Source organism: Corynebacterium sp. 51B (assembly GCF_008930785.1).
GTDB classification, from domain to species: Bacteria; Actinomycetota; Actinomycetes; order Mycobacteriales; family Mycobacteriaceae; genus Corynebacterium; species Corynebacterium megadyptis.
On the sequence record NZ_PQMK01000004.1, the window covers coordinates 113,329 to 228,671 of the forward strand.

Here is a 115,343-nt window from a genome sequence, read left to right on the forward strand (position 1 = left end):
TGGTCACCTCAACGCCGCAGCGCTCACAGATGATGCCCTTGTAGCGGACGCGCTTGTACTTGCCGCAGGCGCACTCCCAGTCGCGGGTAGGACCGAAGATGCGCTCACAGAAGAGGCCGTCCTTTTCCGGCTTGAGGGTGCGGTAGTTAATGGTCTCCGGCTTCTTGACCTCGCCTTTGGACCAACGACGGATATCGTCGGCGGTGGCCAGACCAATACGGAGCTCGTCGAAGAAGTTGACGTCGAGCACGCAAACTCCCTTTCCCCCACGCGGTGGTGGGGTGTCGTAGTTTTTGTAAAGAACTTGAAGTGTCAGTTTCTTGCGCTTATTCCCCGAGCTCGCGGCGTGACCTTTGGCCGCGCCGGAGCTGGTGGGAAAGAAAGCACCGTATTTTTAGGCGATGTCGTCCGAGCGCTCGTCGCGAGAAAGGTTGATGCCCAGGGAGGCACCGGCCTGATCGAACTCATCATCGTCGGTAGTGCCCAGCTCCATCGGAGTGCCATCGGCGGAGAGAACCTCCACGTTCAAGCACAGCGACTGCAGCTCCTTGAGCAGCACCTTGAAGGACTCGGGGATGCCAGGATCGGGAATGTTATCGCCCTTGACGATCGCCTCGTAGACCTTCACACGACCCACCACGTCATCGGACTTGATGGTGAGCAGCTCCTGCAGGGTGTAGGCGGCGCCATAGGCCTGCATAGCCCACACCTCCATCTCACCGAAGCGCTGGCCACCGAACTGTGCCTTACCGCCCAGCGGCTGCTGGGTGATCATGGAGTACGGGCCGGTGGAGCGGGCGTGGATCTTCTCATCCACCAGGTGGTGCAGCTTCAGCATGTACATGTAGCCGACCGAGATCGGGTGCTGGAAGGGCTCGCCAGAACGACCATCGAAGAGTCGAGCCTTGCCGTCGCCGTCGATGAGCACATCGCCATCGCGGTTCGGACGCGAGTTGGCCAGCAGACCAGCCAGTTCCTCGTTGGAGGCGCCGTCGAACACCGGGGTCGCGGTGAGCGAGTTGGCGGGAACGTCGTACAGCTCCTCGGGGAGAGTCTTGAGCAGCTGGGCGTTCTTCTCGTCCTCGGGGTCGATCTTCCAACCAGCGGCGGCCAGCCAACCCAAGTGCACCTCGAGCACCTGACCAATGTTCATACGACGGGGCACACCGTGGGTGTTCAGGATGATGTCCACCGGGGTGCCGTCGGCCATGAAGGGCATGTCCTCGGCGGGCAGGATCTTGCCCACCACGCCCTTGTTACCGTGGCGGCCGGCGAGCTTATCGCCGTCCTGGATCTTGCGCTTCTGAGCCACGTACACGCGGATCATCTCGTTCACGCCCGGGGAGAGATCGTCGTCGTCCTCACGGGAGAAGCGACGCACGCCGATAACCTTGCCGGTTTCACCGTGCGGCACCTTCATAGAGGTGTCGCGCACCTCGCGGGCCTTCTCACCGAAGATGGCGCGCAGCAGGCGCTCCTCCGGAGTCAGCTCGGTTTCACCCTTCGGGGTGACCTTGCCCACAAGGATGTCGCCGTCGCGGACGTCGGCGCCAATGCGCACAATACCGCGCTCGTCGAGGTCCTTGAGCACATCCTCAGAGACGTTCGGGATCTCACGAGTGATCTCCTCGGCACCGAGCTTGGTGTCGCGGGCATCGATCTCGTGCTCCTCGATGTGGATCGAGGTCAAAACGTCCTCTTCTACCAGGCGCTGGTTGAGGATGATGGCATCCTCGTAGTTGTGGCCTTCCCACGGCATGAACGCAACCAGCAGGTTGCGGCCCAGGGCCATTTCGCCCTCGTGGGTACCAGGGCCATCAGCCAGAACTTCGCCCTCTTCCACACGCTGCCCGAGGTTCACCAAGGGGCGCTGGTTGTAGCAGGTGCCCTGGTTGGTGCGCTCGAACTTGCGCAGCATGTAGGTCTCGCGGGTGCCGTCATCAGCCATCACGGTGATGAAGTCGGCGCAGACGTTCTCGACCACGCCGGCCTTGTTGTTGATGACCAGGTCGCCGGCGTCATAGGCGGCGCGCAGCTCCATACCGGTGCCCACATAGGCGGACTCGGAACGTACCAGCGGCACAGCCTGACGCTGCATGTTCGCACCCATGAGGGCACGGTTGGCGTCGTCGTGCTCGAGGAAGGGAATCATGGCTGTCGCCACCGACACCATCTGGCGCGGGGAGATATCCATGTAGTCCACGCCCTCAGGACCCACGACCTCAATGTCGCCGTCCTTCACGCGCACCTCGATGCGGGAGTCGAGAATCGTGCCATCCTCATCCACGCGGAGAGAGGCCTGCGCCACGGCGGCGCGATCCTCTTCATCGGCGGTGAGATAGACGATCTCGTCGGTGAGCTTGCCGTCCTCCACCTTGCGGTAGGGGGTTTCGATGAAGCCGAAGTGGTTCACGCGGGCATAGCAAGAGAGCGAACCGATCAGACCGATGTTCGGGCCCTCAGGGGTCTCAATCGGGCACATGCGGCCATAGTGAGACGGGTGCACGTCGCGCACCTCAATGCCGGCGCGTTCACGAGACAGACCACCCGGGCCGAGCGCGGAGAGACGACGCTTGTGGGTCAGACCAGACAGGGAGTTGTTCTGGTCCATGAACTGCGAGAGCTGGGAGGTGCCGAAGAACTCGCGGATGGCAGCCGACACGGGGCGCACGTTGATCAGGGAGGTCGGAGTGATGGACTCCGCGTCCTGGGTGGTCATGCGCTCGCGGACTACACGCTCCATGCGGGACAGGCCCACGCGGACCTGGTTCTGGATGAGCTCGCCAACGGTACGTAGACGACGGTTACCAAAGTGGTCGATATCGTCGGTATCGATCGGGATCTCCACGCCGTCCGGGGACACCATGGAGGTTTCGCCGGCGTGCAGGCGCACCAAGTACTCGATGGTGGTGGCGATGTCCTCTTCGGTGAGGGTCATCGTGCGCTCATCAGCACCGGTGAGACCGAGCTTGCGGTTGACCTTGTAGCGGCCCACCTTGGCCAAGTCATAACGCTTCGGCTTGAAGAAGCTATTGTCCAGCAGGGACTGCGCGAGATCGCGGGTCGGCTGCTCGCCCGGGCGCTGCTTGCGGTAAATCTCCAGCAGTGCCTCATCGGTGTTGGAGACGGTGTCGTTCTCCAAGGTGGACATAATCAGCTCGGAGAAACCGAAGCGCTCCGTGATCTGCTCGGTGGTCCAACCAAGCGCCTTGAGCAGAACGGTGACGGGCTGACGACGCTTACGGTCGATACGCACGCCGACGCTATCGCGCTTATCCACGTCGAACTCGAGCCATGCGCCACGGGAAGGAATAACCTTCACCGAGTGCAGGGGACGCTCGGTGGACTTATCGATGGTGCGATCGAAGTACACACCGGGAGAACGCACGAGCTGCGACACCACGACACGCTCGGTGCCGTTGACGATGAACGTGCCACGGTCGGTCATCATCGGAAAGTCGCCGATGAAGACCGTCTGGGACTTGATCTCCTGCGTTTCATTGTTAATGAACTCGGCTGTCACATACAGCGGAGCGGAGTAGTTGATGTCCTTATCCTTGGACTCATCAACGGTGTTCTTCACGTCCTCGAAGCGTGGCTCCGAGAGCGACAAAGACATGTTACCGGAGTAGTCCTGAATCGGGGACAACTCTTCCAGGATGTCCTCAAGACCACTGGTAATACGGGCACCCTCGGGTGCCTCGGCCTGTTGACGGGCGCGCCACTCGGGCGTGCCAATAAGCCAAGCAAAGGATTCGAGCTGTAGGTCGAGTAGACCCGGCAGCGCGATGGGCTCCTGAATTTTCGCGAATGAATACCGCTTCGGAGCTCCGGGGATTTCGGCCACTGACTTGGTCTGGCGGGAGACTGCCAAGATGCGTCCTTCCAGCACCTCACGCGACAACTACAGGGATGTGCTTCAGTGTGTTAAAAGTGGGACACACACCAATGCCTAGCCCCGAGCCGCCGCTAACTTTGAGCATTTCGGTCTGCTATAGGAACCTCGCCCAACCGGCCGCGATAGCACTAAACGACCTTGTCAATTCGGTTTTTCCAAACCATTTAAACAAGGTCTCGTGAAAATCTGGGGTCGACGGATTCCAGCGCAAAGAATCAGCTTATACCACAGCTGCACGCTTGTAAAGGCCGTAGGCGATGAGGCGAATGGGGCAGCAGTACTGAGACTGGCATTCACGCCGCAGGCGGCCTATATGAGCATCGGAGTGGATCGTGGTGGCAGCGTGGAATTCTCACGCGCCGGTGCTGACCTCCTCACGGCCCGCCCGTCCCCGGCGCGCCCGGCGTCCGCCGACAAACACTCCGATGAGCGCGAGTAGCGCCAGAGCTTCACCGCATCCTAGCAGCACCCACCCCGCGATCCGAATACCCTGTCCACCGCGCGTGTGCTCTGCGGCGGCAGCGAGTGTCTGCTGGTTCTCCTCGCTCATACGGAATTCTCCCACCAGCACCAACTCGGGCTTTTCCCGCTTGGCGTCGGCATAGAAGTCGTTAATATTCTCCTCGATGTTGAGCACCAAGCCGCTATCGACGTCCACGGAGATCCGGCGATCGACCTCATGGTAGAGATAGCCGGCCGAGCCATCCTGCAGCCGCGCGGTATTAAAGATCCCAGGGTAGGACTGCGCCACGTTCTGCGGCTCGATGTACTGGTGATAGACCTTCACCTCGCGGCCGGCGATCTCGGACTTTTCCACAAACTCGAGCGGAAAAGAGCGGCGCAGGGTGGAGTCATAGAATTCCAGGCCGTGATTGGCGGGAGTGGGCTCGAACTTGAGCCACTGGCCGCCGATATCAAAGCTGCGGGTGGGGCTGGCCATTTGATCCGCCACGGTGGCAGGGGAGCTCGCGAGCCCCGTGAGCCGGCTCATGCGATAGCTGGTGATATCGGCGGTGATCAGGCGGTCCTGGTCCGCTTGGCGGGACTCGCGCATGAGCGTCGAGCCTGCTTTGACGGTAACGGTCTCCGCATCGGCGGGATCCACGAACTCAAAGTGCACCTGCTTGGTCACCGGCGCATCCAGCACCCGCCCCTCGGGCGAGCTGAGCAAGCGTGACTGCGCCGTGTCATCGCGAAGCGTCCACGTCACCGGGCCCGTGTCGAGGGCGATGCGGGAATCGGTGTGCAGTGCGCGCGGCAAAAAGAGCCCCGCCGCGATGAGGGCGGCGGCCAACCCGAGAACAAGGGAGGCGGCGATGCGAGACTTTGGCAGCATGCCTAAAGAGTGTAGCCGCCGCCGCGAACGCTTTGGGACCGAGGCGCACGCGCAGCGCACCACCCCTGCTATCTCGGGCACGCGACCCTTTCCCTCCTACTCCAGAGGCGAGGAGAGCGCCGCAGCCATGCGCGCGGCGCCGGTGTCTGACCCAGGCGGTGTCCGGGCCATCTTGTAGGCTTGCCCTAGTATCTGAGCGCCGCTGCCACGAGGCGCTAGTTTGCCTCCCACTGTTGCCACTGACCTCGTTGTATGGAAGGACGTTTTCTGCGCCGTGTCTGACCCCCATCCTCAGCACCAGCCTCAGCACCCTGAGGAGCAAGCGCGCGCCGATCACGCCGCCCAGCAGCAACAGGGCAGCGCCGCCGAACCCAGCAGCACGGACCCCCGCGCTGCGGACGGCGAGAGCTCGACCCCACCCACCCCGGCGTTTATTGCCTCGCCAACGACGCGCGACAAGTGGCTTTTTGTGTATCTCTTCGCAGATATGCTGCTGAGCTTGGTGATGATCCCGCTCCGGGTGTGGCTGCTGAACAACCCGCTCCCTTATGCACTGCTCGTTGGGGGCTATACCTCCGCGATTATCGGCGGCGCCCAATCCACCGTGGGTGGCACCGCAGCCTGGGTGATCGTGGTGTGCGCTCTGGTGGGCGGGCTCCGCTCCGTCCCCCTATGGTGGATGATCGGCCGCTGGTGGGGGCGCGAATACCTCGCCATGGTAGTGGAACAATCTCCACGGATGCGCACCTGGCTGGACCGTCTGGGGCGGCTCAGCCCTCCTCTGCTGCTGGGCGCGATCTTTATCTCCTATATTCCCTTCATGCCGATTCGCCTCATAGCGAATCTTTTGGCCACCATCCGCGGGGTAACCTTCGGCATGATTCTGGCGGTCAACGCCGCCGGCGTACTGGTGCGCAACAGCATCTTTGCCTATATCGGTATCCGCTATGGCGAACAGGTAATCGGGGTGGTGGATCAGATCAATCGCTATGCCCTGTGGATCACGCTTGCTTTGGTGGTCTTTGCTGTGATCTCGGCGCGCCGCTCCAAGAGCACCCCAGCCTAGCTGGCCGGTAGGCTAGCGCCATGGATACCTTTAGATCGCATTCTGGATTACGACTGCCCGTGCAGGGCTTGGGCACCTACAAGCTCAAAGGCTCGGCGGGAGTGGAGTCCATTCGCTCCGCTATCTCCGCGGGGTATCGGCTCGTGGACAGCGCCTATAACTACGAGAATGAGGGCACTGTCGGCAGGGCGGTGCGTACCGCCCTGCGTGCGGATGGCAGCGCCACCCGTTCGGAGCTACTTATTACCTCAAAGCTACCGGGGCGCTATCACAGCGACGCCGTCACCTGCGTGGAGGAGTCCCTCTACCGTTTGGGACGGAACTTCATTGATCTGTATTTGATTCACTGGCCTAATCCCTCGCAGGGGCTGTTTATCGACGCCTACCGCGGGCTCATGGCCGCTCGGGATATGGGACTCATTCGCCACATCGGCGTGTGCAATTTCCTGCCGGAACACCTCGAGCAGGTAGAAGCCGCCACCGGCGAGCTTCCCGCAGTGAACCAGATCGAATTGCACCCCTACTTCCCCCAGACCGAGGCCCGCACCTATCACCGCGAGCGCGGCATCATCACCCAGTCCTGGAGCCCGCTCAACCGCGGCGAGGTGCTCGGGGAACCGGTGCTGGCAGAGATCGCCCGCACCCATGACGCGACCCCAGCGCAGATCGTTCTCGCCTGGCATCGCGCCATCGACGCACTCGCCATTCCGAAGGCCAGCTCCCTCCAACGACAGCAGGAGAACCTGGCCGCACTGGAGATCACCTTGGATGCGGCCGAGGTGGAGAGCATCACGGCGTTAGGCCGGGCAGATGGGCGCCGTAAAGCGCAAGACCCTGCGGTGTATGAGGAGTTTTAGACTGTGCCTTAAAACACATCTTGATGCACATAGTAGTTGGTAGCACATGTCATTATACTGAACCGTATGTTGATAACCACTGACAATAGATCGTGGTGGAGACTCTGCCTCGTGCTCACCACGCTAACGCTCGTAATCGCAAGCGCATTTAGCCCCTCGCCCGCCCGTGCGGTTTCCCTCCCTGACAACAGCCACACCTCCTTCCACTGGGGCGTGGCCTCATCCGGATTCCAAGTCGAAGGTTCGAACCCCGACTCCAACTGGCTGCGCTACGTGGAGGAAAACCAAGGCAACGGCGCGGTCGACCCCGTCAACGATGCAGTAGATTTTTGGAACCGTTACGAAGAAGACATCGCCAATGCCGCCGCCATGGGCGCAAACACCTACCGCATCAGCGTCGAGTGGGCCCGCATCGAACCCCATCCCGATACATGGGACGAGGATGCGTTGGCACACTATGACGCGATCATCAATACCATCCGCTCCCATGGAATGACCCCAATGATCACGATGGTGCACTACGTCTACCCTGGGTGGCTAGTAGATCGCGGCGGCTTCCTCTCCGATGAGGCCGTATCGCAGTTCAGCGACTTCGCCGATCTCATTACCCAGCGCTGGGGCGCCTCCGCCGCAGGCCAAGGCAGCAAGGACACCATGTGGGTAACTTTCAACGAACCACTTGTCTTCTTCGGCCACGAGGTAGAAATCGGCCTCATCAAGCCATGGGATATGCCGCGCTTTCTCACCAATGTGGTGGCAGCGCACAACATTGGATACGACGCCGCTCACCGCGCCAACCCCGATGCCATGGTTACTGCAAACGAGGCTTTCCTACCCTCCGTAACTGGCTTAGCCGACAAGCTGTTTCTCAACCGCGTCAAGGATCGATTGGACTATGTGGGTATCGACTACTACTACGGTTTGGCGTTGAATAACCTCACCGCCGTCCACGCTGCTAGCGCTGACTTCGCGGCGGTACGCCCCCAGCCGGACGGCATCTACGAGGCCATCGCCCACTTCGCCGATACTTTCCCCGGAAAGCCTATCTACATTGTGGAAAACGGAATGCCCACCAACAATGGCAGCCGTTCCGATGGCGCCGACCGCGGCGATTTTATTCGCGATACAGTCTTTTGGATCCAGCGGGCGATCGCCGATGGCTACCCAGTTATCGGTTACAACACTTGGTCCATCACCGACAACTACGAATGGGGCGATTACTCCGCTCGCTTCGGCCTCTACCAAGTGGACATCTTGGATGACCCCAGCCTCACACGGCGGCCTACCTCCGGCGTGCATGCCTACCGTGAGCTCGTCTCCTCTGGTGGCGTCGCCGAGGACTACCGCCCCGTGAACCCACCGGCCGTGTGTTCTGCATCAACCATTCCCACCAGCTGTTTCAACCCGCCCGCCGTAGACGGCCCCCTTGCGCGGCTTGACTAGGGCGACGTACCCCGCGCCCAGCTAACTATCCACCCGCAGCCCCCACCCCCTTCTTGGTGAAAATTACCTACGGTTCCGTCAGAACTCTTTTATGTGTTTCTTATCTCACTTAGGATTCTCAGATATAGAGTTCATCTTATTTTCATCGACATAGAAAGCTGGGCCTCATGTCCTCTGCCTCTCGCCGCTGTGCTGCCGCAGTCACATTTCTATCCACCACTGCTCTGCTGCTTCCCCAGCACGCCGTCGCCACCCCTCCCATTCCTCCAGCTCCAGAAGTGAGCTCCTCCACTGCGGGCTGGCCAGATCTGCCGCAGGACGTCGCGCCCCCCTTCGTGCCTCAGCCGCTGCGCGACGCTGGGCTCACCGGGCTGCGGCTCACGGCCCCGTATAACGAGACCCCTGGTGCGATCCGCACCACCTATGGTCAGCGCGGTCCTCACGAGGTTGCCGCCACCACAGTGGCGCGGCAGTGCACCGACGCTTTCTACGTTTTCTACAACTCGATACTGCGCTACCAGAATGGCGCGAACTCGGAGGCGCCCTGCTATGGCACCTGGCCCTCCGGACCGGAATCCCCCATCGGCTCCCAGCTGGTCTACCCGGCAGACATCGCCGAGTCTGATCCCGCACCGTTGATCGTGCTCTCCCCCGGCATCGGCGCCGAGCCGGGTATGGTTTCTCGCCAAGCCGAGCTCTACGCCAGCCACGGCTATGTGGTGGCCATCGGATACACCTGGGTCAACTGGTTCGGCTACCAAGTGGAGCTGGCCGCCACCGCCGCGATCGACGCCGCTACCAGCCTGGGCCCGCTGCAGGGCAAGATTGACACCTCCCGCACCGTGCTCGTCGGCCACTCCGCCGGCGGCGGCTCTGTAATGCGCGTGGCCGAAAGCCTCGGACCGGCGATGCAGGCCGCAGGCGATGAGAACTTCACCGTCCGTGGCGTGACCGCCGTCAACCCCGGCCCTGCGGATTTCGGTCTAGCCTCCGAGCCCACCACCAAGCCCGCGCTGGTGCTCTTCGCCGAGCACGAGACCCTGGTGGCCCACCCGCTCTCCGAGCTGCTCTACACCAACGCCCGCGGCCCCAAGTGGCGCGCCACCGTGAACAATGCCTTCCACGGCACCTTCGTGGATGCCCCAGAACACAACGTGTACGGCGGTCTGGTGCTCTCCTTCAGCGAGTATGTGCTGAGCAACTCCGAGCGCACCCAGGCCATCTACACCGGCGAGGGCTTGGCGTCTGACTCCGAGCTGCACGATGTGCAGCGGGAGAATATCGGCTAGCCCTACACCTCGGCCACCCCTGCGCCCATCATCCGCGCCGCCCGCAACCAAGGAGTTCCCCCCATGACCTCAGCACTGCGCCGCCGCCTGCTCACCCTCTGCGCCACGCTCGCGCTCGTGCCCACCGCTACCGCCACTGCCCAGGCCGTGGGCGATAGCCCGCAGCCGGTTCTTCCCGACTCCCCTGCCCCCCGTGCCTGTGTGCCGCATCTGGGTAATCCGGCCCAAGGCTATGGGCAGTTCCCCTTGGGGCTAGTGCCGCCGGATTTCGGCGATGTGGGCTATGAGGACTTGCCGGTGGCCGATCCCACGGGGCTTCCCGAGCAGGTGGTGCTGCGCGACAACACTCAGGGCTTTAATGACAAGGTGGAGGTGGCGCTGCGCCACGGCGAGCTTGCCGTGCGCCATGTGGGCGATCCGATCTGGCGGCAGCTGCCCACTCCCGACTGCCTGCGCGGGGAGATCGTGGGCATCTCGCTCAACGAAGATGCGCTGGTCGCTCTCGATGACGCGGGGTGGATGTACACCCTGTCTAATCTCTTATCCAGCCCCAGCCGCTGGGGCTGGATCCGGGCGTGGGGCGGGCCGGTCTGGCTGGGGAAGGGGCATCGCTCCCCCACCACGGAGCCAGGCCGCTGGGCGCTGAGCGTGATCGGTACCCACACCGACCGCTGGTATGACACCCCCGATGGCAAGCAGCAGCCGATCTCTTTGGCGAAAGTCACCCAGGTGTTGGCGCTGAGCGAGGATGGCTCGCGGATCTACACCCTCGATCCGTGGCTGGCCCGCGACTACTCCTATGAGGTGGGCACCCCACTGAACTCGCGTTTCCGCGTGCACAGCATCAGTGCTGGTGGCTCGGTCATCTTTGTCACCAATAAGTACGGTGATATGTACACTCGCCTTTCGGATTTTGATATCAACGGCTCCGATCCGGCCCAGTTCCGCTACACCTGGGGCGAGGATGCTCGGCCCGCCGCGCCCGATGCGCTGCGCCACCGGCTGGATCCCCGCACCGCCCCGATTGGGCTGCCAGCCGAGGACTGGGCCCAGCAGCCGCATATCCCCGGCGAGATCACCGACCGTATCTCTATCCACTCCACCGCCGCTGGTTCGGCGCAGCGGGAATTGCGGGTCGAGGGCCGCCACGCGGGCCGCACCGGCTACTGGCATAAGCAGCTGCGCGCCAGCGAGTGGGAGTTCACCCCCACCGACGCGCCCTTGCAGGGCACGCTGCTGGAGAACTCCTCCTATGATCGCTCCCATGAGACTCTCGCCCCTGCCTCGCCCTTCTCCTATGCGGGATCGCTCAGCGACGCCGCCCGCCTGGAGGTAGATGAGTTTGCTTATGCCTCACCCTCCCGCGAGGTGGACCTGCAGATCAACGGGCGCCGCTATCCCCTCGTGCTGCACACCATCGATGGCCGTCTCGGCTCGGTGTTGAGTATGCGCACCCTGCCCATCGAGGGCGAGTTTGGCCCCCGCCCGGCGGGGCTGGTGCAGGCTGTGCCGCGCAACTATATGGCCGCCTTTGAGGTGCCCGAGGCCACCCGCAGCGCCGCGGCCGGCGATCCCGCCCTGGCGCGCTTCCTGCGGGACTATCTGGGCGATGAGCAGTTCCATCAGGTGTATCTGAAGGTCACCCCGAACACCATGGAGATCATCAACTCCCCAGTGCCGAATCTCGCGGCCCCGCTCATCAGCGACACCGCCACGCTGCACGCCGTGGAGCGCTAGCCGCACGCCCTCGGCCACAGCAAAAACCTCCCCAGCACCTACAGTGCGGGGAGGTTTTTTAGGCATGTACCTTCTCACGCTGCCACGCGCGGCGGCAGCGGAGAAAAGGAAATGACCTTACTTGAGGGAGACCTTAGCGCCGGCATCCTCGAGCTTGGTCTTGGCAGCCTCAGCGTCGTCCTTGTTAGCGCCCTCGATGATAGCCTTCGGAGCGGACTCAACGAGCTCCTTGGCTTCCTTCAGGCCCAGGCCGGAGACGATCTCGCGGACAGCCTTAATAACGCCGATCTTCTTGGAGCCAGCGTCCTCGAGAACGACGTCGAACTCGTCCTTCTCCTCAGCAGCAGCGGCACCCTCAGCGCCCGGAGCAGCAGCAACAGCAGCAACCGGAGCAGCGGCGGTGACGTCGAAGACCTCTTCGAATTCCTTAACGAACTCGGAGAGCTCGATGAGGGTCATTTCCTTGAAAGCTTCAATGAGCTCGTCCTTGGTGAGCTTAGCCATGATGGCAATCCTTTCGGTAGTGTTCCTCCCCAGCGGTGGCGCCAGTGCGCGGCCGCCGAGGTGAATCTAGGTGTAATGAGTGTGTACTTTCGCGGTATGTCGCCGCCGGGATGGCGTCGACAAGCTGCAAAAGTTCAGGGTTAGTCTTCCTTCTTCTCCTGCAGCGCGACAGCGAGTCGAGCCACCTGAGAAGCGGGAGCGTTGAACAGGCCAGCGGCCTTTGCCAAGCTGCCCTTCATGGCGCCGGCCAGCTTCGCGAGGGTGACCTCGCGGTTGTCCAGGTCAGCGATAGCGGAGACCTGCTCAGCATTGAGCGCGTCACCGTCCATGAAGCCGCCCTTGATGACGAAAGCCTTGTTGTCTTCGCCGAACTTCTTCATCGCCTTGGCAGCGTCAACTGCCTCGCCCTTAACGAAGGCGACTGCGGTGGGTCCGGTGAAAACATCGTCGAGGCCCTCGACGCCGGCATCCTTAAGAGCCAGCTTCATCAGGGTGTTCTTGGCGACGGAGTACTGGACATCTTCGCCGAGCGAACGACGCAGTTCAGTCATCTGAGCCACGGACAGGCCGCGGTACTCACTGACGAAAATGGAGTCTGCGTTCTCAAAGCGAGCCTTGAGCTCCGCAAGATCCGATGCATTCTTCGGGTTAGCCATTACTTCGCCTCCTTCCTCAATATGTCTTGTGTCGTTTCCGCCGAGGCTTCCCACAGATGCAGAAAGCCCCGTGCAAGAGCACAGGGCATATCCCTTTCACTACTGAAAGGCATGATTCCAAGTGTCTCCTGCGTGGGCCGGCTGAATCACTTCAGCACCTTCGACCCGCCCAGGCTAGGCGGATGACCGACGGTCTTCGGTGAAACTTGTCGCGACCCGCCGATGAGGCGAGCCGCTCAAACTTCGACTGCTTAACCTATCCCCTTGTCGCTGCAGAAGTCAAATATGCTCAGCGTTCCTTCGCTTATCGACGCTTGCAGCCCCACATCCCACCGGCGCTCGCACACCCGTGCACCCAAGAGCGCACGCCGTCTACCCCGAGGCCTACACTCGCAGATGCCCACCCGCTACCAACTGCCTTCAGGAGATCTGTCATGCCCGCCACCCCGGCCCATAGGCCCTATGCGGATGTGGAGTTCGCCGTGGTCGATCTGGAGACCACCGGTCTGGGCGTTCGTGATCGGGTGGTGGAAATCGGGGTGGTCATCAGCGATGCGCGGGGGACGATCCTGCGGGAATGGGAAAGCCTCGTGCAGCCGGGCTGCGCCATTCCCACCACGGCGATCCATGGTATTAGCGCCGCCGATGTGCGCGATGCCCCGCGCTTCGCCGAGGTGGCCGCCGAGCTGGCCGAGCTGCTCGATCAGCGCGTCCTCGTCGCCCATAACGCCCCCTTTGATCTGCGCTTTTTGCGCCGCGAGTTTGCGGCGGTGGAGGTAGAATTCGCGCCACTTCGCTGCCACTACCTCGATACCTGCGTGCTCGGACGCGCGGCTTATCCCAGTTCCCCTTCCCGCAGCCTGCGCACCCTCTTAGAGATGGCCGGCATTGACAATGCCGCCGCACACACCGCACTCGCTGATGCGCGCGCCACCGCCGAACTGCTCGCCGCCTGCATGCAACGGCTAGAGCTAGCGCCACCCACCGAGGTCTTCGCCTTTCACCATGCGCTCAACCCCGCGCTCCGCGCGATGGCCGCGCCCCGCTATCCCCGCCGCCACCGGCGCACCTCGGCGACATAAGTGCGGAGTGCCGCCGCTGAGCAGCCGCGCGGACAAAGTGTGACTCAGAATACTTTTACTTCGCTAGAGTGAAACTATGAGCCCCCAGCACTCTCCCGCAGCACAGCCCTCCCGTGGCGCGGATAGCACCGCCGCCTGGGATGCGGATGTGATCCTCTATGACGGCAGCGTGGCCACCGTCCGCGCAGTACGCGACAGCGACCGCCCGCTGCTGGTGGAGTTTTATACGCGCGTCTCCGATGCCTCGAAATACTTGCGGTTCTTCAGCGCCCACCCCACCCTCAGCGAGAGCGATTTGGACTCCTGGGTCCAGGTGGATCACCGCGATACGGTCACGCTGGTGCTCACCATGCGCGAGCAGATTATCGCCACCGCCCACTACGGGGTGGTGGACAAGCTCCTACCGCAGCGCGTGGCCGATGTGTCCTTCCTGGTCCAGGACGATGCCCAAGGCAAAGGCGCGGCCAATATTTTGCTCGAACATCTGGCACAGGCGGGCCGCGATAATAAGGTCGAGCGCTTCTTTGCGGAGATGCTCACTCAGAACCGCGCGATGGTGCACGTCTTTCGTCGCGCCGGCTATGAGGTTCGTCCTGAACTGGAGGACGGTTTTATCACCGTCGATTTTCAGATCGACCCCACCGACCGTTCCCGCGAGGTGATGCTGCAACGCGAGCAGAAATCCGAGGCGGCCGCGATTTCTAGGCTGCTGCGCCCGCGCTCCGTAGCGGTGGTGGGCGATAGCGACAGAATGCAGGCCTTCATTAGCCGCATCTTCTCCTCGCATTTCCGTGGGCAGGTGCATGTGAGCACGGGGCCGGTGCACACGCCCGCACCGGCGCCGGAGGATCCAGCCTCGGCGGCTCCCGCAGCGCCCGACCTGCTCGCCGCCATTCCTGGCCCCATCGACTTGGTGGTGGCCCACTATGAGCAAGAGAGCTTTGACGCGCTCTTGGCCACCGCCGCCGCGAAAGAGGCAACGGGCATCGTAGTGCTGGCGCGGGGCGAGAACCCCTCCCTGAGCAGCGAGGACGCCCACCACGTGCTGAGTGCTGCCCGCGCCCGCGGCATACGCGCCCTCGGACCGGCTTCGCTCGGGCTGATCAATACTGACCCCGAGGTGAGTCTCAACGCCACCCCAGCACCCCTCCCACAGCGGGGGCCGGTGGGACTGTTCACCCAGTCCGCTGGGGTAGCCACCCTAGCTCTCGCCCGCGCGGTGGAGCTGAAGATCGGCATCAGTTCTTTTCTCGCCTCCGGCGCTTTCGCGGATGTCACCGGCAATGACGTAATCCAGTATTGGAGCGCGGATGAGGCCACCTCCATCGCGCTGCTGAGCCTCGACGCTATCGGTAACCCGCGCAAGTTCTTCCGGCTGCTCCGCCGCCTCGCCGTGGATAAACATGTGGTGGTGTTTAGCCCCTCCCGCGCGTTGCGCTCGGCACTGCCGGGTGCGGAGCTGCACGATACGGAGGTGCACGATGCCGAGAGGCACAGCCTTGAGGTGCACGCCCCTGCCGCCGCCTTCGATGAGGTCATTCGCCGCACTGGGGCGATGGTGGTCTCCCGGCGCGACACCATGTTCGATATTGCGCGCATCCTCTCCTCCCAGCCGGCGCCGCGCGGTCGCCGGGTGACGGTGATCTCCAATTCGGCGGGCTTGAGCGAGCAGATGGCCCAGGCCGCGGGCCGTTTCGGGCTGGTGGCCGAGGCAGTCACCGTGCGCGGGGAACCAGTGGCGGGACTGGTCGCCGCCACCGCGGAGGCTTTCCGTAGCGACTGCGATGCGGTGCTGTGTGCCGCGGTAGAGATCAGCGAGCCGATCATCGCCCCCGTACTGCCGCAGCTGCACGCCCTAGCCGCCGACGCCGCTATTCCGCTCCTGGCCGCCGTGGTCGGCTTCGATGAGCGTCTCGCCCACCTCTCTGCGGAAACGGGATGCTCTGGGGTGCCGCTCTTCCGGAACTATGCCGACGCCCTCGAAGCACTCGGGGTGATCGTGGAGATCGCCGAGATCAAGGCGAAGCAGCGCTATGAGCAGCCGGATAGCGCCGGGTTCGACCGCGGACGTGCCACCTCCGTGATCGAGCGCGCGCTCGCGGCCGCACCGGAGGGCGGGGCACTCAGCGATGAGGACTGTGCGGAGCTCTTGTCCTGCTATGGCATTGAGCTGGTGCGCTGGGAGCCGGCCCGCACAGTGGATGAGGCCCACTCCGCCGCCGAGGGCTTCGGCTGGAATGTGGTGCTGAAAGCCACCGCCGCCCAGGTACGCGGCCGGCCGGAGCTACACACCATTCACCGCGCGATCAACGATCTCGCCTCCTTGCGCCGCGCTTGGGATGCGCTCGGCCAGCTGGGCGTGGAGCTGAGGCTGGCCGCCACCGCCGAGGAGGCCGTCCAGGCCCTGCACCCGGTGGTGCAGCCGACGGTGTCCACCGGCACTGCGGTGAATGTGCGCGGTATCGAAAACCCCGTGCTGGGCCCGATGATCTCGCTGGGGCTGACCTCGGCCGCGGCGGTGCTGAATGAGGATCGTCGCTGGTGCACCCCTCCCCTGAGCGAGACGGAGGCCCGCGCCATGATCACCCACCTTGCCACTGCCCCACTGCTCACCGGCTATCGCGGCACCGAGGCGGCCGACCTCGGCGCGCTGCAGCGCATTATTGTGCAGCTCGCCCAGTTGAAGGACGATCTGGCCAGCGTCGCGGAGATCGAGCTCACGCCAGTGATCGCTAGCCCCCACGGCGCCCAGGTGGTGGGCGCGCGCGTGGTGGTGCAGCCACAGTCCCGCTCTCGCGATCCCCTGATTCGAGCGATGTGATGCGTCATGTCCCGACCTGTGTTGCTGCACTCGGAAACGCTGTATAGCTATAGCTTTGGGCGCGAGCACCCCATGGGCCCAGATCGGGTACGGCTGGCCGTGGAGCTGGCGGACTACCTTGGTGTGCTGTCGCTCTGTGATACTGCCGTTCCGCTGCCCCAGCACCGCGAACAGGCGCGCCGGATCCATGACCCCGACTATCTGGCGGCGCTCGGCCAGCTCACCCCCAATCCCGCCTATGGCTGGGGCACCGAGGACAATCCCCTCGCCGCCGGAATCCACGAGGTGGCGCTCGATATCGTGGCCGCGTCCACCACCGCCGCGCAGCTGGTGTGGGAGGGCCACTGCACGCGGGCGGTCAATATAGCCGGCGGGCTCCACCACGCGCAGCGACGGGGAATTTCTGGTTTTTGCATGCTTAACGACGCCGCCGCGGCCATTGAGTGGCTGCTGCGCCATGGCGCCCAGCGGGTGGCCTATGTGGACGTCGATGCCCACCACGGCGATGGGGTGGAGCAGATGTTTTGGGATGATCCACGGGTGCTCACGATCTCAGTCCACGAATCGGGGCTCTATCTTTTCCCGGGCACCGGCTTCGCTGGAGATATCGGTGGGCCTCAGGCCCTCGGCACCGCGGTCAATGTGGCCGTGGAAAAAGACATCACGGATCGGGAATGGCTGCGCGCGGTTCACGGCATCATCCCGCCGCTGCTCCAGCGCTTCGCCCCAGAGATCATCATCTCCCAGCATGGTGCCGACCCGCATCGCGCCGACCCGCTGACCCACATGGGGCTGTCGGTCAACGCCATGGAGATGGTCGCACGTTCGGTGCGGCGCTGGGCGGATCGCTATGCCCGGGGCCGCTGGGTGGCGCTGGGCGGTGGTGGCTATCAGCGGGACTCGCTGGCTCGCAGCTGGGCGGCGCTCCTGGCCGTAGTCGCCGAGGTGGAGCTTGACATGGCCACGCCCATGCCCGCCGGATGGGAGAGCCGAGTGCACCGCCACGGGGTGGTGCCTACCTCGACCATGCTGGGCGATTCGTGGGCCGATCTGGCGGGGGTGGAGCCCACCGAAGTCATCGGCGGGCAGCGCTGCCAGGCCATGGTGGCGACCTCCAAGGCGGTATTTCCCTATTGGGGTATCGCCGCCTATCCGAGTTAAGTAGGCCCACACCTGGTATCGCTAACGGCCCCAGCACGGGACAAAGCTGAGAGAACTATGCCCCCATGACACCCCGGACAGCGCGGTGCATTTATCCCCCTCACAGGAATATGGCCCAGTTATCGATAACCGGACAACTAGAAGTGTTCTAGCTCATAGTACGTGCGGGCAAGGATCGCCACAATCGGCGGCGCTGCGATATTGCGCTAGATGTTTTCCTCCGCCACCATTCTCAGATAGTCCAGATGCGCCTCCATCGCCTGCACCGCCCGCCGCACATCACGGGTGATAACTGCATCCGCGATGTCGATATGGCGCGCCGGCGCGGCCGCCGTCGAGCCATAGTGCGGCGCATGCGCATGCAGCCCGTTCACCCGGCACTGATCGCGTAGCCGCCCCAGCAGTTCCACCCACCGCTGATTGCCCGTCAGCGATACCAGGTAGAGGTGAAAGTGGTGATCCGCCTCGAAATAGTCGAACATGCCTTCAGAGCTCGCCCCCGTCGAGAGCTCATCGGTATGTGTCGCATACTCCCCTATGTTCGCGACCTGCTCTGATGTGAGCCGCGCTGCCGCCACCGTGCGCACGGCCTCTACCTCCAAGAGCCGACGTAGCTGGTAGATCTCCCACACATCCGTGCTCCCAAGCCGCACCACGCGGAAACCACGATTACGTACCAGCTCCAGCAAGCCACGCTCCACCAAGCTCATCATGGCCTCTCGCACCGGCGAATTGGACATCTGCAGCTCCTTAGCCATGGCATTCGCCGAGTAGATCTGCCCCACCTCCATACTGCCCTGCAGCAGCAAGAGCCGAATATGCGTCTCCACCCACGCCTTATAGGTGCTCCACGATTGGCCTTCCTCGCCGCCAAAGCCCTCCACTTCGGACATGCACACCTCCTCTATGGCCCCATATCTGACGTATGAGGACCCACAACTTGTGCCTTTAAGTTATATATAACATAGACTGAGCTCCACGTCTCAGGGCCGTGTGCCTATGCAGTGAGGCACAAACTAGGCAAAGAAGACAGCACCACGCCGTCGCTCCGGCGCCGTGTGTGCTCATGTGAAAGGAGATTCATGGTGATGGATTACGTCACCTTGTCGCAAGCGAAATCAGTCGACAGCGTTATTCAGTCCGTATTCGGACCAATCGTGGACGTCATGGAGAAGGTCGTGTTCTTCTCCGTCCCCGTGGGCGGCGCCCAGCTCCCCCTCGTGGTCGTATGGCTACTTCTCGCGGGACTATTCTGCACATTCTTTCTCCGCGTCCGCCCCATCCGCGATGCGGCGCAAACGATGCACGTTATTCGCGGCCGGCTGGCCAAGAAATCTGACCCGGGCGAGGTGACGAGCTTCCAAGCCTTTGCTACCGAGCTCGCCGGAACGGTGGGACTCGGCAATATCGCCGGTGTGGCCGTGGCCATTGGTGCCGGCGGCCCCGGCGCCTCCTTCTGGATCGTGCTCGCCGGTGTGATCGGCATGGCTGTGAAGATGGCCGAGGCCACCCTCTCCCAGATGTTCCGTCGCGTCAATAGCGATGGCACCATCTCCGGTGGCCCCATGTATTACCTCAGCGATGGCCTCGCCTCCGTGGGCAAGGCCAAGCTGGGCAAGGTGTTGGGCATGACCTACGCCATCGGCTTCGCCATTGCCGCCTTCGGTGCCGGCAATATCTTCCAGGCAAACCAGGTGGCCCTGCACGTTATCGAAATTACCGGTGGCTCGGAGAGCTTCTTCAGCGGCAATGCGTGGCTGATTGGCGTCATCCTCGCCATCCCCGCTGCCGTGGTCATCATCGGCGGCATCCAGTCCATCTCTAATTGGACCTCCCGCATGGTTCCGCTGATGGCCGTGCTCTACGTGGTGGGTGTTCTCACCGTGCTCGCAGTGAACTTTGACCAGCTGGGAAGCGCCTTCTCCCTCATCATCTCCGGTGCCTTCACCCCTGAGGGCGTGACCGGCGGTGTGATCGGCGTGATGGTGATCGGTATCCAGCGAGCTCTGTTCTCCAACGTTGCCGGTGTCGGTACCGCTGGCTTCGCGCACTCCGCCACCAAGAACCAGAACGCCACCGAGGAGGGCCTGACCGCCGCATGGGAGCCCTTCGTCGACTCCGTTGTGGTCTGTACTCTCACCTCCCTGGCGATCATCACTACTGGTGTGTACCAGAACCCCAGCGATGAGGGCGTGATGATGGCCACCGGTGCCTTTGCCACCGTGAACCAGGGCTTTACCTATGTGCTCTCGCTGTGCATTGTGATTTTCGCTTTCTCCACTCTGCTGTCTTATGCCTACTACGGTCAGAAGGCCGCCGGCTATGTGTTTAATAACAGCAAGAAGGCCGAGATGGCCTATAAGATCGGCTATCTCATCATGATTGTGGTGGGCGCAGCTGTGTCGCTGGACACCGTCGTCCGCTTCTCCGACGCCGCCTTCTTCTTCGTGGCCATCCCCAATATTCTCGGTATCTACCTGCTGGCTGGGCCGCTGCGCCGCGAGATCGCCGGCTACCGCAAGGCCACCGCCGCCGGCAAGATGGAACCCGCTCCCGAGCAGGAGCAGGTGAAGATGCTGAACACCGATTAGTTCCAGCACACGCGCAGGTCCGCGCTCTCGCTTGAAACTCGGACATCCCGAACCGCGAGCGTATCTCCGAATCACACGCCTATCTCTCCGGCCACCGGAGGGTGGGGCTGCGGAGCGGACTATGCGCCCCACGGGGAGAATCTCGTGATCCTCTCCAGACGCCACCGCTGGTCTGGGGGCGCTGTTTCTTAGCGCCCAGTACTCCAGGCACAAGGGGTGGCGATTGTCTTTTCTCGCCGTTTCTTTCCCCACATTCCTGTCCGCGCGGTGACGTATAGCCCCTCCCGGCGGCGCCAAGCCCAGGCATGAGTTAGTGACTACTGCGGTGGCATCCTTAAAGCGCCATCCAAGCGAATGGTTTCTCCATTGAGATAGTCATTGTCCACGATGCTTTCTACGAGCGCGGCATATTCTCGCGGGTGAGCCATGCGCCCGGGGAGGGGCACGCGCGCTTCGAGTTCTTCGCGCACACTATCTGGCATCGCGGCCATCATTGGGGTAGCCACCACGCCCGGCGCGATGGCGTTCACCCTGATACCGCTGCGGGCGAGATCGCGGGCGGCAGTGAGGGTGAGGGCATGGACCCCGCCTTTGGAGGCCGCATAGGCTGCCTGGCCCACCTGCCCCTCGAATGCCGCCACCGAGGCGGTCATGAGAATAACGCCGCGGATGCCGTCCTCGTTCACCGGTTCTTGCTGCGCCATCGCGGCCGCGGCTGCTGCCACCACCGAGAAGGTGCCGCAGAGGTTAATGTTTATTACCTTCGCGAAGAGTTCGGGATCGTGGGCGCCTGCCCGGCCGACGATGCGCTTCGAGGGCGCGATCCCGGCACAGGTCACCACCACACGGATCTCGCCGAGGCGGGCGGCGGCGTCCACCGCCGCACTCACCTGCTCGGGATCGCTGACATCCACCGGAATGTAGTGCGCCCCCTCGAGCGGCTGTTCACAGGCCTCGATGGCATCGGGGAGATCACAGGCTGCGATAATCATGCCGCGCTGCTGTAGGTGCTGGGCGGTCGCCGCCCCCAAGCCGGAGGCTGCTCCGGTGATGATCGCGACGGTTCCTGATTCAATCTGCATGACTGCTCCTTAAAGTCTGTACGGGGCTTATTAGACGAAGGCGGATATGCCCGTGACGGCGCGACCAACAATGAGCGAGTTGATCTCATAGGTGCCCTCGTAGGTGTAGAGGATCTCGGCATCGTTGAGCAGTTTGGATACCTCATAGTCGGTGAGGATGCCGTTGCCGCCACCGATAGCGCGGGCAAGCTGCGCCGATTCCCGGGCGAGGCGAGTTCCGGTGGCTTTGACCAGTGCAGCGTGAGGCATATCGAAGGTACCCTCTCCTTGCAGCCGCGCGATGGAGGCCATCATGGACAAGGTGGCGGTGGCATTGCCGAGGATTCGTGCGAGCTGTTCTTGCACCAGCTGGAAGGCGGCGATGGGGGTACCAAACTGCTCCCGCGTCAGCGCGATGTGGCGGGCGCGATCGAACATGGCGAGCTGAATGCCGGCGGCCTGCCAGCCCACCCAGGCGCGGGAGTTGCGCAGCATCTCATTGGTGGCGGCGAAGGATTCCGCTCCAGGGATGAGCGCATAGTCCGGCACCTCCACCTGGTCAAAGACGAGGTCCGCGTTTTGCATGATGCGCAGGCCCATTTTGCGCGAGATTTTGCTTCGCGTAATACCGGGCGCGTCCAATTCCACGATGAAGCCCTTGACCTGCCTATCGGCGACATCGCGGGCGAAGAGAATGGCAAAGTCGGCGAAGGTGCCACCACCGATCCAGCGCTTGGCGCCATTGAGTACCCAGCCGGATGCGGTGCGTTCGGCACTGAGGGCAAGGCCCCCTGCCACATCGGAGCCATGCTCCGGTTCGGTGAGGGCGAAACAGCCGAGGGAGTCAAAGCGCCGCAGCCCCGGCAACCACGCGTTCTTCTGCTCGTCGGAGCCAAGCTGGCTGATGAGGTCCACGACCAGCTCATTGTGAATACCGACCAGCGCGGAGAGGGATACATCGGCGCGGGTGACCTCGGCATAGGCGAGCCCCTTGAACAGCCGCGAGGCGCCGGAGAATTCGAGCTCGCCTAATCCATGCTCGGCGAGCAGGGGCAGTAGATCGAAGGGGAACTCTTCGCGGTCCCAGTACTCGCCCACCACGGGGCGGACCTGTGTTTGCAGAACATCGTGGAGAGCGGCGAGGCGGGTGCGCTCCTGCTCGTCCAGCATGTGTGCCACGGCGAGGATATCGGCCTCGGGGATGTGCGCTTTCGCGAGCAGGGCGGGATCAGTAGGGAGTCCGGCGTGCGAGTGGGACATGGGGTGCTCCTAAGATGAAACAAGGACAAAGCCACAACAGCATGTATGTGTCCTAGACCACAAAGTACGGTTTACTCTGGAATTGTACAGTTGCTGCGTGGAATGTACAGCCCTTTGCCGATATCTTGCGCTAGAAAGCCCCCTCACTTCATGACCAGTAGCACCCCCGTCGCCGCCCCGCTGACCCCACGCCAGCAGGAGCTTTTTGCCACCTTGCGCAAGGATTTTCTCGCCCACGGTTTCGCTGATTTCACCATCGACCAAGCGGTGCGCACCCTGCATTGCTCGAAGTCCACCATCTATGCGGTGGGCCGAACGCGCGATGAGATCATCCGCCGAGTTCTGGTGAGTTTCTTTCGGGACGTGGCCGAGCACACGACTGCGGCAATTGCGGACGCGGGGAGTCGTCGACAAGCATTAGAACGCTATTTCAATGCCATGTCCGAGGCCCTGCAGCCCGCGACTCAAGAATTCATGCACGATATGTGTACGCTGCCGGTGGCCACCGAGGTCTACGTGACCAATACCCGCGCGGCCACCGCCCAAATCCAGCGCATCATCACCGACGGCATGCAGGCGGGGGAGTTTCGCGAGGTCCCCGCCTCCTTTTTAGCGGCGCTTATCGACGCCACCATGACCCACATCCAAGCGGGGGAATATGCCCACACCTTGCCCATTCAAGACACTTATCAGGTCTTGGGCGGGATCATCCTGCACGGTATCGACGCGAGCTGAGCCAGCTTAGGGCAGCACCCGCAGCGTCTTGCCTAGACGTAGCGCCGCCGTCATGATCCGCGCATAGGCGCGACGCGAGAGCCGCTGCGGACCACGAATGGAGAGAAAGCGCTGCTCGGTGACGTTTTGGGCGGCCGTGTATTTCATCATGCCCTCGCGGCCATGCCGGTGCGCCAGACCGGAATCCTTCCTGCCGCCCATGGGGTTATCGATCGCCGCCCACGCGGCCGTGTAGCCATCGTTGATCGCCACCGACCCCGAAGTCACCTGCAGCGCCAGCTCCCAGGCGGTAGCGGGAGCGGCACACACGCTGGCATTGAGCCCATAGCGTGTGTCATTGGCCGCGGCGATCGCCTCCTGCACATCCTCCACCGGCTGGAGATACACCACCGGCCCAAAGACCTCTTCGGTGCGCAGCCGCGCCTGCTCCGGCACATCACAGAGCACGGTGGCCTCGTAGAAATAGGGGCCCAGATCGGGGCGCGCTCGGCCGCCGACGAGCACCTGCGCCCCGTGAGCGCGGGCGTCCTCCACAAAGGAGTGGACGCTCTCCAGCTGGGTGGCCGAGGCCAGCGAGCCCATATCCGCATCCCATGCGAAACCGTGCACGTGGGAGAGCTGCTGCACCCGCTGCACAAAGGCATCGCGGAAGGCCGCATACACCGGCCTTTCCACATAGATGCGCTCAATCGACACGCACAGCTGGCCAGAATTGCTAAAACAGCCATCGATGGCGCAGCGCACCGCGGCGTCGAGGTCGGCATCGGCGCACACGATCATCGGGTTTTTCCCACCTAGCTCGGCCGAGTAGCCGATCAGGCGGCGCCCCGCCGTCTCCCCCAAGAGTGCGCCGGTGGCGCTCGAGCCGGTAAACATCAAATAATCGCACTGCTCCGCCACCGCGCCACCGACCACCGCGCCGGAGCCGGTCACGATCTGCGCCAAGTCGCGGGGCAGGCCAGCGTCGACAAGCAGCTGGTAAGCGATCAATGCAGTAAACGGGGTGGCACTATCCGGTTTGAGCACCACGGCATTACCGGCCAAGAGGGCAGGAATTGCATCGCAGATACTCAAAGAGAGCGGATAGTTCCACGGGCTGATCTGCCCCACTACCCCATGGGGATGGTGATACTCCCGCGAGCGGGAGAGCACAGGCATGGCGCCACGACGCCGCCGCGGGGCAAGGAATTTCTCCGCGTGGCGGGCGTAATAGCGCGCATTGGTGGCCACATCCATGACCTCATCGAAGGCCGAGGCGCGGTTCTTTCCCGTCTCCAGCTGCACGATATCGCAGAGCAGCTCGCGGTGGCGGAGAACGGCGTCATGAAAGCGCTCAAAAATAACGCGGCGCTGCGCTGGGGAGACCGTGCGCCAGGCGGCCTGGGCGGTGCGCGCCCGAGCGAAGGCTTCCAGCACATCCTCCTCGGTGCCGGCATAAACCCACGCAATCGTCTGGCCAGTGAATGGGGCCTCCACGGGGATGCGCTCTCGCTCGCCGGCCCCCTCCCGCGCGGGCACGGTGAGGCGGCGGAGGGACGCGGCGAGATCAGCGGGCAGGGGGCCAAGGGCGAGACGATGCGGCATCATGCCTCGGAGAGTACCAACTCCACTGCCCTGCCGGCGCTCTGCCCAGCAGCTCACGCACGCATCAGTACATTTTTTGGCAAAACCGTATCATTTTGCCGCATCTTCATTTAGTCTTGAGACTCACATCACATCTACTCATGCATATTGATCCGCGCTACATCAGCCCAGCGAAGGAGTACCCATGGCTCAGGCGACCATCCCCAACGACAACACCCGCGCATTTCTCGCGGCCCGCGACTTCCTCGTGGCACAGCAGCAGGACTACGACGCAGCCCGTGCCGGTTTCCACTGGCCCCGCTTCGAGACCTTCAACTTTGCCAGCGACTGGTTCGACTATCTCGCCACCCACCCCTACTCCGCCACCCGAGAAGCACTCGTGATCACCGAGGTTGATGGCTCCGATACCCGCCGCACCTATGCCGAGCTGGCGCAGCGCAGCACCCAGCTCGCCGCGTGGTTTCAACAGATCGGCATGCGCCGCGGCGACCGCGTAATGCTCATGCTCAATAACCAAGTGGAGCTGTGGGAGACGATGCTCGCCTGCATTCGCGGCGGCTTCGTACTCAACCCGGCCACCGCGATGCTCGGGGCGGCGGATCTGCAGGACCGCAGCGACCGCGCCGAGGTGTCTTGGGTGGTGGCTAATCCCGAGGACGCCGAGAAGTTCAACGACGTACAAGGCGAGTTCACCGTGATCCAAACCGGTCCCGGCGGCACCGATGAACCACCGGCGCAACATTCCCACCCCACCGTGCAGTATTCCGAGTCCTTCCATGCGCCGACGGAGTTTGAGCTCAGCGAAGCCACCGGCGCGGACGATACCCTGCTGCTCTACTTCACCTCCGGCACCACCTCCAAGGCGAAGCTGGTGGAGCATACCCACACCTCCTATCCGGTGGGCCACTTGAGCACCATGTACTGGATTGGGCTCGAGCCGGGGGATGTGCACCTCAATGTGGCAGCCCCCGGCTGGGCGAAGCATGCGTGGTCGAACTTCTTCGGCCCCTTCATCGCCGGGGCCACCATTTTCCTCTATAACTATGCGCGCTTCGACGCCGCCGCCCTGATGCAGAAGATGGACGAGGAGAAAGTCACCAGCTTCTGTGCCCCACCGACCGTGTGGCGCATGCTGGCCCAGGCCGAGCTGGATCTTCTCACCACCCCGCCACGGAAGGTGGTGGCCGCCGGCGAGCCGCTGAACCCAGAGCTGATCAGCCATGTGGAAAAGAAGTGGGGTGTGACCATCCGCGATGGATTCGGCCAAACCGAGTCCTCGCTGCAGATCGCCAACTCCCCCGGTAATCCCGTGAAGGCTGGTTCTATGGGCCGGCCCATGCCCGGCTTCGAGATCGTATTAAAAGACCCCGCCACCGATGAGCAGGGCGATCATGGAGAAATCTGTATCTCCCTCGACCCCCGCCCCGTGGGGCTGACCCCAGGCTATTATGGCGATCCCGCGAAAAATGCCGAGACCTTCCGCGAAGGCTTCTACCACACTGGCGATATCGCCGAGCGCGACGAGGACGGCTATATCACCTATATTGGCCGCGCTGATGATGTGTTCAAGGCCTCGGACTATCGCCTCTCCCCCTTCGAACTCGAATCCGCGGTGATCGAACATCCGGCCGTGGCCGAGGTGGCGGTGGTGCCCTCCCCCGACCCGATTCGCCTCGCGGTACCCAAGGCCTATGTGATTCTCGCGGCCGGCTATGAGCCCACCGCCGAGACTGCGGAGAGCATTCTGCGGCATTGCCGCGCCGCACTCGCCCCCTATAAGCGGATTCGCCGCCTCGAGTTCCACGATCTTCCCAAGACCGTTTCCGGCAAGATCCGGCGCGTGGATCTGCGGCGCCGCGAGATGGACATTCACCAGGCCGATGCCGGGGCCTCCACGGTCGCCACAGAGTGGGCCGATAGCGACTTCCCCTCCCTCAAGGGCTAAGAGCGACCCCGCTGCTTAGTTACTTGGACGCACGCACCACGCGCCCATCCGAATGCTCGGAGTGGGCACGTGGTGTGCCAACGCGGCGGGTTTTAGCGGTGAGTGAACTCGGCGTCGCGCTTGTTCACAAAGGCGTCCATGCCTTCCTTTTGATCCTGGGAGGCGAACGCCGAGTGGAAGACGCGGCGCTCGAAGAGCACGCCTTGCTGCAGGGTGGTTTCGAAGGCGGCATTGACCGCCTCTTTGACCATCGTGGCGGCAACGAGAGACTTCGCGGCGATCTCCTCGGCCACTGCGAGCGTTTCCTCCAGCAAAGACTCCGTGGGCACCACGCGAGAGACCAAGCCGGCACGCTCAGCTTCCTCCGCATCCATCATCCGCCCAGTCAAGCACATGTCCATGGCCTTGGACTTGCCCACCGCGCGGGTGAGCCGCTGGGAACCGCCCATTCCGGGCAGTACGCCCAGCTTGATCTCCGGCTGCCCGAAGCGGGCAGACTCGGCGGCGATAATGAAGTCGCACATCATGGACAGCTCACAGCCGCCGCCGAGGGCATAGCCGCTCACCGCGGCGATCACGGGGGTTCGCACGGCGGTGAGCCCGTCCCACTCGGCAAACCAGTTGCTGCGGTACATGTCGGTGGCGGATTGCTCGGCCATCTCCTTGATGTCCGCCCCCGCAGCAAAGGCCTTCTCCGATCCGGTGATCACGATGCAGCCGATGGCATCGTCCGCGTCATAGGCTTGGGCCGCGGCGACGACCTCGCGCATGGTGGCATCGTTGAGGGCGTTGAGCGCCTTGGGGCGATTGAGGGTAATCAGGCCAACACGGCCTCGGGTCTCGCACACAATAGTCTCGGTCATGGCTCTCCTTCGAGTTCAGAGTAATAGGTATTTTTATTGGCTCGCTCGTGGGCAACGTCCCTCGAGAAACGCGCCACGACGGTGTATCTGCCACGATACGCACAACTGGCAAGCGGGCGCGTCGCCCCTGCTCATCGCGTGTGGGCGGCGCTTATAGAGCACGGAATCTTCCATCAGCGATCGCACCCTATGTGGCGCGCTCGATCAGCAGGGCCTCGCCTTGGCCGCCACCGCCACAGAGGCTCACTCCCGCCCGCTGGCCCCGCCCGGCGTGCAGCGCATGAGCGGCGTGCACCACCAGCCGCGCCCCCGAGGCACCGATCGGATGGCCGAGAGCAATCGCGCCCCCATCGGGATTGAGTACCGCAGGCTCGATTCCCAGCACTCGCGCCGAGTGCACGGCCACCGCAGCGAAGGCCTCGTTGATCTCCACCCAATCGAGATCCCTCGCCCGCCAGCCTTGGGCTGACAATGCGGTCAGTAATGCCTGCGCGGGCTGTTCCTGAAGGGAGTTATCTGGCCCCGCGACCTGCCCGTACGCTTTCACGACCGCAAGGACAGTCCAGCCCTGCTGCTCGGCGATACGCCGCTGGGTAAGCACCACCGCCGCGGCCCCATCGGAAATCTGTGAGGAATTGCCCGCCGTGAGCGAGCCCTCGGCAGCAAAGGCGGGACGCAACCGCGCGAGGGTATCGGCCGTGCACTCGGGGCGGATCCCCTCATCCTCGCTGAGCAGAATCTCCCCCTCGCGGGAAGATGTGAGAACGGGAACGATCTCGGCATCGAAGCGACCTTCCGCCGTGGCGCGGGCGGCGCGCTGATGCGAGCGGGCGGCCATCTCGTCTTGCTCCTCGCGGCTCGCGGGATAGCGCTGCGCGTGCGATTCCGCGAGCTCCCCCATGGAGATGTGCAGGTCGGCCGCACTCAGCCCATCGTGACTCATGTGATCGAGGGTATGCAGCGGGCCAAAGGTGGTGCCCCGCCTGCTGCCCATGAGTAGATGCGGGGCCTGGGACATGGACTCCATGCCACCAGCCACCACCACCTCCAAATCCCCGAGCCGCAGCATGCGGGTGGCGTCGATAATCGCGCTCAAACCGGACAGGCATACTTTATTCACGCTCGTGGTGTGCGCCCGCGGAGAGATGCCGGCAGCGAGTGCCGCCTGTTTGGCAGGGTTTTGCCCCACCCCCGCACTGAGCACATGCCCGAGAATCACTGCATCGACCGCGGCGGCGGGAATAGTCGCGCTCTCGAGGGCGTGGCGCATGGCGATCGATGCCAACGAAGGCGCGCTGAGCTGCGATAGCGCGCCGAGCATACGGCCGGTAGGGGTGCGCGCAGCGCCGACGATGACGATGTCTGTATCCGCGATGATTGTCATGGGGCCTCCCAGTGGAGAAACGAAGGGTGTACGGTATAGCTTCCTATCGTACCGCCCCTATGAGATCCACGCCACAGCTTTGTGTCTACTTCCTGGAACGCCAAAGGGCACAGCCTCCGCGATGGAAGGCTGTGCCCCTTATGCTTTTATTAATCACGTGACGCTTGTCGACGCATTCTCCTAGTCGCGAGTACGCAGTCGAACCAAGACGAGCGTGCCGCCGAGGAAGATCATCACGAGAGCGATGATGCTCATGGTGATCACCGAGGCGCCGGTATTAGCCAGGCCGTGGCGCTTTTCTTCCTTAGCTGCCGACTTCGAGGGAGCCGCGGTGGTGTGAGGCACCGTGGTGTGAGGTGCGGAACCCTGAGTACGGATCGGCTTCTCGGCAGTGGAGGTACCGGGAGCGGCCACCGAGCGAGTCGTGGAAGACGGGGTGGTGGATTCGGAGGTCTCGGAGGTCACAGAGGTGGTCTCCTCCGGAGTGGAGGTATCGGACTCGGTGGTCTCGGACTTCTCCTGCTCGCGCTCGGTCTCCTTAGCCGGCTCGTCCTTCTTCGGCTCGTCCTTCTTCGGCTCGTCCTTCTTCGGCTCGTCCTTCTTGGGCTCCTCGGGCTTAGCGCACTCAGGGCTCTTCGGGCAGGAGGGCTTTACCGGAGCCTGGGTGGGCTTTTCCGGAGTCTGGGACGGCATCGGCTCTTCAGAGGTGGTCTGCTCAGGCACAACGGGGGCGGACTTAACAACGATCGTCTGTGCGCGATCCTCGCGGTCCTGGTGCAGAACCTCGTGCCCACCTTCGACAGCCTCGCCGGCTTCGGTGCGTACTGCCTTTTCAAAGACAACGTAGGAGTGGCCGGGTTCCAGGGCGACCTTGCCGAAATCAACCTTGACGCTGCCCTTAGCCTCGCTCACAGTCTCCACCTTGGTGGCCTTAGCGACAACACGATCATCGCCTAGGTCCATGAGTTCACCGGTGAAGGTGTACTCCTTGCCCTGCTCAAAGCCTTCGTAGTCAATGGTGTCGACCACGTGCACTGCCTCGTCCACCTCGGCGGCGGAAAGTTCCACGGCTGCGTCTGCGGAGGCCTTTTCGCCCTCAACAGAGACGGTGGTGCGCATAGCGGAGGGGGTGCGCTCCTCCTCTTTCTGGGTCTCCTTCTTGTTATCGTCCACGACCACGCGCTCGCCATCCTTGCCGTGGGTCATCTCCACGGTAAGCAGGTTCTGGAAGGCTGCCGCATCGACGGTGCCCGCACGGCGCGGGGTCTGATCAGTCACATAGACGCGGATAACGGCGTCGTCCGGGTGCTGCTCCAGCTGCACCTCGGGATCTTGGCCGACAAGGGCGGCAGCGGCGCGAGCCACATTGAAGTTCTGGGCAGCGATGTCATCGACGGCAGCAAAGGACTGAGCGTCGGGCTCCTTGGTGCCACGGGCGGTGAACATGCTATCGGTGTAGCGCCATACAGCGAGCTGGGTGGCGTGGTAGAAGTCGCCATCGTTGAGGCCGAAGCGATCCTTGATACCAGCTGCATCGAAGCCGTAGCCATTGTAGATGGTGCGCAGAATGGCATCGTTGAACTCGTCGCTGTTGTCGAAGGCCGAGCTTGTCCCGGAACCGGGCTTGTTGGAGGCCTCGAGCAGATCATACGACGAGGTCATGCGTACCGGATAGTTCGACTCGCCAGAGGTCGGGGGCTGCAGGCGCTGGTTGAAGCAGAATGCCACCTCGCCGTCGCTATCGGCAACGTTCTGTCCGGTCCACTCGGTGACACGGTAGTGGCTGAATGGTTCCTCAGCGCTGAAGCCGCGGTAGTCCTGCTCCTCGGCGTGAGCGGTAGCCGGGAGGCCCACCGCAATAACTCCCATGAGCAAGGTGATGGCGACCAGCACGGCCGCCCAGCTTGTTCTTAAAGCGTTCAATGTTCTCCTGCTTTTCAGTATTCGATCCGGCAGCGATCCGAGCGGATAGGTGTACCGCCCGTGGACACCGGGATTGCTTTTTGAGCCATAACACATACATCCCGCTTACACGTGGGATGTCTATGGCGATGAAGTGGAAATCTAATACCTTTTTCAGGCTGCGGCAAGCCTGCACTGTTTACAACATTTATTCTTGTTGAAATGTCCACTTTTTAGCCTCACCCCTGGAAAGATGCCCGATCGGACACTAATAATGTGGTAAACCGCAGATGGAGCGCTATTTTTGCAGCACACAGGCTCGACCGGAAAGCCTACTTAGGTCACGGATTGGTAACTATCGGAACCGTTCGCCACATCAGTGAATGACCCGACCATGGACGCGCCTTACATATATAGATCGAGTGTCATGCGCCCTGCGTATGGGCTTTTTTATCGCCCCACCAGCACATATAAAGATGGTCACAGACATGGAGGTCCGATGAGTGGGACCTGTCACAGTCTAGAATATACTGTGTTTTAGCTTATACCTACCTGTCGGGCGGCCTGAATAAGCTCTACAGAGACCTAGATGTGCCCTAGCTTCGCGATAAGCGGACGATGAACGCGAGATGATCTGCGTTCCCCACGGCCATCGTGGAACAGCTCCGAACATGAAACTCGGGAGAGACGAAGATGTGATCAATGGGGGTGCGTAGGGGGTGGCTCTGCCATGTGGAGCCAAAGGGAACCTGGGCAGGCCAAGTCCCCACTGCATTCCGTCCGCATACTTCGCTTGCGGCTATGAGCCGCTCTCGCTGGGTCAGCGGGCCGTGGCGGAGGGTGGCATTGAAATCACCGGCGAGGAGCACGGGGCCGGGGAGTTTCTCCCCATAGCGTATGAAGGCCTGCGTCTGCTGCCGCCACTGCTCCATGAGAAACGGTACTGGTGGCACGGGGTGCACGCCGGCTACATGGAAGCTCTGCCCCGTATGGGGGGTGATAATCGCCGCCTCCGACTCTAGGTCAAAGGAAGGGACCTCGGCTGGGGCGACCGAGCCGAGGCGCGGATGCACAAGTACCTGGGTGGCCGCCGGCCCCCGTGCAGAGTGCTCAGGGGCGGGACCGATAAAAGCCTGCTCAAATTCGCTGCCCTGCACCGCAGCGACCACACGGGATCGCTCTGCTTCCGGCAGGACGACGATATCGGGGTCCGCTGCAGCCACGAGAGCCTGAAAGCCGGCGGCAGACAGTGTGTTTTGGCTGTTTAAGGTGACCACAGTCAGCTCAGGGGCCGCATCCGGCGGCGGTGCAGGCAGGCTGCCACGAGCAGGCGCAGGCACTGGAACCACGACCAACACGGTCGCCAACGCCACCGCTATCACACCCGCTATCGCCTCGAGAATCCGGAAGGCGGTGCGGCGCCGCAACAGCGCCTGGAGCAGCAGAACGAGGCCGCACACGAGCCCGCCTGCAGCCATGAGATAGGGAAAGGCGATCAGCTGGGCGCCGCCGAGGCGAGTACTCAGCCAGCGCGCGGGCGCCCAGTGGGGAAAGAGGATGACGAGACCACAGGCCCCGAGCAGACTCCACAGGGCGAGCTGCACCAAGACAGCGCCGGCCCTTCTCATCAGCGACACCCCTTAATTCTTAACTCATGCGATTATGGGTGTGCCCCTAATTTTGGACAGAGCGTTGATAGCCCACGGCATTGTCCTGCTCATTCCAGTAGAGCAGCACTTTATCACCGCCCTCGCCAGCACGGTAGGTGACGTCGACACTATAGCCTTCTGGATCGGCCGCGAGCTCCTCAATCATGTGCGGGCTACCCTCATCGCGGCCCACGTACTCGCCGGCGTGAAAGAGCAGCAGCACGGACTCAGCATTCTCTAGGGGCTTATCGGCCTCGTCCACGCGGGCATAGGTGAGATCTGTGCAGGCATTCCAGTTGGAATCCCCCTTGAAAGACCAACTGCCTTCTTCCTGGTTGATCTGGGCCACCGCGCGGTGCACCGCATCGGCATTCGGATCCACGGCGCACTCATCGTTGCTATCCGTAGCCTCAGTACCGGTGTTTGCGGAGCTATCTGCAGGCGAGACGGAGCTCGAGGCCTCACTGCTCGCCGAGGTCACAGCATTGTCCTCAGCAGCGGAGCAGCCAGCGATTCCGAGCAGCACAACAGAGACGGCAATCGCTAGGCTCGCGCGGACGGGACGCTGACGTGTAGAACTATTCATGCACCTAATTGTGGCATACTGCGGCATTTCTGCCGTGCCCGCAACCGATAGCCACATGGACTGGGCGGTGCAAGGTGGCGTCGATAAGCATCCTGCGCAGGTCGTAGCATGGAGCAGGTGAAACGTTCTTCTATTCGCTGAGAACCTCGCTAGCTCCACACTCTGGTCGGGTGCGGCGGTCACCGGCATCGCGGCGGCGGTTATAGCCAACGTGCACACCGAAATGGATGTGCCAGGTGAGTACCTGCTCGCCCAGTCTTTGTGGTCTGGCGACACCGACGGTGCCGCCGACATGCTGAGCTTCGTGGACACCTCCACCATGACGGCGCTGACCACTACGATCTCCATGATCGCTGATCGTACTGCAAGTGGCCTCAGGCAACTTCTCGCACCACTTGCTTCGCGACTATATCGAATCGCCTGCGGTGCGCGGAATCATCGCGGGATATGTGGGCAACTTGTCTACGCCGTGCTGGTGCTGCGCTCTTTGGACAACGACGTAGAATCCGCGCCACAGCTGGCTATTACCATCTCCATTTTCGGTGTGCTCATCACTTTGGGCACCTTCATCTGGTACGTCTCTCGGGCGGTGGACATGGTGCGGGTAGACGCCATCACTAGGCACTCTACGGAGCGCACTCTCGCCCACGCAGACACCGCACCCCCACCGACACCCCGACCGTACATTTCGACCGTACATTTCGACCGTACATTTCGAGCGGCCCGAACCGCCCAGCCATGCGGCGATGCTGCGCGCGGAGAGCTTCGGCTATGTGCAGCGCGTCGATCATCAATCGGCGGCCGGCTGGGCGAAAGAGCACGAGGCGACAGTAGTGATTGCTGCCCAGTCGGGGGGACCGAATCATCGCTGGACAGCCGGTGGCGATATCGTGGTGCACTACCCAGCACGCCACGCGCGCGATAGACATGCCGGGGCCGGTCTTCCTCTCCGGCGAACGGGGCTCCGGGAGCGCTTTCGCGCTGGGGTTGCGTCAATTGCTCGATAGAGAGATGCGGGCGCTCTCCCCTAGGGTCAACGATCCCACCACCGCTCAGCAGGCGATCAACCAAGCTAGCAGTGTGTTGCGCACACGTGTCACACACCCGCCGCAGCCGGTGGCGCATAAGGACGAAGAGGGGCACTGTGTCCTATGCGCAGCGGAACGCCCTCCCCCCAGGCGGAGCTGCTCGCAGAGTGAGTCTCAGAAATGAGCCGCTATGGAGCTCAGAAGCCGGCCGTCTTGGTGGAATTGCTGTACATGCTGCACATTGTGGGCGAAGAATCCTGCGTTCCGGCCGTACGAGTGGTTGTACGCAAAGAAATCGAGGCGATCACCTAGGCCGCCGAGCAGACCATCGACAAACCCCCTCGATAGGTAGCGCGTGCTGCGCGCTACGGGAGTCGAGAACTAAGCCCTCCGCGTAGTGGCTGGCCATTGGTGGGCCACGTGCCCGCTGGGCCGCACCCACAACGAAGCTCAGCGCAGACGCACAACACCCCTGTCACCCTCCCGCGCTGGCGGGAGGGTGACAGGGGTGTGATGTCTCAGACTATTCCGCTACGCACCGCACGCGGGCGGTCAGGGCGGAAAGAAGAAGCAGACTTTAGGCCTTGGCAGCGTAGTTCTTCACCACGGAGGTGTCCACGGGGATACCGGGGCCCTGGGTAGCGGAAAGGGTTACCTTCTTCAGGTAGATGCCCTTGGAGGAGGCGGGCTTGAGACGCAGCAGCTCGTCGATGAGTGCGCCGTAGTTTTCAGCCAGCTGCTCAGGGGTGAAGGAGGCCTTGCCGATCAGGGCGTGCAGGTTCGCAGCCTTGTCTACACGGAAGGCGATCTTACCGCCCTTGATCTCCTTGACAGCCTTGGCCACGTCGGTGGTGACGGTGCCGGTCTTGGGGTTCGGCATCAGGCCACGGGGGCCGAGGACGCGGGCCACACGACCAACCTTGGCCATCTGGTCCGGGGTGGCGATAGCGGCGTCGAAGTCGGTCCAGCCGCCCTGGATCTTCTCGATCAGATCCTCGGAGCCCACGACGTCAGCGCCGGCCTCCTCAGCTGCGGTGGCGTTCGGGCCAGCAGCGAAGACAACCACGCGCACGGACTTACCGGTGCCGTTCGGCAGGGAGACGGTGCCGCGCACGAGCTGATCAGCCTTGCGGGGGTCAACGCCGAGGCGGACGGCAACGTCCACGGATGCGTCGTACTTGTCAGAGGAGGTGTCCTTGGCCAGCTGGGCGGCCTCGAGCGGAGAGTAGATCCGGCCCTTGTCCACCTTGGACTGGAGCTCCTGGTAACGGCGGGAGTGCTTCTTGCTCATGTTTCACAATCCTTAAAGTTTTTGAAACGTGCGATGGAATGTTGTGGTGTTGATGGGCCGTGAGCGGGCCCTACCACTCGCCTTCCTCATTGAGGGAAGGCGTTGGGCCACCGCGAGGGTGGCCGAGGAGGTGTTACTTGACCTCGATTCCCATGGAGCGGGCGGTGCCGGCGATGATCTTGGCTGCAGCCTCGATGTCGTTGGCGTTGAGGTCCGGCTTCTTGGTGGTGGCGATCTCCTTGCACTGATCCCAGGTCACAGAGCCGACCTTCTCAGTGTGGGGAACGCCGGAGCCCTTCTTCAGGCCAGCGGCCTTCAGCAGCAGCTTGGCTGCCGGCGGGGTCTTCAGCACGAAGTCGAAGGAGCGGTCCTCGTAGACGGTGATCTCCACCGGCACGATGTTGCCGCGCTGGGCCTCGGTAGCAGCGTTGTAGGCCTTGCAGAACTCCATGATGTTGACACCATGGGCACCCAAGGCCGGGCCGACCGGGGGAGCCGGGTTAGCGGCGCCAGCCTCGATCTGCAGCTTGATAAGGCCAGAGACCTTTTTCTTCTTCTTAGCCATGTTTCTTTACCTCTTCCGTGGTACCGCACCGCCGACAGCGGGTACTGGCTAGTTTCAACCCGCCCGTATGTGGCCGATGCGTCCGGATGCCGAGCTTTACTCAGCCACCGGGGATTATTGACAGTATGTTCTGCGTGTGTGCGCCAGCGGCCCACGCCGCCGCGCCCTCGCTGCGCACACCACGAAGGCCTACACAGACACGCGAAGGAAAAGTTTACACCTTCGCGCAGGTCAGACCAAATAGGGGCCCTGGCCCCGCTGCAGCACAGCCGGGCCAGGGCCCACAGTGGTCTAGTTGACTTTTTCCACCTGGTCGAAGGTGAGCTCCACCGGGGTCTCACGACCGAAGATGGACACCAGCGCCTGCAGCTTGCCGTTTTCGGCATCGATCTCGGAGATGGTGGCGGACACGGTGGCCAGCGCGCCGGTAAGAATGGTGACGGCCTCGCCGACCTGGTAGTCCACTTCCACGGGGGCCTGCTTCTTACTGGGCTGTGCCACAACCTGCTCGCCGTCCTTGGAGGCGGTCGGCTGCTCGCCCTGCTCGCCCTCCACCGGGGTGGTCTCCTGCGGCAGCAGGAACTTGGCCACGTCGCGGTGCTTCACTGGAGTGGCATGCCCCTCGTTGCCCACGAAGCTGGTCACGCCCGGGGTTTCACGCACCACGGACCAGGAGCGATCGTCGATGTCCATGCGCACCAGCACATAGCCCGGCAGCAGCTTGCGCTTCACGCGCTTGCGCTGACCGTCGCGGATTTCCACGACCTCCTCGATGGGCACGACGACTTCGTAAATGAAGTCCTCCACCTCCAGAGTCTGGGCACGCATGTCCAGGTTGGTCTTCACCTTGTTCTCGTAGCCGGAGTAGCACTGAATGATGTACCACTGGCCCGGCTTCTTCTTCAGTTCACGAATGAACTTACGCAGGCGAGCCTTGTACTCGGCGAGAGAATCATCGTTTTCGGCAGCGGCCTGATCGGCCACGGCAACATCCGCATTGAGCGCGTCCTCCACGCCCTCCTTTTCGGCGGCGGCGCGCTCTTCTGCGCTCTCCTCGCTCTGGTTCTCGAGTCGCTCATCGGCGGCCTGGGCGGCAGTCGCGGCCTGGGCGGCGATCTCGAAGGAGGTGGCGGCACCCTCAGCGGCGGTGCCCACGTTCTCGACGGAGGTGTCTTCTGCCTCTGCGGCGGCACCGGTGGTGTTCTCAGTGTTCTCGCTCATAGTGTCCTTGCTCTGTCTTTCGCGGATATCGGGTATCGGAATGTGCGGCTTTGTGCTCTCATTGCCGCCTGCGGTGCGTTCGCGCCCGTCCTGCGGGCTCCGCACAGCCGCGCAGCCGTGCGGCGCGGGCACTGAGGCAATAAAAGTCCCGCCTTGGCGCTAGTGGCTAAGGCGGGTAAAAGCTATGGGGATCATCCTAGTTAAGGGTTAAGAACTAGGTCAACTCCTCGGGACGCCAGAATGTCGATGCCCCATACGAGGAGGGTCATCACGATGAGGAAGCCGAAGACGATGAGGGTGTAGTTCACCATCTGCTTGGAGGTCGGCCAAATGACCTTCTTCATCTCCTCCACCACTTCGGGAACGAAGTGCATGGGGCCGCCACCGGGCTTCTCGTCTTCATCCTTGGTGGCTACGGCACGCTTGGAGGAATAAGACTCGCTCGAGGTCGTGCTTACGCCGGTGAGCTGTCGCTTGCCCGTGGGCCGCGCGCTCGGTTTGCGATCGTCTGCCACGTTTCTCCTCGATACGACTTTCCAAAAAAGTATTTGCAGGGGCGACAGGACTTGAACCTGCAACCTGCGGTTTTGGAGACCGCTGCTCTGCCAATTGAGCCACGCCCCTTGGCGCGCTGTCGCATTTGCCGCCTGCGGCGGCTCGTGCGCAACACTGCCGATAACTGTAATGACTTCCCTGCAGGAAGTAAAGACACCTACCGGCTACACACACGAAATAAGACCCAACCGAAGATATCGGCTAGGCCTTATCATGCGGTGTGCAGTAGCGGTTCCGAGACTCGAACTCGGGACCTCACGATTATGAGTCGTGCGCTCTCACCAACTGAGCTAAACCGCCCCATTCATATACAACCACCCGCTGCGAGCGGCTATATAAATGAACAGAGCCCCCTGACAGAATCGAACTGTCGACCTTTTCCTTACCATGGAAACGCTCTGCCGACTGAGCTAAGGGGGCTTAGCTTCCCTTATAGGAATCACACTGTGTTGTGCAGTGCGCCTTCCGTTGAAGCCTTATGAAGATTAACCCGAAGCCATGAAAGAACACAAATCTGCACCTCATCGCCCCTTTCTGGACCCATTATGGGGCTTATTACCACCCCATAAGCGCGCACTCACCCCCGCGCGCCGCCCACAGGGCTTATCGACGCCACCCCGCCGCCCCACACACCGCAGCCGCGCAAAGAAAAACCCGAGGCCTCCCATCGGGGAGAACCTCGGGTGATTAAGAGTGCCAGGTAATGGATTCGAACCATTGAAGGCAATGCCGGCGGATTTACAGTCCGCTCCCTTTGGCCGCTCGGGCAACCTGGCGTGCACGCTTGGTGCGGTCACTTACTCTACTATGCGCCCCATATGTTTAAGCAAATCGCCGCCCTGCGCTGGGCGTTTATGCCACTCACGCGCCGCCTAGCGGCTGCTATCCCACGCGTCCGGCGGTGAGCTGCGCCAGGGTGCGTAGCGCCTCGGTGACCTTATTCTGCGGCAGTTCGGACAGCGCGCTTTCCGCCTCGGCGAGGTAGTGCTCAATGTCCTGCTTGGCGCGGGCCCGACCGCCGGAGCGCTCCAGCAGGGCAATGATTTCGGGAACATCCTCATCGGCCACCGGCCCAGTGACACGGGCGCGGAGCTCGTCGCCGACCTCGCCCTCCTCACGCAAGGCGTAGAGCACCGGCAGGGTGAATACTCCCTCGCGCAGATCGGTGCCGGGGGTCTTTCCGGACTGGCTGGAATCGGAGAAGATATCGATGATGTCATCGACGATCTGGAAGACCATGCCCACGGCCTCGCCATAGCGCTCGACAGCCTTGATGTGCTGCTTGTCCGCGCCCGAGTGCAGGGCACCGAGATAGCCGGCGGCGGCGATGAGTACACCGGTCTTTTCGCGGATCACGTTGAGATAGTGCTCCACCGGATCACCGCCGCGCGGGCCCACTGTTTCGCGCATCTGTCCGGTGACGAGCTGCTCAAAGGTGGTGGCGAAGTGCTGCACGGTCTCGACGCCGAGCTGGCCCATCATGCGGGAGGTATAGGCCAAAAGGATATCGCCGGCGAGGATCGCCACCGAGTTATTCCAACGATGGTTGGCGGATTCGACACCACGCCGCTTCTCGGCTTCGTCCATCACATCGTCGTGATAGAGGGTGGCCAGGTGGGTCATTTCCACGATCGCGCCGGCGCGCTGCACGTTGAGGCTGCCGGGCTCGGGCCCATATTGCGAGGCGAGCAGAGCGAACATGGGGCGGAAACGCTTGCCCCCTGCTTCGAAGAGATGCGCCACCTTATCGGCGACAAAGTCGGCGCCGCTGGCGACGTCGTTACGCAAAAGTTCCTCGACGTCCTCCATCTTCTCTGTCACCCAGGCACTCAGCTCTGGATCTCCCAAGTCAAGACGGGGAATCGAGCCTTGAGATGCGGTGACCTGCACCCATTGCTCGTTGTCTTGCGAGCCCACGGCTGTACCGTTACTCATACTTGGTTGTCCTCGACCTTCGTTGGCTGCTGGGGGGGGGGCTGTTTCTGAGAGTAGGACGTCCACACTTCTCAGGCGCTTTTAATCTACAGATGATAACCGTAGTCTACGTTCGGGGGCTATCTACAGTCGACGCCCACTTCAATGCCACAATAGGTGCGTGGCCCATCCTGATGTTGCAGTAGACGTTCTGATCGTGGGCGCGGGTCCCACCGGCTCCGCGGCCGCCTATCATGCCGCCCATGCGGGGCGCTCCGTGTTGCTTATCGACGCCGCCTCCTTCCCTCGCGATAAAACCTGCGGCGATGGCCTGACCCCGCGCGTCATCAAGGAGCTGCGCGCGCTGCAGCTGGCCGAGGAGGTCACCGCCCACTACCGCAATCAGGGCTTGTTCCTGCACGGCTATGGCGGCGATGTGCAGGCCCCGTGGCCGGACAGCGGCTTCGGGCGTATCGGCTCGGCCATGAAGCGCCGCGATTTCGACACCCTGCTCTTCCGGCATGCCCAGCAGCAGGACGGGGTGAGCACGTGGGAAAACGCCGAGGCGCAGCGCGCCCATATCTACGGCGGCCGCATTGAGCGCGTCGAGGTGCGCTATCAGGACGAGCTCCGCGTGGTTACTCCGCGCATGGTGCTGGTGGCTGATGGGGTGCGCTCCTCCTTTGGCCGGCAACTGGGCCGCCAGTGGCACCGCGACCAGGTTTTTGGCATTGCGGCGCGCGCCTATTGCACCACGCCCCGCGGCGACGATCCCTGGATGCACTCGCACGTGGAACTCTGCGATGAGCAGGGCACGGTCCAGCCTGGCTATGGCTGGATTTTCCCGCTCGGCGGCGATGAGGTGAATATCGGCTGCGGGGCACTCTCCACAGCGAGCCGACCGGCCCAGATCAACACCAAAAAGCTGCTGGCCTCTTATGCCGAGCAGCAGCGCCAGCAGTGGCAGCTCGACGCCCCACGGGAGATCGCCTCGGCACTGCTTCCCATGGGTGGCGCGATCAGCTCCGTCGCGGGCAAGAACTGGATGTTGCTTGGCGACGCCGCCGCGCTCGTCAATCCCCTCAATGGAGAGGGAATTGACTATGGCATGGAATCAGCGCGGCTGGCGGTGGAGTTGCTGCAGCACAGCAGCACTGTCCGCGAGGAGTGGCCGCGGCTGCTGCGCGAGCACTATGGCGAGAGTTTCCGGCTGGCGCGACGGCTCGCGCGCGTGCTCACCTATCCGCAGTTTCTGCCGATGGCGGGCCCGCTGGCGATGCGCGGGCTCGGCGGCCGGGTGCTTATGCCGGCGGCGGCTCGTTTGATGGGCAATCTCATCACCGAGTCCGACCGCGACCTCGTGGCGCGGGTGTGGCACGGCGCCCAGCATTGCTTGGGCTGGGTGGACGATACTCCGCTCTGGAGTTAACGGACGCCGCTACTCCGGTTTGATAGCGGAATGCAGGGCGGTGATGCCGAAGGTGAGGTTGCGCCAGCCGCATTCGCTCCACCCGGAGCGATTGATGGCGGCGGCAAGCTCTTCCTGGTTGGGCCAGGCGCGGATGGATTCCGCCAGATACTCATAGGCCTCGGGGTTAGAGGAGACTGCGCGCGCCACCGCGGGTAGCGCCCGCATGAGATATTCCTTGTACACGGTGGCAAACACCGGCACGGTGGGGGTGGAGAACTCGGCCACGGTGAGCCGGCCACCCGGTTTGGTCACGCGCGCCATTTCTTCTAGCCCGGCGCGAAAATCCTGGATGTTGCGCAGCCCGAAACTGATGGTCACGGCGTCGAAGGTGTTATCGCGGAAGGGAAGGTGCATGCCATCGCCGACAACCTTCGGCACGGCGCGATGGCGTCCCGCCTTGAGCATGCCCTGGGAGAAGTCGCAGGCCACCACCCAGGCTCCGGACTTGCTCAGCTCGACGGTGGACACCGCCGTTCCCGCGGCGAGATCCAATACCTTTTCTCCGGGCTGGAGGTTGAGGCGCTCGCGGGTGCGGGTGCGCCAGTGCCGGTCCTGGCCGAAGGAGAGCACGGTATTGGTGATGTCGTAGTTTTTGCCGACGTCATCAAACATGCGCGCGACGTCTTTGGGCTGCTTGTCCAGATTTGCCTTAACCACGCCTGCAGAGCTTACCCGAGCCGCTCTCTCCGCTGGCGGGGCGGCCGCGGCTGCGGCACCGCCGGTCTAGCGGCGCCCCCGCTATTTGCGCGCCGGGGCGTGCACGGCCTGCTCGTAGTGCTCGAGGAGCTGGTCGACCAGCGCCGCCCACGTGCGCGGCTCCACGGAGCGGCGGGCGTCTTCTCGCAAGGTGGGCAGGTGCATGAGGCAGCGGTCGGTGGCCAGCTCGAGTTGCTGTTCAAAGCTCTCGACGTCGAGCAGATAGCCGTTATAGCCATCGGTGACAAGATCGATGGGCCCGCCGGCGCGCGGGGCAATGGTGGGCACTCCGCTGGCTTGAGCTTCTTGGATGGTCTGGCAGAAGGTTTCGAACTCGCCGGGGTGCACAAAGACGTCCATACTGGCGTAGGCGCGGGCGAGTTCGGTACCGGAGAGCGCGCCGGTGAAAATCGCCTCGGGAAGCTGCGCGGACAAGCTGGCCCGCTCTGGCCCATCACCGACGATCACCAGCTGCACATCGGAGCGGTGAGCCAGGGCGCGCAAGCGCTGCACCCCCTTTTCGGCGGCGAGCCGCCCCACAAACCCCACCACATAGCGCGTGTCTGGCCGCTGCTGCAACCAGTGGGCGCGCAGGGCGTGGTCGCGGCGGCGGGGATGGAAGAGCTCGGCGTCCACGCCGCGGCCCCAGCGGTGAATCCGCTGCACCCCGTGCTCCTCCAGCTCGGCGATGGCGGCCGAGGAGGGCGCGAGGGTGCGGGCCGCCTGGTTGTGGATGATGCGCGTCCAGTCCCATGCGGCCACGGCCAGGGGTGTGAGCCGGTAGGTGGTGGCGAAGCCGGCGACATCGGTTTGGTAGACGGCCACGGCGGGAATGCCCAGCTGCCGCGCCGAGAAGGAGGCATAGCCGCCGAGGACGAAGGGCGAGGCCAAGTGGATGACGTCGGGGGCGAAGGAGCGCAGGGCGTGGGTGACGGCCGGCACCGGCACGCCGATGGGCAGCGAGTTAATCAGCGGCATGCGCACGGTGGGCACCCGCACGATCTGCGCGCCCGCATAGGAGGGGATCTCCTCTTGGAACTCGCGCGCCCCCGGCGCGATCACGATGGCTTCATGCTCGCCCTCGATATGCTCCAAGATGCGAAGGATGGAATTGGTGACTCCGTTGACATTGGGCAGGAAGGATTCCGCGACTATTCCGATGCGCATGCCGGTTAGTGTGCCTTGCTCGTCTTCCGTACGGGTTGGCTCAGGGTATCGAGTGCCCGAATTTTTGATGAATGCCCAATAAACCACCACAGGCCCGCGCCGATAGCGCTCGCGACGGTGAATACCGACAGCGCCGGAATCACCGCCAGGGTCCAGTTCCGCCCCTCTACCTTCACCAAGTCGGGGTTAGCGGTGGAGTAGTTCACCCACACCCGCTGCCCCACTCCCAGATCCGAGGGATACAGCAGCCCGGATGGCGGGACGTGAAAGATGCCGCGCTCGTCTTGAAACTCCACGGTGGTGCGCAACCAATCCTCGTTGGTGACCCGCGCCAGCGCCCGGCCGGGGTTGGAGGAGATAGCGTGATCGTTCATGATGGCGGCACCCACCATGCCGATGCTCATCAACACCACGGCCCCATAGAGCACGATGACGAGCTGGCGGAGGCGGCGGGCGATCATTTCTCCCACTCCACCTTGTCCTGCAAGCGCCGCTGCAATTCGCGACGGGTCGCGCGAGTCGTGCGAGCCTCGATCACCTCGATACCATCGGTGCCGCGCTCCGCAGTCTCGGCGAGGGCGTCGATAAGCTCCTGCACGCTCTCCACCCGGCGGTGCTGCACCCCATATCCCGCGCACAGCGCCTGCAGGTCCACATCGTGCGGGGTACCGAAGGCGGTGTCGAAGACCTCACGGTGTGCTTCTGCACCCTGCTCGAGGGTTTCAAATATCCCGCCGCCATTATCGTTGGCCACCACGATGGTGAGGTTTTCCGGTCGCGGCGAGTCAGTGGGAATAAGCAGCCCGCCGATATCGTGCAGGAAGGTCACATCCCCCAGCAGCGCCACTGTCCGCGGGGCCCGCACGACGTCTTTCTCGCGGTGCTGCCGCGCTAGGGCCACGCCCACAGCCTGGGCGGTCGAGCCATCGATCCCAGCGGCGCCGCGGGGCGAATAGGTATCCACCCCGTCAAAGGGCAGCCCCACCATGCTGGCATCGCGCACGGGATTGGAGGCACCGAGGAAAAACCCATCGCCCACCGCGAGGGTATCGGCCACAGCGGCGGCGGCATGCAGCCCGCTAAATCCCAGATCCTCCTCGGCGAGGGTATCGCGCACGGCCTCGGCGGCGCGGCTCGAGGCGGCGTCGACAAGCTCCAGCCAGCCCTGGCTGATCTCGCCGCTGACGCGCACGCTGCTCGCCACTTCGGTGGCACCACCCCACGGATCGGTGTAGCTCTCGCCGCGGGTGAGCACCGTGGTGCGCACCCCCAGCCGCATCAGCGCCAGCACATCCCGGTGCAACGTCGGATGGCCGACAATAATGACGTGCTCGGGACGGGCGATCTCCACCCCGCTGAGCAGCACATTCGCCGCCAAAGGATGTACCGGATGGAAAGGGGCGGGGGCGCTGGGCTCGGCGATCGTGGGCGCATCCTCCAGCCCCTCCACCGCCCACGCACCATCACCGGCGATCACCAGCACCTGCGCGCTCAGATCCACGTCCACCACACCCCAATCGCGCGGCTTCGGGCTTATCGACGCCGCCCTCGTCCCCGCAACCACCGGCTCTGGGGTGGCCTCCGGCACCAGCGGTATATCGAAGGCGATGTTGATATGAGCCTGCCGACGCTCCGCGAGCGCGCGCCGAAGCATGGCCTGGGCTGTGTCCGGGCGGGTGGACTCGCTAATAGCTACCGTGGGCGTGACGGTGGAAAACAGCCCGTGCTGCACGATGGTTTGGCTGGCGCCGGTACCGACGAGCCGGGAGGGGCGATCGGCGGAGATAATAGCCAGGGGAACATCGGCGTGATGCGCCTCGATCATCGCCGGCAGACAATTGGCCACGGCCGTGCCCGAGGTCATCACCACCGGCACCACCCGGCCAGTCACCCGCGCCATCCCGAGTGCGGCAAACGCCGCATCCCGCTCATCGAGGCGCACATGCAGCCGCAGCCCCTGCGCCGCCGCGAGCGCAAGGGATAAAGGAGCATTCCGAGAACCCGGACACACCACCACATCGGTGCAGCTCAGAGCAAGTTCTTCAACGATGGCGCGCGCAGTATCCCAAGATGTCATAGCCCTAATTCTAACCAGCACGCCGCAATGCGCTTGAGCCACCAATCCCGACGCTCTGGCGGGGCGGCCAGCTCCTCCAATCGCGCGGGGTCCGGGCTGAGCGGCGCGGTGGAAATCATTCCGCCCACGATCTCTCGCGGAGCGACAACATCCTCGATAAACAGCTGGCTGGTAGCCAGCCCCGCCGCGCACTCGGGTGCCACCGTGGCGGCGGCCACCACCCCGGAATTCATCCCCACCGCAGTGTCGAGGGCGGAGGCGATTCTGATCCCCATGCCGTGCTGGGCCATGAACTCGGCCACTCGCTCCACCTGGGCCACCCCGCCCATCGGCGCCACCTTAATCACCGCATAATCTGCGGCCCGACGGCGGGCAATCTCATATGGATCCTCCGCCTTGCGGATGGACTCATCGGCGGCGATGGGCACATCCACCCAGCGGCGCAGCTCCTCCATCTCCCCCACGGTGGCCACCGGCTGCTCCATATATTCCAGCGGCCCAAGATGCTGTGCGGCGGCGATTGCCTCATTCACCGACCAGCCGCGGTTGGCATCGACCCGCAGCGTGGCATCGGGGCGCAGCTGCCGAATGGTGGCGATGCGCTCGATATCCTCAGCCAGGCTCTGGCTCGGCTCCGCCACCTTGACCTTGAGCACCGAACATTCCCGGAAACGGTCCAGCACCTCCGGCAGCTGCTCGGGCCCCACGGCGGGGATGGTGCCATTGACGGGGATGTGGCTGCAGGGTGGCGTCGATAAGCCTGTATAGGCGGCCTCCAACCCAGAAAGTAGCCAGCGAGCAGCCTCCGGCGGCGCGTATTCCGTGAAAGCGGAGAACTCGCCCCAGCCCTGCGGCCCCGCAAACAGCGCGGCTTCGCGCATGGTCACACCCCGGAATTTCACGCGCATCGGCAGCGCCACCACGTGGGTGCGCTCCAGAACCTCATCGAGCGAACACATAGCTTCTAGGATAATGAGGTATGAGCGAGCAACCATTCAACTCTGAACTGTGGCGAGCCGTCGAGGGCTTCGACGATCTCACCGATATCACCTACCACCGGCATGTGGGCACCGACCGAGCCCACGGCATCGTACGCATCGCCTTCGACCGACCCGAGGTGCGCAACGCTTTTCGCCCCCACACTGTCGATGAGCTCTACCGCGCTCTCGACCATGCCCGCCGCACCCCCGATGTGGGCTGTGTGCTGCTCTGCGGCAACGGTCCCAGCGACAAAGACGGCGGCTGGGCCTTCTGCTCCGGCGGCGACCAGCGCATTCGTGGACGCTCCGGCTATCGCTATGCCTCCGGCGACACCGAGGACACCGTCGATGAAATGCGCACCAAGGCCGAGGGCGGACGGCTACACATTCTCGAGGTACAGCGACTCATCCGCACCATGCCCAAGGTGGTGATCGCCGTGGTGGGTGGCTGGGCTGCCGGCGGCGGGCACTCCCTGCATGTGGTGTGCGATATGACGATCGCCTCCAAGCAGCACGCCCGCTTCAAGCAGACCGACGCCGACGTCGGCTCCTTTGACGCCGGCTACGGCTCCGCCTATCTGGCGAAGATGGTGGGCCAAAAACGCGCCCGCGAGATCTTCTTCCTCGGCCGCACCTACACCGCCGAGGACATGTTCCAGATGGGCGCGGTGAACCTCGTGGCCGAGCACACCGAGATCGAAAACGAGGCCATCCAGATGGCCGTGGAAATCAATGGGAAATCCCCCACCGCACAGCGCATGCTGAAATTCGCCTTCAACCTCACCGATGATGGCCTCATGGGCCAGCAGGTCTTCGCCGGCGAAGCCACCCGCTTGGCGTATATGACCGACGAGGCAGTGGAAGGCAAGAATTCCTTCCTCGAAAAACGCGACCCCGACTGGTCCTCTTTCCCCTACTACTACTAAAGGCGCCAGCCGACGGGCCCTGCGGCGCGTGCGGGGCTCTGCAGTGCGCGGGGTTTTGCGGTGTATGCGGGGCCCAGCGCTTTTGAGCTCGGCACCCGCTGTGCTGAACGCACAGCGCTAGAACGCACGCAGCCCGCCAACGCGGAGGTTGGCGGGCTGCGCTTCAGGGGGGGGGTTAAAGGTTAATCATGTGCCCCATCGTTCCCTCACAGGCTTCCTTCATGGCCTCGGAGAGGGTCGGGTGGGTGTGCACGTTGCGGCCGATCTCTTCGGCGGTGAGATCGAAGCGCTGCGCCAGGGTGAGCTGCGGCAGCAGCTCGGAGACATTCGCGCCCACCATGTGTGCGCCCAGCAGCTCGCCGTATTCGCCATCGGCAATCACCTTGACGAAGCCCGCGGGCTCGCCCAGACCTTGGGCCTTGCCGTTGGCGGACAGCGGGAAGGTAGCCACCTTAATATCGCGGTCGGAGAACTTCTCCTTCGCGGCATCCTCGGTGTAGCCGAAGGAGGCAACCTGGGGATTACAGAAGGTAGCGCGCGGCATCATCATGTAATCGCCCAGCTCTTGGGTCTCGGCGTCAGCGATGGTCTCGGCGGCCACCACACCCTGGGCCTCAGCGACGTGAGCCAGCTGCAGCTTCGCGGTGACATCGCCAATGGCGTAGATGTGATCCACATTGGTGCGCATGCGCTCGTCGATAGCGATAGCACCACGATCGGTGAGCTCCACACCGGTGTTCTCCAGGCCGAAGCCCTCAACGCGGGGAGCGAAGCCGATGGACACCATCACCCGATCGACGATGAGGGTGTCGTTCTTCTTGCCGTCCTTGGACTCGACATCCACCTCGACGCTATCGCCGTTGTCGCGCACCTCGGTGGTCTTGTAGCCGGTGAGGATCTTCACGCCAAGCTTCTTGTATTGCTTGGCCATCTCCTTGGATACGTCCTTATCCTCATTGGGCAGGACGCTGTCCATGAACTCGACGATGGTGACATCCACGCCGTAGTTCGCGAGCACATAAGCAAACTCCATACCGATAGCGCCCGCACCCACGATCACCATGGAATCAGGGAGCTCGCTGTCAAGGATCTGTTCCTTGTAGGAGCAGATATTTCCACCCAGCTCCACACCAGGCAGGGAGCGCACCACAGAACCGGTGGCGATAATGCAGTCGTCGAAGATGAGAGTCTTACCCTCATCCTCGCCTTCGGTGATCTCAATGGTGTGGGCATCAGTGAAGGAACCAAGACCATTAATTTCGGTGATCTTGTTCTTCTTCATCAGGTAATGCACACCCTTGACGATGCCCGCGGATACCTTGCGGGAGCGCTTGTGCGCAGCCTCAAAGCTGAAGCTGACATCGCCTTCGATACCGAAGGTCTTCGCCTCGTGGTTAAAGGTGTGGGCCAGCTCTGCGTTCTTCAGTAGGGCCTTGGAGGGAATACAGCCAACATTGAGGCAGACACCGCCCCAATACTGCTTCTCAACGACCGCAACCTTCTTGCCAAGCTGGGCTGCTCGAATGGCGGCGACATAGCCTCCGGGGCCAGCGCCAAGTACTACAACATCATAATGATCAGACACGTTAATAAGGATACGTGGTTTAGTCCGCCACCGTCGACGTTTGAGACAAAGCTACCCACCACCCAAGGCCACACCCCACCGCTTGGGGGCAGTGGGACGGCTTCGGTGGTGGGTAGTGGGCTGCATAGTCGAGGCCCCGCCGCGCCTTGTGCGCCGCGCGTTCTCGACTCTTAGTGCTTAGAACAGATCAAGGTCCACAACGATGTCGGCGAGCTGGGAGGAGCCAGCGTTGAGGAACTGGCCGAGCGCGGTGTTGATAGCTACGAGAATCTCTTCGTTCATAAAACGTCCTTATGTCCTATATATATTCTTTTGCGGTGCGGGCTAGACGACGGTGACTATCTGCTCGCCGTGGCACCGCTACAACAGTACCGGGCACCAGACGAGCGGCCTGTACAGAAGAATAGACCACTCGGCGCCATGTTCCTAGGGGCAATTCTATGACTGGTGTGACAGTCCGGATATGGGGAACCACACTCGTAACTCTTTCCAATACGGCGGGAACAGCGTAGTCTTATCGTTGCCTAAAATCTGATTCAGAATTGACATGGGGTTTGTATGACGTTTCGTTTCGTGGCGCCGCTCGTGGCGGCCACCATCGCAGCAGCTGGATTGATCGCACCGACCGTGGCCGTGCCCACCGCCACGGTGGCGACGGCCGCTGAGGCCGCACAGGTACACGAGGGCCCCACCCCAGGGTTGGAGACAGCACCGGCGTGGCGGGACAAGGTGAACTCCACCCCCAACATGAAGGAAATGTGGGCCTTCTCCCCGGCGATGAACCGCAATGTGCCCCTCGTGGTCATCACCCCGGAGGATACCTCCACTCCCCGCCCCACCCTGTACCTGCTCAATGGTGGCGATGGCGGCGAGGGCCGTGCCAACTGGGTGATGCAGACGGACGTGGCCCAGTTCTATGCCGATAAGAATGTGAATGTGGTCATCCCCATGGAGGGCCGCTTCTCCTACTACACCGACTGGGTCAACCCCGAACAGCCGAAGCTTGGCGGCACCCAGCTGTGGGAGACCTTCCTCACCCAGGAGCTTCCCGCCCCGCTGGAGTCCGAACTTGGCGCCTCTGGTGAGCGCGGCATTGCGGGCATGTCTATGTCCGCCACCAGCTCGCTGCTGCTGGCCCAGCACAACCCGGAGCTGTACCAGGCTGTTGGTTCCTTCTCTGGCTGTGCCTCTACCAACGATCCGATCTCTGACGCCATGCTGCGTGTGACGCTCAACCGCGCCAATGTCAGCCCGGATGACATGTGGGGTCCGGTCGGTTCAGAGACGCGCGAATACAACGACGCTGTCGCCCAGGCAGAGTCGCTGCGCGGGCAGGAGATCTACATCTCCAATTCCGCCGGTACCTCCGGTAAGCCGGATATGATCAGCAACCCCCGCTTTGAGAACAACCCCCTGACCGTGGCCAATGTCCAGGTCGTGGGCGGCGGCATCGAGGCCGCCACCAACTGGTGCACCCACCTGCTCAAGGCCAAGATGGACAAGCTCAAGATTCCCGCCACCTTCAACATCCGCGACACCGGTACCCACCAGTGGAGCTACTGGCAGATGGATCTGCGCGACTCCTGGCCCGTCTTCGATCGCGCGTGGAGCACGAACTAAAAGCCGCGCGAGAGACAGCCACGTCTCGGCCCGAAAGAGGCCGTGAGTAACCGCAGCGCCCCGCACACCTTCACGAGGAAGGCCGTGCGGGGCGCTGCCGCGTTCTCTCGCTCTGCTGCGCATATCTCTAGTGGCCCGGGACGAGAGAGGCGCCGGCGAGAGCCGAGCAGGTGAGGAGGCCCCCCGTCCAGGCAACGTTTGGCGCTAGGGCCGATACCCTTGGGCTACTCTCACGGCGCCAGGGAGACGCCTCATAGCACCGTATTCACCACCCGACGCGGCTGCGCCTTCCGCCGCCACCCAAAACCCCACCACCGCTGGCTGCGGTGATGAGGTGTGACGTTCGGGGCTCCTCCGCGCTGTTGGCGGGTCTAGCTGCAGCGCACGATCGGCTGCGGATCATAGACCGTTTGTTGGGTTTCCCGCGAGATCTCTGCCCCAGAGAGGTTGCGAATGATGCGGGTATCAGAGGTGGTGAAGCCGGGAGCGCCGGAGGAGGGCGAGCAGTCATCGCCGGAGAGGCTAATGCGGTGCGGCTGGGTGGGGGCCCAGCGGCCGCCGGAGACCGATTCCACCTCCACTTCCTTGACTCCCTTGAACTCCACAGTGATTTCGTTGCCGTGCACCCACGAGGAAATGAGGACCGGATTCTTTGAGGTGTTCTTGAACTGGAGGTCGATCAATCCCTCAAACACGGTGGCTTCACGGCCGGCTGGGTAGCGGGAGATGTAATAGGAGTGCGGGGTATGCGCCACATCCTCCATACCGGCGAAGTAGGCGGCATTGTAGAGGGTGGTAGCAAATTGAGAAATTCCCCCGCCCACGGCTTTATCGGCACGGCCGTTGAGAATAATGCCGGACTCCACGAAGCCTTGGGCGGCACCCCGCGGTCCGGTATAGCCATTGAGCGAGAAGGTTTGTCCGGGAACCACCACGGCCCCATCGACGAACTGGGCGGTGAGCGCGATATTAGTGCCGGAGGGCCCAGAAAAGTCGCCGGTGGTGAAGGTCGAGACCGTTTCAGAGAAGTTCGCCTGTTGGGCCTGCTCGGTGGTGTAGGTGGCCGGCTCATCCTCATAGGTGGCGTCGAACTCGCGTGGTTCATCGCCGAGGATACGCTGCTCGAGGCCGTCCATCACGGAGTCCCACTGGATGTGCACACCGTCGACGCTCGGAATCACTTCCCCACCGCCGCGGGTGAAGCTGGCGTTTTTCATCTCCACCTCGGTCTCGGAGAGCGTCTCGCCGAGGATGGCGCGGGCGGCCTCCTCATTGTATTCGCTTCGGAGGTGGTCCCCCTCGGGCACGAAAGTGATGACCTCGCCCATGCGCTCCAGCGGAATCTGGCCGGTCGCATCCTCGCGGCCGCGCACGACCACCGGTCCGGACAGCGCCGTGGTGGCATCTCTCTGGGCCGCGGAGCTATCACGCACGGCAGGCTCTTCAGAACTTGCCGATACTTCCACTCCCTTGGTGTCGAGCCACCGCTCCGGCAGGGAGGCCTCCAGTCCCTCGCGGGAAGGATGCTGGCCATTGAGCGGCTCGTCGACGATCACCTCGCCGTTATCGAGCCGGACCGCGGCGTCGCGCGGCGGCCGGGAGAGCTCCTCGCTCACGCGATCCACCCCAGCGGCGAAGGCGGCCTCATCTACGGCGCTCACCACATCAGATTCCTGACTGCGGAACAGCGCAGCGATCTCGCGCACGGGATTGAGGGAGGTGTGCGGGGCCTGGGCCACGGTGCGCTCCCAGTCGGCGGACAGGCCAATCTCGGCGGGCACCACGTGGGTGTCCATCTCGCCAGCGCGCACGGTTATGGGCTTGCCCTCCACCCCTGCGAGGCGAGTGGCAAGCAACTCGCGGGCCTCGGCCTCGCTGAGCCCGCCCACGGCCACGCCGTTGATTTCGCTATTGCGCTGAAGCTTGTCTTTGCCCAGCAGATAGTTCGCCAGCAGCGCTACACACGCCACCGCGAGCAGCCCCACGACGACGAGGAGAGAAATTTTGCGCACATTCACGTTTCTCAACCTTACTAATCGCGCGTATTCTTGGCGATTTCCTATCTCGTCTTAAGCCTGCCTGAGAATATGCATCTAGCCAGTTCAACAGCGCATTGTTCACCTTCAGCGCGACAGAAAAGTGATTAGTGTGACTGTTGTGACGCATGGGTTTTCGCTCTCTGGGGTATGAACAACCGCTCTCCATCACCTACACTGGAAGGGGTTTTGTCATAGATAGATCACGCTCCAGTACCTGCGCGGTGCCGGTGACGTGGCTGTGGCATACATACACAAACGAGACGACGCCGCGCCCGCTCCTCCACCGAGAACGCTGGGCGCGAGATATACGAGAACGAAGGAAGGGGCACTGTCACCGGTGTTTGAATCCACCCAGACGATGCTGGTTGCCTATGACGGTTCGCCGGAATCGCAACGAGCACTCGACTACGCCGCCGCGCTGCTGGCGCCAAAGCACGTGGAGATCATCACCGCGTGGGAACCGCTCTACCGTCAGGCCGCCCGCGCCGCCGGACAGTCGGGAATGAAACTCTCGGATATGCAGTCGACCGATGATGAAACCGACGATCCCGCCTACCAACAGGCGCTAGCCACCTGTCGCGAGGGCGTCCAACGCGCCGAGGAGCTGGGCTTCTACGTGAAGGCACACCTCGTGGAATCGGCTACGTCTATCTGGTCGGCCATCATCGATGCCTCCGAGGACCTCCGTCCCGATGTGATCGTAATTGGCACTCGCGCCGAAACCGGAATACGATCTTTCTTCAGTTCTTCGACGACAGAAAGTATCGTCCACAACACCAACATTCCCGTGTTCGTGGTTCCCCCAGAAGACAATGAGGATTAAACCATGGCTCTTGAATCAGATAGCGTCACTCGCCGCACGATTGGCCCCGCGTTTGCCTCTGCTGTCGTCGGCCTCCTTCTAGGGATGGTTGCAATCCTTGGCCTCTCCATCTTCTCCTCGCAAGACACCGTCCCTCAGTCGCACGCGGTCAATAGCGACGACGCCCTCCTCGGCGGCGTCGAATACGGCACCCGCTAGCCTGCCCTCGCCGGGGCGCTCTCGCCTCCCTTTCTCCCGCATGACCACCACCCTGCGGGCCTCACCCCATGCTCGCGTCCACCTGCTGGCATGGTTATTCGCGGCGCTGTGCTCCTTCGGGTCTGCCTGGGGGCGCACCGCCGCCGACACCAAACTTGATCTGGCACTCAATCCCGCCGGCTTTCTCGCTCGGGCGGTGCGGCCGTGGACCGATGTGTTCCCACTCGGCCAGCTGCAGAACCAAGCCTATGGCTATCTCTTTCCCCAAGGCCTCTTCTTTCTCCTCACCGAGCCACTGCCCGACTGGGTAGCCCAGCGGCTGTGGTGGACCCTCATACTGGGTCTTTCCTTTTCTGGGTTTTATCGCCTGGCCGGCACATTGCGCCTACCGAGCCCTATTCTCGGCGCGGCCGCCTATGCTTTATCCCCGCGGATTCTCACCACACTCGGTGCGATCTCCTCTGAAGCCTGGCCTGTGGCCCTCGTGCCGTGGATCGTAGAGCCGCTCATCCGCGCCAAACCGGCGCTCGGCCGCGCCATCATCGCGGTGGCGTGTCTCGGCGCGGTCAATGCCACCGCCACCATCGCCGCATGTATTCCCGGCGGTTTCGTGCTGCTCTTCCGCCACCGCTGGGTGGACTTCGGCCACTTCCTCATCGGCTCCATTTTGGTGAGCATGTGGTGGCTGGTGCCGCTGGCCACCATGGGCCGGCTTTCCCCGCCTTTTACCGACTACATCGAAAACGCGCACATCACCACCGGCAACCTCAACGGAGTGCAGGTGCTGCGCGGCGCCACCAGCTGGACCCCCTTCGTCGATAGCGAACGCGTCGCGGGACATGTCCTTGCACTCAACCCGATTCTGGTGTTGGCCACCGTCGCGGTGGCGGCCGCCGGTATTGCTGGGCTAAAGCGGATGCGCGGCCAAGGAATGTGGATCACCCTGCTGCTCATCGGCGTGATTATTCTCTGCGGCTCGCACTATGTCACGGGCTTCCTCGATGGTCCCGGCGCGCCGCTGCGCAATGTGCACAAGTTCGACCCCTTGGTGCGGCTGCCGCTGTGTATCGGTATCGCCTGCCTCAGCGTGCACTGGCATAAATTGCTCTACATCGCCACGGCGCTGGCGGTGGTGATGGCCAGCTCGCCAGCGTGGTCGCTGCGGCTGGCACCCCGGGGCACATTCCAGGAGGTGCCCTCCTATGTCTACGAGACCGCGGATTGGCTGAACACGCACGGGGAGAATACCCGCACGCTGATCTATCCGCCGGTGCGTTTCGCCCGCCAGGATTGGGGCTGGACCCGCGATGAGCCGCTGCAGCCGCTGCTGGAGGTGCCGTGGATTGCCCGCGACGCGGTCCCCCTAGTCAATCCCGAAGCAATCCGCGGCCTCGATGGGGTGATGGACTCGCTCCAAGATGGTTCCTTCGCGGCGCTGCCCCAGCTCGGCGTGGGCTTGGTTGCGGTGCGCCACGATGTGGGCCAGCGCGCCGGCACGGAGCTGGTAGAAGCCGCCGAGGAACAGGGCTTGACGGTGCACTCCTTCGGCAAGATGGATGTGATCGAGATCGATCCCGAGCGCGGCGCGTCAGTGGTGGATCAGCCTATCGACCAAGTGCTCGGCGGTGGAGAGTCGCTGGCCTTGATCAATGAGGTGCTGGGCTATGAGCCGCGCCAGCTCACAAGCGCACCCGAGCAGGCGCAGATCATCACCGACACTCCCCTGGCCATTGCGCGCAACTATGGCACTGGGCAGCATTCGGGTCTTTTGGCCCGCCGCGAGGAAGCGCCCGATATTAAGAATCCGGTGATCGACTATCCCTCCCAGGCGCCGAAGCTGTGGCTGCGGGAAACCGGCGGTACTGTTACCGCCGGCCCGAATGCCGCGGATGCCAGCAGTATTTACGGCCCGCGCACGAATCACTCCCCCACCGCTGCGGTCGATGGCTTCGCCGGCACCGCCTTCTACGGCGATTGGTTGAGCCTCAATCCGGAGAATGATGATGTGCGCACCCTGAAGCTGCAGATTCGGGGCCGCTCCGGCGATCTTCTGGTCAATGGCACCCGCGTATTTATGCGGGAAGGCGAGACCGCCGAGTTGCGGGTAGACGAGTTGCCGGTGCGCATTATCCCGGGCCCGGGACAAGGGATCGCCGAGGCCGATATGGGTATCCGCCGCGAGATTGTGGTGCAGGGCTCTCCCAGCGCCCAGCACTACCTATTTAGCCAGCGGCAGGTGTACACCGGTGTTCTCGCCCGCACCTTAGTGCTCCCCGAACCGGCGCGCCTTGAGTTGCGCACCTCCTCCTGCGGGGCGTGGACGAATACGCTTATCGACGGCGCACCCCACGGCTGCGGCCCTGTCGAGCTGGACGCGGGAGAACATCGCCTGTCCACTAACGCCGAGTGGCTGATGCTCACCAACCCCCAAGCACCCCCGGCGCCGCGGAAGCAGCTGGTGGATACCTCCTATTCCTTCAACCCGGGTTTGAGCATGGGCGATGCTCCACCCACCACCATCAATGCCGGTATGCAGGCTTTTGAGACCGATGCCCTCGCCCCGCTGCGTTTCCCGCGGAGCTATCTACTAGTCGGCGTGATCATTTCTCTGCTCGCCGCGGCCTGGGCGCTCTATCTGCCCACCACGCCGCGGATCCCAGGGGTATTTCCCCCGACTCCGCGCTATGCCGTGCTGGCACCACTGGTCTTCGGCCTGCCGGGGGTTATCGGCATTGTGGTGGCGTGGATTGTGGAGCGGTGGACCACGCTGCGCATCGCCGGGCTGAGCGTGCTGGTTACTGGTCTGTGGCTACAGCGCGGCGTCGAGGCTGGCGGGCACGTGCTGACCCAGGCAGCCATCGCCACAGCCCTCGCGCTGGTCGCTCTACCAGGTGGTAAGACAGATACGCCACCGGCAGGGTCAGCCCCAGAGTCACCGCAGTGATCAGCAGGAAATTGCCGGTAAACGGGCGCATGCCCAGAAGCGGAAACACCATTTCTAGCACCACCACATGCCAGAGGAAGATGGAATAAGAGATGGTGCCGAGCTGGCTGAATAGGCGCGAGTCGAGCAGCCGCGAGCCCGGCGCGAGCGCATAGGGCACCAGCACCACGGCGGCGAAGGCGGCGCCGGCAATCACGCGGCGTAGAAACTCCAGCGGGGAGGGGTGCTCGAGGCCGAGCGGGCCGAAGAACTCTTGGCCGGCCACAAAGAGGATGGCGGCGGCGCAGATCCACCAGATCCAGCGACGGCGCAGCCATCTCTCTGCGGTGGGCGTGGGCTGAATGCGGGCCGCCAGCAGCCCCACGGCGAACCAGCAGGTATAGGCGGGCGGGAAGATTTGCCAGTTGGGGCCGCCGGCAGGGAAGGGAATAAAGGCCCAGCCGAGGCTGAGCAGCGCCAACCCAAGAATGATCCATCGCTTCCGCGAGATAAAGGGAAATACCAGATAGAAGGCCACTTCCACGCACATTGACCACAAGTGGGTGATACCCGGCAGCAGCCCGTGGGGCAGATAGATCTGGGCGAAGAAGAAGGTGGCGATCACCGCCGCTGGGTCGGCGTCGAAATTGGCTGGCAGGATAATCAACGCGGTGGCCACGCACACCACATAGGCGGGCACTACGCGAAAGAAGCGCTTGGCATAAAAGGAGCGGCGGGTGCGATAATCGCCGCGGGCCAGCAGATAGGCGGAGAGCGCAAAGAAGAGCGCGACGAAGAAGTCGAAACGCCCTAAAAATCCACCCACCAGCGAGCTGGGGTCCATGCCAGACTGAAAGGAGGTGTGGGTGAGCAACACTCCGCAGGCGGCAACGGCGCGCAAACCCTCGAGGCTTGGATTGTAACTGCGCGGCGTTGCGTAGGATTGAGGGGACACGACACTTATTGTTTCATACCCACAATTGATACTTCACTGTTCGCAGCGCGGTGGCTCCACCGCCATGAACGCCCGCCTAGAAGGAGAGTCGACGTGGCCCGCGGTAGCAGAACCGGCAGCATCGTCTCGCTGCTCATCGCCCGAGTTTTCCTCGGTGCCGCCGTCTTTTTTGTGGCCTTGTCCTTCATCATCTACACCACGTGGAAGTTCAGCGAGGGCTCGCTGCCGCGCAGCTACGCCACGCATGTCACCACCGTGCCCAGCATCGCCGTGGGGTCGCTGGCAGGAGGCCAGACGGTGTCCAAGGAGAGCAGTGTGGTCCTGGGCGAACCCGCGGACTGGGAGAATGTGACGGCCGAGGCGCGCACCACGGTGCGCTCCCAGGAGCAGCTGCTCTACCGCGAGGAAGATTCGGTTATTCTCAGCCGCGGCACTGGCTATCCGGTGGAGACGGCGTCGTCACGCTATACAGGCGGCGCCCCGGGGTTGATCGTCGGTTCCACTCTGACCCATTCTTCTTTTGTGCGCGTCGGCCTGAACTATCGTTTTCCGCCGACGGCCGGGAAATCCTCCTATCCCTATTTTGATACGGTGCTGCAGGCCTCGGTGCCGGTGGACTTCGTGGATGCCGTGGATTATCACGGCGAGGAGGTCTTCACCTATCACCAAGAGATCGGCCCCGTGCGGGTGATCGGCGGCTATTACGCGGTGGAGCGCGATATCACGGTGGAGCCTTTCACCGGCATGATCGTGGACCTAAAAGAGCGCCCTCTCTGGTTCACCGCGCCCGATACCCCCACCGCCGAACAGCGCACCGCCGAGTTTTTCGCCGGCGCCTCCTCGGTAGAGGGCACTGTTTTCAGCGCCCGCTTCGATTGGGATGAGGGCACCACATCCCAGCAGTGGGCCGAAGCCGAGCGGAAACTCAGCGCCTTCCACGCCATGCGCTTCACCCAGTATCTCAGCCGCACCCTGTCCTTCTTGCTGCTCATCGCCGCCGCCGTCACCTACCTGCGTGCGCGGAGCTAGTATGCGCGGCCGCGCCTTCCTCCCCGCACTGCGCGGGACGACGCTGTCTTGGGCCATCGTGGCGCTCTGCCTCGGCATGCTCGCCCTGACGCTGCTGCGTAGTGGCGTGCTCATCACCCGCGACATGGTGCTTATCGACACCCCGGCCCTCAGCGCGGATGCACTCGGGGTGGGTGATCTCGCCGCCCGCAATGTGCCCCAGGACGGGCTCTTGGCGCTGCTGGGCCAGATCCTGCCGGCCTCCTGGTTCGCCCGTGCTCTCATCCTCGGCTCGGCCGGTATAGCCGCCTGGGCCGCCTGGGGCTATGGGCCGCTCGGGGTGGGTCTCACGCTCTGCAATCCCTTCATTATCGAGCGCCTGGCCCAAGGCCAGTGGTCGCTGGTGATCGCCGCCTGGCTCTTGCCGGGGATCGCCGCCAGCGCCCAGCATCCGCTCCGGCAGCTCGGCCTCGTGTGGCTTGCCAGCCTCACCCCCACCGGCGCGGTGGTGGCCGGGGTGGTGGCGATTCTCACCCGCCCCGCACTCAGCTCGGTTGCGGGCGCGGCCGCGGTGTCCTTGCCCTGGCTCGTACCCGCGCTGCTCAACCCACCCAGCAGCGCGGCAGGGGCCGCCTTCGCCACCCGCCCCGAGGCCGATTTCGGTCCGGAGGCGCTGAATATCGCCGCCACCGTGGTGGGCTTGGGGGGAATCTGGAATGCCGAGGTGGCTCGCACCGGCGGCGTGATCGCAGGGGCGCTACTTTTTCTCCTTCTGCTCACCGGTCTGCGCGCCGCGCCGCGCCGGCTGGTGCTGCTCGGCGCCGCGGGGATCCTGGCCGCGGCCTGCAGCCTCGATCTGCAGGGGATTCCGGGCGGGGCGCTGTTTCGCGATACGCATAAATTTGTTCTTTTCGCCCTGCCGGCCTACGCGGCTCTGGCCGCCGGTATTCGCTGGGTGTGGCTCCAGGGCGTAGGGCTGGTGCTGCTGGCGCTCAGCGTGCCACAGGCCCCGCAGCAGCTCGCTGAGCTGCGCCCCGTTCCCGCCGACTCTTCCTGGCAGCGCCTGCACGAGGAGGCCGCAGGGGTGGATGTGCTGCTGGTGGGCCCCGCCACCGCGATCACCACCTATGAGGGGCGAGTGGCGGTGGATCCGCGCACCAAGGCGGTGGCGGCCGTCCAGCCTGGAGGTTTGGTGGTGGACGGGACGATCGTGGACCCGCCGAACCCGCGCTGGCAGCAGGCCATGGACGCCTGGGAGCGTCGTAATGATGCCGCCTTGGCGCAGCTCCAGGTGGGGCTGGTGGTCGATGGCGAACACACCCACCGGATTGCCGGGGTGGAACCTCGGCCGCACGGCTATGGGCTAGCACTGCTGGTGTGGTGGCTGCTGGTGCCGCTAGTTATCGGGCTTCGCGCTCTACAAGTTCGGCGAAGGCAGCGCCCGTCGTAGCCCAGGAATATTGATGGGCGCGCTGCCGAGCGGCCTCGCCGAGACTGGTGCGACGCGCGGGATCCGCAATCAGCTCCGCCGTTGCGGCCAGCAGCTGCTCAGGGGTATCCACCAGCACGCCGGTGTCACCATCGAGCACGGAATCGCACAATCCCCGCGAGCTGCGATAGCCAATCGTGGGCACCCCGTGCTGGGCGGCCTCCACCACCGCTAGGCCCCAGCCTTCCTTGCGGGAGGGCATCAGGTGAATATCCGCCCGCTCCAGCAAGGCGTGTTTGGCCTCCTCGGAGACGTGCCCGTGGAAATGGATATTCTCCCCCGCGATCTCGCGGAGGTTCTCCTCCCACCAGCCGGAGCCGATCACGTCCAGGTCCACTCCGAGGGCGTCCGCCACCTCGATGGCGTGCTCGATCTGCTTGTGCGGCACGAGGCGAGACAGCGTCACCAGCCGCGGTCCAGAGGCTGGGGAGAGGGCGTCGAAATGCGGTACGGGATCGACACCATTGTGGATCACGCTGATATCGCGCACTCCCAGCTCGCGCAGCTCACTAGCGGAGGCCTCGGAGACGGTGACCCAGCGGGCGTGGCGATAGACCCGCGGCGCGACCGTGGACTCCAAAAACCAGCCCAGCTGCGCCAATCCGGGCCCCGCCACCGGCCATTGCTCGCGGTGGCAGTGATGGGTGAGCACCACGGTCGGGGCGTTTAGGAAAAGCCGGGCGAAGAAGGGAATGCCGTTTTGGGTATCCACCACCGCATCGACCCCGCGCAGCTCCCCGATGCCCATACGCCCGGCCAGCATGGCCAGCCACGCCCGCGGATAGACCGTGAGCCGGCCACCCGCCCGCCGAAAACACACCCCCGCGCGGCTCGTGGTGGCAGGGGCATTCTCATTGGCCGCGGTGCGGAAAATCACCTCATGGCCACGCTCCACGAGGTGCTCCGCGACGCGCTCAAGGTAGCGCTCACTACCACCGCCTTGGGGGTGGGTGGAGTCGCGCCAGCAGAGCAGGAGAATCTTCATCACCCCCAAGCCTATAATGGAGCCCCATGCGCACCATATTCCGCTCGGCTCTCAACCGCCTGAATGGGCAGCCCGCCCCGCAGACCTTCTCGCGAGCCACCTTCGGGCGCACCTGGTCACTACTGCGCTCCTTCCCCCTCGAACAGGCTGACCCCGACGTCTTTTATACGGGCCTGGCCCGCGACACCGCCGAGCTTATCGACGCCCTCTGCACGGATTATGATGTGTCCCTCCACGGCTCCCGGGTGCTGGATGTGGGCGGCGGCCCCGGCTATTTCACCTCCGAGTTTGCCGCCCGCGGGGCCCGCTATATCTCCTGCGAACCCGGGGAGCTCGCCACCGATGTGCGCGGCTCCGGCATGCAGCTGCCCTTCCTCGACAACAGCTGCGAGATCACCTATTCCTCCAATGTGGCCGAGCATGTGCCCGAGCCCTGGACCATGGCCGATGAGATGCTGCGGGTCACCGCCCCCGGCGGGCTGGTGGTGTTGTCCTACACCATCTGGCTGGGCCCCTTCGGCGGCCACGAAACCGGGCTGTGGCAGCACTATGTGGGCGGGGAGTTTGCCCGCCAACGCTACAAGAAAAAGCACGGCCACGAACCCAAGAACATCTTTGGCACATCGCTATTCGACGTTTCCTGCGCCGAGGGCCTGCGCTGGGCAGAGAGCACGGGGCAGCTGGTGCTGGCCTTCCCCCGCTATCACCCATGGTGGGCGTGGTGGGCCGTGCGGGTGCCGCTCTTCCGCGAATTCGCCGTGTCGAACCTAGTGGTCGTGCTCCGCAAAAACTAGACCCTAGCGGCCATAAACTCCCGCCGCAGGCCGCGGCCGATCTCGGCCACGCTGGGGCGATGCGCTACCACCGCACCGAAGAGCAGCACCAGCGATGGGCCCAGCAGTACCACGAGCGGGGCGAGATCCCACGACAACTCCCCCTCGCCTGCGGCGAAGGGCGGCAGAAGCAGCAGCAAAAATGCCACCGCCCACCACCAGCGATAGAGCGCCACCACGCCGATGATGCCCACCGCCCCCATCAGGGCATAGTGCACCCACAACACACTCGAGATGCTGGTGGCACCCAGCATCATCACCACCGCAATGATCTCGAATTTCTTGGTGCTCTCACTGCCCATCAGTGCCAGCGCCCCCACCGCGAGAACAACGAGGATGAGCAGCTTGATCGGCAGCGCCCAGGGGGAGGACTCCGCGAAAACACCCACGATGGCTTCCGTTCGCACCGGCATGATGAGCAGTGCATCGATAGCCACATTGTGCGGGGCCAGGGTATGGGCGCCGATCCACCCCACCGTCTCCCGCCACGCGCTGAACACGGAGCTGGGGACAAGAAGATAGGACATCACGCCGGCGCTGGCGAGCAGGCCGGTGGCGATGAGCCCAGCGCGGCGTCGTGAAGCGAAAAGCAGCATAGCCACCACCACCGCCACCGGGGTGATCTTGATGAAGGCGGCCACCGCGATGCACGCCCCGGCCAGCCAGGGGCGGCGTCGGCTCAGCGCCACGCTCAGCGTGATGAGCGCGTAGATAAAGGGCGAGGTTTGGCCCAGGGTGATACTGGCCTGCGCCGCCGAGCTCAGCCACACCAGAGTAGTGACGGCCACCAGCACTCCTGGGCGCGGAGCACGATCGGTCCACAGCGCAATCGACGCGGCCGCCAGCAGGGTGAGGGACACACCGGTGATCACCGCTCCCAGAGCGATAAACACCGGGAAGCTCATAATCATGGTCAGCGGGGCGAGAATATAGGCCACCGACGGCAGGTGCACATAGGGGTGCGGCACCAGGGTGTGCTCGGCGATGAGCTCGGCCTCGTGGGTCCACTCCGGGCCGGTGAAGAGCCCATAATCATTGGGGTCGATGGCATAGAGCGCATCCGCATGCCCGGTGGCCACCAAGCGGCCCGCGATCCACCAGCTGGCAGCATCGTCTGGCGTGGCCAGGCGCAGCTGCGCATATAACGTCAGAGCAGCGAAAGCCGCAGCCACCAGCCACACCGAGGCAGGGAACATCCCCCGCGTCGGCTCAGACGAGGCATGATGCGCGCGGGCTGCAGAAGAAACCATAAACGCGAAGTTTAGCGCCGGGCGCGGGGCGGGGGCGAGTCCGCAGGCTGGCCAACACGCCGATAGCGCGGCGCCGGCGCTGGTACGGCCATTGGTGCAGGAGCGGAGGCCGGTGCGGCTGCCGGGCGGCCGCTGATCTCGGTGAGAATCCCGCGCCACACCGAGCGGAAGGACAGCCCCTCGCTACGCACGATCTCGCCCACCACCAGCAGCACCGTGGGAATCACCATCAGCGCCAACGGCGCCCACTGCAGCGCCCCCGGTGTGGTGTCCATATCCACGAAATGCCCGCCGAGGGGCTGATAGGCCAGCAACAGGACGCCGAGCACCCAGTAGCGGCGGTGCAGAATGAGCACTCCGGCAATCGGCACAAACGCCACCAGACCATAGTGCAACCACACGACACCGGATACCGAGGTGGCCACCAGCAGAATCGCCACTGCCGAGATTTCAAACTTATGGCGCGACTGGGTGCCCATAAGCAGCACGAGGCCAAGGCCCACGAGCAGCACATAGAGACCATTGAGCAGGGTCGCCGCAGCTGGGGTGCCGGGGATGGCCTCCACCTGCACCTCTAAGGTGGTGCGCTCGGCAAAGAGCGAATCGAGGGAGGCGTTGATGGGGACCGCCAGGGTGTGGGAGTTCATCCACGCGATCGTGTCTCGCCACGCCGTGATCACTGCATTGTCCACCAACAGCAGGGTCAGCACTGCGCCCGCAGACACCACGGCCAGGCCCACCAGCCCGGCGCGGCGCCGTGATCCGAAGCCCACCAGCACCACGATCAACGCGACTGGGGTGATCTTGATCAGCGCTGCAATACCAATGAGCACTCCCGCGATCACGGGACGACGCTCCGAGAGCGCCAACGCCACCGCGATGATGGCATAAATAAAAGGAGAGGACTGCCCGAGCGTGATACTCATCTGGCTTGCCGTGCACAGCCACAGCGCCACGCTGCCCAGCCAGAGGGCGGAGGTCGACGGCGCCGAACGAGTAAAAAGGCCGATGCTGGCCGCCACGATCACCACAATGCAGACTCCGTTGATTGCCGAGCCGATGGTGGCGAAGGTGGAAAAGGACATGATGTGGGTGAGCGGCGAGAGCACATAGGCCACTAAAGGAATATGCACATAGGGGTGCGGATAGGGCGAGACATCGCGGATGAGTTCCGCCTGCTGCGCCCACGCATCACCGGTGTATGAGGCAAAGTCAGTGGTATCGACCGCGTAGATCGCGTGGGCCTGCCCGTCTGCCACGAGCGAGGCTGCGATCCACCACGAGGCCAGATCATCCGGATAGCCGGAGCGGCGGAAGAGCCACAGGGTCAGCACCGCGAATACCGCAGCCACCACCCATACTCGCGGCGGGAACAGCCCGTCGGAGCGCTGGGCGCGGGAATGCCGACCGAGCGGTGCGCCTTTGAGGGCCCGCTCCCACTCGCCCGTCGTATCGCCGGCGCTGCCGCGAGCGCCGCGTGCACTAGCTGCGTCACGTGCACTAGCTGTGCCGCGCGCTCCACGGGAGGACGCTAGCTGCCGACCCCGTCGCGGGGTGTCTCGTCGCTGCGCGCTTGGCATATTACGTTGCACGTCCATTCCGTTTTATCCAGGCGAAGTAATATTCTCTCGGATAGTTTAGCGAAGGAATACACCTCGCGGCAGGCGCCGCGCTCGGCCACGGGGGGCGCAGATACGCCGACTGCCCGGCCCCGCAGCCCCGCGTCCCCCTCCTATGCGAGGGGTAACGGCGGTGCTCGATCGGGACCGGGCAGAACAGGTCTGTCTCAGGCGAGGAGACTACTTGGCGTCGGCAATACGCTTCTTCAGAGCGGCGAACTGCTCATGCACCTCGGCCGGAACCTTGGGGCCGAGCTTCTCCAGCCATGCCTCGTTATCGGCCAGATCGCCCTCCCACTGCTCGGCGGGGGCGCTCAGTGCCTCTTCCACATCGGCGACCGGGGTGTCCAGGCCGGTGAGGTCGATGTCCTCCACCTTGGCGGTGTGGCCCACCACGGTCTCGGTGGCGCCCACGCGGCCCTCGATGCGATCGATGATCCACTTGAGAACGCGAGAGTTCTCGCCGAAGCCGGGCCAGAGGAAGCGGCCATCGTCGCCGCGACGGAACCAGTTCACCAGGAACACGGACGGCATCTTGTCGCCGCCCTTGACGCCCATGTCGATCCAGTGCTGCAGGTAGTCACCGGCGTTGTAGCCGATGAAGGGCAGCATGGCCATCGGGTCGTGGCGCAGGGAGCCCACCTTTGCCTCGGCGGAGGCGGCGGTCTGACCGGAGGACAGGAGCGCACCAATCATGGTGGCGTGATCCCAGTTGTGTGCCTGGGTGACCAGCGGCACGGTGTCGGGGCGACGGCCACCGAAGAGGATGGCGTCGATCGGTACACCCTGCCAGTCGTTGAACTCCTTGGCAGCCACCGGGCACTGCGAGATCGGCACGCAGTAGCGGGAGTTCGGGTGGGAGGAGGGCTGATCGGAATCCGGGGTCCACTCATTGCCCAACCAGTCGATGGCGTGATCGGGCTTGTTCTCCAAGCCTTCCCACCACACATCGCCGTCGTCGGTGAGCGCAACGTTGGTGAACAGGGTGTTGCCCGGCTCCATGGTGCGCATGGCGTTGGGGTTGGAGGAGTAGTTGGTGCCCGGGGCCACGCCGAAGAAACCATTCTCCGGGTTCACGGCGTAAAGGCGGCCATCCTCACCGAAGTGCAGCCACGCGATGTCATCGCCGACCACCTCGGCGCTCCAGCCCTCGAGGGTGGGCTCGATCATGGCCAGGTTGGTCTTACCGCAGGCGGAGGGGAAGGCGGCAGCCACGTAGTAGGACTTGCCCTCCGGGGAGTTGAGCTTGAGGATGAGCATGTGCTCGGCCATCCAGCCCTCTTCCTGGGCCATCACCGAGGCGATACGCAGGGCGTAGCACTTCTTGGCCAGGATGGCGTTGCCGCCATAGCCGGAGCCATAGGACCAAATCTCCTTGGTCTCCGGGAACTGGGTGATGTACTTGGTGTCGTTGCAGGGCCACGGCACGTCCTCCTGGCCCTCCTCCAGCGGTGCACCGACGGAGTGGAAGCAGTGCACGAAATCGCCATTCTCGCCGATCTTGTCCAGGGCTTCCTGGCCCATGCGGGTCATGATGCGCATGGACATGACCACATAGGCGGAGTCGGTCAGCTGCACGCCCAGCTTCGGGCTGGGATCATCGATCGGACCCATGCAGAACGGCACCACGTACATGGTGCGGCCCTTCATGGAGCCCTTGTACTGCTCCAGCATTTCCTCGCGCATCTTCACCGGGTCGGCCCAGTTGTTGGTGGGGCCGGCGCCCTCCTCGCTGTGCGAGCAGATGAAGGTGCGGGATTCCACGCGAGCAACGTCATCGGGGTTCGAGCGAGCGAGGTAGCTGTTGGGGCGCTTCTCCTCGTTCAGCTTGATCAGGGTGCCCGCTTCCACGAGCTCGGCGGCGAGTCGATCCCACTCCTCCTGAGAACCATCGGCGAACACCACTCGTTCGGGCTGGAAAAGATCGACAGCCTCGGCGATCCAGGTGAGCAGTTCTTCGTTCTTGGTGGGGGCAGGGCCTTCAAGGCCTTTGATAGCGGTCATCGCTTCTCCAGACATGTGCATCACTCGACAGACTTTCACTACCAAGATTAATGAAGTGCCTGCACGCTGAACCCGTGTTTTGGATCGCTTTTGAGAAAAGGTACGAATATTCGCTGGAACGAACACCTCCTTGAGTGACGTTTTGGGCATAAGTCACACCTTATGCGGAGGCACCTCGCCCCACTTTGGGGGTATTTACTCGTCATAACTACCCCAGACCATGACCGGACGGACACGAGCTGTTATTGAACTTTTACCCATTCACTTGGAAGAATGTCTCAAGTGTCTACTAGTGATAATTCTGATTCTCTCGCTGTAGGTGGTCACACCACCTCCGCAGCGACTCCGTCTTCCCCCGCACCACAGAACGATGCTGGCCGCGACCGGGCTGTCGGCGACCTGCCCGGCGGGCGCCCTCTCCAGTCTGATTTCAACGATGGCTTGGACTATCCGCGGCTCGGCTCGGTGAGCTTCCGCCGCGGCACTCTCACCGATAATCAACAGGCCCTCATGGAAGAACACTGGCGCCGCTTGGGCACAGTGCTCTCTGATGAGCGCATCGATCCCGCCGCCTGGTTCGGTCGCGAGGCCCGCACCATCGTGGAGATCGGCTCCGGCACCGGCACCTCCACCGCGGCGATGGCCCCGCTCGAGGCGGACACCAATATCATCGCCGTGGAGCTGTATAAGCCCGGGCTGGCGAAGCTGCTCGGCAGCGTCGTCCGCGAGGGCATCGAGAACATCCGCATGGTGCGCGGCGACGGCATCGAGGTACTCAACCGCATGATCGCGCCCGCCTCCCTCGACGGGGTGCGCATCTACTTTCCAGATCCGTGGCCCAAGGCGCGGCACCACAAGCGCCGCATCATCCAATCCGGGCCGCTGCACCTCATCGCCTCCCGCCTCAAGCCGGGCGGAGTCCTGCACGTGGCCACCGACCACGCCGACTACGCCGAGTGGATCGATGAGCTGGTCGAGGTCGAACCCGCACTAGAGTACATGGGGTGGCCATGGGCTGAGTGCCCTCAGCTCACTGACCGGCAAGTTATTACTAAGTTCGAGGGCAAGGGCCTCGATAAGAGCCACGTGATTCGTGAATATCTGTGGCGCAAGCGTGACGACGCTACCCCGAAGGAGATCTAGCCCATGAGTGATTTCGTGGAACTGCACCACCGCTATGACGATTCGGGGCGCATCGGCCCGGCCAATATGCTGCTGGTGTGGGACGGCCCGAACCTCGATATGGGGCTCGGCGCTCTGCTCGGTGGCCGTCCTTCCGGCGCCCAGCGCCCCCGCTTCGACGCGGTGGGTCGCTGGCTGATCAACGAGGCCGCCGCCATCGATCCCGCCATCGATCCTGAGGCCACCGTCTTCACCAATGTCTCCCCCGACGCTGCCGAGGCCGTGCGGCCCTGGGTGGATGCGATGCGCAATATGGGTTTCGCGGTATTCGCGAAACCCAAAACGGCGGAGGATTCCGATGTGGATCCCGATATGATCCGCCATATTGAGCGTCGAGAAGCAGAGGGCGTACTCAAGGGACTCGTGGTGGCCAGCGCCGATGGCCGCAATTTCCACGACACTCTCGAGCGGATCGCCGCCACCGGGGTGCCGGTGACCGTGCTGGGCTTCCACGAGCACTGCTCGTGGGCGACCGCCTCGGAGTCACTGCGTTTTGTTGATCTCGAGGATATTGACGGCGTCTTCCTCGAGCCCCTGCCGCGCATCACCTTGGACAACCTGCCCGAGGACGGCGCGTGGCTGCTGCCCTTCCGTCCGCTGCGTGCGCTGCTACATTCCAAGCCGCACTAGGCCGCGGGGATAGACGAGGAGCTACACCATGTTCTACAAGTGGGGACTGCTGTCCTATCGTTTCCGGCGCATCGTCCCAGCGGTGATCGTGCTGCTGATCCTTGCGCTCTACGCGCTGGCCGGCACCAAGCTGGAGGACCGGATGAGCCAGGAGGGCTGGGATGATCCCGGTTCCAGCTCAACCCAGGCTGCCCAAATCGAGCTGGACACCTTCGGCCGCGATAACAACGGCGATGTGATCCTGCTCTTCGAATCCATCGGCGATCGTCCCCTGGACGATCCCGCCACGGTGGAGCAGGCCCGCGATTTCCTCGCCCGCCTGCAGGAGCAGCATTCGGGACAGATATCGCATATCACCAGCTACTTCGATAACCGCAATGACCAGCTGGCCACGGCCGATAAGCGGCTGGCTTTCGCGGCCATCGGTTTGCAGGGCGATGGGGAACAAACCCTGAAGGATTTCCGCGCCGTGGGTGAGGACTTCACCCCGCCGGCGCATATGCTCAACGACGATGTCCGCGTGGACGTGGCCGGCGCCACGGCCATCGCCGATGCCCTCGATAAGGGCATGGCCGGCGATATCAAACGCGCCGAGCTGGTGGCACTGCCCCTGGTGGGCTTGTTGCTGCTCATCGTCTTCGGTTCGCTGATCGCCGCGGTCATGCCGCTGATCGTGGGCATTCTCTCCATCTTCGGCTCGCTGGGCGTGCTCAGCCTGCTCGCCGAATTTACCCAGGTGAACGTATTTGCCATGTCCGTGGTCACCCTGCTCGGGCTGGGGCTAGCCATCGACTACGGGCTATTCATGGTCTCCCGCTTCCGCGAGGAATTGGATGCCGGCCGCGATGTGCGCTCCGCGGTGGCCATCACCACCGCCACGGCGGGGCAGACCGTGGTGTTCTCCGCGGCCATGGTGGCGGTGGCCCTATCGGGCCTGCTGGTCTTTCCCCAGGCCTTCCTCAAGTCCATCGCCTATGGCGCCATCTCCGCGGTGGGGCTGGCGGCGGTGCTTTCCATCACGGTACTGCCCTCGATTTTCGGCATGCTCGGCCCCAATATCAATAAGCTGCGGGTGCGCTCGGTGTCCAAGAAGAAAGAGGACATCGAAACCTCGGTGTGGGCGCGTATCGCCGGCTGGTCCATGAAGCGCGCCAAGATGGTGACCTTCGGTATCACCGCGCTGCTCATCGCCCTGACTATCCCCTTGGGCGGGGTGAGCTTCGGTGGCATCAACGAAACCTATCTGCCGCCGACCAACGATGTGCGCCAGACCCAGGCGAGCTTTGACCAGAACTTCCCGCAGTACCGCACCGAGCCCATCAAGCTGGTGGTGACCGGCGCCGATAATGCCGCGCTGGTGAATATCTACCAGCAGGCCAACCAGGTACAGGGGCTCACGGGGCGCTTTACCCCCTCCTCCCCCACCGAGAACGGCACCACTGTCCTCTCGGCCGGTATTGAGAACCGTTCGCAGAACAAAGCCGTGGTGGATCAACTCCGCGATATTGATACCCCCGACGGCGTGGATCTCTACATCGGCGGCACCCCGGCGCTCGAGATCGAGTCCATCGAGGCGCTCTTTGATCGACTGCCGTGGATGGCGGTGTATATCATCGTCGCCACCTTCATCCTCATGAGCATCGTCTTCGGTTCGGTCATCCTGCCCGCCAAGGCCGTGATCATGACCATCCTCACCCTCGGCACCACCCTGGGTGTGCTCACCTGGATGTTCGTCGATGGCCTCGGCGCCGATCTCTTCAACTTCACCCCAGGCCCGCTGATGAGCCCGATCCTGGTGCTCATCTCCGCCATCGTCTACGGCCTGTCCACCGACTATGAGGTCTTCTTGGTCTCTCGCATGGTGGAATCCCGCAAACGCGGCGCCACCACCGACCAGGCGATCCGCTATGGCACCGCGCACACCGGCTCCATCATTACGGCCGCGGCGCTCATCATGATCGTGGTCTGCGGCGCCTTCGGCTTCTCGGACATTGTGATGATGAAGTACATCGCCTTCGGCATGATCGCTGCATTGCTTCTCGACGCCACCATCGTGCGCATGTTCCTCGTACCCGCTGTTATGCATCTGCTGCGCGAGGACTGCTGGTGGGCGCCGCGCTGGGTGAAGCGGGCCTCCGAATTCGTCGGCCACGGTAAGGAGCCGCTTGCCGCCGTGGCACCCACCACGGCGCAGCGGAGCGACTACGCTGAGGCGGAGGAGCCCAGCAGCGTCGAGGTCTATCCCGAGGATCTCACGGTGCGTAGTGGCACCCCCGCCGAGGACACTAATCAACTCATCCCCTTCCATGACCTCATGGCCCGCCTCGAGAGAGAACAACAGGGCAAGCATGGTCGCGGGTCCGCGACGAAGGGAGACTAATGCTGCAGATCCTGCGCAACCCTTGGGTTCGTTGGCTGTTCCCGCTGGTGGTGCTCGGGATCGTGCTCATTATCTTCCGCGATAAGCTGCCCTTTATCGCGGAAGGCTTCATGGAGCTCGACGATATGGCCGGCCGCGGCATGGCCTTGGCCATTATCAGCTCCATTCTGGCGCTCGTGGCCATGGCCGAAGTGATGTATGTGTTTATGCGGGCCGGGAAGGTACAAGCGTCCCGGCTCCAAGCCAATGCTCTCACCTTCGGCTCCAATGCTTGGTCCACCTCCTTTCCTGGTGGGCCGGCTTTTGCCACGGTGCTGCAGTATCAAATCATGAACAGCTGGGGCGCCGGCCCCGCCATCAGCACCTGGTTCTTGGTGCTCTCCTCCACCCTGTCCACGCTGTGGCTGGTGGCGCTCGGCGTGATCGCCATTATCTTCCTCGGCGCCTCGCTATCGCTTGGGTCTTTGCTGCTCACGCTGGCGGTGCTCTTGGCACTGTCCGCGCTCACCTATTGGGCCTCCTCCAACCCCGATACGCTCAAGCGTCTCCTCCGGCCGCTGAGCTCTCGGACATCGCTAGCGATTAACCAACACATCGATCAGCTCAAGGCCGCCCACATGGGGTTCGGTACCTTCCTCTACGCGGCCAGCATGTCCTTCCTCAACTGGATCTTCGATATTGTCACCCTCGTCGGGGCGGTATGGGCGGTCACCTATCAGCTGCCCGACATCTATGGCGGTGAAAACAAAACCACCATTGCCGGCATCGCGCTCGCTTTCGTGACCGCCAAGATCGCCGGCACCGTGCAGGTCACCCCCGGCGGCCTCGGGCCGGTGGAGGTGGCCATGATGGGCACGCTCGTGGCCACCGGTATGACCGCCGCCCAGGCCTTCTCCGCGGTGTTTATTTACCGACTCATCAGTCTCGGGCTCATCACCATCCTTGGTTGGATCATCTACTTCTTCGGCTTCTCCAGCCGTGGGCTCTACCCGCGTCCCGAGGTCAAAGAACACCAGGACCCCGTGGCCCGCGGGAAAAATGCCGATCCTGCGGGTGGGTCAGTAGATTAGAGCCTATGGCTCGATATTTTCTCGGCGATGTCCTCGCCATCGTTCTCTTTGCTCTCCTTGCCCGTATCGCCCACCAGAGCGACACGATGCCACTCAGTGCCGCCGGGGTAGCTGATACCGCTTGGCCCTTCCTCATCGGCACCCTCCTAGCATGGGGCGTCATCTATCTCGCCGCGCTAGAGCCATGGCGCATCGCCCCCGCCGGCATCAGCGTCTGGCTGTGCAGCGTCATCGCCGGGCTGGGGATCTGGGGACTGCGCCACGGCGCACTACCGCACTGGTCCTTCATCATCGTCGCCTCGGTGGTGTCGCTGGTGCTGCTGCTTGGCTGGCGCCTGGTGGCGGCCCGCATGCACAAAGGCAACGCCGCCATCTAGCACCCAGCGGCACGATAACGCAGGCACCCCACCTCCCTGACGTGGCGGGGGATGGGGTGCGAGTGGGCGTCGATAAGCGCCCTGCTACATCGGAATAATGGTGTGCTTCTTCGGCAGATCCTCCACCTGCTTCGTGGCGAGCTGGCGGAAAGCCTGGCGCAGCGCCACGCGGGTGGTATTGGGCTCAATCATGGCATCCACATAGCCACGCTCAGCCGCCACATAGGGGCTGGTCATGTTCTCGTCGTAGAAGTCCATGAACAGCTTCTTCATATAGGCGCGCTGCTCCTCCGGCATCTGTGCCAGCTTCTTGCCCTGAATCATCACGGCCGCGGCGGCCGCACCCATCACCGCGATCTGGGCGGTGGGCCAGGCAAGGTTGATATCGCCGGAAAGGTTCTTCGACCCCATCGCCGCATAGGCGCCGCCATAGGCCTTGCGCACGATCAGCGAGACCTTGGGCACGCTGGCCTCGACCAATGCGAAAGGCAGCTTGGCGCCACGGTGGATCAATCCCACCTTCTCCTGCTGCACCCCGGGCAGGTAGCCGGGGGTATCCACCACGAAGAGCAGCGGAACATTGTAGGCATCGCAAATACGGATGAAGCGGGTGGCCTTATCGGAGGCATCGGCATCAATACAGCCCGCGTAGTGCAGCGGATTATTGGCCACAATGCCCACCGACTTGCCATCGATACGGCCGAAGGCGGTGATGATATTGGGCGCGAAATTCTCCTGAATCTCCAGCACATCATCGCTATCGAGCAGCTTCGGCAGTAAATCCTGCATGTTGTAGCCGGCGTTCGTATCATCCGGCATAAACAGATCGAGCTCGCTGGCCTGGGCCACATCCTCATCGGCGGGCGCCCAGAACTCCGGCGCCTCATCGAAGCAGGTCATGGGCAGATGCGCCATGAGGTCCTGCACATAGGCGAAGGCCTCGTCTTCCGAGGACGCCACATAGGAGACATTGCCGTTGAGCTCCTGCTCGCGGGCACCACCCAGCTCGGCGGAGGTGATCTCCTCGCCGGTGACCTCCTTGATCACTGCGGGGCCGGTGACATACATTTCGGCACGATCCTCCACCGCCACCACGAAGTCGGTGGTGACGGGGGCATAGACGGCGCCACCGGCGCACTTGCCCATCATGATGGAGATCTGCGGGGAACGGCCCGAGAGGGGCATTTGGCGGCGGGCAATCTCGGAGTACATGGCGAGCGAGGTCACGGCATCCTGAATGCGGGCGCCGCCGGAATCCTGAATGCCAATCACTGGGCAGCCAATCTTGATGGCCATGTCCATGATCTCGCACACCTTGCGCCCAAAGGTCACGCCCACCGAACCGCCGTAGACGGTCTTATCGTGGGCGTAGATCGCCACGGTGCGGCCATCAATGCGGCCATAGCCGGTGACCACGCCGTCCGAGTAGGGAGCATCCGCCTCGTCTGGGGTGCGGCCCAAGGCGCCGACCTCCACGAAGGAGCCGGCGTCCAGCAGCCGGGCGATGCGCTGGCGCGGCGTGGTCAAACCTGCCTCGTCGCGCTTACGGCGAGAACGCTCACTGCCGGGGTCCTGCGCCTTTTCTAGGCGTTGGCGCAGATCAGCGAGTTTCTCAGCCGTGGTCATCGGATTCACTATCGTTTATCCTCTTGCTACTCGAGTTCAACTATGCGGCGGCTCAGATACGAGCCCACCTTTGCAATCTCGGGTTCATCCACCACTGCGAGGTGATCGCCCTTGAGGTGCACAATTTCTAACTCATCAACGATACTCGACCATCCGCCATCTTCGTCAATCGACGCGTAGCGTGGCTCTAACTCGATTGCGCCATCGTGCATCCGCTCCGCACGGAACAGCACCACCGGGCACCGCACCTCCGCCCAGGTGTGGAAATCCACCTGATCGAGGATGCGGTTATCCACAAAGCTGGCCCGCTGATGCTCCAGCACTCCGGCGCTCAAACCATGCTCGCTGGCATCGGTGGTGGCGAGAAATTCCGTGAGCATTCCTAGCAGCGCCTCCTCGCCGGCGGATTCCAGCAAGTCATAGGGCACGGGGAAGTCGATGCCATAGGTTTTCTTGGCGAAGGCCGCATAGCGACTCCAGCGCGCCTTGGTCTCCTCTAGGGTGTCCGGCACCTTCTCCGAGGGCTGGACCGTGTCCAATAGCGCCACCAGCTTGGGCTCATTCACCGTGCCCTGCAGCTGGCGGGCGACCTCCATGGCCAGCGCCCCGCCGAAGCTCCAGCCGCCCAGCACGATCGGGTGGCCATCCGCACGGGCAACGATATCGTCCACGTATGCTGCGGCGCGCTCCGCGAAGCTTCCCTCGAGCCGCTCCACGCCGTAGACCGGAACCTCCTCCGGCAGGCGCCGCATCAGCGGCTGGTACACCACCGAGGAGCCACCGGCCGGGTGGAACATGAACAGCGCTGGGGATGTGGAGCCCTCGGGGCGTTCCCGCAGCACCCGAATAGTGCCCTCCACCTCGGTTTCGAGCCCCTCGCGCACTAGGTTGGCCAGCGTTTCGAGGCTCTCGGCCGCGCGCACCGTATCCGCAGACACGTCCACGCCGCACCGCTCAGTGAGTCGAGCCGCCATTTGTTCCGCCTGCTCCTCGCTGATCTCCGGTAGCGCGCTCGTCACACCCCGCGCCGCCCGGCCCGTGATGGTGGCCCAGGTAGCAAAGACGAGACGCTCCGAGGCGTCACGCGGGGCCACGCCCACGCCGTTGCCCTCCTCGCCGGGTCGCTTATCGACGTCGCCCTCTGGCGCGGCAGCCTCCGGCTGGGAGGTCTCCGGCTCGGCGGCGGGTACTGCCATGGCCGCTGCAGACTCTGCGGCGGTGTCGCGGCTGTGCACCTTCTCGGCGACGATCTGCACCACATCGGCCACGGAGGCATCGCGCAGCGCCTGCACCTGCAGCGGCGGGATCTGGAAATCGTGCTCGATGCGATTTTTGATGCGCATACCCATGAGGGAATCGAGGCCGAGATCGATCAGGGGCAGCTCGGCGGGCAGATCTTCTAGGTCATAGCCCATCGACTCCGAGACGATCATGCGCAGTCGCTCCTCCACGGTTTCCCCAGAAGTGGGATCCCAGACCTCCACACCGAATTCCGCATCCTCCACCCCAGGGGGCGGGGTGGCTGCAGCCGCAGCCACTGGGGCGGGGCCGGCTGTGGTGTCCTCGGCGATGCTCGGGGCGGCGGCGAAGCCCTCCGCCACCAACGTGCTCTCCCTGCCGGAGATGGCGTAGATGCGCACATCCACGCCGCCAAGGGAGGCGGAGGCCGTGGTGGTGATCTCGCCGGTGGGCGCCAGCGGGTTGCGGTCCTCAACGAGCACGACCTGGGCACCGGGCAGAAGGGCCTGGGCGGCGGCGTCGATAAGCGCATGGGAGCTGGGGACCAGATCCGCCTGAGTGGAAAAAGCGACCGTCCCATCGGGAAGCACCACCTTGGCGCCGGGCAGCTGCGGAGAACCGCCGGCCGGGCGGGCGGCCGTCCAATAGCGTTGCTTCTTCCAGCGCATGGTGGGAAGCTCCGCGCAGGGGCCATCGCCAAAGAGCACTGCGGCATTCACCGGCTGGCCCTGAACATAGAGCTTGGCGAGGGTCTCACGCAGCGAATCCCCCGCCGGAACCTTGCGCTTGAGCAGGAACAATAGCTGCGCATCCGGTTTCGCGACCGAGAAGGCAGTATTCATCATCGGCATGAGTGCGACTGGGTTCGGAGAGAGCTCCACGAGGGTCTCATAACCATGCGCAAAAGCCTGCTCGGTGGCGTCCTTGAACCACACCGAGTGGCGGGTGCAGGTGACCCAGTAGTCAGCACCGTGCACCACCTCGCCCGGGGTGTAGACGCGGCCGCGCTCCACCGAGCTGAACAGTGGAATGGATATCGGCTGCGGCTCGATGGGGGCAATCTCTGCATAGAGCTCGCCCAAGATCGGGTCCAGCGCACTGGTGTGACCGGCACCCTTGACGTTGAGCAGGCGGGCGAATTTACCCTCGGACTCCAGCTGCTCCACGAAGGCGGTCACGGCCTCGCGCGGCCCACCGACGGTGGTCATGCCGGGGCCGGCATAGACGGCCGGCTCGATCCCCTCGGGGAGATCATCGGAGGCAGTCTCCACCAAGGCCATGGCGCCGAGCTCGTCCTCGGGCAAGGAGCGCTCGCCCTCGCCCATGAGGCGGGAGCGGTGGCAGGCGATCAGCATGGCATCGGCGGCGCTGAGGCCACCGGCCGCATAGGCTGCGGCGATCTCGCCCATGGACATGCCCATCACGGCTGCTGGTTTCACCCCCAACTCAGCCATGTAGTCGGTGAGCGCGATCTGGATGGCGGTGATGCCCACCTGCGCGGTCTCGGTGTCATAGGTGAGCTCGTCGTTGAGGATGTGCTCCTCGAGCGACCACCCGGATTCGAAACGAATGATCTGATCCAGCTCGCGGATACGCGCAGCAAACACCGAAGAGGAGGTAAAAAGATCCTTGGCCATCTTGCGATGCTGCGAACCAAAACCGGAGTAGACGAAGACCGGACCGTTCTGAGCGGGGGCGTCCGCCACGGCGATACCGTGCGACTTCTTGCCTTCAGCGACCAGGCTCAGTCGCTTCTGCAATTCCTCGCGATCCTGAGCCACCACAGCGGCACGGGAGCGGCCGTGATTGCGCTTGGCGGTGGCGCGAGAAATCTCCACCGGTGTGGCTTCCGGATGGTCCTCCATCCACTCCACCAAGGCCGCTGCGGCCGCCTTGCGGCGAGAGGGCACCAGCCCGGAAACGGTCACCAGAGCGCCCTCGCCGCCGAGCTGCGGCTCCTGGACGGGGCGCGGCTGCTCATAATCCGAGGCGAGGAACTCAGAGACCACCACATGAGCGTTGGTGCCGCCGAAACCAAAACCAGACACGCCGGCCAGTTTGCGGCCGGAGTACTCGGGCCATTCCCTCGGATCCTCCACGGCTTCGAGATGATCGGCCTCAAAGTTGATATAGCGGTTGGGCGAGCTAAAGCCTGCCAGTGGTGGCACCGTATCGTGCATCATGCTCAGCACCACTTTGATCATGCCCGCAGCACCCGCCGCAGACTCGGTATGACCAAAGTTGGTCTTGGCGGAGCCCAGCAGCAGCGGTTCGGCACTGCCGCGCTGCGCGCCTAATACCGCGCCGAGGGCCTGAGCCTCGATGGGATCACCGAGGATGGTGCCGGTGCCGTGGGCCTCCACATAATCCACTGCGGCTGGATCCACCTGGGCATCGGCATAGGCGCGATGCAGCACATCCACCTGGGCCTCGGGGTTCGGGGCGGTCAGCCCATTCGAGCGGCCATCAGAGTTCACCGCCGAGCCCTTGATCACGGCCAGAATGGAATCGCCTGCTGCGAGCGCGTCGTCGACACGCTTGAGTACCAGCACCCCCGCCCCATCGGAGCGCACGATGCCCTTGGCATCATCGGAGAAGGCCTTGATCCCCTCTTCCGAGATCACGCCCAGCTCGCCGAAAGCGATAGAGACAAAGGGCGCAGCCAGTACGTTCACGCCGCCCGCGATGGCAGTATCGGCCTCCCTGGCGCGCAAATCGCGCACCGCTTGGTGCACGGCGACCAGCGAGGAGGAACACGCAGTGTCCACGCTCACCGAGGGGCCGTGGAAGTCGAAGGCATAGGAGACGCGGTTCGGAACGATGGAGCTGGCCGTGCCGGTGAGTGCATAGGGGTGCATCTCAATGGGGTCGGCGGAGACCAGCATGCCGTAGTCATTATTGGACGAGCCCATGTACACGCCGGTGCGGGTGCCGCGCAGCGTGTTCGCGGGAATGCCGGCATGCTCCAGCGCCTCCCACGTGAGTTCGAGGGTCAGGCGCTGCTGCGGGTCCATGTTGGCGGCCTCCACGGGAGACAGGCCAAAAAACTCGGCGTCGAAACTCTGAATGTCATCGAGGTAGCCGCCCGTGGTGGGTACCTTGCTCAAGCGGGCCTGAGTGACCTCATCGGCGGCGTATTCGGACCAGCGGCCCAGCGGCAGATCGCCGGTCATGACCTCGCCGTCGACTACCCGCTCCCACATTTCCGCCGCGGAGGACGCGCCCGGCATACGAGCGGCCACACCGACGATGGCGATATCGTGCGTGCCCGGGGTGGGCATGCCATCCTGCAGGCGCGACGCAGCCGGGGCGGAGCTCGGGGCCGGGGCGTGTGCCCCACCGCTGGAGACGAACTCCGCCAGCGCCCGAATAGTGGGGTGCTGATACGCGACCGTGGCGTCGAGCTGCACCCCGGTGAGGTTCTCCAACTCGCCGGAGAGAATCACCACATCGCGGGAGGAGAGCCCGAACGATTGCATGGGCGTATCCACGTCCACGTCGTCCATGGATAGCTCAGTGTTCTCGGCTACCCAGCGTGTCAGCCACGCCGACAGCTCGTTCACGGAGGTAGGACCTTGACCCTGGTTCTCGTTCACAACTCACCTAACTACGACAGAAAACGGCCCTCACACCCATGATCCGGTGGAACACACTGAATCCCGGTGGAGGGCCACAGTAACAGCGTTCGCCGCGATACCCGCGGAGAGAAGCCGCCAGAATGCGGCCGTTACCGTTATGTTACTAAATAGTTGCTAGATACTGGCGCTGGCTCACCTTGCGCGCGATCTTTCCGCTCGAAGAACGGGCGATGCCCTCCGGCTGCAGGATGCGTACCTCGTGCGGCTGCACGCCATGGCCCTGCACCACGGCGGCTCGGATATCCTGAATAGCCTGCTCATCGCCGTCTTCCTCGGCCGAGAGATCGCGCTCTGCGAGAATCACGAGCTTCTCCACGTCATCGCCCTCGATGGCGAAGGCAGCCACGCAGTTGGGGCGCACATGCTCGCTTGCCGACGCCACCGTGTACTCAATGTCCTGCGGGTAGTGGTTACGGCCCGCAATCACGATGAGGTCCTTGAGTCGGCCGGTGATATAGAGCTCGCCGTCGAACATCACGCCTAAGTCGCCGGTGGCCATCCAATAGCCGTCCTCTGGAGCGGTGGGCACGCGGGACTCGTCGAGCTTCGCGGCCAGCTTATTACGGAAGGTGGCCACGGTATCATCGGGGCGATCCAAATAACCTTGAGCCATGTTGTCACCATGCGCCCAGATCTCACCGATCTGACCATCAGGCAGCTCGGTGCGGGTCTCGGGATCCACGATGGTGCAGAGCTGCGTCGGCACGGCCTCGCCATTGGAGGCGAAGGCCACGGTGGTCTCCGACTTCTCGCGGATCTCCGCGCGCCCCTCGGACAGGGCCTGGCGATCGAAGTGGCTGATGACCGGACAATTCCCGCGCTGCGGCGTGGCGACCATGAGCGATGCCTCGGCCAGACCATAGGAGGGGCGCAGCGCCGAACGGCGGAAGCCCTGCGGCTCGAAGGCGCTGAGGAAGGACTCCACGGCGGCCTCGGTGACCGGCTCGGAGCCGCAGATCAGGCCCTCCACGGCGGAGAGATCCAGATCCTCTGCCTCCTCGGTGTAGCGGGCGGCCAGCTCCAGGGCGAAGTTGGGGGCCACGGTGTAGACGTGCTGATCGCCCTCGCGGCGGCTGAGCTGGTTGAGCCAGCGGGAGGGGCGCTGCACGAAGTCGCGGGGAGACATCAGCTCCTGGGGCAGGCCCAGAATGGTGACGAAGATAGCCAAGATGATGCCCATGTCGTGGTGCAGTGGCAGCCAGGTGGACAGGCGCAGCGGGAACTTAATGTCCACGGCGCGGAAGATTTGCAGCACATTGGTGAGAATGGAGCGGTTGCTCAGCACCACGCCCGCCGGGGTACGGGTGGAGCCGGAGGTGTACTGCAGAAAAGCCGGCATATCCAGCGGCAGCATCGCCCGGGCAGCCATGGCCTGCGGATCGGACATGGGGTTGACGTATTTTGCGGCCGTGGAATCCGGCAGCGCGTCCACGGTGAGCACGCGCGGACGCTCGCTGCCGGGCAGCTCGGCGAAGAAGCCGCGCACAGCCGTAGCGGTGCGCTTGTTACTGAGCACGATGCGCGGCTCGCAATCAGCGAAGACGGCCTTAAGGTGCTCGGAGTGCCCCGGCTCATTGGGATCGTAGAGCGGCACGGGTACAGTGCCCGCGTAGAGCGCCCCGAGGAAACCAAAAATGTACTCGGGGCTGTTATTGGCCATGATGGCCACCCGATCGCCGCGCTCGCTCACCTGCTGCAGCCGAGCGGCCACGGCCTTGATGCGGGTGTTGATCTGGGAACGCGTGTAGGTGACCAGCTTGCCCTCACGGCTGGCGCTATAGTCCCAATAGCTCAGGCACACGCGGTCGCCATCGCCCTGGGCAGCCCCAGCTTGATAGGACATCTCGGCCAATCCTGCCAAGCTCAGCATGGGAGGCAGAACGATATTGCCTTCACTATCAAAAAACTTGCCCAACACTGCGTTGAGATCCATTGGCATTACCCCTGTCGATGATGCACGCGCTGTGTCCGCGTGGTGCTTATGTGACTATTGTCAAGTACGGCTACCAGACTATTACTTTGTGGCGCAAAAATTCAAAAAGCGGCGACACGGGCGGACGTACCGTCCCTGTCGCCGCTGCGCGAACCACCGTGCCTGTCCTAGCCGATGAGCTCCTTGGCCCACTGCACCGTCCACTTATCGGCGGTGGTACCAGGCACCACATATTCGTTCTGGGCGTACCATGCGTGCACCCCATTGACCTCCAGCATGGCGCGCGCACGCTCAAGAGCATTGCGCACATCGCGTGGCGCGTCGCAGATCGGATCATCGGGGGCACAGACATCCATGACGCGATCGTTGAGCTCGCCGAAGCCCCCAGCGCGGCTGCCCCGCATGGTGGCTCCCGGCACAACAGGCTGCACCACGGCGTTGAGCGGGTGCAGGGCGATCTCCGCGCCCACGCCGCCGACCTGAGTACCGGGCACCACGCCCACCCCCGGCTCGCGGCGGCCATCGGCGATGAGCGCCGCGCCCTTGATGCGATCGGCGGGAATTACGCCGCGACCATTGCCGATATCGGAGACGATATCGCCCACGATCACCGCACCCTGGGAAAAACCAGCGAGGATGAACTCGGTATTTGGGCACTGCTGATGAGTGTCCACCAGTTCGGCGTTGAGCCGGTCGATACCCTCGGTACGGGAATCGTCATAGCTCATCTCAGTGAGCGCATTGATATTGCGGAACTGGGCCGTATAGGGCAGCGTCCAGACCTTCACCTCCTGCTCACTATAGGCCTCGGAGAGCGGCCGCGAGATGCTAAGCATGAAGGAGCGATCATTGGCGGTGGGATTCGCGGGGTCATCATCCGCGCTCGACTCCCACGTGCCCGGGGCGGAGATGAACTCCACACGCGGGCAACCATCGGGATCCGCGGCATCGCCATCCGACGCTGCCTGCTGGCCGGAGTTCTGTGGATTGCTCGTGAGCCAATCGCCCACGCCCACCAGAATGACGCCGAGCATAACCACGACGGCAAGGATTGTGAGGAGCTTTTTCATGAGCTCTAGCAGTACGCCTTCTCGGCGGCATCCGCAATGCGGTCCGCCAGCTGCTCAACGTTGAGCTCGCTGCGACCCTGCTGATCCAGCTGTCCCGCGACGGCGTTGAGCAGCACGGAATCGCGCCCCTCTTCGCACACCTCTTGGGCAGTGGCCACCAGTTGGTCCTCCACTCCGTTGACATCGACGCCCTTGAGTTCCTCGAAGAACTCGACCTCCTTGGGGTCTCCCGGCTCGGCGCCCGGGATCGACTCGATCTCCCGAGCACTCTGATCCGCCGGGGCCTCCTCGGTGGGCGAGCTCGGCTCACTGGACTTCTTGTCCTTGTCCTGTGTGGACTGCTCGCGGTGCAGAGACTCCACCTTGGGCTCCTCGGGTGCCTCCGAGGTTGAGGAGCCACAACCGGAGAGCACACAGAGAGCCGCCACGCATAGAACCGCACGCTTCAGCATGGGGGTCCGCCCTTCCTTCATCGCTTATTTCTTCACAACGGTGCCGTTGACAGCCTCAAGGGTGCCACCCTCGAATTGCTGGCGCTGCCCACCGGCCGGGATGTCCTCGGTGTCGCTGGTAGGCCAGCCGAGCGGGCCGGTCTCCCACTTCTGCTGGGTCCAGTAGTCGCGGATCGGGCCATTCTTGATGATCTTGGCACCGGTCTTGGGGCTCCAGTAGATCACGCCGCCCTCGAACTCCTGCAGGGCGCCGCCGGGGATGAGGCGCTCGGCCGCGATCGGGGTGCCGATGCCGGCATCGCCCAGTCCGGAATCCTTGAGCTTCTGCGCGATCGCGCCGATCACGGTGACGGTGCGGTTATCCGGGGTGCGAGCAATAACGCCGCCCTGGAATTGCTGCATCAGGCCCTCGCCCACGGCCACCGGCGCTGCGGTCGGGTAGCCGAGGCGACCCCTCTCGTAGTCGCTCTCGCCCCATTCGCGCACAATATCGGCGGGCACGGCCACCGCCCCGGTGTCCGGGGTCCAGTAAATCGAGCCATTCTCGAAGTGGTTATAGCGGCCCACCTTGTCCGGGGTGGTGCGCTCGTGCGTCTTCGGGAAGCCCAGCCAGGAGCTGGGGCCACCGATCTCGGAGTAACGGGCGCTAATGCGGCCGTTGAGCACCCAGGCACCGGTCTTTTCGGACCAGTAGGCGCGGCCATCACGGAAGTCCTGGGCCACGCCGCCGGCCACTGGGTATTCGTTGGTGACGCAGTCGCCCCAGCGGCCGGACTTGGTCACCTCGCCGATGGCGCCCTGGGTGATGCACTCGATGCCGCGATCCTCCTTGGACATGCCGAGTGCCTCGGCGATGTGCGGCCAGGCGTTTTTCATCTCGAACTGCCAGTAAGGCCATGCGTGCACCCCGGAGTCACGGAAGCGGACGATCACGCCCACATCGGCCTGCTTGGCCTTGTTCACGAAGGTCTGGGAGCTCAAGCGCGAGAGCACCTCAAGCCCCTGACCGGCGTAGTTTTGCTGGTCGGCGGGGTTGCTGGCACGCCCCGACCCGGCGGAGACATAAACCTTCATGTCCTTCATAGCCTCGATACCCAGCTTGGGATCGTGGTCGATCCACGCCTGGCTATAGAAGGGGCCCCACATCTTGGCGGCGTTATAACCGCCGGCATCCGTCATAGCGGCGGTAATAGCCTCCGGCATGCCGGTCGTGGTGGTGTCGAGGTATCCGGAGAAGGATCCGGCGAAGCGGAAGAGATCTGGGCGGTGCTGTGCCAGGTTGAAGGCACCGGTGCCGCCCATCGACAGGCCCACCACGGCGCGCTGATCATTAGTCCGGAAGCCCTCCTTGAGCACCGCAGCCATCTCTTGAGTGAGGAAGGTCTCCCACATGTAGTGCTTGCCCTTGTCCGGCTCTAACCAGTCGGAATAAAAGGAGGACTCGCCACCTACCGGCATCACCACGTTGATGTTCTTGTCAGCATAGAACTGCTCGATATCGGTTTCGATCGTCCAGCCGGACTCGTCATCGCGGGCGCGCATGCCATCGAGCGCCCAGAGCGAGGGGAAGGTGGCGTCGGGGTTGGCATACCAGTCGCGGGCCAGTAGCACCTGCACCGGAATCGGCTCGCCCGGCATCGCTGCGGAGTTGATATAGATCTTGATGTGGCGATCGCTGAGGTATTCCACCTTCGCCACGCTCACACCCTCGGGCAGCCCGTTGATATCGGGAAATTCGGTGCGCATCGGGGTGCGCGACGGGGTGCCCTCTGGACGCAGCGAGTCGGTGAAGCCAGAGGAGCTCAGGCTCGAGCCAGGCGTCTGCGCCTGGGCTTGCGGCAGAGGCAGCACGGTGACGGCAAGAGCGATCGACGTCGGGATGGCTGCGAGCGCAATCTTGAGGGAACGTCGCGACGAACCTGTGCGAGGAGCAGAAGTCGAGTTGAACATGTGCTTTCCTTTAAGCGGCGTGGTGGAACCTAGTGCTAGTAAGTGGATAGCTCGCGAACGACAGCGCGAGCATGCAATGCGGCACACGTGACTGCGAGGAGCCAACGGAGAGCCGAACTGCTCGGATTCATCACACTGCGGAGCCGGAAGTTCCCCTCCTCCGGCGCGCGCGGAGTGCGCGTTGGAATGTAAGTTTAAGTATAACTTTAGACTTTAGGTTCAGCGACACGCCACCAGCAGCGAAAAACCGCACGCCGAGAATATAAAAACCGCCTCCCTGCCGAGCGTGACTCGTGCGGGGAGGCGGGTGCTGTCGCAGTCGCTATGCGGGATTAGCGGGCGCGCATGCCATCCAAGATCCAGCCCTCGGACTGGTGCAGCTGGAAGTTCCACTGTGCCCAATCGTGAATACCGATGAGCGGGAAGTTCGTGGTGAAGTTCAGGCCGGCCGTGCGGGCCTTAGCCTCCCACATGCGGGTGGAGGCAAGGGCGCTGGCCTCCAGCAGGCCGCCAGCAGCGATCACGTTCGGCGGCAATTTGCGGGTGATATCCGGGATACCGGAGGCAGCAGAGATGTAGACATTCGTGCCATTGGCGCGCAGCCTATCCACATTCATGAAGGGGTCTTCCGCCACCCGGCGCGGATCCGCCATAGAGGAATACATGTTCAAGATGTTGTAGCCGCCCACATCAAGCAGAGCGAGGCCAAGGAGAATCTCCATGCCCGGCAGAGTCTGGGTGAGGTAGCCGGAGAAGGACGCAACCTGACGGAATCGATCCGGGTGGTTGGCGGCCAGGTTCATGGCAGCGGTGCCGCCCATGGACAGGCCGATCACAGCGTTGTTGTTGTGCGCCACACCGAAATGAGCAGCCAAGTAGTCCGGCAGCTCCTTCGAGAGGAAGGTGTCCCACTTGTAGTTCACGTAGTTTCGGGGATCAACGGTGGCATCGCCGTGCCAGTCGGTGTAGAAAGAACCAGCGCCGCCCACCGGCATCACGAGGGTGATGTTGTCATTGAGGAACAGGCTCGGTGCGGCAGTCTCAAAGGTCCACGCATTGGCGGAGTCTTGAGCACGCATGCCATCAAGCATGTACAGGCCCGCATTGCCGCCGCGGCCAGCAGGCTGAATCTGGACCGTTACGTTGCGGCCCATAGCGTGGGAGTAGACATCACACCGTTGAATCCAGTGCATGCTCCTATCCCACTCGCACTGTCCCGTGCTGTCCGGCCGCAGCCAGTCGCGGTTGCCGGCCTGGGCGTTCGAGCTGGTCGCCACCATGACGCCGAGCGCAGTGCAGAGGGCCAGCAACACAGCGGCGATGGTGCGTCCACTGCGTCGCAGCGAGGCTGCATAATTCATGGTTCTCCTAGAAAAATCTTAACTCTCTGTCATTCGTACACCCAGCGCATCCCGTGACGGCTAGGCGCTCTACGTCCCCGCCCCTGCTCAGGGCATAGGGGTAGCGCGTCCACAGTGTGAATCGATCACCGTGACTCATTTGTTACACAGCTAAACGCTACACCATGAAAAAGGGGAACACCCAAGAAAAAAGTGCCGCCTTAGTTAGGCGACACTCGCGCGCACGGGCGCAGATATCGGAAATAAACTGCGCCTAACTGATATTTTCCCTAACTCACGCTAAGGATTAAGGCCCCGTCTCACGCCCCACCTACTAGAGGGTTCCTGGGGCTAAGTAGACGGCCAAAACAATGCACAGGATCCACAGCACGGCCAGGGTTTGCAGCGGCCGATCCCGCAGGGCCACCTCATCGGGGGCGCCGCCCTCGCCGCGGTCGATATCCGAGGCATAGCGCATGATCGCCACGGTGAAGGGCACCATAGAGATCTGGTACCACACCGCTCCATCGCCATCGGCGGCCTGCGCCATCTGGAAGCCCCAGAGGGCGTAGAAGATGATCACGGCAGTGGCCGCCATCTGCCAGACGAAACGCAGATAGGTGGGGGTATAGCCCTGGAGGGACTTGCGGATCTTTGCTCCGGTCTCCTGCGCCAGCAGATACTCGGCATAGCGTTTGCCGCCGGCCATGAAGAGCGAACCGAAGGCAGCCACCAGCAGGAACCACTGGGAGAGCGCGATGCTGGCGGCCACACCACCTGCCATGGCGCGCAGCATGAATCCAGAGGAGACCAAGGCAATATCGATCACCGGCTGGTGCTTCCAGCCAAAGCAGTAGCCAAGCTGCAGCACGATGTACACAGACACCACCACGGCGAGGTTCGTCCCCGAGGTCGCCAGCAGCGAGACGCCGACAGCACCCGCAATGAGAACGAGCGCCATGCCATAGGCCACGCCCACGGGCAGTACCCCGGCGGCGATGGGCCGGAAACGCTTGACGGGATGCTCGCGGTCAGCCTCCACATCGCGGGCGTCATTGATCAGATAGATCGACGAGGCCGCCATGCAGAACACGGCGAAGGCGATCACGATATCGCGGAAGGTGGTGACGGTGAACGCCTCCACACCGGCAGCCAAGGGGGCGGCCACCACGAGCACGTTTTTCACCCACTGCTTCGGGCGCAAGGCCTTGAACATGCCATCCAGCAGGTTCCGGGGCGGCTGGTGCTGGGAGCCCACGTCCAAGCCGCGGGTGTGCGGTTCTGAGCCAATCAGGCCGGTGTCCTGGTCCGCGGGACCAGCATCGTGGGCCTCAGTGCTCGTCATACTATCTCCTTCAGCTTGTCCTCTAGCAGCGTGTCCACCAGCTCTGCACTGAGCCAGCCCAGAGCGGCACCAGCGGCCACATCCGTGGGATAGTGCACCCCCAGAACGAGTCGCGAGGCCATCATGAGCGGCACCCCGACCAGCGGCGCGGGCGAGCCCGTGACATGGGCGGCATAGGCCAGCGCGGCGGTGGTGGAGGTCGAATGCGACGAAGGGAAGCTTAAGCGCGAGGGCGTACCCACGCCAATTAGGATTCGCTCATCATGCGGTCGTCGCCGCCGAACGATGCGCTTAATAATGACGCTCGCGGCATGGGAACTGAACGCGGCGGCGCTCAGCCCGAGCCATTGACCGCGGCGGGGCCGATCAACGGCGGCAAGCACCAGCCCCGAGCCCATCCAGCCAGCGGCATGCTCACCGAAGAAAGACATGCCGCGGGCGAAAGGAAGCACCAAGGGGGCGTCGAAAAGCCGCTGTTGAATGGCCACCAAGATGTCGGCTTCAGCCTTACTCATCAAAAATCTTCCCCCAGGCCTCGCGCGAGGTCAACACCTCGTGGTGCGCCCGGTAGAGGGTACGCAGTTCCTCGAAGCGCTCGGCCACTTCCTTCTGCAGACTGCGGGATTCCTCCCATAGCGCCTTCGCCTTGGCGCGATCGCGCTTGCGGTATACCACTCCCCTGCCATCGGCGGTGGTCACGGTGGCGCCGTCCACGCGGGACAGCGAGAACCAGCGGGCCTCGAGCGGCGAGAGATTGGCCTGCGGCACCTCGTGATGGGTGTCGTTTTCCTTGGACAGCGAGTGCTTAATGCCCTTGGCGAGCCACACGGCCTTCTTCAACGGTGCGAGACGACCGCCAATGTCGTGGGTGGGCACGCCCGGAATGCCGGTGGCCTTGGGCAGCTCTGCGGCGGTGGGCAGCACCACAGCGTCGGGATAGTCCTTGCGTATCTGCTGAATGCGCGGCAGCGAGGACTCGAGGATATCGAAGAGCCGCTCCGGGCCTGCCAAGAAGTCCTTCATAGCCTCGTTCTGGATCGCCACGGTGGAATACTCCAAGCACATGAGGTGCTTGAGGGTGGCCTTGCGCATGGACTTAATGATGCCGTCCACCGATCCCTCATGATTCAACGCGGCCACGATCAGGCGATTACGCAGGTGGAAATAGGCCTGCCAGTCGATGGCATCGTCTTTATCGGACCAGGCCATATGCCAGATGGCCACGCCCGGCCAGGTGGCGGTGGGATAGCCATGGGCCCCGGCGCGCAGGCCGAACTCGGCGTCGTCCCACTTAATGAACAGCGGCAGCGGCTGCCCGATCTCCTCGGCCACCACGCGCGGAATCATGCACATCCACCAACCGTTGTAATCCACATCGATGCGGCGGTGCAGGTCGCGGGAGTGGGGTGTGCCGGGCTTATCGCCGAAGTCGCCGCGATCGCTCAGCGGGTTCTTGGCGAAATCGTGGTCATAGTGCACAAAGGGAGCGGAGGTCCACATGAAGATGGAGCGATCGATCACCTCGCCCATGGAGTGCAGGTGGGAGCGTTCCTGCAGGTTGAGCATTTGCCCGCCCACGAGGATCGGGGAGGTGGCGTAGCGGGCCACCTGCAGGGCGCGCAGCACCGAGTCGGGTTCGATGGCGATGTCATCATCCATGTAGAGGATGTAGGGCGACTGCTTCTCGCCGGCCGCACCTGTGCCATCGGTCCCTCCGAGGGCCTCGTACATGATGCGGGAATAGCCTCCGGAGCCGCCGAGATTGCCTTGGCGGAACTCAAAGAAACGATCGCCAAAGGCAGCCACGGCATCGGCATAGCCGGGCTCATCGGCGGGATGCTTATTCCCCTGATCGGGCATGATGACGGTATCAATCACCGCATCCACATCCGGATCAGAGGCCAGGGCCTCGAGGGCCGCCACGGCATCGGCGGGGCGGTTGAAGGTGGGAATGCCCACGGTGACGCGCGGCTCGAAGGGACCGACGGTGCTGCCATCGGGCATCACCTGCGGTTGCGGGGCGCAGGGGGCGTACCAGCCGGCCTTGGTGATGGTCACCTCGCTCTCGCTGGTGACATCGAACCAGAGCCAGCCGCCGTCCTCGAAGGGGGCGAGGGAGCATTCGAACTCGATCACGCCGCCCTCGCTGAGACCACCATCGACGGCGATCCGGGCACCATCTATCTTGGATCGGTAGACGTCGATACGTGCGTCGCCGTCCATCTCCAGGCGCAGCACCACGGAGTCCAGCTGGGACCAGCGGCGCCAGTAGCTGGCGGGGAAGGCATTGAAATAGGTCTGGAAGGAGACCTCACAGCCCTCGGGAATCGTCACTGCGGTGCGGCTATCCCACCGGGCGCGGGCAGGGTTTTGCTCCGACTCGATCAGATAGAGCATCCGCACATCACGCGGCTCGCCGCGCTTCGGCAGCAGCACACGCTGCAGCTGTTCCACTGCGAGGAACTTGGTTTCAGCACTCATAAAAAGTTCTTAGGCCTTCCGATTCTTCGGGCACGTTTTATCTGCATCAACGATAGTCGCCGCCCCGCCTATACGCCGCCACACACTCGTGGCGGGGAGAAAAATGTGAGGGGCATCAACCCTCTCTCCTGCGTTTATCGACGCCATCCCGCCGCCACCGCGACGCGACAGGCGAGCCCTAATTCCAGGTGATGGGCTTCCCGCTCGACGCCACATCGCTGTAGGTTTGGGGGTCGACCTCCACCGTGAAGATGCCCTTGCCGCTCAACGCATAGCGGATATTGGCTAAGAAACGGTGCATGCTCATCGGCTCGCGATAGCTGGCGGCCAGCTCCTGAAACTCAGGGGTAACCAGGGCGTGGCGAGCGGCCTCGACGGCCTCGCGATCCACTCCTGGTGGCAGGCGGTTGATGTCTGTGGAGGATTCGGCCAGCACCCAGGGCAAAGAGAGTAGCTTGTCGTGGCCGATGCGCTCGCTCTCCAAGCGGGGGGATCGGGCCGCCAAGGGGGTGGCGAGCCCCACCGGCTCCAATACGCGCACGTCCAGCGGGGAGTTCATGCTGGTCATGCCGAGATTGATGTAGTTAATCGTGGGCGCGAAACGATCAAAATCCCCCTGCCCCGTGGTGCGAGGATACACCGCCCAGTGCCGCTCATCGGTCTCGGGATTAATGGCCAAACCGAGGACGGCAGCCTCCCCATTCTCGGCCAACTGCAATGCCTCGGGGAAGCCCTGCATACTGGGAAAGGTGAGGAAGTTCTCGGCCACAAGCAGCGGCTCGGTCTGTGGGTCGCGGCCGGTGGTTTCATAGTAGAAGCCGCGCTCATCCACGATGTTCAGATCCGAGTCCTTCTCCGGGATCTCCCATGGATGGCCGCGATAGGCGACCGTGCCCGACCAGCCGGCGATCAACACCGCCTGCACCGCCAGCGCTAGGGCGATGGGGCTGCGTTCCAGCCGCAGCGGCAGCACCGCCGCGGGCAGCAGGAGGGCGAATAGCGGCAGCAAGAGCATACGGCCGTGCATGAAGTCACCGCCGACCCGCAGCACATAGAGCACATGCACTAAGGCGCAGGCCTCGAACACCCCGGTGACAAGCACCGGCCGGCGCTGGGCGGTACTGCCCAATGCGGCCGTGCCGGCCATGAGCGAGATGACGGCCAGGGCCACCGGCAGCACATAGGGATGGCTGAAGTCGCGGAGATAGTTCAGGCCCGAGGCCCATTCCGCCCCGCTGGCGGATTTCGCCACCGCTGTCTGCGGTACTAGCACCCCGTAGTAGCCCATGCGGAAGATCTCATAGGCTAGGGGTACTGGCAGCGCCGCCGCGAGCACGACGCCGCGCGAGCGCCAGCTCTGCGCCCCCACAACCAGCACGATGATTACGACCCCGCCGTAGAGCGCCAACTCGGGGCGCACCAGCCAGCTCATTCCGGCGACAAAACCGACGAGCGGGGCGGCGATATCATCGAAGCCCCAGCGCAGCAGCACCCACCACAGCACGGCGAGATAAAAAATAGAGAGCCCCCACTCCAGCCCGGAGGTGGCGAAATCTCGTGCAGGGGGCAGGGCGAAATACACCAACATGCCCACAGGCAGCAGGATCACTGTGGCCCCGCGATAAAAACGCGCCGAGGCTAGTACCCCGATCACTCCAGCGCCCGTGGTGAATAGCAACGCCAGCGCCAAGGCCACCATCTCCAGACGAGCATGGGTGAGCACTCCGCCCACATAAATAAGGTATTGCCACAGCGTGGAGGTATTGGCCTCCACGCGCTCGCCGATGTTGAACACTGGGCCGTGGCCGGCCTGAAGATTGCGCACCGTGCGCAAGACGATGAGGCCATCATCACTCATCCAGCGGCGCATCCAGCCGCCCACGAAGGCGAAAACGGCAACAAGCAGGGCGGACGCTGCAGTAGACAGCGCTAGCGGGGTGCGGCGGGTATGGCGGCGCCGGTGTCGGCTCATGACAGCACAGTCTAGCAGCGCCCGGATGCTCCAGCGCCTTAGAGGAGGTGGAGACTGTTAGTCTATGGACTCTATGAGCAGCGCTAACCCATCCCGTGACTACGACATTGTGCTCTTCGGCGCCACGAGCTTTGTGGGCCGAATAATCGCCCGCTATCTGCTGGAGCACGGCGGCGAGCGCCGACTATGCTTCGCCGGCCGCTCCGAGCACACACTGACTGAACTCTATGGTGAGACACAGGTGCCCGTGCGCGTTGCCGATGCCAACGACGCGGCGGCTATGGCCGAGCTCGCCCGCAGCACCCGGGTGATCATCACCACCGTCGGCCCCTACGCCCGCTATGGCCGGACGCTGGTGCGCGCCTGCGCCGAGGCCGGCACCCACTATGTGGATTTATCCGGTGAGGCCGAGTTTGTCCAAGATAGTGTCCGCGAGCTCGACGACCTAGCCGCAGCAGGCGGGGCGAAAATCATCCACTCCTGTGGTTTCGACTCTGTGCCTTCCGATCTGGCCTGCTGGTTGCTCGCTGAGCACTGTGGCGGCCAGCTCGGCACGGTGCAGATGGTGGTCTCCGACCTGGTGGGCGGGGTCTCTGGCGGCACCATCGCCTCCATGCTCAACTCGCTGCGCACTGGGCGCCCCGCGGCCCGCCACCCCTATGCATTAAATAATGAGCTCTACGGACCTGCACCCAGCGAGGAGGCGTCGTCACGCCCCCGTTTGGGACGCGGGGAAAGCCTCGCGCCGTTCTTTATGGCCGGCTATAACGTGCGCCTAGTGCGGCGTTCGGCCTGGCTCCTCGACTATGGCGAGTCTTTCCGATATAGCGAGGTGCACGATCTCGGATCACGGCCGCGGGCGCTCGCCTTCACCGCTGTGCTGGGCGGGATCAGCTACCTCGCGCAACGGGACTGGGGGCAGCGGGTGCTGCAGCGGCTATTCCCCGCCCCGGGAGAAGGCCCCAGCGAGCAGCAGCGGGCCACAGGGCGCTTCACGGTGACCACCACCGAACTAGCCAGCGGCCACAGCGTGCGGATCCACCACGACCGCGACCCCGGATATGACAGCACCGCGCTGATGATCAGCGAGATTGCGCTGTCGCTTCTCGACGCGGACTCCCCTGCCACCGCCGGCGTGCTCACCCCGGCCACCGGCGGCGGTGCGGCCGCGCTGCGCCGCCTCCGGGCAGCCGGAATGGACATCCGCACCTGCCCGGCGGGGGCAGCTCACCACCCTGATTCTTCTGCCGACGAGAGAAAGACATAAAACATGCTGGCGACTATTCTGGCGCAGCAGTCCAGCGCCGACGAGGGCGGAGTCACCGCCGATCAAGTTCAACAAGCGGTGCGCATGCTCACGTGGGAAAAGGTGGGCATTGGCGCCCTGATCTTCCTCATCGGCTGCATGCTCGCCTGGGTGGTGCTCAAGCTGACGAAGCCGCTACTCGTCACCGTGGGGCGCGCCCCGGTCTCGGCGCGGGCCTTCGCACAGATCGCAGCGTGGGCCGTCACCATTATCGCCTTTGGCGTGGCCATTACCTACACCTTCCCCTCGATTAAACCGGTCAATATCATTGGCGGCTTGGGTGTGGTGTCCATCGCCGCCGGTATTGCCTTCCAAACCGTGCTGGGCAACATGTTTGCCGGGCTGGTGATTCTTATGCGGGAAAAGCCGGTGGTGGGCGATCAGATCGCCATCGAGGATATTTCCGGTACCGTGACGGACATTAATCTCTCCACCACCACGGTGCGCACCTTTAATGGCCGCCAAGTGCTCATCCCCAATGGCACGGTGCACACCTCGATGATGACGGTGCAGACCCACAACGAGTGGGTGCGGACCTCCTTCAACGTGGAGATCCGCAACCCCAAAGACTATGAACGGGCCCGGGTGATCGCCATAGAGGCGCTCAATGCCGAGCCCGCTGTGCTCAATGAGCCGGAGCCGGTGGCCGTGCTCCGCGATGTGGTGGGAGGAATGGCCACCATGGAGATCCGATTCTGGTCCGGATCTCGGCAGATGGAAACCGTCACGTCCATGGACGCGGCGATCGTGGCGGTGATCAAGGCCCTCGCGGCGCAAGACGTCACGATTGGCCCGACCACCGTGGTGGAGATGGAGGAGAACTAGGCGTTCTTCACCTTTTCTGCGTGGGCCTGCATGAGCCGCCGCTCATCGCGGCCGACCAGTGCGAACAGCAGCACGGTGATCACGCCGAAGACAATGAAGATAGTAAAGGCCATATCCCAGCCATAGTTCTTCACTACGACGCCGACGCCGGTAGAGGCGAGCGTCGCACCCAGCAGGTAACCGAATAGGCCAGTGAAGCCTGCGGCGGTGCCGGCCACATTGTGCGGGGAGAGGTCAATGGCCTGCAGCCCAATGAGCATCACGGGGCCGTAGATGAGACCACCGATCATGCCCACGAGCAGAATGAGCAGCCACATCGGGGTGCCCACCGGAAGCAGCCAGTAGAAGAGAATGCACACCACCACACCGGCGCTGAAGAGCATGCCGGCGCCGGAACGCCAGCCGCGGAACACCTTATCGGAGATCACGCCGCAAAGGATGGTGCCGACAATGCCCGCGAGCTCGAAGGTGGCGAAGCCCACCAGGCCACTGCCGATCTCTGCGTGGTGCTTATCGTGCAAGAACACAGTGATCCAGTTGAGCACGCCATAGCGCAGGGCGTAGACGAAGACGTTGGCGATGGCCAGCATCACGATGGTGCGGTTGGTGAGCACGTGCTTCAACACTCGCTGCAGCGTGCTGGTGCCATCGTCCTCGACGGCATCCACCTTGGCGGGGTCGTGGCGGTATTCTTCGATGGGCGGCAAGCCTTCGGCCTCGGGCCGGTCGCGCACCAAGAGGAAGCCGATGGCGGCCACCACGAGGGCGACCACAGCCGGCACCCAGAAGGCGACCTCCCAGGTATCGGGGAACATCCACAGTCCGAAAGCGATGAGGGCGGGCAGGGCCGCGCCGCCCACATTGTGGGCGGTATTCCACAGCGAGGTTTTAAAGCCGCGCTCATTCGTGGAGAACCAGTAGACGAGGACGCGACCGCAGGGCGGCCAGCCCATGCCCTGCACCCAGCCGTTGATGAACATGACGGTGGCGAACACCGTGACCGAGGCGGAAACCCACGGCACGAAGGCGATGAAGAGATTCACGATCGCCGAGAGCGCAAGGCCCAGCGGCATGAAGTAGCGGGCATTGGAACGGTCAGAGACCATGGCCGAGAAGAACTTGGACAGCCCATAGGCGAAAAGCACAGCATTGGCGATCACGCCAACGCCGACCACATCGATTTCGCTGTCTTTCACCAGCAGCGGCGCCACCGCCGAGATGTTGTTGCGCACCAAATAGAAACCGGCGTAGCCGATGAAGATACCCATGAACACCTGCAGGCGCAGGCGCGGGTAGAGGCGGTGAATTTCTTCAGAACTCTTGCGGGGGGCTGCCGGCGGGGCAGCGAGCCATGACATACTCATGATCTCTTCCGAGCTCCTTTTCTCTTAACAATCTGAATAGGACCAGTGTTCTGCGGGATCCACTTCCCCCCTTCGGGCGCGGCGCGCAAGCAACACCATTTCTCAGATTAACGCCGGCTAAGAAGAACACTCTGAACATCATTTGCTTCGCCTACGTAAGAGTTAGTTAAGGGGCGGGATTCCCGCAGCTTAACCCCACCGCCTTCCCCCATGACACCCCTCGGGTTGTGACGATTCTCTCCGCTTGGATCTGTGCAATCACCAGATTAACCCACCCGCACAGGGGTAGTTAGGGCACTAACGATACCTCTTTAGACATAAAGAAAACAGGGCCGAGGCGGCGCAACCGGTCTCGGCCCTGTGTATGAGGGGTGACGCCTGCGCGAGATCGCGTCGATAAGCGAAAGAAGGCTAAAGGATATCGCGCAGCTTGTTATCGAACATGCTCAGCGCGGAAGCGATAGCCATGTGCATATCCAGGTACTGATAGGTGCCCAGGCGGCCACCGAAGAACACCTGATTGCGCTCCTCCTCTTCCTTGGCGAGGGCACGGTAGCGGCCGAGAATATCGCGATCTTCCGGGGTGTTGATCGGGTAGTACACCTCATCATCGCCCTCGGCAAAACGGGAGTACTCCTTCATGATCACGGTTTTGTCATTCGGATAGCCATCACGCTCCGGGTGGAAGTGGCGGAACTCGTGGATGCGGGTATAGGGCACGTCCGCATCGTTGTAGTTCATCACCGAGGTGCCCTGGAAGTCGCCCACCGGCAGCACCTCAAGCTCGAAATCAAGGGTGCGCCAGCCGAGACGCCCCTCGGAGTAGTCGAAATAGCGATCCATGGGGCCGGTATAGACCACGGGCACGCCGCTATAGCGCTCGCGCACCTCGAACCAGTCGGTATTCAGCTGTACCTCGATGAGCTCATGCTCGGCCATCTTCTCCAGCCACGCGGCATAACCGTCCACCGGCAGCCCCTCGTAGGTGTCATTAAAGTAGCGGTTATCGAAGGTGTAGCGCACCGGCAGGCGGGTGATATTCGATGCCGGCAGCTCCTTCGGGTCGGTCTGCCATTGCTTGGCGGTGTAATCCCGAATAAACGCCTCATAGAGGGGGCGCCCGACCAGCGAAATGGCCTTTTCCTCGAGATTCTGGGCGTCATCGGTGTCCACCTCGGCGGCCTGCTCCTCGATGAGAGCCTTGGCCTCCTCGGGGCTGTAGTACTTGCCAAAGAACTGCGCGATCAGCCCCAGTCCCATCGGGAACTGATAGGCCTGGCCATCATGCATCGCGAAAACACGGTGCTGATAGCCCGTGAAGGAGGTGAACTGGTTCACGTACTCCCAGACCCGTTTATTGGAGGTGTGGAAGAGGTGCGCGCCATAGCGGTGCACCTCAATGCCCGTCTCCGGCTCCTTCTCGGAATAGGCGTTGCCACCGAGATGCCCACGCTTTTCGACGATCAGCACCCGCTTACCCAGTTGCGAAGCAGCACGCTCCGCAACCGTGAGCCCAAAGAGGCCTGAGCCCACAACGATGAGGTCATAGTCAGTCATATCTCCGAAGCTTAACCAAGTGCCCCCAGCAAAGGGTGATGGCGGGGCCGCGAGGCGGAAGAACCGGAAGGCACAATGCCCAGCATATGTGGACATGTCAACTTCCAGATTGGCCTCACACCCTGCACGCGAGCCACATTCGTATCAATTTCCCCAGCTTTATACTAAGATTTACAAGGATTCATTTAAGTTTCTCCAGCAACAACCCTCAGGGGGCAATCCATAGTGCAGCAACGACGACGGTTCCTCGGCCGAACGGGGCGGCCGCTCACTGCCATCGTGGCGGCGGCAAGCGTGATCCTCGGCTCCGTAGTAGCCATGAACTCCGAAACCATCCGGCCCACCGACTCAGTCGCAGCCGACCCGATTAGCGTTAGCGAATCCTCCATCTCCTTCGACAGCGGCGACAACGTAGTAGTAGCTGACCCCGCCGTAGACAGCCAAGGCGAGGACGAGGGTGAACGCACCGTCAAACAATTCACCCGCGACGAAGAATTCTCCATGTTCGCGCTCACCTGGGACGGTACCAAGGACTTTGTCGCCCACTTCCGTGCCAAGGACGACGCCGGCAACTGGGGCCCCTGGTATGAGGCAGAGCCCCTCTACGAGACCAGCGGCGGCGAGAAGGACGGCACCGAGCTGATCTATCTCGCTCCCACCCACTCCGTGCAGGTCTCAGTGACCAACGTGGACTTGGTCTCCGGTGGGCCCACCAACCTCGATGCGGTATTCATCGACGGCAACGCCTCCACCGACCCGCGTGCCGGCATCGACCTGGCCGCCGATTCCGATGGCATGCCCAGTATGATCTCCCGTGCAGGCTGGGGCGCGGACGAGTCCAAGCGCTGCATGAGCCCCACCTACGATGACCACGTTTCTGGGATCACCGTGCACCACACCGCGGGCAGCAATAACTACACCGCCGCCCAGGCGGCCGCCCAGGTGCGCGGCATTTATCACTACCACGCCGCCACCCTCGGCTGGTGCGACATCGGATACAACGCACTGGTAGACAAGTTCGGCAATATCTACGAAGGCCGCGCCGGAGGCCTCAACAAGGCCGTGCAGGGTGCACACGCCGGTGGCTTCAACCAGAACACCTGGGGCATCTCCATGATCGGCAACTACTCCGCCCAGAACCCCACCACCGCCACCATTGAGTCGATGGGCAAAGCCATTGGCTGGCGCACCGCCGTCGAGGGCCTCGACCCCACCGGCTCCAGCATCCACTACTCCGAAGGCAGTCACTACACCAAGTACCCTGCCGGTACCGCGGTGAAGCTGCCGAATATTTTCGCGCACCGCGACGTGGGCAACACCACCTGCCCCGGCGATGCCGGCTACTCGCAGATGCTGAAGATCCGCACCATCGCCAAGAAGACCTACGACGCCATCAACGCTGGCGCGGTGGGTACAAGCAGCGACACCGAGACCTCCACTGCGGAGAGCAGCACGTCGACGACCGCTGCGGAGACCACCACGGAATCCACCTCGGAGACCACCAGCGAGAGCAGCACTGCCGAGACCAGCACCACGGAAACCACTCCGGAGGCCACCACGGAAACCGCTGCGGAGACCACGAGCGAGAAGGAGCCCACCCCGGCCACCTCGACCACCACGCCTGCCGCAACGACGACCACGTCTTCTGCTAGCACTTCATCGAGCACTGCGGAGACCACCTCCGAGACCACCAACAACAAGGAGCCCACCCCGGCTACCTCGACCACCACGCCTGCGGCGAAGGAGCCCACTCCGGAACCGGCGGAGGACTCTGCGAAGGAGCCCACCTCGGATTCTGAGGTGGATCTCACTGGCCAGGCCGATCAAGAAGCGTCCGCGCTCTTCTCCCGCGCCCTCGGTGCCATCATCGATCATGTCCAAGGCCGCAGCGTCGATGTCTCCGAGATCCTCGACATCGTGGGCTCCATCTTGGCCCTCGTGCTCAATTCCGAGAACGCTCCGGGCATGCAGAATGGTGCGCTGGATGAGGTGGGCAATATCCCGATGATCGATGCTCTGAGCATCGCCGATCTGCCGGTGTTTGTGCCGAAGAAGATCACCACCACCGGCGACAGCGTCGAGTCGCAGAAATACAACGAGATCGACAACCGCTTCGGTCCCGTATTGGGCAGCCCGCGCGGTGGCGTGCACTACGCATCGCCCTCGGACGCCGTGGGCGAGCTGCGCTATGTGCCCTTCACCGATGGTGTGATCATCTCCTCCCCCGATGGTGGCACGCACGCGCTGTGGGGCGAGATCGCGGATGCGTGGGCCTCGACCGGACTCGACGCCGGCATCTTGGGCCTGCCGACCAGCGATCAATACGCCACTGATGACGGCTACCGAGTGGACTTCATCGGCGGCCACATCAGCTACAACCCCACGGATGGCAGCCTCGAGATCATCGCCCGCTAGGCGTCCAGTTCAACGCGAACCGCTGGCTACGGCCAGCACTCTGACCGCCCTTTCCGCACCGTCGGACGGGGCGGTTTCTGCGCTGTCGCCCTAGAACAGCACCCCAGACACAGCACAGCCCCCACCTGCCGGCACTGGCGGTGGGGGCTGCGCGGTGGCGTTAGGATTCGGGGAAGAGCGGCTCAAGCACGTCGGCGATCGCGCCGTCGTTGTTATCGCCAATCGTCTCATCGGCGGCGTCGCGCACAGCCTGGGCGGCGTTGCCCATGGCATAGGAGCGGCCCGACCAGCGGAGCATCTCGCAGTCATTAGGCATGTCGCCAAAGCTCATCACGTCGGTGGCGTCGACGCCGTAGTAGTTGGCCACCTTCGCCAAACCGACCGCCTTGTTCACGTTCGGAGCACATACTTCCACCAGGCCGCCGGACATGGAAAAGGTCACGTGCGCCATCTCGGCGGGGATGCGGTCGCGCAGCAGCTCGGCGATTTTCTCGGAGCTGAGGTGCTCGCTACGTACCAGTAACTTCACCGCGGAGCTGCCGAAGAGCTGCTTGTGCTCCTCTACCCCGTACTCCTGCGACTCCCAGGCGTGGGAATAATCTGGCGCCACCGCAAAGAGCTCATGGGTGGGGTCGAAGGCGGAACGCCCGGCGCGCTCGACGGCGAAATGTACCCCGCCCAGCGGTTCCAGCACCTCGGTGGCGATGCGCGCGACAGTGCGCTGGGTGTGCGGTTTCAGCGTGGCGCTATGAATGATCCTGTCTTGGGCAGAGTCATAGACGATGGCGCCATTGGCGCACACGCACAGCGGATTGATCCCCAGCTGCTCGAGGATCGGAAAGATCCAGCGCGGCGGCCGGCCGGTGGCGAGCACCACCTTCGTTCCTTCGTGCACGGCCTGGTGCAGCACACTCACTACGCGGGGTGGGATGCGCTCGGCGTCGTCGATGAGGGTACCGTCCACGTCGGTGGCAATAAGCAGCGGTCGCGCACACGTGCCGTCCGTGGGCGAAGGTGACGAGGTCATCGTTTTTTCTCTTTCATTTTCTTAGCGGCTTTCGCCTGTGCCTGCTCGGCCTTGCGAGCTTGTTTCGCTTGTCGACGCTCTTTCTCCGCCTGATCCAATAAGTCAGCCCGCTCCTGGGTGGGTGCAGAGCCGCCGATGCTCGCGGGCAGCCACGGCTCGTCGCCGGCGAAGGGGCCAAACTCCTCGGCATAGTCGCGGCGCACCTCGACCAGCATCTCGGTCATGCGATCACGCAGCCGAGCGGTGACCTCCTCGGGGCTGCCCTCGGTGGAAATCGGCTCGCCGACGCGCACCCACAGCGGCAGGTGATTGCGGCCGAGATTTTTGGGCAAGTCCTTGGTCCAGAAGCGCTGGGAGCCCCACACGACCAGCGGAATGAGGGGCACCTCGGAGCGCTGCGCGATGCGGGCCGCCCCCGTTTTGAATTCCTTGAGATCAAAGGACCTCGAGATCGTGCCCTCTGGGAAAATGCCCACCAGATGGCCGTCGCTGCAGTGCTGAACTGCGGCCTCGAAGGCATCGTGGCCGGCCTCGCGGTCCACGGGCACGTGCTTCATCGCTCGCATCACCCAGCCCACGGGGAAGGGGGCGGAGAAAATCTCCTTTTTGGTCATAAACCGCACCAGTCGCCGGCCCCGCAGGTAGGCGGGGACGCCGGCAAAGATGAAGTCCATGTAGCCGGTGTGATTCACCGCGATCACCGCCGCGCCATCGGCGGGAATATTCTCGGTGCCCTCCACCACGGCGCGGACCCCTTGGAATTTCATCACTAACCGTGCCACGGCGATGCCGATGCGATACACCGGTTCCTTCAGCTCAGCGTGCTTTGCTGCGCTGATGACCGGCTCGGAGGTGGGCACGAGGAATCCGGAGGTCTTCCGGAAACGCTGGTTGTTTTTTCTCCACATTGACGGTGTCCTCTGATGGGGTCCTGATCGGCCTAGGGCGAGCGTTGGCGGTCGGGGCTAGCTTTGGGGCTCCAGCACATCCACGCCCACATAGGGGCGCAGCTGCACCGGCACCACCACGGAGCCGTCCTTGCGCTGGTGATTCTCCAGCAGGGCCGCCAGCCAGCGGGTGGTGGCGAGGGTGCCATTGAGGGTGGCGCACACCTGGGCGCGGCCCTGCTCATCACGGTAGCGGGTCTGCAGGCGACGGGCTTGGAAGGTGGTGCAGTTGGAGGTGGAGGTGAGCTCGCGATAGGTATTTTGGGTGGGAATCCAGGCCTCGGTGTCGAACTTGCGGGCCGCGGACTGACCCAAATCGCCGCCGGCGATGTCGATCACGCGATAGGGCACCTCGATGGCGGAGAGCATATCGCGCTCCATATTCAGCAGGTTCTGGTGCTCCTGCTCCGCGTCCTCGGGCTTGGCGTAGACGAACATCTCCAGCTTGTTGAACTGGTGGACGCGGATGATGCCGCGGGTGTCCTTGCCATAGGAGCCGGCTTCACGACGGAAACAGCTCGACCAGCCCGCGTATTTCTTGGGCCCATCGCTGAGGTCGATGATCTCATCCTTGTGGTAGCCAGCCAAGGCCACCTCCGAGGTGCCCACGAGATAAAGGTCGTCGGCGGGGAGATAGTAGATTTCATCGGAGTGCTCGCCGAGGAAGCCAGTACCGGCCATCACGTCGGGGCGCACCAGCACCGGCGGCACCATGAGCTTAAAGCCGTGCTCCATCGCTTTCTTGGCCGCGAGGTTCATCAGGCCGAGCTCCAGCAGGGCGCCGTAGCCGGTGAGGTAATAGAAGCGGGCGCCCGAGACCTTCACGCCGCGCTCCATATCGAGCAGGCCGAGGCTCTCGCCGAGCTCGGCGTGATCCTTGGGCTCGAAATCCAGCTCGGGCAGGGTACCTACATAGTCCACCTCGACGAAGTCCTCTTCGCCGCCGGCGGGGGCGCCCTCCACCACGTTGGAGAGCTTCATCTGTAGTTCGTGCACCTCAGATTCGGCGGCCTTTTGCTCCGCATCGGCTGCCTTAACCTTGGCCTTGAGCTCATTAGATCCCTCGAGCAGGGCCGGGCGGTCCTCGGGGGCGGCTTGGCCAATCTTCTTAGCGAAGGCCTTCTGCTCGCTGCGCAGAGCATCCGCGTCGACAATGGCGGAACGGCGGCGTTCATCGGCGGCGAGGAGGGCGTCGACAAGCGCAGGATCGTCCCCGCGGTTCAGCTGGGACTGGCGAACGACATCTGGGTTTTCACGCAAGAACTTTAGATCAATCACATTCATCAGCCTACCGCGCAGCGGGCCAAAAATGGGACTGTCTCCACCCCAGCGCGTGGCAGAGGATACATCCATTGGTCCGCTCCGGTTATCACCAGTTCGCTAGTATGGAGGTATGTCCCCGTCCCCGTCTTTTCCCGCGCGCCCGCTCGCCGACACCGGCAAGCCCAAGCATGCCCAGCTGCGGGAAGTCCTCGAGGACATCTGCACCCACGAGCTCAAGCCCGGAGATATGCTACCTGGCGAGCGCATCCTTGAAGATACCTTCGGAGTTTCTCGCATCACCGTCCGCCGCGCGATTGGTGACCTCGTGGCTAGCGGCAAGCTCAAACGAGCTCGGGGCAAAGGCACCTTCGTCGCCCCCAACCCGCTGATCAATCGCCTGCATTTGGCGTCCTTCTCCTCCGAGATGGAAGCCCAGCAGCTCACCGCCAGTTCTAAAATCCTGTCCTCTGCTTGGGCGCCCGCCCCGCCGGAGGTGGCGAAGTTCTTCGGCACCGATCCCAGCACCCCGCACACCCACCTGGTGCGGCTGCGGCTGGGCAATGGCGAGCCTTATGCCATCGATGATGGTTGGTATAACTCCCGCTACGCCCCCACCCTGTTAGAAACCGACGTGTATAAGTCGGTCTACGCCATCCTGGATCGCGACTACGGGGTGGCCATCACCGATGCGGAGCAAACGGCCACCGCTATCAATGCCAGCCCCGATGACGCCGAGCTGCTGGGGCTTCGCCCCCTCGACGCGCTGCTCGCCGTCACGCGGGTCTCCAGCTCGAACGATAAGCCCGTGGAGTGGTGCCGCTCGCTGTACCACCCGGATCGTTTTAGCCTGAAAACACACGTACAGCGGGCCTAGCTCTTCGCTGCACCTAGGCCCCAACGACAGCGCCTCACGCTGCGGATGCCGCTGTGCACGGGACTTTAGGGCACGCCACTTACAGCCGCAGCACAGCTAAGTCGCTAGCATGGGGGACGTGAATTCGACGACTACACCCACCTGGCGCAGCGCCACCGCGCTGCGGATCTGCGCAATTGCCGCCCTCGCCGGCGGTGTGGCGATTGGCAGCTTCGACATGGTCAGAGAATCCCAAACACTCGAGGAAACCCCGGACGCCTCCCCCACGACCTCCATGGTCAAAGAGGTGGCGCCGTTTACCACCGCCGACGCCGGCTCCTGCGTGACATGGTCCTTCACCTCCGCAGGTGAGATCGCTGACTTCGAACAAACTGACTGCGCTACCCCGCACCGCTTCGAGGTCACCGCCCGCGAGGACCTGGCCGCCTATCCCTCCTCCGAGTTCGGCCCCGACGCCCCCGCCCCGGACCTCACCCGGCAGGCGCAGCTGCGCGAGGAGCTCTGCCAGCAGCCCACCATCAGCTATCTCAACGGCACCTATGACCCACGCGGCCGTTATTCCATCGCACCGGTGCTCCCCCCGCCCAGCGCTTGGGAGGCCGGGGATCGCACCATGCTGTGCGGTCTGCAATCCACCGACCCCAATGGTGTGCCGCTGGAGACCACCGGCAAGGTCGCCGATCAGGACCAGGCCCGCGTCTATGAGGCCGGTACCTGCGTGAGCATCGACGCCGCCAATGTGCCCCACACCGTCAGCTGCGATACCGACCACGTTCTCGAGGTCACTCGCGTGGTGAACCTCACCGAGTTCTTCCCGGACTCCGTGCCCACCGAGGACCAGCAAAATCAAGAACTCAACCGCGTCTGCACCCAGGCCGCGGAGGATTTCTTGGGCAGCGAGGAGAATCTCTACCAGTCCACGCTGCAGCCTTTCTGGACCACGCTGTCCGCTGATGCCTGGCAGGGCGGTTCGAAGTCTGTGAATTGCTCGCTGATCAAGGCCCGCGAGGATGGCGGCTTCTCCACCCTGAAGGGCACCGCCACCGGCCCCTTCACCATCGATGGCGCGGCCCCGCCGCCGCAGCCGGAGCGCAATCCGTTGCGCGAGGACCTCCCCCGCTAAGGACGCGCACCATGGTTGTCATCAACGATGAACGCTTCGAAGAACTCGTGGACGAGGGCCTTGACCTCGTCCCCGAGAAGCTCTTGAACCATCTCACCAACGTGGTGATCCAGATCGAGGACCGCAATCCCCGATCCCCGGGCATCCTCGGGCTCTACGAGGGGGTGGCCCTGACCGAGCGCACCAATGAATTCAGCGGCTTTTTGCCGGACACCATCACCATCTACCGCGAATCCCTCAAGGATTATTGCGCGAGCGAAAGTGAGCTCGTCGAACAGGTGCGGATCACCGTGATACACGAGATCGCGCACTATTTCGGCATTGACGACGCTCGGCTGCACGAGCTCGGCTGGGGCTAAAACCCACCCGAGCTATCAGGGCTCAGTGTTTTAGGCCCCGCCGAGCTTTTCCACGGGAGTATCTGACCAGTAGGTCAGGGTCCAGCCACCGAAAAGCTGCCCGCGCGGTTCCAGCACAATCAGTCCGCAATTCTCGAGGCGGTGATCCCGCGCGAACTCCGGCTCCAGCCCACAGGCATGGCTGGCAACCGTGCGGCTGATAGCGCCGTGATTGACCAGCACCGCATCGCGGCCAGCATCCACGTGCTCGTTGAGCATCTCAACCAGCACCGGCAGATAGCGGCTGAGGATCGCGCGCAGCGACTCCCCTCCCGGCAGCGCCGCCTGCTCGCCGCAGAGGCGACGGTAGAAATAGTCGAGGTAGAGCGCGGCATCCTCGGGATCCGTACTGCCCTCGAGGTCGCCGGCACTGATCTCGTGGACTCCTTCACGCACCAGCACTCGACCCAGCTCGCGGCCGCTGCTGTCGCGGAAGCGTTCGGCGGCGCGCATCGCGGTTTGCTGGGCGCGGATCGCCAGCCCACAATAAATCTGCCCGAGGTGCTCGCCGCTGAACTCGACGAGCTTATCCCCCAGCGCATAGGCCTGCTGCTGGCCCTGCTCGGTGAGCTCGGCTCCCGGCGGGAAGGTATCGAGCACACGGCTTTTATTGGCGTAGGTCTCGCCGTGGCGAGCCAAAATAATACGACCCTGGCGGGAGGTGGCACTCATCGCTGACCTTCTTTCATTCGGGCCACCCACGCGGTGGCGGCGTCACGTTCAGGGGTGTTGCTGGGTTGCTCCGGCGGGGCGGAATTATGTGGCCACGAGCCGAGATAGTGCAAGGACTCGCAGCGCATGTGCAAGGCCCGCAGCGCTTCGGCCACGATGGCATCGTCGATATGCCCCACCAGATCGGCGTGGAAGCGGTAGGTGCCCAGCCCAGTGCGGGTGGGGCGGGACTCGATGCGGGTGAGGTCCACGCCGCGAAGCGAGAACTCCGTCAGCGCCCCCACTAGGCTGCCGGGCACATTCGGCAGGGTGAACACCACGGAGGTCCGATCATTTCCCGTCCGCGGAGTCGGTACGCCTGCCGAGCCCACCACCACGAACTGGGTGCGCGCCCCCCGCACATCAGCCACATCGCTGGCCACCACCTGCAAGCCCCACAGCTCGGCGGCTGCCTCCGGGGCGGCTGCATAGTCGGCCTCGCCGCGGGCCACGGCTTCCGCCGCGGCGGCATTGGAGGAGGCAGGAATGAATTCAACCTCGCCCAGCAGGCGCTGCGCCGAGAGTTTCACCTGCTGCCACGCCACGGGGTGGGTGCTCAACCGCGGCGGGGTGGACGTAGGCGTGGCGTCGCCCCGCATGAATGCGAAGGAGATATCGAGGGCGAACTCGTGATAAATCTGTACCCCCTCGGCGGCGGCGAGGGCATCGAAGGTGGGGGTGACGGCCCCATCCACCGAGTTTTCGATGGCCACGCAGGCATAGTCAGCCCGGCCTTGGACGACTGCGTCGAGGGCCTCCGCCGGCGAGCACACCGGCAGCCCCGTCACATCGTCTGCGTCAAAGCAGCCGCGCGCGGCGAATGCCTGCATCGCCATCTCCGTGAACGTGCCGCGCGGACCGAGAAAAGCCACCGTAGTACTCATGATCTTTGAGTGTAGCGGCTCACTGGCACACAAACACGGGCTCCCTTTCCCCGCCGCCAGTAGCGGTCTACCATCAACATTCATGCCGCATCCCGCCCCGTCAATCGACACCCAGCTCGCCCGCATTCACCGCGAGCTGGCGGCGCTCACCCCCGCCGAGCACGGGGTGGTGCACGATGCCACCACCCAGCCCGTGGCCCCTACCGGGCATGGCCGCCTCGACGGCATGGTGCTCTTCGTCAAAGATCTCTCCGATGTGGCGGGCATGCCCACGAGTTGTGGCTCGATACATCGCCGCCACATTCCGCGCAGCCATGATCATGTCAATGAGTGGCTGCTGAATCAGGGCGCCACCATCGCCGGCAAGAGTGCCACCTCGGAGATGGGGATGACCGCCTATACCGAGCCCGTCGGCCAGGACCCCATCCTTAACCCGCTGTGGCCTGGGCGCACTCCTGGTGGTTCCTCCGGCGGCGCGGCAGCTCTGGTGGCGCGCGGCATCGTCGAGGTCGCCCACGCCTCCGATGGGGGCGGCTCCATCCGAGTGCCCGCCGCGGCATGCGGGCTGGTGGGATTCAAACCGCCGCACACTCCCGGCGAGGGCCGACTCACCGCCCAAGGCTTCCTCACCACCAGTGTGCGCCGCGCCGCTGCTCTCCACGGCTTTCGCCCCCAACCCCGCCGCCTGCGCATTGCTGTGCTCCGCGCCCCGCTGCACGGCGATGGGGAGGTCGATCCGATCATGCTCTCTGCGCTTGCCGACGCCACTAAGCAGCTCCGCGCCCATGGGCACGAGATCATCCCCGTGGACCCCGCCTACGGCCCGGAGCCCTTCGCCGCCTTCCAAACCCTGATGTGGCACAAGTCGAGCCGCATTCCTGGCCCCGCCTCCCCGATCGTGGAGTACATGCGCGAACGCGGCCGCGGCCTCGCCCCAGGAGCGCTCGAAGAGGCGCTGCGCCCCCTCGCCGCTCTCGACCGGCATGTGCGCTACGCCTGGCCCTGCGAGCTGCTGCTCACCCCCACCTTGGCCTATGATCCCCCGCCGATCGGCACCTTCAGCTCCCTAGAGCCCCAAGACGATTTCGACGAACAGACCCGCTGGACCCCGTGGGGCAGTCTCTTCAATATCACCGGCCGCGCCGCCATCTCTGTACCCTGGGCCCTGCCCGGGCGCCCGCCAGTAGGGCTCCACCTGGGCTGCATCCACGCCGGCGCCGCCGAGCTGCTCGGGGTGGCCGAACAGCTCGAAGCTGCGGGCGCACCGAAAGGAGAAGAGGCATGATTCTGGCGGAAATCCTGGTGGTTCTTCTCATCACCTTCGGTGCCTCGGGGCTACGCTCCGCCCTGCGACTGACCGATGCGTTGCTCGCGCCCGAGGCACTCAATAAACAAAGCACCACGCTCAACGCCCCCCAGTCCTCGGCGCCGTGGCTGGATCTGGGGTTGCAGCTGATATCGGCCGCCGTGCTCTGTGGCTGGGGCCTCTTGGTGGTGTACCTGCTCGCCCGCGACCGTATCTTTCTGCAGCGCCCGCGCCCGCGCGATGGGCTGAGCGGGGCCGTCTTGGCCGCACTGATTGGTATTCCGGGGCTCGGGCTGTACGTGCTGGCCTTGCACGCCGGCTGGACCAAAGAAGTGGTGGTATCCGCCTATGACGCGGGGCTGTGGGCAGGACTGATCCTGCTGCTATGGAGCTTCGCCAACGCCTTCGCCGAAGAGACCGTGGTGGTGTGGTGGCTGAGTACCCGGCTGGCGCAGCTGCGCTGGGCGCCGGTGGCCATCATTGGCGCCTCTGCGCTGCTGCGCGGCTCCTATCACCTGTATCAGGGGCTCAGCGCCGGGGTAGGCAATATTGTGATGGGCGTGGTCTTTGCCGCCTTCTACTGGAAGTTCCGGCGGGTGTGGCCACTGGTATTCGCCCACTTTTTCATCGACGCCGTGGCTTTTTTGGGCTACCAATTCCTCGATGTATCGAGGCTTGGATTGTCTTAGGCATTAGAGTATCCAGACATGGACGATTTCGCGAGAGACAAAGACGGCCGTATTCTGCGCGATCACTACGGTCGTCCCGTCAGGCGGCGCCCTCAATCGCCCCGTGCGGGGGACTCTCCCGCTTCTCGACGCAATCCTCAGTCTTCTCGCGAGCCGCAGTCGCGGCGTGAACCTCGGCGGGAACCCCGTAGGGAGCCCCGCTGGGAGCCGCAGCGCGAACCCCGCCGTGATCGCTCAATCAACCGGCCCCAGCCCGAGCATCGTGCACAGGACTATCGGCCGCAGCGCCACCGCCGCAACGAAGAATCCTTGGGGCGGCATCGCCAGCCCAGCTACGAGGAGCAACGCCAGGCCTACTATCGAGAGCACCCCGAGGCGGCACGCTCGGCTCAGCAGCGGCCCCGCCAGTACTATGCCCCAGTGCCGCAGCCGGTGCGCCGTGCACCGCAGCAGCCCCTGCAACCGCAGCCTGCCGCTACGCCTCGGCGCCGCGCCCCGTGGCGGGGCATGCGCCGACCCCGCATGGGCTGTTTCTCCATGTTCCGCTGGGCGCTGGCGATCATCGTCACCATGGCGGTGGTGGGCATGTTGTGGGCCGACACCAAATTCGAGCGGGTCGAGGCCATGCCCGCCCAGCAGATCGGTAATACCAGCGGCTCGAACTGGCTGCTGGTGGGCTCCGATTCCCGCGAGGGTCTCACTCCAGAGCAGAACCAAGAGCTGATGACCGGCGGGGATGTGGGAGGTAACCGCACCGACACGATCATGATCTTGCACGTGCCCCTCTTCGGCAAGCCCACGCTGCTGTCGCTCCCGCGCGATAGCTATGTGGAGATTCCGGGCTATGGCATGAACAAGATCAATGCTGCCTTTTCCTTCGGTGGCCCGCCGCTGCTCATCGAGACCGTCGAGCAGAGCACGGGGCTGAAGATCGATCACTACGCCGAAGTCGGCTTTGGCGGCTTCGCCCACGCTGTCGACGCCGTGGGCGGGGTGGAGCTCTGCGTGGATGAGCCCATCCACGATGACGTGATCAACTTCCACATGGAACCCGGCTGCCAGAAATTCGATGGCGCCCAGGCATTGAGCTTTGTGCGCACCCGATCCACTGCTCAAGGAGATATTGACCGCGCGGCACGCCAGCGGCAGTTCCTCGGCGCCCTCGCCAAGAAGGTGGCCTCCCCCACCACCTTCCTCAACCCCTTCCGGTCTATCCCGCTGGTCAACGGGGTAGCGGGCTCGCTCACGGTGGACTCGAGCGACCACACCTGGGATCTTTTGTGGGCGGCGCTGCACATGGCCGGCGGTTTCAACACCGAGGTCGCCCCCGTGGGCGGCATCGACTATGTGGATGTCGGATCGGTTGTGCTATGGGATAAAACCCAGGCGGAGCAACTCTTTAGCTCCCTTCGCTAGCTCTGCTGTGCATAACCCTTCACCGGCCGCGAGTTATGCACAGCTCGCGCAGCGGGCATTGTCTGTCCTGTTTTAGTGTGTGCCGCACACGCTCATTCAGGAAGGAGGCCCCCATGACCGCTAGCGACCAAGTACAGCAGATTGTTGCCCGCATCGGCGAGGATCTCGCCCAGCTCGTGGCGCTCTACGACGTCGATACCGGTGGGTTCACCTCTCTGGGGGCTACTCTCCCGCAGCTGGCGGAACTCGAAGAGCATATGGCGCTCAAGGCGCACCTCGATGTGCTGATCGCGCACCTCGCCAGCACGGAAGATCTCATGGACGTGGCGGGCACCTCCAAGCCGCGCCGTATTCTCAAGGAACGTCTCGGCTGGTCTAATTCTCGCGCCAACTCCACCATCGGCCAAGCCCGCTGCCTCTACGGAAAGCTCAAGGACGAGCCGGATGAGACGCTGACTGAGGAGCAAAACGATATCAACCGCGGCGCCGCGGAGATGCTGCGCGGCCGCACCCGCAGGCAAATGTGCGACTACCGGATCTCCGGTGATACCCGCACCGCGATAGATAAAGCCCTGCTAGGGCTGCGCACCGGCAGCGCGCTGCTACGCGAATCACTGCGCCAGAAAGCCGTGGACTATGCCCACAACGCCAGCTGCGATGACACCAGGGCCTATGTTAGGCACCTGGTTAGCAACGCCAATAGCGAGCTCAGCCCCGAACCAGCCCGCGCCGAACGCAACCGCGCTTTCACCATCACCGAGGCGGATAACGACGGCGGCAGCCGCGTCTTCGGTTATCTGCCCGAGCGCATCACCGCCAAGCTGCGGGCATGGCTAGAGCCTTTCGTCGAGCGCACCGTCGACAAAGATGACCCGCGCACCGTGCAGCAGCGCTACGCGGATGCACTCGACGCCGCCCTCGACCGCGGCGGCATCGGCGCGGCCAGCATGGTGTTCTCGGTATCGGCCAAGGACTTCGATGACACCGATCTCGCCGCCGCCGGCATGCTCTTTCCCACCAACACCGGCAATGAGCTCACCGTCAACGACGTGCTCTCGCTCGCCCAAGCAAAATATGGCTTCGTGTGCGTCCACGATCCCCGCACCGGCCAGGTGCTGGATCTGCGAAGAACCACCAGATTGGCGAATATCTACCAGCGCCTCGCGCTATTCGCCTCCGAACTCGTGTGCTCCCACCCAGGATGCTCCGAGCCGGTGAGTCGCTGCGATATCCACCACATCACCTCGTGGAATGACGGTGGCCCCACCGACCTATCGAATCTCACGCTGCGCTGCCCCGAGCACCACAGCGACAACGATGACACCAAGCAGCATCCCATAAAGGAGCACGCTGCCCGCCACCTCGAGACCGGAGTGGTCGGCTCGGCAACCGCCGAGGACCCCGAAAACCCGGTACCCAATACATCCACGGCGGCGACGCAATCGGCGGGCGCGAAAATACGCCGCCAAGCCTGGCCGCATTCACCACCAGACCCCGAACCATAGAAAAGGCCAGCTGGGAGTGATCCCCCAGCTGGCCGGTACAGCCATGACTATCGCGCGTATTAGCGGATAGTGAGCTGCCGCGACTTGATGTTGTTGAGGGCCTTACGCTCCTCGGCGTTCAGCTGCGCATCATTGCTCAGCTCTGCCGAGATCAAGGAATTGAGCTCCTCCACAGCCGGAACGCACTCCTCCGGAGTGATCGTGGGATCGAGATCGAAGACCGGAACGGTGAGACCGTGCGTGCGGAAGGCACCAGCGAACTTGGTGTCCTCGCCAAGGTGCAGTTTGCCGGCCGCCGCGATGCGGGCGAGGGCAGCGAGCAGCTTGTCCTCATCATCCTGGCGCACCCAACGGATGTGGGCCTTCTCACCGGGATCCACCCACCACAGAGCACCGGGTACGTCTGCGTGTACTTCCTGGGAGGGAATGATGGTGTCATTGGCCATCTGCAGCATGCGTGCGGTCTGCTCATCGCCGGTCTGCCCCTCCGGCACCCACCAGTTGAAGGTATCGAAGGCCTGCACGTCGAGCTCGGCATCTGCGCTCAGTAGTGCGCTCAGCTCCGGCTGGGAGCCATCTTGGTTGCTGGGCGCCAAGGTAGCGCCGGGGGCGGCGTTGATGACCCAATTGAGGGCATAGGCCAAATCCTTGCCCTGGGTCTTGGTGCGGTGCTGGGTTTGCATCGCCACAAACGCCTCGCCGCCAGCCGCCTCGTCGCGCACCAAAGCAGCGACGGCTCCCGGCAGCACGGTACAGATGTAGACCTCGCGGTCAGTTCCAGCAACGTCCACCTTGGCGTATGCGGAGGGGATGAACTCCTGCAGCGCCACCAGCTGCGGCTCGGCAGCGAGCCCCTCGAAGGGGCGGGTTTCGCCCATCAGCGCGGCGCGCTCAGCGGCACGTGCAGCGAGTTTGGCCTGCTTGCGGCTCATGCCCTCAGGCAGATTCTCACGATTCTTCTTCTTTTTGCCCATGGCACAAACATACCCGTTCGCCGCGGCGCGCCAGTTGTCTGCTCCCCAGTGGGTGTTAGACCCGCGGCCCGCGGTCTACGACCTCGCGCGCCAGAGCGGGCACATTGGTGGCCAACCACTGCACGCCATTGTCGCGGCATACGGCCATCTCCTCGGGATTGTCCACGGTCCACACATAGCTCGCCGGCGGCAAGGTGCCATTGTTGATGTGTTCGCGGGCTTTCCGCATAGCGAGACCAACCGAGGTGGGGTGAATCGTCTGCTCGCGAATGCGGTGATACCAGGCGTTGGGATCGTTGCGCAGGTAGATCCGGTCGAGCTCCGGGGCTAATTGCTGCATGCGGTTGATCGCGGATCCGGAAAAGGAGATCACGTGGATATAGGGGTCTGCTTCTAAGCGGCGGTAGCGGAGTGTTTTCACCAATTCCTCCTCCAGCATCCGGCCATAGCGCATGGGGTGTTTGCTCTCTATAAAGAGGTGCTTTCCGGGGTGATCCTCCATGATGTCAAGCAGTTCGTTGAGGGTGCAGGGCCCAGAGGGGGCCGCCGCGGTGCCGAAGTTGTACCGGCGTAGCTGCTCTACTGTCTGGGTGGATACTCGGCCGCTGCCATCAGAGACACGATCCACGATGGGGTCGTGGATACATACCAGCTCACCGCAGCGGGCCAGACGAATATCGCATTCCACCCCGTCCGCGCCCTGCACAAACGCCTCGGTGAAGGCTGTTGCGGTGAGCTCCGGATAGTCGGCGGATGCGCCGCGGTGCGCGATCACATACATTTTCTCGCTGCCTCCTGTATCAGTATCGCCCCGTGCTCGGGCGGCGGATCTTGTCGCCAGCTTTAGGATACGGGGCGCAGACGCAAAGCACCGGCCATGCCCCGTGCACCCAGTTCAGGTGCAGGACAGGCCGGTGGTGCTGAGGCGAGCGAGCGCTCTTTCTATTTAGAAGAAATTCTGCTGTACCTCGCGCAGTGCATCAGCGGACTTGGTGAAGCGCTCCATCTCGTGCTCGTTGAGCTCGAGCTCGACCACACGGTTGATGCCGTTGCGGTTCACAATCGCAGGGGTGCCGATGTAGATGTCTTCTTGGCCGTATTCGCCTTGGAGCAGAGCGGAGACTGGCAGGGCCACATCCTGGTTTTGCAGCACCGCGCGGGTGATGCGGGCCAGTCCCATGCCGATGCCATAGGAGGTGGATCCCTTGGCGTCAATGATGCGATAGGCGGCATCGCGGGTGTCTTCGAAGATCTTTTCCAGGCGCTCTTCCAGATCTGGCTCCTTGGCCAGCTTCATGCGCATGGACACACCAGCGATGGTGGCGGAGGAGAGCACCGGCAGCTCGCTGTCGCCGTGCTCGCCCACAATGTAGGCGTGGATGGAGGTCGGCGAGCAGTCGTAAAGCTCACCGAGCATGTAGCGGAAGCGGGCGGAATCCAGCACGGTACCGGAGCCGATCACGCGCTGCCACGGCAGGCCGGAGTACTTCCATGCGGCATAGGAGAGCACGTCCACTGGGTTGGAGGCGACAACCATAATGCCGTCGAAGTTATTGGCCATCACTTCGTCCACGATGGACTTCATGATCTTCATGTTCTTGTCCACCAGCTGCAACCGGGTCTCGCCGGGCTTCTGGGCGGCGCCGGCGCAGATGACCACCATGGCGGCGTCTTCACAGTCGGCGTAGGTGCCCTTGCTGACACGGGTGCGGGAGCTGGCCCAGACGACGCCGTGGTTAAGGTCCATGACGTTGCCGGCGAGCTTCTTCTCATCGATGTCGATGATGGCCAGGTGGTCCACCGTGCCCTGGTTCACCAGAGCGTAGGCATAGGCCACTCCCACGTCACCGGCGCCGATGAGCACAACCTTGTTGCCAACAATATCCTTCATTGTTTCATCCCTCGCGATGTTTGGTTTTTCGCTTTCAGCTGCCTATTGTGCCCGTTTGTTTTTGTTTTTGCCAGTATTTGGCGGCCTTTTTCGACTGAAAGTGGGAAACCCCACAGCTTCTATACTGAGACACTATGCCCCGCTACGACGCCATCCTCTTTGACCTCGACGGCACGCTCGTCGATCACGACTCCGCCGCCCGCCACGCCGCCACCCGCCTGATCCAGCACTACGCCATGGAAGGCCCAGAACACGCCCTCATCGAGCGGTGGTTCCAGATCGAAAACGAGGAGTTCTCCCGCTTCGAGCGAGGCGAGATCACCCATGCCCAGCAGCGCCTCAACCGCATGGCCCGCTTCTTTGCGGCCCCGCTCAGTGCAGAGGAGTCGCGCCGGCGTTTCGAGGTATTCGCCTCGTACTACCGTGAAGGCTGGCGCGCTTTCCCCGATGCGGCTGCAGCCTTGGCCCTCGCCGCGGACTCTGGGGCAACGGTGGCCATTTTTACGAATGGCGCCCGCGACATGCAGGCGGGCAAGCTCGCTGTCACCGGCCTCGAGTCGGCGTCGATAAGCCTCATCCCCACCGCAGAACTCAGCTGCGCCAAGCCCGATCCGCAGGCCTATCGGGAGGCGCTGGCGCTACTTGAGGTGCCGGCAGAGCGCGCGGTGATGATCGGCGATAACTACAACAACGACGTGCGTGCCGCCCGGGCCGCCGGCCTCGACGCCGTGCATGTTGCCGACCCCGCCGAGCTGCTGGAGCTGCTGCGCACTCACGTTCTCGGCGGAACGCGCCCGTAGTAGCCTTTATGGGTGCTTAGCTCAATCGACACAACATATCTTCAGTGGGGGCTGGATCACCGCTCCCCGGCGCTCGACGCGGCGGTTACCGCTTTTAGCAATATCGGCACCACCGCCCTGAGCCTGCCCGTGGCCACAGCACTCGCATTTCTTCTCACTGCGGTGCTGCGCAGCTGGACACCCGTGCTCACCCTCGCCTTGGTGGCGGCGCTGTCGACGAGCACCACCACCATCATCAAGACGCTGGTGGGACGCACCCGGCCCGATTATGCCTTCGCAGTGCCGCCCTTCGAGCCCTCATATTCTTTCCCCTCGGGGCACACGCTCAACGCCACCGTCCTTGCTCTTGTGCTCGCCTACTTTGGCAGCCGTGCGGTGCGCGGGCGCGTTGTTCGCATCCTCGTCTGGCTGGCCGCGCTGGGATATGCGCTGTGCATGGGCATCTCCCGAGTATTTCTCGCCCACCATTGGAGCACCGATGTGCTGGCCGGATGGGTCATCGGGGCGACCATCGCCGGTATGGCGATCCTGCTGGTGGGGGTACTGAGCCGCCGCCGCGGCGGGCTGCCCCTGCCGCTGGCTCCGGCCCACCCGGCGCGCTAGCCGCAGGCCACCCCCGTGGAGTGGACGGGGCAATAGCCCTCAGGGTTTTTGTGCAGATATTGCTGGTGATAATCCTCGGCCAAATAGTAGGCGCCCGCGGGGGTATCGCTGAGCTGGGCCACCTCGGTGGTGACGGGGCCGAACCCGG

Annotated in this window: 91 protein-coding genes, 4 tRNA genes and 2 pseudogenes (2 of these 97 only partly in view); 40 read left to right on the top strand and 57 right to left on the bottom strand. The window is 63.5% G+C overall.

What is annotated here, in order from left to right; genetic code table 11:
• The 3 genes from GBB14_RS06265 to GBB14_RS06275 form a co-directional block, all read right to left on the bottom strand.
• Positions 1-250, bottom strand: the start of a protein-coding gene (locus GBB14_RS06265) for a DNA-directed RNA polymerase subunit beta' (protein ID WP_151528975.1). It extends 3,767 nt beyond the left edge of the window; the window shows 250 of its 4,017 coding nt (coding positions 1-250); its start codon is at positions 248-250; the stop codon falls past the left edge of the window.
• 144 nt (positions 251-394) lie between these two features.
• Positions 395-3,892 (bottom strand): DNA-directed RNA polymerase subunit beta, encoded by a 3,498-nt coding sequence (locus tag GBB14_RS06270; protein WP_192795902.1) that lies wholly within the window; start codon positions 3,890-3,892, stop codon positions 395-397.
• A gap of 358 nt (positions 3,893-4,250) precedes the next feature.
• Positions 4,251-5,234, bottom strand: coding sequence for a DUF3068 domain-containing protein (locus GBB14_RS06275; RefSeq protein ID WP_151528977.1), 984 nt, complete (start codon positions 5,232-5,234; stop codon positions 4,251-4,253).
• Positions 5,235-5,508: 274 nt separating this feature from the next.
• On the opposite strand from GBB14_RS06275, the gene GBB14_RS06280 reads away from it, so the two are divergent.
• The 5 genes from GBB14_RS06280 to GBB14_RS06300 all read left to right on the top strand — a co-directional run bounded on the left by GBB14_RS06280 (position 5,509) and on the right by GBB14_RS06300 (position 11,626).
• Entirely contained in the window at positions 5,509-6,300 is a 792-nt protein-coding gene (locus GBB14_RS06280) for a DedA family protein (RefSeq protein ID WP_151528978.1), read from the top strand.
• 20 nt (positions 6,301-6,320) lie between these two features.
• Positions 6,321-7,157 carry an aldo/keto reductase gene (locus GBB14_RS06285; RefSeq protein ID WP_151528979.1) on the top strand — a complete coding sequence of 279 codons (837 nt, stop codon included), beginning with the start codon at positions 6,321-6,323 and terminating at the stop codon, positions 7,155-7,157.
• A 66-nt stretch (positions 7,158-7,223) separates the two neighbouring features.
• Positions 7,224-8,600 carry a family 1 glycosylhydrolase gene (locus tag GBB14_RS06290; protein WP_151528980.1) on the top strand — a complete coding sequence of 459 codons (1,377 nt, stop codon included), beginning with the start codon at positions 7,224-7,226 and terminating at the stop codon, positions 8,598-8,600.
• A 167-nt stretch (positions 8,601-8,767) separates the two neighbouring features.
• Complete coding sequence (locus GBB14_RS06295) at positions 8,768-9,889, top strand: alpha/beta hydrolase (protein WP_151528981.1); 1,122 nt, start codon at positions 8,768-8,770, stop codon at positions 9,887-9,889.
• A 63-nt stretch (positions 9,890-9,952) separates the two neighbouring features.
• Positions 9,953-11,626 (top strand): hypothetical protein, encoded by a 1,674-nt coding sequence (locus GBB14_RS06300; RefSeq protein ID WP_151528982.1) that lies wholly within the window; start codon positions 9,953-9,955, stop codon positions 11,624-11,626.
• Between the two features lie 117 nt (positions 11,627-11,743).
• On the opposite strand, the gene rplL is transcribed toward GBB14_RS06300, so the two are convergent.
• Both rplL and rplJ read right to left on the bottom strand, forming a co-directional pair.
• The gene (gene rplL, locus GBB14_RS06305) at positions 11,744-12,130 is read right to left on the bottom strand and encodes a 50S ribosomal protein L7/L12 (protein WP_151528983.1); all 387 of its coding nucleotides are present in this window, start codon (positions 12,128-12,130) and stop codon (positions 11,744-11,746) included.
• Positions 12,131-12,270: 140 nt separating this feature from the next.
• A complete protein-coding gene (gene rplJ / locus GBB14_RS06310; protein WP_151528984.1) occupies positions 12,271-12,786 on the bottom strand; it encodes a 50S ribosomal protein L10 in 516 nt (171 codons plus the stop codon).
• Positions 12,787-13,220: 434 nt separating this feature from the next.
• Between rplJ and GBB14_RS06315 the strand changes: the two genes are divergently transcribed.
• The 3 genes from GBB14_RS06315 to GBB14_RS06325 all read left to right on the top strand — a co-directional run bounded on the left by GBB14_RS06315 (position 13,221) and on the right by GBB14_RS06325 (position 17,850).
• The gene (locus GBB14_RS06315; RefSeq protein ID WP_151528985.1) at positions 13,221-13,868 is read left to right on the top strand and encodes a PolC-type DNA polymerase III; all 648 of its coding nucleotides are present in this window, start codon (positions 13,221-13,223) and stop codon (positions 13,866-13,868) included.
• 76 nt (positions 13,869-13,944) lie between these two features.
• On the top strand, positions 13,945-16,689 hold the full coding sequence (locus GBB14_RS06320; RefSeq protein WP_151528986.1) for a GNAT family N-acetyltransferase: 2,745 nt from the start codon (positions 13,945-13,947) through the stop codon (positions 16,687-16,689).
• A 6-nt stretch (positions 16,690-16,695) separates the two neighbouring features.
• A complete protein-coding gene (locus tag GBB14_RS06325; protein WP_151528987.1) occupies positions 16,696-17,850 on the top strand; it encodes an acetoin utilization protein AcuC in 1,155 nt (384 codons plus the stop codon).
• Positions 17,851-18,056: 206 nt separating this feature from the next.
• Here the strand turns inward: GBB14_RS06325 and GBB14_RS06330 are convergent, their stop codons facing one another.
• Positions 18,057-18,743, bottom strand: coding sequence for a GntR family transcriptional regulator (locus GBB14_RS06330; RefSeq protein WP_151528988.1), 687 nt, complete (start codon positions 18,741-18,743; stop codon positions 18,057-18,059).
• Between the two features lie 195 nt (positions 18,744-18,938).
• Between GBB14_RS06330 and GBB14_RS06335 the strand changes: the two genes are divergently transcribed.
• Entirely contained in the window at positions 18,939-20,441 is a 1,503-nt protein-coding gene (locus GBB14_RS06335) for a sodium:alanine symporter family protein (RefSeq protein ID WP_225976657.1), read from the top strand.
• A 317-nt stretch (positions 20,442-20,758) separates the two neighbouring features.
• On the opposite strand, the gene GBB14_RS06340 is transcribed toward GBB14_RS06335, so the two are convergent.
• Both GBB14_RS06340 and GBB14_RS06345 read right to left on the bottom strand, forming a co-directional pair.
• Positions 20,759-21,523: an SDR family NAD(P)-dependent oxidoreductase gene (locus tag GBB14_RS06340; RefSeq protein WP_151528990.1), complete on the bottom strand. Its 765-nt coding sequence runs from the start codon at positions 21,521-21,523 to the stop codon at positions 20,759-20,761.
• A 30-nt stretch (positions 21,524-21,553) separates the two neighbouring features.
• Positions 21,554-22,762 (bottom strand): acyl-CoA dehydrogenase family protein, encoded by a 1,209-nt coding sequence (locus GBB14_RS06345; protein ID WP_151528991.1) that lies wholly within the window; start codon positions 22,760-22,762, stop codon positions 21,554-21,556.
• 150 nt (positions 22,763-22,912) lie between these two features.
• Here GBB14_RS06345 and GBB14_RS06350 point away from each other — a divergent pair, with 150 nt between their 5' ends.
• Positions 22,913-23,497 (top strand): TetR/AcrR family transcriptional regulator, encoded by a 585-nt coding sequence (locus GBB14_RS06350; RefSeq protein ID WP_151528992.1) that lies wholly within the window; start codon positions 22,913-22,915, stop codon positions 23,495-23,497.
• A 6-nt stretch (positions 23,498-23,503) separates the two neighbouring features.
• Here the strand turns inward: GBB14_RS06350 and GBB14_RS06355 are convergent, their stop codons facing one another.
• On the bottom strand, positions 23,504-25,084 hold the full coding sequence (locus GBB14_RS06355; protein ID WP_151528993.1) for a succinic semialdehyde dehydrogenase: 1,581 nt from the start codon (positions 25,082-25,084) through the stop codon (positions 23,504-23,506).
• A 181-nt stretch (positions 25,085-25,265) separates the two neighbouring features.
• Between GBB14_RS06355 and GBB14_RS06360 the strand changes: the two genes are divergently transcribed.
• Positions 25,266-27,026 (top strand): AMP-binding protein, encoded by a 1,761-nt coding sequence (locus GBB14_RS06360; RefSeq protein ID WP_151528994.1) that lies wholly within the window; start codon positions 25,266-25,268, stop codon positions 27,024-27,026.
• A gap of 92 nt (positions 27,027-27,118) precedes the next feature.
• Here GBB14_RS06360 and GBB14_RS06365 read toward each other — a convergent pair whose 3' ends face one another.
• The 5 genes from GBB14_RS06365 to GBB14_RS06385 form a co-directional block, all read right to left on the bottom strand.
• Positions 27,119-27,889, bottom strand: coding sequence for an enoyl-CoA hydratase (locus GBB14_RS06365; RefSeq protein ID WP_151528995.1), 771 nt, complete (start codon positions 27,887-27,889; stop codon positions 27,119-27,121).
• A gap of 187 nt (positions 27,890-28,076) precedes the next feature.
• Positions 28,077-29,273, bottom strand: coding sequence for an acetyl-CoA C-acyltransferase (locus tag GBB14_RS06370; RefSeq protein WP_151528996.1), 1,197 nt, complete (start codon positions 29,271-29,273; stop codon positions 28,077-28,079).
• Between the two features lie 180 nt (positions 29,274-29,453).
• Positions 29,454-31,166 carry a thioester-forming surface-anchored protein gene (locus GBB14_RS06375; protein ID WP_192796137.1) on the bottom strand — a complete coding sequence of 571 codons (1,713 nt, stop codon included), beginning with the start codon at positions 31,164-31,166 and terminating at the stop codon, positions 29,454-29,456.
• Between the two features lie 605 nt (positions 31,167-31,771).
• The gene (locus GBB14_RS06380; RefSeq protein ID WP_151528998.1) at positions 31,772-32,803 is read right to left on the bottom strand and encodes an endonuclease/exonuclease/phosphatase family protein; all 1,032 of its coding nucleotides are present in this window, start codon (positions 32,801-32,803) and stop codon (positions 31,772-31,774) included.
• A 46-nt stretch (positions 32,804-32,849) separates the two neighbouring features.
• Positions 32,850-33,410, bottom strand: a complete 561-nt coding sequence (locus tag GBB14_RS06385; RefSeq protein WP_151528999.1) for a hypothetical protein — start codon at positions 33,408-33,410, stop codon at positions 32,850-32,852.
• A gap of 169 nt (positions 33,411-33,579) precedes the next feature.
• Between GBB14_RS06385 and GBB14_RS10810 the strand changes: the two are divergent.
• From GBB14_RS10810 to GBB14_RS10745, 3 genes and pseudogenes are all read left to right on the top strand, one after another.
• A pseudogene (locus GBB14_RS10810) lies at positions 33,580-34,335 on the top strand (DUF2254 family protein); the annotation flags it as partial.
• Positions 34,248-34,622, top strand: coding sequence for a DUF2254 family protein (locus tag GBB14_RS10815; protein WP_151529000.1), 375 nt, complete (start codon positions 34,248-34,250; stop codon positions 34,620-34,622). The pseudogene GBB14_RS10810 and the gene GBB14_RS10815, both read left to right, overlap by 88 nt.
• A complete protein-coding gene (locus tag GBB14_RS10745) occupies positions 34,619-34,750 on the top strand; it encodes a hypothetical protein (RefSeq protein WP_255443774.1) in 132 nt (43 codons plus the stop codon). Before GBB14_RS10815 ends, GBB14_RS10745 begins: the two co-directional genes overlap by 4 nt.
• A gap of 265 nt (positions 34,751-35,015) precedes the next feature.
• Here the strand turns inward: GBB14_RS10745 and rplA are convergent, their stop codons facing one another.
• The 9 genes from rplA to GBB14_RS06440 form a co-directional block, all read right to left on the bottom strand.
• Positions 35,016-35,729, bottom strand: coding sequence for a 50S ribosomal protein L1 (gene rplA / locus GBB14_RS06400; RefSeq protein WP_151529001.1), 714 nt, complete (start codon positions 35,727-35,729; stop codon positions 35,016-35,018).
• A gap of 133 nt (positions 35,730-35,862) precedes the next feature.
• Positions 35,863-36,294 carry a 50S ribosomal protein L11 gene (gene rplK, locus GBB14_RS06405; RefSeq protein WP_151529002.1) on the bottom strand — a complete coding sequence of 144 codons (432 nt, stop codon included), beginning with the start codon at positions 36,292-36,294 and terminating at the stop codon, positions 35,863-35,865.
• Between the two features lie 291 nt (positions 36,295-36,585).
• Positions 36,586-37,515, bottom strand: coding sequence for a transcription termination/antitermination protein NusG (nusG, locus tag GBB14_RS06410; RefSeq protein ID WP_151529003.1), 930 nt, complete (start codon positions 37,513-37,515; stop codon positions 36,586-36,588).
• Positions 37,516-37,715: 200 nt separating this feature from the next.
• Positions 37,716-38,030, bottom strand: a complete 315-nt coding sequence (gene secE / locus GBB14_RS06415; protein WP_151529004.1) for a preprotein translocase subunit SecE — start codon at positions 38,028-38,030, stop codon at positions 37,716-37,718.
• Between the two features lie 36 nt (positions 38,031-38,066).
• Positions 38,067-38,139 (bottom strand) — tRNA-Trp (locus GBB14_RS06420).
• A 157-nt stretch (positions 38,140-38,296) separates the two neighbouring features.
• Positions 38,297-38,370: transfer RNA gene (locus tag GBB14_RS06425), tRNA-Met, on the bottom strand.
• A gap of 47 nt (positions 38,371-38,417) precedes the next feature.
• Positions 38,418-38,490, bottom strand: a tRNA-Thr gene (locus GBB14_RS06430).
• A 274-nt stretch (positions 38,491-38,764) separates the two neighbouring features.
• Positions 38,765-38,846 (bottom strand) — tRNA-Tyr (locus tag GBB14_RS06435).
• Positions 38,847-38,952: 106 nt separating this feature from the next.
• A complete protein-coding gene (locus GBB14_RS06440) occupies positions 38,953-40,005 on the bottom strand; it encodes a polyprenyl synthetase family protein (RefSeq protein ID WP_151529005.1) in 1,053 nt (350 codons plus the stop codon).
• Positions 40,006-40,165: 160 nt separating this feature from the next.
• Here GBB14_RS06440 and GBB14_RS06445 point away from each other — a divergent pair, with 160 nt between their 5' ends.
• Positions 40,166-41,413, top strand: a complete 1,248-nt coding sequence (locus GBB14_RS06445; protein WP_151529006.1) for a geranylgeranyl reductase family protein — start codon at positions 40,166-40,168, stop codon at positions 41,411-41,413.
• Positions 41,414-41,422: 9 nt separating this feature from the next.
• On the opposite strand, the gene GBB14_RS06450 is transcribed toward GBB14_RS06445, so the two are convergent.
• From GBB14_RS06450 to GBB14_RS06470, 5 genes are all read right to left on the bottom strand, one after another.
• A complete protein-coding gene (locus GBB14_RS06450) occupies positions 41,423-42,112 on the bottom strand; it encodes a demethylmenaquinone methyltransferase (RefSeq protein ID WP_151529007.1) in 690 nt (229 codons plus the stop codon).
• Positions 42,113-42,193: 81 nt separating this feature from the next.
• On the bottom strand, positions 42,194-43,318 hold the full coding sequence (locus tag GBB14_RS06455) for a glycosyltransferase family 1 protein (protein ID WP_151529008.1): 1,125 nt from the start codon (positions 43,316-43,318) through the stop codon (positions 42,194-42,196).
• Between the two features lie 5 nt (positions 43,319-43,323).
• Positions 43,324-43,779: a DUF3592 domain-containing protein gene (locus GBB14_RS06460; RefSeq protein WP_151529009.1), complete on the bottom strand. Its 456-nt coding sequence runs from the start codon at positions 43,777-43,779 to the stop codon at positions 43,324-43,326.
• Positions 43,776-45,395 (bottom strand): 2-succinyl-5-enolpyruvyl-6-hydroxy-3-cyclohexene-1-carboxylic-acid synthase, encoded by a 1,620-nt coding sequence (menD, locus tag GBB14_RS06465; RefSeq protein WP_151529010.1) that lies wholly within the window; start codon positions 45,393-45,395, stop codon positions 43,776-43,778. Before menD ends, GBB14_RS06460 begins: the two co-directional genes overlap by 4 nt.
• Complete coding sequence (locus GBB14_RS06470; RefSeq protein ID WP_151529011.1) at positions 45,392-46,354, bottom strand: o-succinylbenzoate synthase; 963 nt, start codon at positions 46,352-46,354, stop codon at positions 45,392-45,394. The genes menD and GBB14_RS06470 overlap by 4 nt, the downstream gene beginning before the upstream one ends.
• A gap of 20 nt (positions 46,355-46,374) precedes the next feature.
• On the opposite strand from GBB14_RS06470, the gene GBB14_RS06475 reads away from it, so the two are divergent.
• Positions 46,375-47,301: a 1,4-dihydroxy-2-naphthoyl-CoA synthase gene (locus tag GBB14_RS06475; protein ID WP_151529012.1), complete on the top strand. Its 927-nt coding sequence runs from the start codon at positions 46,375-46,377 to the stop codon at positions 47,299-47,301.
• A gap of 175 nt (positions 47,302-47,476) precedes the next feature.
• Here the strand turns inward: GBB14_RS06475 and lpdA are convergent, their stop codons facing one another.
• Positions 47,477-48,886: a dihydrolipoyl dehydrogenase gene (gene lpdA, locus GBB14_RS06480; protein WP_151529013.1), complete on the bottom strand. Its 1,410-nt coding sequence runs from the start codon at positions 48,884-48,886 to the stop codon at positions 47,477-47,479.
• Between the two features lie 558 nt (positions 48,887-49,444).
• On the opposite strand from lpdA, the gene GBB14_RS06485 reads away from it, so the two are divergent.
• Positions 49,445-50,506, top strand: a complete 1,062-nt coding sequence (locus tag GBB14_RS06485; protein WP_151529014.1) for an alpha/beta hydrolase family protein — start codon at positions 49,445-49,447, stop codon at positions 50,504-50,506.
• Between the two features lie 371 nt (positions 50,507-50,877).
• Here GBB14_RS06485 and GBB14_RS06490 read toward each other — a convergent pair whose 3' ends face one another.
• Entirely contained in the window at positions 50,878-52,524 is a 1,647-nt protein-coding gene (locus GBB14_RS06490; protein ID WP_225976656.1) for a VanW family protein, read from the bottom strand.
• 379 nt (positions 52,525-52,903) lie between these two features.
• Between GBB14_RS06490 and GBB14_RS06495 the strand changes: the two genes are divergently transcribed.
• The 3 genes and pseudogenes from GBB14_RS06495 to GBB14_RS10695 all read left to right on the top strand — a co-directional run.
• Complete coding sequence (locus GBB14_RS06495; RefSeq protein ID WP_151529081.1) at positions 52,904-53,368, top strand: universal stress protein; 465 nt, start codon at positions 52,904-52,906, stop codon at positions 53,366-53,368.
• Positions 53,369-53,371: 3 nt separating this feature from the next.
• Positions 53,372-53,566: a DUF2613 domain-containing protein gene (locus GBB14_RS06500; protein ID WP_151529016.1), complete on the top strand. Its 195-nt coding sequence runs from the start codon at positions 53,372-53,374 to the stop codon at positions 53,564-53,566.
• 40 nt (positions 53,567-53,606) lie between these two features.
• Positions 53,607-55,334 (top strand): annotated as a pseudogene (locus tag GBB14_RS10695) (alpha-(1->3)-arabinofuranosyltransferase family protein); the annotation flags it as partial.
• Between the two features lie 1,027 nt (positions 55,335-56,361).
• Here the strand turns inward: GBB14_RS10695 and GBB14_RS06510 are convergent.
• Entirely contained in the window at positions 56,362-57,444 is a 1,083-nt protein-coding gene (locus GBB14_RS06510) for an acyltransferase (RefSeq protein ID WP_151529018.1), read from the bottom strand.
• Positions 57,445-57,537: 93 nt separating this feature from the next.
• Between GBB14_RS06510 and GBB14_RS06515 the strand changes: the two genes are divergently transcribed.
• Together GBB14_RS06515 and GBB14_RS06520 are read left to right on the top strand one after the other, a co-directional pair.
• The gene (locus tag GBB14_RS06515) at positions 57,538-58,473 is read left to right on the top strand and encodes a porin PorA family protein (protein WP_192796135.1); all 936 of its coding nucleotides are present in this window, start codon (positions 57,538-57,540) and stop codon (positions 58,471-58,473) included.
• Between the two features lies 1 nt (position 58,474).
• On the top strand, positions 58,475-59,902 hold the full coding sequence (locus tag GBB14_RS06520; RefSeq protein ID WP_151529020.1) for a hypothetical protein: 1,428 nt from the start codon (positions 58,475-58,477) through the stop codon (positions 59,900-59,902).
• Here the strand turns inward: GBB14_RS06520 and GBB14_RS06525 are convergent.
• Positions 59,853-60,926 (bottom strand): glycosyltransferase family 4 protein, encoded by a 1,074-nt coding sequence (locus GBB14_RS06525; RefSeq protein WP_151529021.1) that lies wholly within the window; start codon positions 60,924-60,926, stop codon positions 59,853-59,855. The genes GBB14_RS06520 and GBB14_RS06525 overlap by 50 nt on opposite strands.
• Before the next feature lie 26 nt (positions 60,927-60,952).
• On the opposite strand from GBB14_RS06525, the gene GBB14_RS06530 reads away from it, so the two are divergent.
• Positions 60,953-61,720 (top strand): methyltransferase domain-containing protein, encoded by a 768-nt coding sequence (locus GBB14_RS06530; protein ID WP_151529022.1) that lies wholly within the window; start codon positions 60,953-60,955, stop codon positions 61,718-61,720.
• Here the strand turns inward: GBB14_RS06530 and GBB14_RS06535 are convergent.
• The 3 genes from GBB14_RS06535 to GBB14_RS06545 form a co-directional block, all read right to left on the bottom strand.
• The gene (locus tag GBB14_RS06535) at positions 61,717-63,009 is read right to left on the bottom strand and encodes a glycosyltransferase family 87 protein (protein ID WP_151529023.1); all 1,293 of its coding nucleotides are present in this window, start codon (positions 63,007-63,009) and stop codon (positions 61,717-61,719) included. The two genes, GBB14_RS06530 and GBB14_RS06535, sit on opposite strands and share 4 nt — an antisense overlap.
• Before the next feature lie 11 nt (positions 63,010-63,020).
• Complete coding sequence (locus tag GBB14_RS06540; protein ID WP_192796249.1) at positions 63,021-64,361, bottom strand: glycosyltransferase family 87 protein; 1,341 nt, start codon at positions 64,359-64,361, stop codon at positions 63,021-63,023.
• 447 nt (positions 64,362-64,808) lie between these two features.
• Entirely contained in the window at positions 64,809-66,632 is a 1,824-nt protein-coding gene (locus GBB14_RS06545; RefSeq protein ID WP_192796145.1) for a phosphoenolpyruvate carboxykinase (GTP), read from the bottom strand.
• A 273-nt stretch (positions 66,633-66,905) separates the two neighbouring features.
• On the opposite strand from GBB14_RS06545, the gene trmB reads away from it, so the two are divergent.
• Genes trmB through GBB14_RS06570 form a run of 5 tightly spaced genes read left to right on the top strand, consistent with a single transcriptional unit; the run spans position 66,906 to position 72,271 of the window.
• Positions 66,906-67,775 carry a tRNA (guanosine(46)-N7)-methyltransferase TrmB gene (trmB, locus tag GBB14_RS06550; protein ID WP_370451565.1) on the top strand — a complete coding sequence of 290 codons (870 nt, stop codon included), beginning with the start codon at positions 66,906-66,908 and terminating at the stop codon, positions 67,773-67,775.
• 3 nt (positions 67,776-67,778) lie between these two features.
• Positions 67,779-68,444 (top strand): NYN domain-containing protein, encoded by a 666-nt coding sequence (locus tag GBB14_RS06555; RefSeq protein ID WP_151529026.1) that lies wholly within the window; start codon positions 67,779-67,781, stop codon positions 68,442-68,444.
• A gap of 28 nt (positions 68,445-68,472) precedes the next feature.
• Positions 68,473-70,824 carry an MMPL family transporter gene (locus GBB14_RS06560; protein WP_151529027.1) on the top strand — a complete coding sequence of 784 codons (2,352 nt, stop codon included), beginning with the start codon at positions 68,473-68,475 and terminating at the stop codon, positions 70,822-70,824.
• On the top strand, positions 70,824-71,894 hold the full coding sequence (locus GBB14_RS06565) for a YbhN family protein (RefSeq protein ID WP_151529028.1): 1,071 nt from the start codon (positions 70,824-70,826) through the stop codon (positions 71,892-71,894). Before GBB14_RS06560 ends, GBB14_RS06565 begins: the two co-directional genes overlap by 1 nt.
• 5 nt (positions 71,895-71,899) lie before the next feature.
• Positions 71,900-72,271 carry a DUF3054 domain-containing protein gene (locus GBB14_RS06570; RefSeq protein ID WP_151529029.1) on the top strand — a complete coding sequence of 124 codons (372 nt, stop codon included), beginning with the start codon at positions 71,900-71,902 and terminating at the stop codon, positions 72,269-72,271.
• Positions 72,272-72,355: 84 nt separating this feature from the next.
• Here GBB14_RS06570 and GBB14_RS06575 read toward each other — a convergent pair whose 3' ends face one another.
• From GBB14_RS06575 to zomB, 11 genes are all read right to left on the bottom strand, one after another.
• Positions 72,356-73,897, bottom strand: coding sequence for an acyl-CoA carboxylase subunit beta (locus tag GBB14_RS06575; protein ID WP_151529030.1), 1,542 nt, complete (start codon positions 73,895-73,897; stop codon positions 72,356-72,358).
• Between the two features lie 26 nt (positions 73,898-73,923).
• Positions 73,924-78,732: a type I polyketide synthase gene (locus GBB14_RS06580; RefSeq protein WP_151529031.1), complete on the bottom strand. Its 4,809-nt coding sequence runs from the start codon at positions 78,730-78,732 to the stop codon at positions 73,924-73,926.
• A 145-nt stretch (positions 78,733-78,877) separates the two neighbouring features.
• Positions 78,878-80,707, bottom strand: coding sequence for a FadD32-like long-chain-fatty-acid--AMP ligase (locus tag GBB14_RS06585; protein WP_151529032.1), 1,830 nt, complete (start codon positions 80,705-80,707; stop codon positions 78,878-78,880).
• A 167-nt stretch (positions 80,708-80,874) separates the two neighbouring features.
• On the bottom strand, positions 80,875-81,777 hold the full coding sequence (locus GBB14_RS06590) for a cutinase family protein (protein ID WP_151529033.1): 903 nt from the start codon (positions 81,775-81,777) through the stop codon (positions 80,875-80,877).
• 5 nt (positions 81,778-81,782) lie between these two features.
• Positions 81,783-82,229, bottom strand: a complete 447-nt coding sequence (locus GBB14_RS06595) for a hypothetical protein (protein ID WP_151529034.1) — start codon at positions 82,227-82,229, stop codon at positions 81,783-81,785.
• A gap of 24 nt (positions 82,230-82,253) precedes the next feature.
• Positions 82,254-84,179 carry an alpha/beta hydrolase-fold protein gene (locus tag GBB14_RS06600; protein ID WP_192796133.1) on the bottom strand — a complete coding sequence of 642 codons (1,926 nt, stop codon included), beginning with the start codon at positions 84,177-84,179 and terminating at the stop codon, positions 82,254-82,256.
• A 332-nt stretch (positions 84,180-84,511) separates the two neighbouring features.
• Entirely contained in the window at positions 84,512-85,540 is a 1,029-nt protein-coding gene (locus GBB14_RS06605; RefSeq protein WP_151529035.1) for an alpha/beta hydrolase family protein, read from the bottom strand.
• Between the two features lie 313 nt (positions 85,541-85,853).
• Positions 85,854-86,864, bottom strand: coding sequence for a decaprenyl-phosphate phosphoribosyltransferase (locus GBB14_RS06610; RefSeq protein WP_151529036.1), 1,011 nt, complete (start codon positions 86,862-86,864; stop codon positions 85,854-85,856).
• The gene (locus GBB14_RS06615) at positions 86,861-87,379 is read right to left on the bottom strand and encodes a phosphatase PAP2 family protein (RefSeq protein ID WP_151529037.1); all 519 of its coding nucleotides are present in this window, start codon (positions 87,377-87,379) and stop codon (positions 86,861-86,863) included. The genes GBB14_RS06610 and GBB14_RS06615 overlap by 4 nt, the downstream gene beginning before the upstream one ends.
• Positions 87,372-89,345 carry a glycosyltransferase gene (locus GBB14_RS06620; RefSeq protein WP_151529038.1) on the bottom strand — a complete coding sequence of 658 codons (1,974 nt, stop codon included), beginning with the start codon at positions 89,343-89,345 and terminating at the stop codon, positions 87,372-87,374. The genes GBB14_RS06615 and GBB14_RS06620 overlap by 8 nt, the downstream gene beginning before the upstream one ends.
• Before the next feature lie 178 nt (positions 89,346-89,523).
• On the bottom strand, positions 89,524-91,317 hold the full coding sequence (zomB, locus tag GBB14_RS06625) for a flagellar motor control protein ZomB (RefSeq protein WP_192796132.1): 1,794 nt from the start codon (positions 91,315-91,317) through the stop codon (positions 89,524-89,526).
• A 73-nt stretch (positions 91,318-91,390) separates the two neighbouring features.
• Between zomB and GBB14_RS06630 the strand changes: the two genes are divergently transcribed.
• Positions 91,391-92,584, top strand: a complete 1,194-nt coding sequence (locus GBB14_RS06630) for a trans-acting enoyl reductase family protein (RefSeq protein WP_151529084.1) — start codon at positions 91,391-91,393, stop codon at positions 92,582-92,584.
• 3 nt (positions 92,585-92,587) lie between these two features.
• Entirely contained in the window at positions 92,588-93,448 is an 861-nt protein-coding gene (locus GBB14_RS06635) for a mechanosensitive ion channel family protein (RefSeq protein WP_151529039.1), read from the top strand.
• Here the strand turns inward: GBB14_RS06635 and GBB14_RS06640 are convergent.
• The gene (locus GBB14_RS06640; protein ID WP_151529040.1) at positions 93,445-94,812 is read right to left on the bottom strand and encodes an MFS transporter; all 1,368 of its coding nucleotides are present in this window, start codon (positions 94,810-94,812) and stop codon (positions 93,445-93,447) included. The two genes, GBB14_RS06635 and GBB14_RS06640, sit on opposite strands and share 4 nt — an antisense overlap.
• 411 nt (positions 94,813-95,223) lie before the next feature.
• Complete coding sequence (glf, locus tag GBB14_RS06645; protein ID WP_151529041.1) at positions 95,224-96,369, bottom strand: UDP-galactopyranose mutase; 1,146 nt, start codon at positions 96,367-96,369, stop codon at positions 95,224-95,226.
• 225 nt (positions 96,370-96,594) lie between these two features.
• On the opposite strand from glf, the gene GBB14_RS06650 reads away from it, so the two are divergent.
• On the top strand, positions 96,595-98,784 hold the full coding sequence (locus tag GBB14_RS06650) for an N-acetylmuramoyl-L-alanine amidase (RefSeq protein ID WP_151529042.1): 2,190 nt from the start codon (positions 96,595-96,597) through the stop codon (positions 98,782-98,784).
• A 160-nt stretch (positions 98,785-98,944) separates the two neighbouring features.
• Here GBB14_RS06650 and GBB14_RS06655 read toward each other — a convergent pair whose 3' ends face one another.
• From GBB14_RS06655 to serS, 3 genes are read right to left on the bottom strand one after another with little or no spacing between them, the layout of a single operon-like run.
• The gene (locus tag GBB14_RS06655; protein WP_151529043.1) at positions 98,945-99,811 is read right to left on the bottom strand and encodes an HAD family hydrolase; all 867 of its coding nucleotides are present in this window, start codon (positions 99,809-99,811) and stop codon (positions 98,945-98,947) included.
• The gene (locus GBB14_RS06660) at positions 99,808-100,719 is read right to left on the bottom strand and encodes a 1-acyl-sn-glycerol-3-phosphate acyltransferase (RefSeq protein WP_151529044.1); all 912 of its coding nucleotides are present in this window, start codon (positions 100,717-100,719) and stop codon (positions 99,808-99,810) included. The genes GBB14_RS06655 and GBB14_RS06660 overlap by 4 nt, the downstream gene beginning before the upstream one ends.
• Before the next feature lie 57 nt (positions 100,720-100,776).
• Complete coding sequence (gene serS, locus GBB14_RS06665) at positions 100,777-102,036, bottom strand: serine--tRNA ligase (RefSeq protein WP_151529045.1); 1,260 nt, start codon at positions 102,034-102,036, stop codon at positions 100,777-100,779.
• Between the two features lie 115 nt (positions 102,037-102,151).
• On the opposite strand from serS, the gene GBB14_RS06670 reads away from it, so the two are divergent.
• The 3 genes from GBB14_RS06670 to GBB14_RS06680 all read left to right on the top strand — a co-directional run bounded on the left by GBB14_RS06670 (position 102,152) and on the right by GBB14_RS06680 (position 104,377).
• A complete protein-coding gene (locus GBB14_RS06670; RefSeq protein WP_151529046.1) occupies positions 102,152-102,895 on the top strand; it encodes a GntR family transcriptional regulator in 744 nt (247 codons plus the stop codon).
• A 109-nt stretch (positions 102,896-103,004) separates the two neighbouring features.
• A complete protein-coding gene (locus GBB14_RS06675) occupies positions 103,005-104,018 on the top strand; it encodes a septum formation family protein (RefSeq protein ID WP_151529047.1) in 1,014 nt (337 codons plus the stop codon).
• An 11-nt stretch (positions 104,019-104,029) separates the two neighbouring features.
• Positions 104,030-104,377, top strand: a complete 348-nt coding sequence (locus GBB14_RS06680) for a metallopeptidase family protein (RefSeq protein ID WP_151529048.1) — start codon at positions 104,030-104,032, stop codon at positions 104,375-104,377.
• 30 nt (positions 104,378-104,407) lie between these two features.
• Here the strand turns inward: GBB14_RS06680 and GBB14_RS06685 are convergent, their stop codons facing one another.
• Together GBB14_RS06685 and pheA are read right to left on the bottom strand one after the other, a co-directional pair.
• A complete protein-coding gene (locus GBB14_RS06685) occupies positions 104,408-105,088 on the bottom strand; it encodes a histidine phosphatase family protein (protein WP_151529049.1) in 681 nt (226 codons plus the stop codon).
• Positions 105,085-106,011 (bottom strand): prephenate dehydratase, encoded by a 927-nt coding sequence (gene pheA / locus GBB14_RS06690; protein ID WP_151529050.1) that lies wholly within the window; start codon positions 106,009-106,011, stop codon positions 105,085-105,087. Before pheA ends, GBB14_RS06685 begins: the two co-directional genes overlap by 4 nt.
• An 82-nt stretch (positions 106,012-106,093) precedes the next feature.
• Between pheA and GBB14_RS06695 the strand changes: the two genes are divergently transcribed.
• From GBB14_RS06695 to GBB14_RS06710, 4 genes are all read left to right on the top strand, one after another.
• Positions 106,094-107,296 (top strand): amidase, encoded by a 1,203-nt coding sequence (locus GBB14_RS06695; protein WP_151529051.1) that lies wholly within the window; start codon positions 106,094-106,096, stop codon positions 107,294-107,296.
• Positions 107,293-108,006, top strand: a complete 714-nt coding sequence (locus GBB14_RS06700; RefSeq protein ID WP_151529052.1) for a CPBP family intramembrane glutamic endopeptidase — start codon at positions 107,293-107,295, stop codon at positions 108,004-108,006. The genes GBB14_RS06695 and GBB14_RS06700 overlap by 4 nt, the downstream gene beginning before the upstream one ends.
• 18 nt (positions 108,007-108,024) lie before the next feature.
• A complete protein-coding gene (locus GBB14_RS06705) occupies positions 108,025-109,422 on the top strand; it encodes an LCP family protein (RefSeq protein ID WP_151529053.1) in 1,398 nt (465 codons plus the stop codon).
• Between the two features lie 113 nt (positions 109,423-109,535).
• Positions 109,536-110,927: an HNH endonuclease signature motif containing protein gene (locus tag GBB14_RS06710; protein ID WP_192796131.1), complete on the top strand. Its 1,392-nt coding sequence runs from the start codon at positions 109,536-109,538 to the stop codon at positions 110,925-110,927.
• Between the two features lie 59 nt (positions 110,928-110,986).
• On the opposite strand, the gene GBB14_RS06715 is transcribed toward GBB14_RS06710, so the two are convergent.
• The 3 genes from GBB14_RS06715 to GBB14_RS06725 all read right to left on the bottom strand — a co-directional run bounded on the left by GBB14_RS06715 (position 110,987) and on the right by GBB14_RS06725 (position 113,792).
• Positions 110,987-111,901 carry a DUF5926 family protein gene (locus tag GBB14_RS06715; RefSeq protein WP_151529055.1) on the bottom strand — a complete coding sequence of 305 codons (915 nt, stop codon included), beginning with the start codon at positions 111,899-111,901 and terminating at the stop codon, positions 110,987-110,989.
• Positions 111,902-111,956: 55 nt separating this feature from the next.
• Positions 111,957-112,682 (bottom strand): glycerophosphodiester phosphodiesterase family protein, encoded by a 726-nt coding sequence (locus tag GBB14_RS06720; RefSeq protein WP_151529056.1) that lies wholly within the window; start codon positions 112,680-112,682, stop codon positions 111,957-111,959.
• Between the two features lie 165 nt (positions 112,683-112,847).
• Positions 112,848-113,792, bottom strand: coding sequence for an L-lactate dehydrogenase (locus tag GBB14_RS06725; RefSeq protein ID WP_151529057.1), 945 nt, complete (start codon positions 113,790-113,792; stop codon positions 112,848-112,850).
• Between the two features lie 134 nt (positions 113,793-113,926).
• On the opposite strand from GBB14_RS06725, the gene GBB14_RS06730 reads away from it, so the two are divergent.
• Both GBB14_RS06730 and GBB14_RS06735 read left to right on the top strand, forming a co-directional pair.
• Positions 113,927-114,592 (top strand): HAD family hydrolase, encoded by a 666-nt coding sequence (locus GBB14_RS06730; protein ID WP_151529058.1) that lies wholly within the window; start codon positions 113,927-113,929, stop codon positions 114,590-114,592.
• 12 nt (positions 114,593-114,604) lie between these two features.
• Positions 114,605-115,195: a phosphatase PAP2 family protein gene (locus tag GBB14_RS06735; protein WP_151529059.1), complete on the top strand. Its 591-nt coding sequence runs from the start codon at positions 114,605-114,607 to the stop codon at positions 115,193-115,195.
• Here the strand turns inward: GBB14_RS06735 and msrA are convergent.
• A protein-coding gene (gene msrA / locus GBB14_RS06740) for a peptide-methionine (S)-S-oxide reductase MsrA (RefSeq protein ID WP_151529060.1) crosses the window boundary here: on the bottom strand, positions 115,192-115,343 show its 3' end. 502 nt of this gene lie beyond the right edge of the window; only the last 152 of its 654 coding nucleotides appear in the window; its start codon lies off the right edge, out of view; the stop codon is at positions 115,192-115,194. The two genes, GBB14_RS06735 and msrA, sit on opposite strands and share 4 nt — an antisense overlap.

What these genes read in the sequence shown, in the direction of transcription:
- GBB14_RS10745 (WP_255443774.1), top strand. Translation starts at nt 34,619, where the DNA reads ATGAGCCGCTATGGAGCTCAGAAGCCGGCCGTCTTGGTGGAATTGCTG.
- GBB14_RS06320 (WP_151528986.1), top strand. Translation starts at nt 13,945, where the DNA reads ATGAGCCCCCAGCACTCTCCCGCAGCACAGCCCTCCCGTGGCGCGGAT.
- GBB14_RS06640 (WP_151529040.1), bottom strand. Translation starts at nt 94,812, where the DNA reads ATGAGTATGTCATGGCTCGCTGCCCCGCCGGCAGCCCCCCGCAAGAGT.
- GBB14_RS06715 (WP_151529055.1), bottom strand. Translation starts at nt 111,901, where the DNA reads ATGGGCAAAAAGAAGAAGAATCGTGAGAATCTGCCTGAGGGCATGAGC.
- GBB14_RS06575 (WP_151529030.1), bottom strand. Translation starts at nt 73,897, where the DNA reads ATGACCACGGCTGAGAAACTCGCTGATCTGCGCCAACGCCTAGAAAAG.
- GBB14_RS06360 (WP_151528994.1), top strand. Translation starts at nt 25,266, where the DNA reads ATGGCTCAGGCGACCATCCCCAACGACAACACCCGCGCATTTCTCGCG.
- GBB14_RS06630 (WP_151529084.1), top strand. Translation starts at nt 91,391, where the DNA reads ATGAGCAGCGCTAACCCATCCCGTGACTACGACATTGTGCTCTTCGGC.
- GBB14_RS06275 (WP_151528977.1), bottom strand. Translation starts at nt 5,234, where the DNA reads ATGCTGCCAAAGTCTCGCATCGCCGCCTCCCTTGTTCTCGGGTTGGCC.
- GBB14_RS06685 (WP_151529049.1), bottom strand. Translation starts at nt 105,088, where the DNA reads ATGAGTGCCACCTCCCGCCAGGGTCGTATTATTTTGGCTCGCCACGGC.
- GBB14_RS06615 (WP_151529037.1), bottom strand. Translation starts at nt 87,379, where the DNA reads ATGAGTAAGGCTGAAGCCGACATCTTGGTGGCCATTCAACAGCGGCTT.
- GBB14_RS06470 (WP_151529011.1), bottom strand. Translation starts at nt 46,354, where the DNA reads ATGTGTTCGCTCGATGAGGTTCTGGAGCGCACCCACGTGGTGGCGCTG.
- GBB14_RS06730 (WP_151529058.1), top strand. Translation starts at nt 113,927, where the DNA reads ATGCCCCGCTACGACGCCATCCTCTTTGACCTCGACGGCACGCTCGTC.
- rplJ (WP_151528984.1), bottom strand. Translation starts at nt 12,786, where the DNA reads ATGGCTAACCCGAAGAATGCATCGGATCTTGCGGAGCTCAAGGCTCGC.
- GBB14_RS06710 (WP_192796131.1), top strand. Translation starts at nt 109,536, where the DNA reads ATGACCGCTAGCGACCAAGTACAGCAGATTGTTGCCCGCATCGGCGAG.
- GBB14_RS06290 (WP_151528980.1), top strand. Translation starts at nt 7,224, where the DNA reads ATGTTGATAACCACTGACAATAGATCGTGGTGGAGACTCTGCCTCGTG.
- zomB (WP_192796132.1), bottom strand. Translation starts at nt 91,317, where the DNA reads ATGAGCCGACACCGGCGCCGCCATACCCGCCGCACCCCGCTAGCGCTG.
- GBB14_RS06315 (WP_151528985.1), top strand. Translation starts at nt 13,221, where the DNA reads ATGCCCGCCACCCCGGCCCATAGGCCCTATGCGGATGTGGAGTTCGCC.
- GBB14_RS06370 (WP_151528996.1), bottom strand. Translation starts at nt 29,273, where the DNA reads ATGACAATCATCGCGGATACAGACATCGTCATCGTCGGCGCTGCGCGC.
- GBB14_RS06365 (WP_151528995.1), bottom strand. Translation starts at nt 27,889, where the DNA reads ATGACCGAGACTATTGTGTGCGAGACCCGAGGCCGTGTTGGCCTGATT.
- GBB14_RS06325 (WP_151528987.1), top strand. Translation starts at nt 16,696, where the DNA reads ATGTCCCGACCTGTGTTGCTGCACTCGGAAACGCTGTATAGCTATAGC.
- GBB14_RS06570 (WP_151529029.1), top strand. Translation starts at nt 71,900, where the DNA reads ATGGCTCGATATTTTCTCGGCGATGTCCTCGCCATCGTTCTCTTTGCT.
- pheA (WP_151529050.1), bottom strand. Translation starts at nt 106,011, where the DNA reads ATGAGTACTACGGTGGCTTTTCTCGGTCCGCGCGGCACGTTCACGGAG.
- GBB14_RS06295 (WP_151528981.1), top strand. Translation starts at nt 8,768, where the DNA reads ATGTCCTCTGCCTCTCGCCGCTGTGCTGCCGCAGTCACATTTCTATCC.
- GBB14_RS06670 (WP_151529046.1), top strand. Translation starts at nt 102,152, where the DNA reads ATGTCCCCGTCCCCGTCTTTTCCCGCGCGCCCGCTCGCCGACACCGGC.
- glf (WP_151529041.1), bottom strand. Translation starts at nt 96,369, where the DNA reads ATGACTGACTATGACCTCATCGTTGTGGGCTCAGGCCTCTTTGGGCTC.
- nusG (WP_151529003.1), bottom strand. Translation starts at nt 37,515, where the DNA reads ATGAGCGAGAACACTGAGAACACCACCGGTGCCGCCGCAGAGGCAGAA.
- GBB14_RS06520 (WP_151529020.1), top strand. Translation starts at nt 58,475, where the DNA reads ATGCGCGGCCGCGCCTTCCTCCCCGCACTGCGCGGGACGACGCTGTCT.
- GBB14_RS06460 (WP_151529009.1), bottom strand. Translation starts at nt 43,779, where the DNA reads ATGATCGCCCGCCGCCTCCGCCAGCTCGTCATCGTGCTCTATGGGGCC.
- GBB14_RS06340 (WP_151528990.1), bottom strand. Translation starts at nt 21,523, where the DNA reads ATGCAGATTGAATCAGGAACCGTCGCGATCATCACCGGAGCAGCCTCC.
- GBB14_RS06530 (WP_151529022.1), top strand. Translation starts at nt 60,953, where the DNA reads ATGCGCACCATATTCCGCTCGGCTCTCAACCGCCTGAATGGGCAGCCC.
- GBB14_RS06440 (WP_151529005.1), bottom strand. Translation starts at nt 40,005, where the DNA reads ATGAGTAACGGTACAGCCGTGGGCTCGCAAGACAACGAGCAATGGGTG.
- GBB14_RS06620 (WP_151529038.1), bottom strand. Translation starts at nt 89,345, where the DNA reads ATGAGTGCTGAAACCAAGTTCCTCGCAGTGGAACAGCTGCAGCGTGTG.
- GBB14_RS06675 (WP_151529047.1), top strand. Translation starts at nt 103,005, where the DNA reads ATGGGGGACGTGAATTCGACGACTACACCCACCTGGCGCAGCGCCACC.
- GBB14_RS06595 (WP_151529034.1), bottom strand. Translation starts at nt 82,229, where the DNA reads ATGCTGAAGCGTGCGGTTCTATGCGTGGCGGCTCTCTGTGTGCTCTCC.
- GBB14_RS06485 (WP_151529014.1), top strand. Translation starts at nt 49,445, where the DNA reads ATGACGTTTCGTTTCGTGGCGCCGCTCGTGGCGGCCACCATCGCAGCA.
- GBB14_RS06350 (WP_151528992.1), top strand. Translation starts at nt 22,913, where the DNA reads ATGACCAGTAGCACCCCCGTCGCCGCCCCGCTGACCCCACGCCAGCAG.
- GBB14_RS06380 (WP_151528998.1), bottom strand. Translation starts at nt 32,803, where the DNA reads ATGAGAAGGGCCGGCGCTGTCTTGGTGCAGCTCGCCCTGTGGAGTCTG.
- GBB14_RS06635 (WP_151529039.1), top strand. Translation starts at nt 92,588, where the DNA reads ATGCTGGCGACTATTCTGGCGCAGCAGTCCAGCGCCGACGAGGGCGGA.
- GBB14_RS06300 (WP_151528982.1), top strand. Translation starts at nt 9,953, where the DNA reads ATGACCTCAGCACTGCGCCGCCGCCTGCTCACCCTCTGCGCCACGCTC.
- GBB14_RS06345 (WP_151528991.1), bottom strand. Translation starts at nt 22,762, where the DNA reads ATGTCCCACTCGCACGCCGGACTCCCTACTGATCCCGCCCTGCTCGCG.
- menD (WP_151529010.1), bottom strand. Translation starts at nt 45,395, where the DNA reads ATGACATCTTGGGATACTGCGCGCGCCATCGTTGAAGAACTTGCTCTG.
- GBB14_RS06495 (WP_151529081.1), top strand. Translation starts at nt 52,904, where the DNA reads ATGCTGGTTGCCTATGACGGTTCGCCGGAATCGCAACGAGCACTCGAC.
- GBB14_RS06455 (WP_151529008.1), bottom strand. Translation starts at nt 43,318, where the DNA reads ATGCGCATCGGAATAGTCGCGGAATCCTTCCTGCCCAATGTCAACGGA.
- GBB14_RS06565 (WP_151529028.1), top strand. Translation starts at nt 70,824, where the DNA reads ATGCTGCAGATCCTGCGCAACCCTTGGGTTCGTTGGCTGTTCCCGCTG.
- GBB14_RS06560 (WP_151529027.1), top strand. Translation starts at nt 68,473, where the DNA reads ATGTTCTACAAGTGGGGACTGCTGTCCTATCGTTTCCGGCGCATCGTC.
- trmB (WP_370451565.1), top strand. Translation starts at nt 66,906, where the DNA reads ATGTCTCAAGTGTCTACTAGTGATAATTCTGATTCTCTCGCTGTAGGT.
- GBB14_RS06700 (WP_151529052.1), top strand. Translation starts at nt 107,293, where the DNA reads ATGATTCTGGCGGAAATCCTGGTGGTTCTTCTCATCACCTTCGGTGCC.
- GBB14_RS06725 (WP_151529057.1), bottom strand. Translation starts at nt 113,792, where the DNA reads ATGAAGGATATTGTTGGCAACAAGGTTGTGCTCATCGGCGCCGGTGAC.
- GBB14_RS06705 (WP_151529053.1), top strand. Translation starts at nt 108,025, where the DNA reads ATGGACGATTTCGCGAGAGACAAAGACGGCCGTATTCTGCGCGATCAC.
- GBB14_RS06555 (WP_151529026.1), top strand. Translation starts at nt 67,779, where the DNA reads ATGAGTGATTTCGTGGAACTGCACCACCGCTATGACGATTCGGGGCGC.
- GBB14_RS06585 (WP_151529032.1), bottom strand. Translation starts at nt 80,707, where the DNA reads ATGGATCTCAACGCAGTGTTGGGCAAGTTTTTTGATAGTGAAGGCAAT.
- GBB14_RS06590 (WP_151529033.1), bottom strand. Translation starts at nt 81,777, where the DNA reads ATGAAAAAGCTCCTCACAATCCTTGCCGTCGTGGTTATGCTCGGCGTC.
- GBB14_RS06600 (WP_192796133.1), bottom strand. Translation starts at nt 84,179, where the DNA reads ATGTTCAACTCGACTTCTGCTCCTCGCACAGGTTCGTCGCGACGTTCC.
- GBB14_RS06655 (WP_151529043.1), bottom strand. Translation starts at nt 99,811, where the DNA reads ATGACCTCGTCACCTTCGCCCACGGACGGCACGTGTGCGCGACCGCTG.
- GBB14_RS06330 (WP_151528988.1), bottom strand. Translation starts at nt 18,743, where the DNA reads ATGTCCGAAGTGGAGGGCTTTGGCGGCGAGGAAGGCCAATCGTGGAGC.
- GBB14_RS06610 (WP_151529036.1), bottom strand. Translation starts at nt 86,864, where the DNA reads ATGACGAGCACTGAGGCCCACGATGCTGGTCCCGCGGACCAGGACACC.
- GBB14_RS06285 (WP_151528979.1), top strand. Translation starts at nt 6,321, where the DNA reads ATGGATACCTTTAGATCGCATTCTGGATTACGACTGCCCGTGCAGGGC.
- GBB14_RS06475 (WP_151529012.1), top strand. Translation starts at nt 46,375, where the DNA reads ATGAGCGAGCAACCATTCAACTCTGAACTGTGGCGAGCCGTCGAGGGC.
- GBB14_RS06500 (WP_151529016.1), top strand. Translation starts at nt 53,372, where the DNA reads ATGGCTCTTGAATCAGATAGCGTCACTCGCCGCACGATTGGCCCCGCG.
- GBB14_RS06535 (WP_151529023.1), bottom strand. Translation starts at nt 63,009, where the DNA reads ATGGTTTCTTCTGCAGCCCGCGCGCATCATGCCTCGTCTGAGCCGACG.
- GBB14_RS06525 (WP_151529021.1), bottom strand. Translation starts at nt 60,926, where the DNA reads ATGAAGATTCTCCTGCTCTGCTGGCGCGACTCCACCCACCCCCAAGGC.
- GBB14_RS06605 (WP_151529035.1), bottom strand. Translation starts at nt 85,540, where the DNA reads ATGAATTATGCAGCCTCGCTGCGACGCAGTGGACGCACCATCGCCGCT.
- GBB14_RS06660 (WP_151529044.1), bottom strand. Translation starts at nt 100,719, where the DNA reads ATGTGGAGAAAAAACAACCAGCGTTTCCGGAAGACCTCCGGATTCCTC.
- rplK (WP_151529002.1), bottom strand. Translation starts at nt 36,294, where the DNA reads ATGGCTAAGAAGAAGAAAAAGGTCTCTGGCCTTATCAAGCTGCAGATC.
- GBB14_RS06385 (WP_151528999.1), bottom strand. Translation starts at nt 33,410, where the DNA reads ATGAATAGTTCTACACGTCAGCGTCCCGTCCGCGCGAGCCTAGCGATT.
- GBB14_RS06355 (WP_151528993.1), bottom strand. Translation starts at nt 25,084, where the DNA reads ATGATGCCGCATCGTCTCGCCCTTGGCCCCCTGCCCGCTGATCTCGCC.
- rplL (WP_151528983.1), bottom strand. Translation starts at nt 12,130, where the DNA reads ATGGCTAAGCTCACCAAGGACGAGCTCATTGAAGCTTTCAAGGAAATG.
- GBB14_RS06720 (WP_151529056.1), bottom strand. Translation starts at nt 112,682, where the DNA reads ATGTATGTGATCGCGCACCGCGGCGCATCCGCCGACTATCCGGAGCTC.
- GBB14_RS06335 (WP_225976657.1), top strand. Translation starts at nt 18,939, where the DNA reads ATGGATTACGTCACCTTGTCGCAAGCGAAATCAGTCGACAGCGTTATT.
- GBB14_RS06545 (WP_192796145.1), bottom strand. Translation starts at nt 66,632, where the DNA reads ATGACCGCTATCAAAGGCCTTGAAGGCCCTGCCCCCACCAAGAACGAA.
- GBB14_RS06680 (WP_151529048.1), top strand. Translation starts at nt 104,030, where the DNA reads ATGGTTGTCATCAACGATGAACGCTTCGAAGAACTCGTGGACGAGGGC.
- rplA (WP_151529001.1), bottom strand. Translation starts at nt 35,729, where the DNA reads ATGAGCAAGAAGCACTCCCGCCGTTACCAGGAGCTCCAGTCCAAGGTG.
- GBB14_RS06695 (WP_151529051.1), top strand. Translation starts at nt 106,094, where the DNA reads ATGCCGCATCCCGCCCCGTCAATCGACACCCAGCTCGCCCGCATTCAC.